This is a genomic window from Flavobacterium pokkalii, from assembly GCF_014596575.1.
GTDB classification, from domain to species: Bacteria; Bacteroidota; Bacteroidia; order Flavobacteriales; family Flavobacteriaceae; genus Flavobacterium; species Flavobacterium pokkalii.
This window is the reverse complement of record NZ_NASZ01000020.1, coordinates 1-87,716: the sequence shown is the minus strand read 5'-3', so window position 1 is coordinate 87,716 and position 87,716 is coordinate 1. Positions and strand designations below refer to the sequence as shown.

The following is an 87,716-nucleotide window of genomic DNA, read 5'->3' as shown; positions in this document are numbered from 1 at the left end:
TGAAATTACCCCTGTTGTAGTATTCAAACTCAATCCTGCCGGTAAAGCAGGATTTACGCTATAACTTACCACTGCTCCTCCACTTACTGTTGGGTTCAAGGCTGTAATAGCTGTTCCTTTTGTTAACACGTTTGGAGTTGTATAACTTAAGTTAGTTGGTGCTACATCGTTTACTGCAATAGATACTGTGAAGCTAGTACTTCCTCCTGTATTGGTTGCGGTAACTGTATAATCTGTAGCTGTAAGTAATTCAGATGGCGTTCCTGAAATTACTCCGGTTGTAGTATCCAAGCTTAGTCCTGCCGGCAAAGTTGGATTCACACTATAACTCACTACTGCTCCACCGCTTACTGTTGGATCCAAAGCTGTAATAGCTGTTCCTTTTGTAAATACGTTTGGCGTAGGATAACTTAGTTCATTTGGTACAACATCATTTACAGTAATAGATACCGTAGCTGTTGTGCTTCCTCCTGTATTGGTTGCGGTAACTGTATAATCGGTAGCTGTAAGTAATTCAGATGGCGTTCCTGAAATAACTCCGGTTGTAGTATCCAAGCTTAGTCCTGCCGGCAAAGTTGGATTCACACTATAACTCACTACTGCTCCTCCACTTACTGTTGGGTTCAAGGCTGTAATAGCTGTTCCTTTTGTAAATACGTTTGGAGTTGCATAACTCAACCCAGATGGAGCCTCATTAGTAGCTTCATCGGCTTTTACCATCACATTAGATAAAACTGTGGCTGTTACATCTAGTGGATCTTTAACACCATGTTTTGGACCATTTACATTAGGAAACCAACGTAAATAAACAGTTTCTTTTCCTTCTGCTTCGGCAGGAAGAACTCCGCCTATTGAAGTGATAGAATTTGTATTGATAGTTGTCAAAGCTGAAACATTGACAAAGTTTACACCATCCAATGAATATTGAAAAGTCCATTCATCACATCCGTAATAATATCCTATTAAACCAGAAGACACATTAATATTTTTATAACCCACCGTAGATAAAGTTGTCATAAAATAGAAAAATTCTCCCCTATCGTTATTCCAAACACAAAAACCATTTGTCCCAGCTCTGTTTTGAAGTCTAACGTTTGGCGCTACAGAATTGTCCGAAACATGATAAGCAGCAAGAGTAGGCCTATTAGAAGCCTCAGCATATAATTCAGCCACTCTAGGATTTGCATATTGATCATTTTTAAATGTCCAAGCTGCAATAAAAGGTTCATTAGTAAATGTACCAGTAACGTTTGTGTTAGAATTTATAGTAACGGATTTACTTAAATCCGTAGAAAAATCAGACCAATTACTAAATTTAATAATTGGATTTTGCAGAGCAGTAACCGTTACATTTGTACCGTTTTCATAGATCGAGAAGCCCCCATCTTTTCCAGGAGGCGCAATTGAAAACTCTCCAAATCCTAATGCTCCCAGAGCAGTAGTTGTTAATGTATAGGTGGGAATCGTTTCAAATTCAGCCACTAATGTAGTATTGTCATTAATAGTAAATGTATAAGGATTTGCTGTTGAAACAGTAGTACCGTTTCCATCAGTCCATCTCGAAAATGCATAACCGAAATTTTTAGTAGCCGTAAGAGTTATTGAACTTCCTGCGGTGTATGATGTCGCTGCGGGACTAGCATCAATAGTCCCTGTATTTGATGGAGTTACAGAATTTGACAATGTATATAATACTGCACTCGCATCATTAGTAACTTTTTCAAAGTAATCTACATTACCAACATAAGTAGTTCCAGCAGTTTTAAAAACTAAATACAAATCATGGGTACCAGTTGTTTGCGTGATAGCTGCTGAAAAAATCTGATAAGTCGACCAAGAACCTGTTGATTTCATATTAATTGTACCTACTAAAGGACCATCTACGGCATCAATCCTAAATTCAATTGTTCCTGTAGCTGTACCCGCTGCTAGATTATTTGAATAACTAGAAGCAGCTACATCAAAACGGATATCGTATTGGCTAAACACATGACCTGCGAATTTAATCCAATAACCATTTCTACAATTTCCAATATTTTTGCCTCCAGAACGTGCGGTATTACTTTCAATAGAAACACCAGGAGTTAAGGCTTCAGTGTAAGCTTCAGCTTCATATCTGGTAATAGTTTCCGAATACCCTATTACTGTAAAAAACAACAGTAAGAGGGAAATTAATAATTTATTTTTCATCTTGGTTGGTTAGTTTAATTGTTAGTTATAAAAACTCCGGAGATTCTTATGAAAATCCGAAGTTTAGTAGTTTATCATAGATTTATTATTTTTTAGTTATTATAAAATTTGTATTTTTTTATTGTACTTCTCTCAATATTTATAGCAAGACAATACTTGTTGTTTTTTTCATAAAACGGTTTTAATAAGGCATAGGTATCCCATACATTTTAAATCAATTTTTAAAATGCCTTACTAATCAATATTTTAAGGAAATGTTTTTTTTTAAAAAAGAATCTGATGTTTTTTTTGGATACGCTCCTTTGACTTCGCTGTTCTGGCAGTAAATTCTGTACTTGTATATGATTTTACCGCACCACTATATTCAAAAGTAAAATCGATATCTTCCTCAGTAGAAACCAATTTACTATTTGTATAATGACTAGCTACACCTTTACCTACGAAATTTACTTCATAGTTATTGCCATTTTCAACAACAGTAAAAACACCACTAGTTGGTTTTATACTAACGCCATTAGCTACCATTAAACCCTTATCAGTAGATGTAATATTCAATCCTAAAATAGATTCACTCCATGATGTAAAAGTAAAGGGAGTTCCTTCTGAAAACTCACCTAAATTGTAAGTCCCAACAGCTAATTTTTTATCAGTTGAAGTTAATAATTCAAAATAAACAACAGCAGAAGTTTCCCCTGCTCCCGAAAGCGTTTCAGAACGTACCGTAAAGTCAATATTATAAGCATTACCTACCTTACCATAATTTTCTATGTAGCCTTGAGTAAGATTAACAGTTTGATCACCCATGGTGAGGGATCCCTGATTATTTGTGTTTTGATTACTATCATCACTAGAACAAGCGATAAAAAAAGTAACGAAAACCAATGAAAATATTTTGATTAAAGTTTTCATAATTAAATTAGATTTTAAAAATGTATTCTAAAATACAGGAGGCAAAACCATACGTTTCACCTCCTTATTTTAAAATTTATTTTATGATAATTTTAGTAGACATTCCTGTTTTAGCACTTTGAATAAGATAATATCCTGATGGCAAATCACTCACAGAAATCTCAGTTTCAACATCTTTAGTTTCTACTTGTTTAACCAATTTACCAGTTATGGAAACTATATTCACAGTATCATTTTCAACAGAAGATTTTAATGTAACATTACTTTTTGCAACAGTTGGATAAGCATAAAATTCTTTTAATTTTTTCCAACGTGCATATACAGAAACATTTTCTGTTTGAGTTGCATCAAATCCAGTTACTGGATTTGAATGGTTCTCATCTAAAAACCAACCCATAAAACGATACCCTCTACACTCAGCATCTAACAACTCGTAAGTTGATCCGATTTCTATTGTTTTCAAATTAGAATTGATTGCCAATTTAGGCATGTTTAAGTATGAAACCGTATAAGTTGTTGGCGCCGCATTGATTGGTCTATTATTACCCCCATCGCCCCAAAAAGCGTACAATGTTTGTGTTCCTGTAGCGGTTGCTGCGATAAACTTTATTACTCCAGGTACTGTTGGCGAATTTGACCAACCAAAGAAAGTATATCCATCTAATTCCGGAGTTGGTAATAATGTTACACCACCTTGTCTGTATTCTACCGGCGCAAGACCAGTTATAGGTTGTCCGTCAATTGAATTTAGATAAGTAATTGGAGAAAATGTAGCTGTTGTTTTTAACCATCTTGGATCTCCAATAGCTCCAGCTGTTGAAGAAGCCGTTGCTAGAGGCGAATTTTGAGAAAAACTAAAATCTCCTAGAGCTGGATTTGGGAACACCAATGCAGTAAGACCCAATCCACTAACTGTTTTCACATTAGTTTCCGTTTTAGTAACAGTTCCTTTTACAAGAATAGAAGTAACCCCATCCACTAAATTATTATCTAAAGTAGCTGCTCCTGCCCCACTTGTATGGTTTGAATAGAACATGTAAGTTGCTTTTGGATTATCCAATTTTTGTTGCATCACATTATTCTTAAAACTATAGACAGAAACCGAAGCATAAGGATTATTCACATATACTAAAGCATTCGTATCCATACTACCTACATTGTAAACCGTGTTACTTTCTACCTGAACATTGATTGCTTGTGCAGTATTACTACTGTTTTGCAATGCAATAAAATTCAATGCTTTATCAAAATTGTAAATCGTCGAATTCTTAACAGTGATTGCATTTACCAAATGAGCATCTGGTTGGATAAAATTATAGCCTAATGCAGCCGTACCATCTACAATACAATTATCAAAAGTGATTGCATCAATTGCATTTGCACTATTGCCTTCTGTTACTAACATGCTTTGTCTAACACCTTTGATAGTGGCATTTTTGATTTCTAAAGAAAATAAACTAGCTCCATTTTTTAATTGGATAAAATTCGAATTCTTATTAGTTAAATCAATCGCTACTCCATCGAAACTGAAACCAGCTGTCGCAATCGCAGCATCATCTGTATAGAAAGAAGTTGCTAAAATTGGCTTAGCATCACCATCTGGCACAAAACGATATTTGTTATTTGTAATAGCTAACGGAGTTGACGAAGTATAAGTACCCTCAGCCATAATAAACTTAGAACCATCTTCGGCTTTATTGTATTTCTCAACAAAATCAGTTGGATTAACATAAACATCTAAACTCCCGTTTTGATTGTCTGTAATGTTTTTTACTATGCCGTATAAATACACTTCAACGTTTGTATATTGACCATCAAGAGTTGATAAATTACCATCAATAGCATTGTTAGGATTCAATCCTTTTTCGTTTTCCCAAACATCCGGCATTCCGTCACCGTCAGTATCAACAGGAGCTTCGGCTGTAGGTAATACCGGCCATCCACCTGTAGCAGAAGGAGTATCAATATACCCATTAGTGCTTCCATTTCCACCATTCATAATAGAAGCAGTACCGGAACGGGTATCATTTACGGCACGTAAATCTACAGCATCACGATACAGACTAGCTCCTACATATTCTAGAACCAATTCGTAAGCTTTAGTAGCACTGTGTGTCGTAATTTCTCCCGGATTATGTGGTGTTTCAATTTTCACTTCGGCTTTGTCAGCATCACTTACCGGCAATTGACTACCATGAAACTGATTATAAACCCCATACGTCCAGTTATCCTGAGTAGCTCTAGCAGAACCCACTACATAATTTCCATCCACGTAATATTTTCCCCAAATACCATACAAAGGAGAAGTGGTATCTAAACTTCTTCCGGTAGACAAAATACGCTCCATAGTAGAACTGGAAGTTCCAGGCCCCGGTTTCCAATAGTTGTTTACCAAATTCACATTCATAGCATCACCGCCATAGCAGCTGTTGCCTCCCCAATTGTATATTACATTGTTACGAATGTCTACCAAATCAGTTAAAGCAAATGGATCATTAGCATATTCTCCTAATCTTGGATTACGGCTATCATGATGCGCTAACAAATTGTGATGGAAAGAAGCATTTTTACCTCCCCATACACCTCCATAACCATGGGCACCTTTAGCATGAACCGAATTTCTAAGACTTTCTGAAATCACACACCACTGCATAGTGAAATTTTCATTTTGATAAAAGGAAACACATTCATCGGTTGACCAGCTCATCGAACAGTGATCCACCATAATATTCTTTTGAAAACGTCCTCCTAAAGCATCATTTTCTACATCATGAGTATCCCCCATTCTAAAACGTAAATAACGAAGAATTACATTATTCCCTCTTACCTTTACATTATAATCCTGCAACGTAATACCACCACCCGGAGCCGATTGCCCGGCAATGGTTGTATTATCATAAATACTCAATTCACTTAGCAATTTAATATTACCTGAAACTTTGAATAAGATAATTTTAGGACCGCTTGTATTGATTGCCGCACGTAACGAACCAGCACCTGAATCATTTAAATTGGTTACATAAATTACTTTACCACCACGACCTCCGGTTACATATTTACCATGTCCTTCTGCTCCTGGGAAAGCAGGAATTCCTGTTGAACTACCACCTCCACCTGTATTGCTACTACTTACATTTATTGATCCTAAACCTGTAAAATATTCGGGATTAGTTGTACTGTCATAAGTACCTTCAGCTAACTCAACACCATTAAGTGTAAATGTTTTCACCTTAACAATGGTATTAAGCACCGCTTTTCCAGTCTCCGTAAAATTGATTATCAGATTTTCACCCGCTGCCTGCTCATGGCTAAAAACTACCTGATTGTCCTGTCCTACATTAATCGTTCCCGATCCAAAAGCATTAGCAGAAGCACCTTCTAGTACATTAATATAATTCAGACCAGCATATTTGGTGCTTTTTTGAGTTAAATCCCAAGTACCGTTAAACTCTGAATTATCAGCTTTCAAAAGCAATATTCCTGTATTTACAACAGAACCCTGACCAATATTGAAAGGAATTACATTTCCGTTACCTGAAACAGATCCTAATAGAGTCATTGTAGTTTGATCGGCGATGGAAGATTGCATTTCGAACTTCACATTCCCTGAAATTACCAAAGGTGCTTCAATTGACATTCCGGCACCACTGGTATAATAATACATGCCCGTACCTTCTTTAAAAATCAATTTACCCGTTGCCTTATGAGACCCTCTTAGACGTAAAGTTCCTGAACCAGAGAAAGTAATATCTCCCAAGAAAATAGTAGGAGTGGTTTCAATTTCTTTGGTTACCGATACCTGTTTCCCTGCTTCTGGGAAAACTGCTGGGTCAAAGTTTGTTGCCACATCCCAACTTTTGTTGGTTGCTGCAGTATATACATAATCAAAATTAGTAGGTGGAGCTACAACATTAGGCTGATTGTTTCCATTTTCACCCCAGAAAGCATAAAACACTTGATTTCCTGTTGCTGTAGTTGCAACATCTTTTATTGTATTTGGTACAGTTGCTGAAGTTGACCAACCATAAAAAGTATAACCTTCTAATGTTGGTGTAGGTAATGTAACTGCTGTACCTTCTGTATAAGTTACAGGCGTTAAATTGGCTAAGGCCACATTCCCTATAGAATTCATGTAAGATATCGAAGATGTTACTGGTCCTCCAACAGTGATTTTGCTTAAAGGACTCAAACCTCCATAAGCATTGGCAGCCTGAACTGTATACTCGTGTGAAGCTGCATCTGCCTGAGCATCAACTAATGAAAGATCGGTAGTTATTGCAAGCAGTTTTCCATCTTTGCAAACCACATAACAAATTGCATATTGATTGGCTTCCCAAGTTAAGGTCTTGTTTTCTCCCATCGCCAAATTTGCAGGTGCAGCAATTTGCTCTACAATTTCCAATGGATTCCATTTGTCTGTACCACTTAAAACATTTTCAATGGTATAAGCGTCTGCTTGCTCTTTAGTTAATACCGGATTGTAATTTCCAGTTGTTGGCACACCATTTACGGTAAACACATTGGTTCTATTGTCTGTATTTACTTTTACACCAATACCATTCACACTATTATATTCAGCAAAAAGAGCTGGTAAAGTTCCCATACTTGCCCAACCTACTGCATTTGGTTCCACCAACATTTTGGTATTTAAATAAACAGCTCTTGGCGAATTTTGCCAAGGACGTCCTAAATAATAACTTGTAGCTGCAGAAATCGTACAATTATTGAAAATATAACCATTCTGTACATTAGCATCATGGTTTGGAGCCACGATATAACCTGGAGCTACTGAAACCAAATTACATTGCTCGTACCAATGGGTTCCTCCACCACAAATGAAATCAACATCACCTTCAATGGTCGAATTATAATAAAAAGTTCTATTACCACCTGTTACTTCAGTATCCTGCTTACTTCTTAAACGAACGCCATTGTAAACATTACGGTCACCGGCAGGATTCAAAGCAGGACGTTGACCCGATGTAGTTACACCATCTTTATGTTCCACTGTTACGTTTTCCATATATAAGTCATTGGCTTCAATGGCCAAAACCGCATTCTTAATCCCCCATCCTGGATTACCTTGAAGAATAACACCATCTTTAGATTGAGCAATCAAAGACATATTATTTTTTCCGGCAGGAAGCGTTAACAATACTGATTGTGGATTGGTCCCATCACCACCTAAATTATAAGTCCCATTGGTAATAAAAACCAAATATCTAGTTGCTGAATTACTTGGAGCTTTGTTAAAAGCTTCTGCAATTGTTTTTACATATCTTCCCGAAGCTACCTGATCATCGGTTGCATTGGCATCTACTATTAAATCAAAATCACGTTTCGCAGGCACTGGTTTTTGTATAGTAGTAAATGAAAAACTTACCGCTGCTCCATTGTTATTCGATAAATCTTTTACAAATCCTGCTGGCAAACTAAACGTATAATTTGTATTATAGTCTAAACCGAAATAACTAAATTTCACCGTTTTGTTTACAAACTCTGCAGTAAGATTCTTAGTATTTAAAGTAGCTTGACCTGCACCAAACTGCACAGACTCATCATAATTTAGAATAATCGTTCCACTAGCACTTGCTGTTGTAGCTCCTTCAGTAGGAATACTGGATAGTAATACCGGAGCAGTATTATCCACTACTAAAACCTCATCGGCTTTTACCATTACATTTGACAATACCGTTGCGGTAACATCAGTTGCACTACCATGAGTTGGTCCATTTACATTAGGGAACCATCTCAGATAAATTTTTTCTTTACCCTCAGCTTCAACAGGAAGTACTCCTCCGATAGATGTAATAGAACTAGAATTAATAGTTGTCAAACTGGAAACATTGACAAAGTTTACACCATCTAAAGAGTATTGAAAAGTCCATTCATCAGCGCCATAATAATACCCAATTAAACCGGAAGACACATTAATATTTTTATAACCTACCGTAGAAAGTGTAGTCATAAAATAGAAAAACTGTCCACGGTCTGTATTCCAAACACAAAAACCATTTTTACCTCCTCGGTTTTGCAATCTTACATTTGCTGCTAATGAATTATCAGACACATGATACCCAAACAATTGTGGTCTGTTTTCTACATTAGAATACAATTCGGCAATTCTAGGGTGTGCATATTGATCATCCTTAAATGTCCAACCAGCAATAAAAGGTACGTTGGCATAATTAGCCGTAACCGATGTATTGGCATTCATGGTTACTACTTTAGCTGTAGTAGTGGATCCATCATCCCAATTACTGAATTTGATTACATCATTTTCAACTGCGGTAATCGTTACATCGGTTCCTTTTTCATAAATAGCAAAAGCTCCATCTTTTCCTGCAGGGCTAATGGTATAATCTCCTAAACCATAAGCTCCTGCTTTATTTACAGTTAATGTAAATGTTTCTAAAGTTTCATATTCGGCTACTAAAGTCGTATTAGCCGACATCGTAAAAGTGTAAGGGTTGGCTGTTGAAACTGTTGTTCCATTTCCATCTTTCCATCTTGAAAATTTATATCCAAAATTTTTATTAGCCGTTAATGTTACTGCTGTTCCCTGATTAATTTGAGTTCCTGCAGGATTTGAAGTAACAGATCCTGCAGCTTCTGGACTCGCAGAAGTAGTTAAAGTAAACAGTACCGCATTAGGATCATTGCTTACTTTTTCAAAGTAATCTATATTCCCTACATAGGTATTCCCTGTTACAGGTTTAAACACCAAATACAAATCATGCGTACCCGTAGTTTGGGTAATAGCCGCCGAGAATGTCTGGTAGGTAGTCCAGTTGGCAGTTGAGGTTGCAGTTATATTTGCAGTACCAATCAAAGTTCCATCAACAGCATCAATTCTAAACTCTACTGTTCCTGCTAATGCCCCAACAGTTGAAGAGCCTCCTTGCGTTCTAGAGGCAGCCGAAATATCAAATCGCGTGTCATATTGACTAAATACATGTCCAGTGTATTTAATCCAATATCCATTTTTACAATTTCCAATGTTTTTTCCACCTGAACGTGCTGCATTGGTCTCAATAGAAACGCCATTGAATTCATTATAATTCTCGGCTTCTATTCTTATTATTGTTTCTGAATACCCTATTACTGAAACAAACAGTAGCAATAGGGAAATAAAAAATTGTTTTTTCATTTTTTGGTTCATTTGGTTATCTAGTTTTCATTCCCTCCTAAAACGAAAATCTTATCTTTTAAAAATCTGTACTGGAGGTCTGTCACTGTAATCTAAGAGTTCTTTTGTTTCATATTCTTTTTGGTTTTAGTTTTATTAGTAATACTTTTTGGTTTGATAATAATACATTTCAAGCTGAGTTTTTAATCGATCAATTCAACCTGACTTCTAATTGTTTCTGGAATTTTTATATCCTGAAAATCCATCTTTTTATTCTTGCTGTTCAAGGAAATTGTTTTGGTCGAATCTCCTCCTATCAGGAATAATTGTTTCTGACCTATGGAATTAAAATTTTGAAAACTAACATTTTGACTATTAGCCATTTTTACTGAGAAATCCTGCTTTTCAAGACTTAAATCAACATTGTCGAAAACAATCTGCTTGGCATAATTAATTTGCATTCCCACTTCAGACAGGGCAAAAACATTTTTGAATTGAATATTCTCGACAGGCATTTCTGGAAGTCCCATTATTTTAACTGCTTGTTTGGCGCCATTGATGAAAACATTCTTGAAATACATATTTCTAAAGGCTGGTGTTTCTTCTGTAACTGGCATAGATTCTACCATCAATTCACCAGTCACCGGATCTTCGATGGCATTTTTTCCAAAATAATAAAGGTTGAAACGAATGGCTTCGGTAGGAATATTGCTCATTCGTACATCTTCTACCCAAATGTTTTCGACTACTCCACCTCGACCACGAGTAGATTTAAAACGCAAACCGCAATCAGTCCCAATAAAGGTGAGGTTTTTGGCCAATATATTTCTTACACCTCCAGACATTTCGCTTCCTACCACAAATCCTCCGTGGGCATGATAGACTACGCAATCTGAAATCACAAACAATTCGGTTGGTTTTGCACGATCTCTCCCCTCTTTATCTTTACCCGATTTTATACAAATAGCATCATCACCCACATCAAAACGGCAATTAGTAACTTTTCCTATTCTACAGCTTTCAATATCCAAGCCATCTCCATTTTGTGAAAACCAAGGATTTCGGATGTTTACATTATTTATCGTAAGATGTTCACACATCAGCGGATTCACATTCCATGCAGGAGAATTTTGGAAAGTAACTCCGTCAAGCAGTACTTTTTTGCAATTCACCAAACTTACCATTACCGGACGCAATGCCTGTTTGTAAGGTTCCATATTATCTATGGTTCTTATTTTAGGAAGTTTATCCTGTTCTTCATTTCCGGTCAAAGCTCCCTGAGAGGGATACCAAGTTTTTCCGTTTTTGGATAAGACTCCTCCTGATTTAACCAATTCCTCCCATTGCCCTGCAGTCATTTTATTACTCTTAATTGGTCGCCAAGCCATACCATTTCCGTCAAAAATACCCTGTCCTGTAATGGCAATATTCTCTAAATCTATTCCCATAATTGGTGATTCACAGCGAATGGTTTTACTACCTTCAAAATAAGAGTTAATCAATTTATACTGACTCATATCATCTGTAAACCGTATAAATGCCCCATTTTTAGTATGCAAATTCACATTGCTTTTCATCTTAATCGGTCCCGTAGTCCATAAACCTGAAGGAATCAATACAACACCTCCACCCGATTTTGAAGTACGTTCTATTGCCTCATTAATCGCTTTGGTACATAGCATATTGGTATTTGGAATTGCCCCAAAATCAAGAATATTCAAGGTATCTGCCTTAAATTTTGGCAATTGTACCTCGGGCATATGAAATGGAAATTTAGAATTCCCTTTTACTTTGTTTTGGGCAAAAACTGCATCTACAGTCATCAAAACCAATAAAACTGCCAGGCCGGCAATACTATTTTTACTAATTTTTATCATTATCTAATTCTTCTATTTTTTATCTAAATTCTTTTGTAATTCAAGCGCTGCCAAAATAAATGGACCCACGGCTTTTGCATCATTATTTCTGATAGGTTCAGAAATATAATATTCGAATGAGCCATCTCTATCCTGAGGGTTTTTTCCGCCTAAGCCAGCTACTGAGCAGCATTTTGTTATAGAAATAGTTCCATCATTCTCTTCTATAATGAACTGTTTTAACACAGCATCAAAACCAGTCCTCGCAGCTTTTAGGTATTTTGATCCAACATATCCTTTGTTATAAGCTTTGGCAAACGAATAAATAAACATAGTGCTACAAGTAGATTCTAAATAATTTCCTTGCTTACGAGGCTGATCCATAACCTGCCACCAAACTCCCGATTTTTTATCCTGAGATTTTAAAACAGCGGCAAAAACTTTATTAAGTATTTGAATGAGTTCTTTTCTTTTAGGATGATTTTGGGGTACAAAATCAAGAATATCAACCAATGCCATACAATACCATCCTTGCGCTCTACCCCAAACATGAGAAGAAGTTCCTGTAATTTTATTAGCCCAAAATTGCTGGCGCTTTTCATCATAACCATGAAAATTTAATCCTGTTTTTGGTTCATAGGTATGCTTCTGAATCAATTCTACTTGCAAAATAGCATCATCGATAGCCTTTGGGTTATTAAATTCAGCACCATACTGAGCAGAAAAAGGATCGGCCATGTATACCCCGTCTAACCACATTTGCCACTGGTAGGATTTTTTATGCCAATAACCTCCATCTGAATTTCTAGGGTGATGTTCCAACTGCTTATGAAGTGAATCCATAGCTGTTTTATATCGATTATCTTCTGTTTTCTTATAGATATCAAAAAGCATTTTTCCTGAATTGACAAGGTCTAAACTGTATCTATCAACGGCATATCCTCCTAAAATTTTTCCTTTATCATCTATTAACTGATTGGCATATTCAAAGGCATAATCCCAATATTTTTTATCCTTGGTATAATCAAACAGCTTTTGGTTTGCCAGACAGACCAATCCATTGGTATAATTCCATTTTGCTGCTTTAGCACCATCAAGATATACCGGATTGGGAACTCTTTTATGATCAGAATCTGCCATTTTCTGTGCCCAGACAATTGGTTGTAACTTGTTTTGACTGTTTTTGGAATTTATTTGTCCAAACAAAACAATCTGACAAGTCAAGAGCGTGAAAATGGTATATTTAATTTTTCTTTTCATTTGTATAAAAGGATAATCATTAAGACAGTTTTGCTTTTTCTTTCAGGCTTAACTAATCTTGCATGCTAATTGACATTGATGTTTTTTTTACATCATTATTGTTCTCAACCTTAAACCAATCGTAATTGGCATAACTACTATCATTTACAGCCTTGGTTCCTGTTGCAAAAAGACCAATTTTGGCTCCAACCCAACGACCGGCTGTAGGTTTAAATGTTTTTCCAAATTCTTTAAATTTTTCACCGTCCAAGCTATAATAGAAAGTCACCTTTGCATCATAAGGTTCTTTTTGATCGATCATTTCCACTTTAGTTCTAAAAACAACTTCTTTTTGTTGTATTGGCAAAGCCGCAATTTCAATTTCGGTTTCTTTAGAAGTACGTGCGTTTTTCATGGAGCGTTGTACTAATTTGAGTTTTCCTTCGTTATCCTGTTCGATAGCGATATAGGCATAATCTTCTCCAAAAATGATAAGCCCTGTCCCTGATTTTTTAGCATCGGGATTATTTTCAAAAGTCAATTTAGTTGTCGCAGTAAAATTATCGGAAGGGAACTTTTGTAACAGTAAATTAGGCATCATCCACATGGTTTTCATTTCCTCCGGACGTGGAATACAGTTCAAACGAATAAAACCTAAATTACCTGAAGACCAACCCCAATGTTTACTTGGATCTTGATTAGCCTGCCATTGCCATTGCAATCCAAACTGATGAGAATTGAACTCATCAGATGCTTCCAAAGGAGTTGCCGGATAAGATTTCCCCACATTTGGTTTTTTCCATTCTTCAACTGGCTCACCTATACCGTCATTATTGGTATCCACACCAATTATTGGCCAAGCATTTTTCCAAGTAACAGGCTGCATGTGAACAATTCGTCCATAAGCCCAACGATCCTGAAAATGTAAAAACCATCCTTCCCCGTTTGGCGTTTCAACATAGGCTCCTTGATGCGGTCCATTTACAGCTGAATTCCCTTGATTTAAAACAATTTTCGCTTCATAAGGCCCCCAAATATTCTTGGAACGCATAGCCAATTGCCAACCCGGTTTTACCCCACCTGCAGGAGACCAAATCCAATAATAACCTTCTTTTTTATAAATTTTGGTTCCTTCTGCAGTAGTATGACCGTCATGTCCATCAAAAACCAATGCCGGATTACCAATTAATTTTTTACCATCAGCTGCCATTTCTGACAACATCAAAACCGTTTTTACATTGGCTCTACTTCCTGCAAATGCGTACGACAAATAGGCCTTACCATCTGCATCCCAAAACGGACAGGTGTCAATAATCCCTTTGGCTTCTTTTACCAAAACCGGTTCTTCCCATTGTCCAGCCGGATCTTTGGTTTTTACCATATAGATACCAAAATCGGGATCGCCCCAATAGATAAAGTATTCGCCGTTATGATAGCGAATAGAAGGAGCCCAAACACCATCGCCATGACGTACTGTGCGATAATGCTCAACTGGAACCTGATCTTGAAGGGCATAGCCAATTAATTTCCAATTTACCAAATCCTTCGAATGAAGAATAGGCAGCCCAGGAGAGCTATTAAAACTGGAAGCAGTTAAATAATAGCCATCCTCGCCTGCGCATACATCAGGATCTGAATAATCTACATGAATAATTGGATTTTTATATTTCCCATTTCCTAGATCGGCATTCCAAACCTGAGCTTGCAACCCAAAAGCGCCAAACATGCATGTACAAGACAACAGTAATTTTTTCAATTTCATTTTTAAATTTTATAAATAATAATACTTACTAAGCAAAATAGGTACAAAGAAGTACCCGAAGCGGATACTTCTTTTAAAACCTATTTCAATTTAGAATTTGTTAATAGTTACGGAAGCCATCTCGTATCTCCAACTCTGTTCGTTACAATTGGAGAATTCGAATCTTTAATCATTAAATTTCCTTGGGTAGGATTCACAAATAAATCCTGTGCACTAATACCTAACTCAGTTCCCTGAATTGCCGAAGCACCTAATAAATAATCAGTTGTGGTATAATTATTTCCGAATGTAGTAGTCGTATTGGCAGCAATAGCCTGAATTACTTTACCACTTGCAGAAGCTAACAACACATTCTTGAATATTAATGTAGAACCTACAGCGGCCGGAATATTTATCAATCCTCTGTTATAAGCATAATCATAAATAGTGATATTTTGATATTCCAGATGAATTGGATAAGCTGAAGATCCATAATCAAATAAATGTCTAAAGTTTCGATTCAAATCGGTGGTTTGATAATGATCTCGCATGAATGTACAATTAGAAAATACGGCACTTTTAATATTATCAGCTCCGCCAGAACCACAAACGAAAGTACCATAAGGACCTGAGTGTCCACCAACTTCATCTAATGTAGTATAGCTCATGTCATAACTTCCAATTTCTTTGTATTTACCACTTCCCTGATGTCTCCAGAAACCACGTTTAAAATGGTTGAAAACACAGTTATAGATAGAGATTTCACCCACTGTCCATGAATTTCCACTATTAAAGAAATAACCCGAATCAATAGTTTGATAGAAACGAATGTTTTCAAAAGCCAGCGTAGAAATAAAAGATCCTTCGGCTATATTCCAGTTTCCATTCATTTCAATTTGTGGACGCTCACCCTGAGTTCCTCCAATCAATTTAAATCCTTTCACAATCGTAAATGGTGTGATTTTAAATAAAGAACCAGCTTCTAAGAAATACTCTGTCCCTTCAGGAATATCCGGATTTTCATTATTGGCTCTCAAAATAGCATCTAAATCCATATCTTTAGTTACAATAATTGTCTCAGCGGATGGACCTGCTGTACGGAATGTTACCTGATTGTATGGTTTGTCATAACGTCTGTCTTTATTGTTATCAAAAACATTCAAATTATACAAGGTGTTTTTTTCCAATCCTGTTAGGGTAGCCTCTCCATTCAGAATCTCTTCGGCAGTTAAATAACGTCCCACAGCTGGTAACTCCTTATTCAATGCTGGTTCTACAGAAATACTATCTACCGGATTTTGAGCATCAATAATCCAGCTAACTTTTACTTCATTTTCACCAATATTAATTTTTTCTACCTTATTAAGGATAGCAGCAAAAGGAGGACGCTCTTCTGTTAAAGCACTGGTGTAAGCCCATTGCGAATTATGAGCAGTATCGGCATGATTGGCTCTTAATCTAATATAAAACTGTGTTTTATACGGAATATCATCCATAAAAATCTGCGTATCAGTTACCGTAAATGATTTATACAAACTTTTATAATAATTATCCGTATGTAATTCTACCGTATAAGAATCGGCATCATTTACTTTGTACCAGACTAAAGCAATAGAATTGCTTTCTACCAAAGGAGCAGCTAATACAAACTTTGGTTGGAATAAATCGTCTTGTCTGTTATAAATCAAATTGTCAGCCTGACAAGATTTTAATAACACCCCCATTAGCAATACGCTAATGAAGGATAAAATTTTAGTTGCTATTTTTGAATTTTTCATGATAGATTCAATTTAATAGTTAAAACCATAATAATTTTGGATAGCTCCACGATGGTCTGTAATTACCTTGGAAGGATACGGACATAAATATCTTAGTGGATCATTTGGGGTAACCGAAGAAGCATTATTAAAATTGATAAAACCTCTAAAACTCCATTTAATATCATTCCTTGGTTCATAAAAAGCGGTTTCATTATTAAGTGAATACCAGTTTGTAGCAAACACTTGTTCGGTATAACCCGCAGGTCTGGCATTGAGAATTTCATCAATTCCCTGGATATCCAAAATAGTTCTGGCTGCATTATTAGGATCCGGAATATTTTTCCAATAAACACTTCCCGGAACGGCATCAATACCAGGTACAAATGCACCATTAGCAACTTTACCCCAATTGATTAATTTGTTGTATTGATTGTAAATCACTTCACTAAATTTGTTCCAACGGGCCAGGTCAAATTTACGTTTACTCTCTCCTCCAAACTCCCAGGCACGCTCGTCCATAATAGCCTTAAAGAAACTTTCTTTAGTAGTTTTAGAATTCACATAACTTTCTACTTTTTCACCCCAATTTGCTTCTGCAAAAGCTCTTCTACGTACACGTTTTAAGCATTCCTGAGCATCATTACGAGGACCGAAACGCTCGTTTACAGCTTCTGCATACATCAATAAAACATCAGCAAAACGCATCCAAGGATAATTTACTCCTGTTCCTTTTCCACTGGTATTTCCTAACGGATCAGTCATATATAACTTAGACCATTTAGCCACGGCTAAACGGGCTAAATCCAAACGGATTAACTGATTCAAATTTTCATCATACGAAAACGGTGCACAAGTCATATCGCGTCTTAAATCGGTCTTATCAAATGAAAACAAATAGGTTCCGCTTAAACTAAGATTTCCTGATGCTCCACCATAAGGGTGATTTCCTTCGGTAATTGGCACCCCGATATAGAAAGCATATTCTCCCGTAGAATTTTTTAACAATGGCAATGAAAACATCACATCATCATCAGCAGGTGTTACCCAGTTATTTTGCTTGATCCAAAAATCACGGTAGCTCAATTTTAGATCATGATGCTGTTCTTCGATAACTTTTCCTAAATAAGTAATTGCAGTATCATAATACATTTCATAATTATCTCCTCTTACCATTTGCCCAACACTAGCCGGATTATTGGTATCAGGACGTAAAGTCCATCCGCCACGAGTCAGAGCCAATAGCCCAATTAATCCCTGGTTGAAACTTCTTGAAGCGCGTTCTACACCATAATCTAATTGATTAGCATATTGCATCAATGGCTCCACCGATTTCAAATCATCAATCAAAAATTCAAGAATTTCATTTCTATCTGTAACTCCTACATAAAAATTCTCATCTCCTGTAGAAGATTTAGTTCTAAAAACAACATCTCCCCAAATACGGATCATGTCTAAATAAACCATGGCTCGAATTGTTTTTACTTCTCCATAAAGTTGAGTCACAGCTGACGGAGTTTCCTTGCTGGCTGACTTATAAAGATCTGATTGCTCAATTCCTTGAATCACATCATTGGAAAGATTAATAATTCGGTACATGGCATTCCAGGTAGAATTTAAAGTGGTCCAATAAGGTTTTGGCTCATAGCAGGCCAAATCGGAACCATTAACATTTACCGTATTTGTGGATACCCCAGCCATTTCAACATCTGTATTCATATTGAACACAAAAGCCAAACGGTTTGAATAAGCATCATCCGTGAGCATGAGAGTATAAACTCCGGCAACTGCCGATTGCATATCTTTCTCTGTTTTAAAAACTTCTGCTCCGGTAAAACCAGTGTCTGGTTGCACATCCAAATAATCTTCACAAGCTGTAAAAAGCATTGCAAAACTTAACAGAAGACTATATAATATCTTTTTGTTCATCTTTCTATAATTTAATTTCATTAAAATGATAACTGCGCTCCAAAAGTGTAATTTCTGGTTCTTGGATAAGCATTATAATCGATATTAGGCGTTAAACCGGTTTCTAAATTAACCTCCGGATCATAACCTGAATAATTGGTCCATACAAATAAATTCGAACCTGTTGCGTAAAAACGAGCTCTGCTAATTCCGATTTTTTTAGTCAAATTTTGAGGAATTGTATAACCAATTGTAAGGGTATTTAATCGTAAGAAAGTACCTTTTTCAATAGCATAAGACATCGCAATAGGACGACCTATAGAAGTTGGATTCCACATAGTAGCGTTTTCATTAAACTTGGCTAAAACTTCCGGTTGGTAACGAATTTCATTCCCCATATCGTCATAGTTTCTCCAACGTTTGTCTAATCCCACTTCCATTCCTAAATTATTTTGATTATTATCATACCAGGATGTCATCATTATTTTATTGGCATTGTACACATCAAACCCAACTATAAAGTTGAAAAAAGTTGAAAAATCGAAGTTTTTATAAGTAGCGTTCAAACCAAAACCTCCGGAATATTTTGGATTAGTATTTCCGATAACTTTTCTATCCTGATCACCAATCACGAAAGTATTAGGGTCTGTTAAATCAATAGGAGTCAATTTTTTGAACTTAGCATTACCCGGACGAGGATCTCCCGAAAGGTTTTTAGAGTTCACAACTCCTTCTTTTAATTTCCAAGTTCTGGTTAATGGGTCGAATGATTCAAAATCATCCATCGTATAGAATCCATCATTTACAAAACCATAAATCAAACCTTTTTGTCCCCCAACATAAGCACGATAATCATCGTCATTTAACAATTGTGTTCCTGCCCATCCTGAACTTAAAATCCATTCTTCTTCACCACTGGCTAATTTGTCAATTTTGTTTTTGTTAAAACCAATATTAAAATTCACATCCAATTGAAAATCTTTTTTACGAACTACGTTAGCATTGACAGCAAACTCTAATCCTTTATTAGATGTTTGACCTACATTTTTCATGATTTTTGTAAATCCTGAAGCACCCGGAATATCAGAAGGTACTAACAAATCTTTTACCGTATTTTTATAAAATTCGATATTACCCGTTATACGCTCTTTAAAAAATCCAAAATCAAAACCTAAGTTTCTGGTATAAGTTGTTTCCCATTTTACATCCGGATTATTTAAAAAATTGGTATTGTAAAAATTGTAGTAGTAATGATTCTCTTCGCCCCAACCTACAGAACGATCACGGGACACTCCATAATATTTCGCATACAAATCCCCATTAATTCTATCATTACCGGAAACTCCATAACTCAAACGAACTTTTAAGTTGGAAATCACTTTACTGTCTTTCAAAAAGTCTTCATTAGAAACTCTCCAACCTAAAGCAGCAGCCGGGAAAATTCCCCAACGGTTACCCGGACCAAACTTTGTCGAACCATCGGTACGAGCGGTAAAAGAAGCTAAATATTTATCATCAAAACCGTAATTTACACGACCAAAAAATGACGAAATACGATTTGGAGATCCTGCCGAAGAACCATTTTCATAAGGAGTTCCTAAAGCCAGATTATCCAATGCTTTGGCTCCTGAGATGTCTTCAGGGAAATAACGACTACGGTAATACTTACCATAACTTTCCTGATTTTTCATCTCCTGTCCTACCATAAATTGAAAATCATGAACGTCTTTCCATTTATAATTATAATTTAAAACATTACTGAATTGCCATCTTGGGCTTTGAGACATCGACCAATAAGTAACTGGCTGATTATTGTTAGCATTTGCTGTTTTTGTATCTGTACCCCAAAAACGACCGTCTTCACTATATTTATATTCATACCCAAACATACTACGAAGACTCAAGCCATTAATAATATTCCAAGTTAAAGCTCCTGTAGTATTAAATGTACGAGTATTGCGCTTACGATAATTTTTCTCTGCTTCCTGTTTAGGATTAAAACGCACTGTAGGCTGATAATCTTCCGGATCAAAATAAGTATTATCTTCCGGTAAAGTCATGTACTCTTCTAAACCAAGAGTTGGTGCCTGACGTAAAGTATTTAATAAACTAACTCCTTCGGTACCTGAACCATTAATCGTTTGATTGATTAAACGGGTTTGAAACTCAAAAGTGAATTTATCAGATAACTTAGTCGTCATCATGAAGTTTAGGTTAGTTTGTTTCATTCCACTACCAATTAATACTCCAGGCTGATCCTGATTCACAAGCGCAAATTTATATTTAGTGCTCTCGCTTCCTCCAAGTAAACTTAAATCGGTATATTTTGCCACAGGATTGCTTCCAAAAATTTCATCCTGCCAGTCAATTCCTTTGTTTCCCTGATAAATGTATAATTCATTAGCACGACCGTAACGATTAAAGAAAGCTGTTGGATTAGAATTACGCTGACGCTCATATTCATATTGCATCATTACAAATTCATAAGGATCCATCACATCCAAACGATTTGCTAAAGTTTTAATTTGCATGTAACTATTCACATTTACTGAAATTCTCCCTGCTTTTGGTTTCTTGGTAGTTACCAATACTACTCCGTTAGCTCCACGAGCACCATAAATAGCAGTAGAAGCAGCATCTTTCAACACCTCAACCGACTCAATGTCTGTAGGCGGAATATCATTTAAGTTAGCTACCTCAAAACCATCCACTAAAATTAATGGGGAATTATCCTGAGTAACTGAACCTCCACCACGAATTCGAATCATGATTTCAGATCCCGGAGATCCGTCTGCAGACGTAACCTGCACCCCTGGCAATTTACCCACTAAGGCTTCAGCTACAGAAGCAGTAGGTACTTTGGCTAATTCAGAACCTTTAATACTGGAAATGGCTCCGGTAAGATTTCCACGCTTTTGTGTACCGTATCCAATGACTACCACTTCATTTAATTCACTGTTTGATTCTTTCATTTGAACATCGATACCTGAAGTACGACCTTTTAGAGGCACTGTAACATCATTCATACCAATAAATCTAACTAACAAAACAGCAGTTTTGGGATCATTTACTTTTATAGAAAATTTTCCATCAATATCTGTAGTAGTATTAGTATTCTGATTGACTACAACAACTGTAGCAGAAGGAATTGAACCTGTTTTATCTCTTACCACACCGGTTACAGTTACTTTTTCCTGAGCATAACTATTAAATGCCAAAAGCAAAACAGCTAAAACGCTCACGATATATTTATTTATCGTCATAACTAGAATGTTTATATAAAGTTATTTTTAAGTCTGTTTATTATTTCTGATTGAATTTCTTTGCTGCCGTATAAACTTCACCATTGATTGTAGTCTCATAGTTTGTTATAATGGCAGTATCAGGATCATTCAGATTGAAATTGATTTGAGTGACACCATTAGCAACAATTGGGAAAGAACCTGCTATTTCTTTAGTTTGTAAAACTTCCATATTGTCATTCATAAATTCCAAGTGGACACGAACTTCATTTGCTGTTTCATCTGTTTGAAAAACAATAAAATCATCGGTATAATTGATTCCTCCAGTGGTTGTCTTTTTTGTTCTTGCAACGTTCATGTCTTGTTGCACAAAAGTTTCATCTACCACTTTATATCCATTTCGTTTTACGGTTACAATCGCTTTAATATTGGTATAACTTGGGTCTGCAGTTATATCCTTTGCTTTTAATCGCAAAATACCCGAACGAGTTAAGATATTCATTGTAAGCAAGTCTTTGAAAGGAGACTGATATGGTATTGCCGCAGAAATTTTGACCGGTTGATCGGCATTGACTGCCTGCGGAATAATCAAATCGTTCAAATTCACAGGATGAGGAACCATTTGATCCGGGATATCGGTTGCTAAGAATTTATAAGTCCCATTTTCTAATGCAAAACGATAATGTGAACTATAATTAGCAAAAAATTCCCCATCACTTTTGTAAATAAAAATAGGCTTAGTTGAAATCCCTGTATTCAAACTCCATGGTTCGTCATTTAATTGAATTTCAAAATTACTGACTACTGAGGTATCGTATTTTAATTCGTCCTTCTCACAACTTGTAATCAAAAACAATAAAGCACCATACGTCAAAATTTTGTTTAGTATCTTTTTCATCATCATTTCTTTTTAAAATTGAAAATTGCTAAAGTTCAAATCAATGTTCACAGCCGTAATCCTCGATTTTGGAAGAGAATTCCAGACCAAGGCAGCAATTGTAATTTGCCTGCTGAAGTTTTTGGTTTTCCATTTATTATCCGGAGATAATCTAATTTCCAGTTTGCTGTTTTTGAGAAAAGACACTAATAACATACTAACTATAAAAAGCATCGGTATGCAAGTGTTGGTTTGTTCCATAATTTAATTATTTATTAAGTGATTAGTTAAAACTGTCTTAAAAGACTTTTTGGTTTATGTAAAACTAATTAGAGTAAAAGCGAATAAGGTGGACAAATTGCTTTTCAATAAGGGTGGTTTAACTAATTGAATTCGCAGCTCGTACAAACAAAAAAAAAGGGTAGGTAAATTGATAAAAAAGAAGGGGTATTTATCTAAAACCAATAGAAAAAGATGTTTTTTCTTATGTAATATACCAAGACAAAAACAACATCAAAAGCCTTGAAAACAAATAATTAACTATAAAAAACGAATAAAAAGAGTATTAAAAACAGATACTAAAAAAATACTCTTAAAAAACAACCAATAACAAGACTCTTAATTCTCTTCCTGATCTTATTTAGTCCTTATCAATATTCAAAAAGAGGAACAAGTAACCCCAAAAAAAGAAAGGTTCATAAACAAAATATTTTGTTTATGAACCCCAAAAAAAACTAACTAAAACTATTCTATTTGTACAGACGGCGATATTCTGCCGGCGTATAATTAAATTTTGATTTAAAACATTTTCCAAAATATTTGAGATCACTAAAACCTACTTCAAAACAAATTTCCTTGATTAATAAATCATCCTTTTTCAACATTTCAGCCGCTTCATTCAATCGAATGTCCCGAATAAAAACTACAGGAGAAACTCCCGTTAAATCTTTCAGTTTATTAAAAAAACTGGCTCTGGACATTCGCATCAATTTCCCTAATTCTTCAACCGAAAAATCGGTTTTGGAGATATTTTCCTTTATCAATTTGATTACCTCAAACATAAATTTATGATCCTGATTCGAAATTTGTAATGGTTCTTCATTTGAAATCTCGACAATATTCCCGCTTGAATATAAAAGTTGTAATCTTTTGCGTTGTTCCAGCACATTTTTAATACGTGCTTTCAAATAACTTACATTAAAAGGTTTTTCTAAATATTCATCAGCACCGTATTCTAATCCTTCCAACTTGGTTTCTATAGCTGTTTTAGCACTCAGTAAAATAACAGGAATATGACTCGTTACTAAATTATTTCGAATCAATCGCAACATTTCAATACCATCCATCTGTGGCATCATTACATCGCTTATTATAAAATCAGGACTCAATCGGGCAGCTTTCAAATGACCTTCTATACCATTCTCGGCTACATGAATCGTATATTCCTCCTCAAGCATCGAAACGATGAAACTCTGCAATTCAGGATCATCTTCCACAATAAGACCTACAAACTTATCTTTTCGATGTTCTTCTTTTTCAATATTTTCAAAATCTTGCTGTAAATTATTTTCTATTGAATTCTCATGCAATTCTTCCTCAAACATAAGATTAACCTCATCACCAAAATGCATATATCCCCTTGAAAAATTAAGCTGAAAACAAGTCCCTTTACCAACAGTACTATCGACTGTAATAGTTGCATGATGTTTTTCAACTAAATCCTTAACAATAGAGAGTCCAATTCCTGTACTGGGATTATTTGGATTTTCATTGTAATTGGAAAAACGTACAAATAATTTTTTTTGCAAAACCGGACTTATTCCCGGACCATTATCCCTAATTTTTAGCACGAGTTTGTTATCCGTTTCATCAACAACAACTTCAATCGAATCTCCACTACGACAATATTTGAAAGCATTAGAAATTAAATTCACCATAATTTTGTCCAGACTATCCGCATCAGCCCAAATAAATGGATGTTGTGCAAACACTTTCAATTTTAAACGAATTTTACGCTGCAGACTTATTTCACTGAAATTATCACATACTTTGGCCGCAAACTGCCCCAAATTAATTTCCTGAACTTCTAATTTTCTATTTTGAATTCTTCTTAAATCCAAAATCTGATTGACCAGATTGAGTAATCTATTGGTACTTCTTTCAACCAATTCCAGTTGCTTTTTAACCGTTTCCGGTACTTCTTTATCGGCTAACATTTTTTCAACCGGAGCCGTAATCATCGTTAGAGGTGTTCTAATTTCATGTGAAATATCAGTAAAAAACTTTAGCTTTAATTCTGATACCTGCTTTTCAATTTGAACATCATTACGCAATTTTAGAATAGTAGAAATAGTTCTACGTACCAACAAAAACAATCCATAACCTATTACTAAATAGAGCAAAATTGCCAAATTTGACCACCAAATTGATGGGCGGATATTTATGGTAATTTCTCTATCATTGTTAACCCATAAATTGTGATCATTGGTAGAGGATACAATCAATTTGTATTCTCCTCGTCCCAGATTTGTATAATTGATTGACTGGCTTCCTTTGGTATAATTCCATTGTTTATCGACTCCTTCCAGCTTGTAACGATAGACAATGTTTTCATTTTTTACATAATCTAAAGCCGAAAATTGAATCCTAATAAAATTTTCATCATGCTCGAGTGTTACTTCCTTTAGCAAATCTGGATTTGCTGGAATATCTGGATAAAGCTCTGCTAATTCTTTGTTGTTTATCGCAAAACTTGTAATTGCCAAATAAGGTTTGAATGCTAATGGTTTTAGTTTATTAGGATTAAAATAAACTGCACCATTAGAATAACCTACAACTATTTCTCCTGTAGAGAGTATACACTTCGTTGCTTCAGAGAAAATTTCATTACCTAGTAGCGATTTTAATTCTGGAAAATTCTCGGTCGTTTTATTTTTGACATCAAAACGAACCAACTGATTGTCGCCCATGAGCCAAAATTTCCCAGACTTATCTTCCTGGATGGATACCACTTCATCCATAGGAAATCCGATAAATTCTTCACTAAAAGATTGTAGCTCCAAATTACCTTTAGAATCTAAATCAGCCAATTGCACTCCCTTTCCATTTGTAGCCAATGCCAATTTATTTTCGGAAGTAATCATTAAATCCAAAATATCATTGCCTGATACCTGCGGAAATTCTTTAAACTGAAATTGATTTGGTTTTTTGTTTTTTTCTGAAAACGAAAACAACTTATACGAAGAAACAAAGAACAATTGTTGTTGCTTGTTTTCAACAATAGAGCGTACTCTATCAGCCGACTTAATCGGGTATTTTTTCCATTCGTTTCTAAAATTAATAAAACGTATTCCGGTCTTGTTTTCCCGAATTAGATTAAGACCTCCACCCCAAGTTGCCACAAATATATTCCCAGAAGCCGATTGGTATATTTTGTAAATATCATTGGCACTGATACTATATTTGTCTGTTTCACTGTATTTATAATGCAATACTTTATACGAATAAGGAGTGGTAGTAGGCACCAAGCAATACAGTCCATTCCCTCTGGTTCCAACCCATACCCGTCCTCTTTTGTCCTGAAAAGTATGATAAACATCTGCTCCCCATCCTGGACTAGCAGCAGACAAAGTTCCATTGGCCCCTAAGAAACCTATCTTTCTTTTATTTTTATCAAATAGACTAATCTTTTGGTTCCTGCAAGCCACCCATAAGGTTCCGTTGCGATCCTGCATAAGACTCCTCACATTGTTTTTTTGACGGTTTTGGGCCGCCTCCAGATTTAAGGTTTTGAATTTTTTGCTTTTAAAAATCATTAAATCCAGCCCTTTTCGATAGGAACAAAACCATAAATTTCCTGATTTATCAAAGGTAGCGGCATGCATCACATCAGACACCTCCTCTATTGATTGCTTCATGCAGTGAGAAATAGAAAACAATTGATTTTGTTTTTCATCCCAATAGCCCAGAGAACCATCTTTGGGTTGAATCCAGACCGTACCATCGGCAGCTCTCAGAAAAAAGGTTTTTCGCTTGATATTTATTGCAGTAGGATCACTAAAATCGACCAACATATGTTTTAATTTACCCCTTACTATATCAAATTGAAAAATTCCAGATTTTGAAGCTTCAAACCAAAATTGTCTGCCATGCGTTAATCCCATATATTTTATGGGTCCCGATGGAAATCCTTGCAGCGTTTTTGCATTATGAACGCTTATTTTCCCTGATTTACTATCATAGATTGCAAAGCCGTCTTCTTGACTTACAATAAGAATCTTAGTCGCAGTTATAGGCTTAATTTTTTCAATATCCGAATAAATTCCGGTAGCAATATCAAAAAAAGTGGATGATTTCTTAGAATAGCGACTTAGCTTTCCATTGGTTCCACCAAACCATAATTCTTCATTAATTTCGGCTACAACTTTAAAAGAATAAGATTTTCCCGAAGGTCGACTCATATTAAAAAACAAATATTCTGGTCGAACGGCATTTTTTTGCAATCTGCAAATTCCAAAATTGGTCAAAAACCAGGTTGTTCCTGTTGAATCTTCAAATATTTCCTGTATTTGACAGTCTCTGAGTTTTGAGAAATTAAAGTTTATTCTTTTTATTTCATTGTTTTTTTCTAAAACAACCATTTGATTTTTGGCTTCTGGAAACAACCACACCCGACCCGAAGGCATCAATTTGTAATCTTTAAATATAGTGGATTCTAAAGCGGTATTCTTAGCCTCAATCGGATAATGAAAACTCAGGTTTTTTGAATCAAAATAATAAACTTCATTTTGCTCCGACTTAATCCAAATTCTGCCACTCTTATCAAATTGAAAACTGGAAACCCGATTAGAAGAGAGATTTAGATTACCTCTACGTAATACTTCAAAATTTTGAAAATTATTGCCATCGTATCGAATTAATCCGTTGTAGGTACCGAGCCACATAAATCCTTTTTCATCCTGTTGAATTTCCAGAATATGTGACTGACTTAACTTTACATCATGAGAAAAATGCTTTAAAACCCCCAAAGGCTGTGCTAAAGAATTTTTAAAAATGAAACAAAAAATAGCAACAAAAAAAACTTTTCTCAAAACTGATTTATATATTAATTAGTATAGCTTATACAAAAATATCAAAAATCTACTCCTTTCCTAATATTGCTGGACACTCTAGCAAAATACCCCCCTTGAAATAGCATTTTACACCTACTCATGAAAAGCTCCAGATTAAAAAAAAATGATAACAACTATTAGACCTCCCTTAAATAGTAATTTAGCCACATGATTAGAAATCTATATATCTATTTTTGTCACTTCAAATAGCATAAACATGCTTTGGGCTATTATCAACAAAATTGTAAAAAAATTAAATAAATTACGAATCTATAATTCTTTATAAGCAATGAGAAAAATACGCTCCTTGGTCTTTGTGTTACAATTTGTAGCACTAAGCACTTTTGCACAGGAAAAACTTCCTTTCAAAAACACTAATTTAACAACCGAACAAAGAGTCAATGATCTGGTATCGAGAATGACCTTGGATGAAAAAATAAGTCAGTTGATGGATAGTTCTCCTGCAATTGAACGCCTTGATGTTCCTGAATACAATTGGTGGAACGAATCCTTACATGGTGTTGCTCGAGCAGGTTATGCGACAGTTTTTCCACAATCTATCTCCATTGCCTCGTCTTGGGATAGAAAACTAGTTTTTGATGTGGCAAACGCCATTTCTGATGAAGCTCGTGCCAAACATCACGAATATTTAAGACGTGGTCAACACGGCATGTATGAAGGACTTACTTTCTGGTCTCCAAATATCAATATTTTTAGAGATCCTCGTTGGGGACGTGGTCACGAAACCTATGGTGAAGACCCATTTCTTACGGCTCAATTGGGACTAAATTATGTAAATGGTTTGCAAGGTACCGACGAAAAATACCTTAAAGTAGTTGCCACTGCCAAACATTTTGCGGTACATTCTGGACCAGAACCATCCCGACACTATTTTGACGCCAATGCCAGCGATTTGGACCTTTACGAGACCTATCTTCCAGCCTTTAGAACCTTGGTCAAAGAAGGTCGTGTCTATTCGATAATGGGTGCTTATAATCGTTTCAGAGGGGAATCGGCAAGTGCTAGTCCGTTTTTGTTTGATATTTTAAGGAACAAATGGGGATTTGATGGCTATATTGTATCTGATTGTGGTGCAGTAACAGACATTTGGAAATGGCACAAAATAACTCCAGATGCTGCTTCGGCTTCGGCTTTGGCGGTAAAAACTGGTTTGGATTTGGAATGTGGCAGCAGCTATAAAGACCTTAAAGAAGCCGTTAATCGCAATTTGATTACCGAAAAAGAAATTGATATCGCAGTCAAAAGAATCTTTACAGCTCGTTTTAAACTGGGTATGTTTGACCCTGTAGAAATTGTTCCTTATGCCAATATTCCTTTTTCGGAAAACAATAGTCCAGAACATGATTATTTGGCTAGAGTAGCTTCGCAAAAAAGTATCGTTTTGCTTAAAAACCAAAATCAAACTTTACCGCTTTCGAAACAAATAAAAACAATAGCTGTTATCGGTCCAAATGCCAATGACCCACAATCTTTATGGGGTAATTATAGTGGATTTCCGAGCAATCCAATTACAGTTCTAAAAGGAATCCAAAACAAATTGGAACCTGCTGCAAAAGTATTGTATGCGCAAGGAACAGATTTGGCCAAAGGCGTTCCGGCTATGAATGCCATTCCTTCTATTTGTTTTCAAAAAGAAGATGGAACCCAAGGTTTAACAGGCGAATATTATGATAACCTAGAATGGAATGGCACACCATTATTTACCAGAACCGATGATAATGTAGATTTTCAATGGGACATAAATACACCTGATTCTCGCTTAAAAATGGGGAATTACAGCGTAAAATGGACTGGCTATCTTATTCCTCAAAAAACAGGAAATTATCAAATTTCGGAATGGTCAAAGCCATTTATGACAGTTGAAATTGAAACAGGAAAAACCTCTGGTGGAAAAAACCGTCATGCGCCAAGAATTCGTGCCCAAAAATTAAAATTGGAAGCAGGAAAAAAATATAAAGTTGAAATAAAATATCAAAATTTCTATGGGGATGCCGTAGCCAAATTAATATGGGCAGAACCTCAAGATAACTTATTAGACGAAGCTACCCAAGTTGCCCAAAAATCAGACGCTATTATTTTGGTATTAGGTCTAAACGAACGCTTGGAAGGCGAAGAAATGAAAGTAGAAGCCGATGGTTTTGAAGGAGGTGACCGCACCAGTCTGGATTTGCCTGCTAATCAAGTAGAATTGATGAAAGCTATGGTTGCCACTGGAAAACCAGTCGTTTTGGTTCTAATTAACGGAAGTGCACTATCCATTAATTGGGCCAACGACAATGTTCCTGCCATATTAACTGCTGGATACCCTGGACAACAAGGTGGAAATGCCATAGCCGATGTGCTTTTTGGTGATTACAATCCAGCAGGGCGTTTGCCGGTCACTTATTACAAATCGGTAGACCAACTTCCTGATTTTGAAAATTACGACATGAAAGGACGTACTTATCGCTATTTTGATAAAAAACCGCTGTATCCTTTTGGATTTGGTTTGAGCTATACGAAATTTAAATACAGCAATTTACAACTTCCAAAGAATGTGAATCCTGAAAAAGACTTGGAAATTGCAGTCGATGTAAGCAATGTTGGTGAAAGAGATGGCGACGAAGTTATTGAATTGTATTTAAAAGACGAAAAGGCATCAACTCCTAGACCAATATGGCAATTGGAAGCTTTTGATCGAATTCACTTGAAAAAAGGAGAAACAAAGATCGTTCGTTTTAGCCTCAAACCAAGACAGCTTTCGATGATAAATTCCAAAAAACAACGTGTCATTGAACCAGGATGGTTTACCGTGGCTGTAGGTGGAAAACTTCCTGATAATTCAAGCGATACCCAAAATGGAAGATTTGAAATTTCAGGAAAAGCCATAACACTTGAGAAATAACAGCTTATATTATAACAAAAGGACAGTTTAAAACTGTCCTTTTGTTATATACTAATTAAGTGTTTTACGACACCCCCCCTGAACTTCAACAAACCCAAAACATGACTTATTTTTATTCTACTAAGTTTCAACATAAATTAGTATCAAATATGAAATAAATTGACACTGTCCCAAAAAGTTTTTCTTATTCTCTAATCTTCATTTATTATCTAAATCATTTTTTCAAAAAACTATTAATCCACACCAAAATTTATTTTTCCAGATCTCGCATAGCAATCCCTTCATAATGATGCTCTTTCAAATAAATCAAAATCTCTTTTAAAAAATCTATCGAAGTAGAATAATCCGGATCCAAAACATCAGGAACTCCATGAAAAGTAAGGACTAAAATTTCATCCTCCTTAATATCCTTTAAAGCTTTTAATGTTCTCTCTTTATACTTATCAGAAGAAATTACCGTAAAACTCGGAATTGCTAAATTATTATCTTTATCCGGATAATAATATTTTACTCCTCCTGCTCTTGCATATTGGTAGCCCATTGCTTTTACTATTCTTTGCGAAATACTATCATTTCGGTTTCCCGGATAAGCTAGCGAAATTGGTTTGGGAATCCCAAATTTCTTACACTTATCCTCAATATAAGCAATCTCTTTTTTAATAGTATCAGGAGCTAATTTGGCCAAATTTTTATGATGTCCGGTATGATTGCCTATTTCAAAACCTTGTTTATACAATTGCTGAATTTGTTTCCAATTCATGTACTCATTTGCTTCTTCTGCTCTTTTTACCGGAAATTCACAAACAAAAAAAGTGGCATCAAAACCGTATTTTTTTAACAAAGGAGCAACATTGTTAAAATGAGTAATCTCGGCATCATCAAAAGTGAGTACTACTTTAGTTTTTACTTTTCTTTTTTGGCTATTTTTTGAATCTTTTACTTTAACACTTTTCTCGTCTAAATCAAATTTTCCTGATTCAAATATTTTCATTGCCGCCGCATAACGTTTCCCTAATTCATGAGCGGAAGCCGTATTGAAATGAAGTTGGTCTCCTTTATCAACCAAATCTTTTGCCGATACAACAGTCGTGTTTTCTACCTCTTTTGGCAATTGACCTACTATCTGATTAATGAAATTTTCCTTATTAAAATATCCAATTTCACCTGCAATAAATGGTAAATTGGGAGCATTCAAATCTCTTCTTAAATTACTGATTAAACTTTTTAATTTAGACAAATAAACAGCTGATCTTACCGGATCATTATCTGATTCTCCCTGATGCCATAAAATTCCTTTTAATGTTCCGTTTTGCATTGCTTTTTTTGTGCGCTGAATAGCTTCATCATAAGGGAAATTTTCAAAATATTTGGTACCAGGAGACCAAACTTTAATTGGTGAACCTCCCCAGGAACACGGAATTAATCCAATTTTAATATCTTTTTTTCCTTCAAGCATAGCCTGAGCAAAACTCAATCCCGGACCTACTCCAGCATAGGGTTTATCAAAATGTAACGGATCCTTAGCAACTACCCAATTATTATTTTTGTCTAACATCATAATTGCATCTGAAGTATTTTCACTTTGAGCATCAATAGTTGCTCTTCCTGCCATATTAGACTGACCAATAAGCAGATACAAATCCATTGATTTTAACTCTTTTTGCTGAGCAAATGCATTTACTCCAACAATAAGATAAACTAAAGCAAGGATATAATTAACCTTTTTCATTTTTATGGTATTTAAAAAAATTCCCGCTATTGATAAACGGGTATTAAACAAATTATTTTATTTATTTACTCTTAATTCTTTTTGACGTGCAACTTACTACGGTGTTAAAATAGCATTAATCTTTTCCCGATTTCTATGATTTGTGCTCTGTTGACATCTTTAGAATCAGGATTTACCTTAATTTCATCGTATAACCTTTTTGCTCTTCGCATAATGACAACATTATTATTTTTTGTTGCTCATCCGTTAAAGTCAATTCAGCATCCATCTTCTCTACTTTCTTCTTAGACTAAGAAAAAATTTCAAATTCCAAAGATAATTATACCTTTAATTTTCGATATTATCATACTTTGCCAATACATATCAAAACAGGACACTCAACATAACCTACTAAAAAACATTGTTTTAAAGCAAAACAATTTCATTACTTAACAAAAAAAAGTCTCCTATTTGGAAGACTTTCTATTTTTTACTTATTAATGAATTTTGTTTTTAGTTAGAAATTAATTAGAACTCTTAAATAAAGTCACAACTTGCTTATTTTTCAAACCTTATTATATCGTATCGTTAATTCTTAATTTTAGTTTCCGCTTCTAAATGATAAGGCATAGTTTCTTTTTTCGTTTGTAAAACAATATAATCTAATACAACTCCCGGATCGAGTCTATAAATTTTTAATTTTTGTTTTCCTGCTGTTTTCACAGAAACTTTTATTTTGTTTATTGCTCTGTTGGTCAACACATTTTCTTTCCAGATTTTACTACGTCCTTCTGTTTTGAAATCTAAAATTTTAACCGGTTCATCGTTCCATTGCACTGCTATTCTAACTTTTCCATCTACATCTAGAGGATGTGTGGGAATTGCTACCAAATTTAATTCGGCATCATTCGTAACGGTTTCGGCAAATAATTCATATTCTAATACAGCTGTCTTTTTAATATCTGTTTCAGGCGTACTATATAATGGTAAAGCCTGCATAGCTGATTTTGAATGACCGAAGCCTTTCAAGATTTCCCATTTTAAATTTTCAACTGGTTTGTTGCTTACAAAACTTTTTGCATAAAGTACTGCTAAACCATTTTTTTCTACTATTGCATTTTTAGGAACATTAGCATGGTTATCCGAAATATTTACTACAATCTTTTTCTCGAAACCATCTCCCTGAATTATTAAATAATCCGAAGCAGGTTTTCCTGCTTTTTCCCATTTGCTCCAATCAACGGAAAGCAGTATTCTTTCTTCCAACTTTACAGCATCATCTGGAAAAAAAAGACCTGACGGGGAGCTTACTTGAATCCAATTAGGCAATGTCTTAAACTTCCATTTCAACGAGGCATTTTGAGTTTCCGGAAAGAAAACATCTATAAAATGAGAAGCTGAATCGTGAACATAAAACGTTGGTAATTTTTCATTTCCATTAACTTTTAAAGTATCTTCCACAGAAATCCCAAGTGTCTCTTTAGAAGGAACTACAGTCAAATTAATTTCAGGCATGTCAAATACGGGCAACTTTCGGGGTTTCATATTCATAAATCCTTTCCATTTACCATTGGATAACTGATTATAATTTTCTGTTAGATTTACAATATTATTATAAGCTTCCTGAGCCATTTCTTTGTATTTCAATGCACTTTTTCGTCCCTGTCCGGCATAAACTAAAGCTTTGTCTCTGTAAAAAAACTTTTTGTTCATATTTGCCGAAGCCTTAACCGGATAAGCTACCAATTGAGTATAAGTACTTTTTAAATTTTCCGGCAATTGCATTTCTATCGATTGTACTTCTTGCGCGATGTTTTCAAATGCATTAATACGCTGCTGTATTTCGTCTCCGTAACTTAAGCTGTTATAAGCTGTATTAGAAATTCCCGTTGTAGGCTCAGTCTGACTCCAACCCATAAATTCCGGTCTGCGTTCAAAAGCTAGTTGGTAATAATCAGTCTTAATCTTGCTAATGCTTTCAGCATATTTTTCACCAAAAATTTCACCAAAAAACTGTTTCTGATGTTCGGTAACCGATTCTGATTGCTGAAATTGAGTAGCATCATAAGCAATATCCAAAAATAGCTGGGTATTGTATTCGGCCGGTTTGATATCGCCAACATTGACAATCCAAATAGTATTGTTTTTTAAATTGTAGGCTTTCATCATTTCTTCCCATATCAAAAAAGGATTGGTGGAATCTAACCACAAATAATCATGCGGTCTTCCCCAATAAGAAATATGGTAATAGACTCCAGAACCTCCTGGACGCTTTTGCTCTTCAGTATTACTCAGCGATCTGATATATCCGTAATTGTCATCGGTCCAAACCAACGTAATATCTTCCGGCACGACCAAACCATTTTTATACAAATCCAATACCTCTTTGTAAACGGTAAAAACCTGCGGAATTTTTGTCACATCATGATTTATATTGGTTTGCAGGAGATTCCTTTGGTCTTTAATAACTTGGTTTAACAATTCCACTGCCTCGTCATTATTCTTTACCCCTTCCATTCCGCTATCATGAACACCGCGCATCCCAATGGTGTAAATTCCGTCTATTCCTTTGGCTTCTTTTACCCTGCTTTCCCAATATTTATAAACATTCGCTTTATTGATCTTATAATTAAATCTGCCAAACTTTTTCTCGTTCCATTCGTCTACATTATTGCGTAACATCGGTTCGGCATGGGAAGTCCCTAAAACGATATTGTACAAAGTTGCCATTTTTGCATTAGCAGAATAATGAAAGAAAGCTTTGGTACTTGGATGCATGGCCGGCCAAATGCTATTGGCTTTTAATCGCAACAACAACTCAAAAATTTTGGCATACGTTTTTGGCCCAATATCTTTTGTTTCCGGTTCAAAAGTTTTAGCGGCCCAAGGCTGTAATCCCCAGTCTTCATCATTCAGAAAAATTCCTCTGTACTTAACCGAAGGCGCATTAGACTGGAAATCGTTTTGATGCAATACCAATTCTTTTTGCTCTTTAACAGGCACATCAGCCCACCAATACCAAGGGGAAACCCCTATTTTCTTGGATAATTCAAAAACCCCATAAGCCGTTCCTCGCGGATTGGTCCCAGCAATAACAAAGGCTTTGTGTATCTTTTTGTTTGGATTAAGAACTGTTTTATAAAGATAACTTTCCCATTGCTTTGAAAAACTTTCTGAAATTGTGTTTTTATCAATAAATTGATTGATCAATTTGGCATTAATATTTCCAATAACAATGACATTTCCAGAAGCCTCTTTAAAATTTGTAATGACTTGTGGTTTATAATGCGTTACCTTATAAATATCTTCGGCTAATAAATGAGATGCAATAGAATCCAGTGGAGAAGCATTTTTGTCATATAAAATTAGCGCCTGAAATTTAGGAGTATAGATTTCAAACGATGAATTGGCATTCTTTACTTTGAAGTTAGATTTTTTTGCCTGAATAGTTTGCGATACCAAAATCAGGAAAAAAAACTTTATAAAATTATTCATACTTACATTTTTCATTAATTAATGTCTTATTTCGATAATAAATCAAAATTTCCCAAATATAATAGGAAAGATTAGCTACAGCATCATGCTCTATCCTGTAATAAATTTCTAATTTGCTTATAAAAAAAGAGTCCAACAATCGAACTCTTTTATCTTTTGATTTTTTTTTTTTGAATATGTTGAAAATAAATAATCCCCAGAGATTATCTTCTTCTGTCTCTAATTTTGAATAGAATACCGAATTCCTGCTTCAAGTCCTGCCAGTTCCGCCAATCCTTTTAATCGTCCAATTAATGGATAGCCTGGATTTCCAGCCCTGTTAAAATCGTCTAACATTTTATGCCCATGATCCGGACGAATAGGTAGATTATAATCGGTTCTTCCTTCTGATTTTCGTCTGATTTGCTCTTCGACAATAGCTTTCATTACGCCCGGTAAATCTACTGTCGGGTCTAAATGTTCGCTTTCATAAAAATCGCCGTTGTCTAAAATTTTAGTACTTCTTAGATGAAGAAAATGTACACGCTCGGCATATTTTTGAAAAATTTCCGCCAGATTATTGTCTTTTCTAGCTCCTAAAGAACCGGTACAAAACGTAATTCCGTTATTCAGAGACGGGCATGCATTTGCCAACCATTCAAAATCATCCCCACTGCTTACTATTCGAGGCAATCCCAGTAATGGAAACGGTGGATCATCAGGATGAACTGCTAATCGTACTCCATATTCTTCGGCAACCGGAATAACTTCATTTAAGAAAAACGCAAAATTTTCTCTTAATTTATGTTTGTCGATTCCGTCATATTCAGCCAATAATTTTAAAAAAATATTAATAGGCTCTTTTTCATCTTCTCCCACAGCTCCGTCAATAAAAGACTGGGTGGCAACAATGATATTATAAGCAAGAGCTCTGGCATCTTCAGCCGTTAAAGTTTTAAAAATAGTCTCGGCTTTTTTGATTTGCTCATCAGTGTAATCCTTGTCCGCGTTGGGTCTTTTTAGAATAAACATGTCGAATGCCGCAAACAAATCGGCTTCAAAATACATCGCCACCGTGCCGTTTTCAAGCGTATAATTCAAATTGGTTCTGGCCCAATCCAATACCGGCATGAAGTTGTAACAAATGGTTGTAACGCCACATTTTCCTAAATTTTTGACGCTTTCCTTATAATTGGCTATAATTCTGTCACGACTGGCTTTCCCTTTCTTAATATCTTCATGAACCGGCAAACTTTCCACTACATCCCAAGTCAGACCATAGGATTCGATAAGATTTTTAGTTTTCAAAATCTCCTCTACTGACCAAATTTCACCATTAGGAATATGATGTAAGGCAGTAACAATTCCTGTCGCTCCCGTTTGTCTGATTTGTTCAAGACTAATTGGATCCTTTGCTCCAAACCATCTTAATGTCTTTTTTAATTCCATTTTATATTTTTAAACATATGTAATAAACCATAACTAATTAAAGAGTTTTATCTATAACTTTTTACATTAAATCCAGCATCGAACTTACAAAAATTATCCTAAAAACTAATGGTATAGTTTGTTGTTCTTTTTTTAGCAAAAAAATGTCTTAAAAACAGAACATAAAAAAAGCCTATCTCCATTATAAAACTTCGATAGGCTTTAACTGACCAAAAACCATTTATAAAAATTTATAAACTTCTATTTCTATCCGTCTTTTACAACGAATCCATTATCACAAAGCCTCGTAAAACTCCACCTCTACAATTGGCAATTGCGGCATTTTAGATTTAGTTTGCTTCAAACCTCCTTCATCTACTTTTCCGGTAATCTCAACTAAATTAATAGCATTACTATTTTCAGAAGTTCCAATAAGCTCTATTGTAACTTTTTTACCTTTAACAGGAGTTACATCCAAAGTCACATAACCTAAACTGGTTGGCGTAGTTTCTTCAAAAACTTTTTTCCCATCAACCAAAATTCTAATTGGGTATTTTTTACTTCTCCAACCCGCTAATTTCAATACCACCTGATTGATTGTAGCTTCACGAGCCAACTCATACTCAATTCTTGCAACACCATCTCCATTAGTCCATTCACTCAATTCATTATCATCAAAACTTTTTTGAGCGTCAGCCTGATTCGAATTGGTTTTTGCTCCGATAATAGCCACTGTATTTCGGGTTTTAGTGAAAGAAGGCGTAGCAGGAGTTGGTCCTTTTTCTAAATAAGAAGGCAGGTTTTCTCCTGGCAAATTGGTAGACAAAGCACCTAAATCAGTCGCAATCGTTTTTACCGAAATCGCATCTGCTTTTAGCGATTTAGCGGTTGCTTTAATAGAAATTGTTCCCACTTTATCAGTAGATCGCACCATAATTCGATTCACACCACATTCTACCGGAATCGTTTTGGATCCAATATAATTGTCTGGTCCTTGGGCAATTCCTCCCACAAAAGTTCCTTCTCCGCCTACTTCAAACTGAATCATGTCCATAGCCGTTGGACAACGGTTTCCTTTTTCATCAACTACTTCTACCTGAATTAACGCTAAATCATTTGCGTTAGCCAAAGTTCCGCCCGGTCTTTCTATCGAAGTCAATTTCAAGGCAAAAGGCTTTGCTGCTGTTTTAATTTCGTCTTCACAAACTTTTTTTCCATTCGTATCAAAACCAATAGCTTTGATGCTTCCCGCTTGAAACGAAATGTCTTTAAAAGTAAATAAGAAGCGTTTGCTTTGTTGTCCTTTGCCGAGACTTTTTCCATTAACAAATAACTCAACGACATCAGCAGTTGAAACTACAGTAATATCTTTCTTAACGTTTTTATCATAGTTCCAGTGACCAATGATATGAGCTGCCGGCTTATCGGTATCAACCCAACCATCCCAAATCACTTGGTGCGCATAAAAACCATCTTTCGGGATGCGCATTGGATCTACCTCTCCACTACGACGGTAATTTTCCTGACCTCTGTAATGCGTATTAGAATCACTAAAAATAATATTCACACCTCCGGAACTCACACGTTCTCCAGTTCCCGGACGCATTTCCCAATAATCGTACCAACGTGTTACACTTTCGATAGCATGTGCATCCTGATTGTGATTGTAAGCACTAGCATCAACAACCTTAGTTCCATTTACATTTTCATGAGTGGTTCCCCCCGTTCCTTCTTTGTGAAAAGGCGGCGTAAATTCGTCCCAATATTTACGTAATCCTTCGTCACGACTGTACTCGGTTGCCCAAAATGGAATATGCTTACTTTTATTAATATATAACATTTCACCACCATATTCAGCAACTTTACTATCCAACATTTCACGACTGCCAATAGCGCGACCTCCATATGGATCATACTGATTTCGGATTGCTAACATCTCACTCATATGTGGCTCAGAAATACTTTCATTTCCGGATTCGTAAAATAAAATACTCGGATTGTTTCTATTATAAATAATCGCATCACGCATCAATTCGGTACGTTGCTCCCAGCGTCTTCCCTCAACATCTTTTTCGGAATCTCCGGCTGGCATAGCCTGAATTAATCCCACCCTGTCACAAGATTCTACATCCTGTTTCCAAGGAGTAATGTGCATCCAGCGAACCAAATTCCCATTACTTTTAACCATCAAACTGTTTGAATAATCACTCATCCATGCCGGAACCGACATCCCCACAGTGGGCCACTCGTTACTGGTACGTTGAGCATAACCATGCATCATAATCACGCGGTCGTTTAAATACACCATCCCGTTTTTAAACTCCGTCTTACGAAAACCGGTCTTAACAACCGCTTTATCAACCGCTTCATTATTCACTAATAATTCAGAAGTCACTGTGTATAAATAACCATAACCCCAGCTCCAGAAGTTCAAATCAGCCAAAGCTTTTGAAGCTTTTAACTCTTTAGTTTCATTTGGATTTAAAGTATTGGAATCCCCTAAAAAAGAAGCTACTTCTTTACCATCCATATCCACAACACTCACTTTCAATTGCGCATTTACGGCTTTTGAGGTTTCGTTTTTCACCTGAGACAACACATTTACGGTAGCCTTCTTTTGAGGAATATCAAAATCTGTTGCATACACATAAGTTCCGGTAGTTTTCAAAAAAGAATACAACGGCAGCGTTTGATACACTTTTGATTTAATATGCAAAAAGACATTCTTTGGCAATCCTCCATAATTGGCATTGAAGTTTTTATCATTCCATTGAAACGTAGAACCAGTTGCTCTTTCATGGTATCGCCAATCGTTATCCGTTTTTACTGCAATGACATTTTCCTGTGGATAAGGTTTTAAATAAGATGTTAAATCCAAACCAAAAGCCATCGCACCATTTTCGTGCAAACCAACCATAGTTCCATTCACATAAACCTCACCCATTTGACGAACTCCTTCAAATTCGATAAACACTTTTTTATCAGCAGCTTCTTTTGGTAATTGAAATGTTTTTCGATACCAGGCAATTCCGGTTGATAAATGCGAAATATCAACTTTAAAAGCTTCGTGTTGATTCCAGGCAAAAGGAAGATTTACTCCTTTCCAGGATTGGTCATTGAACGCATTATTTTGAGCCGATGTCACATCACCAACATTTAATTTCCAGCCATAATTAAAATTGTATTTAGCTACCTCGGATAGCTTTCCCTGTGCCTTAGCTTCAATAGCCAAAAGACCCAATAAACCCAAACCGGCAATCATTCTTTTCCAATTCATTTCTTAATTTTTTAATCTTATATAAAATTTTATTGTCTTCAATCATTTATAAAGCATTAACCATTTTTAATGCTTTTACAAATATAGATTCCCCTTCTTTTTCAATGCTTATCAGCAATTGCCAAGACTTATCAAATCCGGACAAATGACCGCATTTGACAAGGATTGACTCAAATTGAATATAAAATAAGTTAATTTTTAAAGAAAAAGATACTGCTTTATTTTAAATACTGAGAAGGACTACAACCAAAATATTTAGAGAAAGTGCGCGAAAAATTAGACGGTTCAGAAAAACCAACTTTATAAGCAATTTGGGAAATACTCAAATTAGAATTCCGAAGTAATTCTTCCGCCTGATCCATTTTTACTTTGGTAATAAATTCATGAACAGTACTTCCGCTAATCCCTTTTAATTTTCGATACAATTGACGCTGACTAATCGCTAAAGCCACTGCAAGTTCTTCACCATTAAAATCGGTATCCTCTATACGGTTTTTGATGATATCCATAACTTTTTCAAGAAATTCATTATCCTGATCCGGAATTTCTTCTTGTAGCTTTTCTATTTTTTTAATGCCAGCCAGTTTGTTTTGTAAAATCACCCTGTTTTCCAAAACACTTTTAATTTGCGCTTGTAAAACTTCCACATTAAAAGGTTTCATGACATAAGCTTCGGCTCCTAAATTGTAACCTTCAATTTTATGTTCGTCAGCTCCTTTTGCAGTCAATAAAATAATAGGTATGTGACAGGTTTTTTCGTTCGTCTTTAATATTTTACATAATTCGGTTCCTTCCATTTCGGGCATCATAATATCCGAAATAATAATATCAGGAATGTATTTTATCGCAGCTTCTAAGCCTTTTTTTCCATCATATTCCTGAATCAAAATATAATCCTTACCTAATTCTTTGCCTAAATAGGTTTGTACATCCGGATTATCTTCAACCAGTAACAAAGTAGGTTTAGCATTTTCAAAAGAAATTTCGGCAACTTCCTCTGGTATTTCAGTAACTGCTCCAGGAAGCATTTTCTCTTCCTGAATTTCCATGAAATTATCTTCAGAAGATGCTACATAGGGCAAACAAATAAATACTTTGGTACCTTGCTGCAAAACACTTTCAAGCTTAATCGCCCCCTGCATCAATTCTATTAAATTACGGGTAAGCGACAAACCTATTCCCGAAGAATAGCCGTAATACGGAGTTGGCCCAACAGTATTAAAGGGTTCGAAAATTTTTTCCAGTTGAGAAGCTTCAATTCCAATTCCATTGTCTTCAATCCTAATCTCCAACATTGATTTGATTTCATCAAAATGAACAAACAAAATTACCTCACCACCATCAGGAGTATATTTAAAAGCATTCGACAAAAGATTGGTAATAACCTGTTCTAATTTTTCATAATCCAGACAACAAACCAGATTTTGAGGCTCCGGATTAAAATGAAATCTAATATTTCTTTTTTGTGCAATAAAAAGAAACGAATCAGCGCAAGCTTCTAAAAAAGCATTAAAATTTCGTGCCGTAGGATGCAATTTTAATTTTCCCATCTCTGACTTTCTAAAATCCAGAATCTGATAAATCAATTGGGTCAGATAATTGATGTTTTTCGTAACAATAGAAAAATACACCGCTCTGTCTTCGGGAGCAACTTTATCTTCCTGTAAACGCTTTAAAGGATCTACAATTAAGGTTAGAGGTGTTTTTAAGTCATGGGAAATATTGGTAAAAAATTCAATTTTTTCTTTACTTAACGCAGTCTGTTGTTCGGCATTCAGACGTTCTAATTTGATCTCATTTTTCAAACGATCACGGTACAGAATTTCTTTTACAATCCAATAAGCCCCAGCCAAAACCAAAACCAGGAAAAGTAATTTCACCCACCAGGTTCCGTACCAGGGAGCATTGATATCAATTTGCAATTCGGTAACCGGAGTATTCACCGGATTAGGCGTAATTAATCGAAGTTTTAATTTATAATTCCCGGGAGGAATTTTATGAAAAACTATTTTTTGAGAGGTAATCGGAATCCAATTATCATCATAGCCCTCTAATAAATATTCGAAAACTTCTTTGCGACTATCATTATAATTAAAAGAAGCAAAAGCAATCGTGAAACTGCGGTTTTCGTAATCCAATTCAATTGCTTTGGTTTGTGAAAGACTTTGCTTTAAAATAGGCTCTCCCGCACTGCTATCCATCGGAATCACTTCCTGATTAGACACATATAAAGATTTAAAAATCAACGGATGACTATTAGAAAGCACTTTTATCTTACTTGGACGGAAAGAGACATAGCCATTTTTAGAACCGAAATAAAGGGTGTTTTGAGAAACATCTTTATAAAAAGCTCTTTCCAGAAAACGCCAGGATCCCATTTTATCCCTGTTTTGATAATGTGCAATCTCGCCCGTTATACTATTCACCGAAGCAATACCATCTTTATGAGCAATCCAAATGTTTCCTAAATTATCATCGGTAATCGCCGAAATATAAGTATTAGGTGTTTCTATACGTAACGGTACACTTTTTACCTCAAATGGTTTTGATTTATAATTAATTTTATACAACCCCTCACTGGTTCCTATCCATGCATTCCCTTTCTTATCTTTATGCAAAGCATAAACAATACTTCCGGAAAGTTTTTGATTTAAAACCGAACCCGTTCTAAAAACCTGAGAAGGAATTTCATTGGTAATTCCTAATTGATTCGTAATGCGTAACTGCACTACTCCATTTCCTTCAGTCCCTAGCCAAAGTCTATTTTTGTCCACACAAAGAATATCCATCACACTTCGATTGTTCATTTCTTTTTCCAAATTGAAATAAGCAATCTTAAAATCAACCGTGTTAATTCGGGCAATTCCATTATACAAACCAATCCATAAATCATTTTTCCCGTAAGGCTCTAAAGCGTAGACTGACCAGGTTTCTAAGTTTGGCGAAAGCTTTTGATTAATAATCGCCTTTATTTGGTTATTTTTAGGATTATAATATTCTAATCCATTAACACCACCAATCCAAATTCCTCCCTGCGCATCACTAAACAAAGTACGTACCTGTCCAATTTTACTGCCTGAATGATAAAAAGGGTGATTTTGCACCAAGCCTTGTTCGTCATAAATAAGCATTCCCTCATCGGTTCCAAGCCAAACCTGATTCCCTACTTTTAAAATGGCTCTTACAGTCGCTAATTTAGTTCCACCATTTTTGGTAATATAACTATAATGTGATTCAAAAGGATTTCTGTTTGGATTAGCTTTATAAATATCGCCACCACGAGTTCCTACCCAAATAAGTTGTTCATCATCTATAAAAAAAGTAGTCACATAATCATCCAGTAAACGTCCCGGCTGATTAATATTCGCAGTATATTGAAACTCTTTTCGGTTTTTTAAATCCAATTCCGAAAACAAATGTGAGGACAAATAATAATGCTTTCCATTGACTACTTTATCCCGGTTTATAGCATTCGAATTACGATTTAACAAATCAATGATTAGTTCCGGAACTGCTGTATTAGCAACGATTTTAAAATTATTAAGTTGGTAATTAAAGCGAACGAATTTTTTGTCAAAGGTTAAAAACCAAAGCCCTAATTTAGAATCGGAAACAATGTTGCGTATTCGATTATTTGGTAAAGAATTCAACTTATTAGGATTATGATAAAAATAATCAAAGCTTTTTCCATCATAACGATAAACGCCATTCCAGCTTCCAAACCAAATATAACCTAACGAATCTTTGGCGATGCCATGAATAGAAGTACTCGGATCAATTTCCTGTCCGCTAATCTTTTCAAAAAAAAGATTTTGAGCCACACAATTGACCAGAGGTAAATTGATAAAAAACAAACAAAACCAAAAAAAACAAATTCTAAATTTTCTTTTCATAAAACTGATTTGATTCGCAAATCTACAATTAATAGACACAAGTATTCTCCATTTCTAAAGTCATTCCAACAGAAATATTCAAAAATTTTTGAATAAAACACAATCAACTTCCTTGTATATCACTAATTCCTGTTTGCAAAAAATCAAAATTTTTTTCAAAATATTTACAAATAAAAAATGGGGAAAAACCCCATTTTATTATTCATCAACTTAGCTTCTTCTCCATTACATAATCTTCCATCAGATAACCCAAACCAATTTCAATATCAATTTCCTGAATGATTTGGAAACCCATTTTTTGATAAAAACCAATAGCTTTATTGAATCGATTGACATTTAATAAAAGACTATTACAACCTTTATCCAGAGTCATTTTTTCAATTGTATCAATCAACAACTTGCCTACTCCTTTTCCCTGAGATTCAGGAAGCATATAAATTTTATGGATTTTAGTGCTTGGTTTATTTTGATACTGATGTTCAAATGAGGCAAAACCCAGAGCGATACCATCTTCATAGGCTAAAATAAATTCGTGCCCGTTCTCCATATTCTTCAGCAAGGCCGCATCCGAATAAAAAGCTTCCAACATATAACTCAATTGTGTTTCGGATAAGATTTCCCCATAAGTAATTGGCCAGGTTTTGTATGCTATAGTACTTATTGTTTTTAAATCTTCAACAGTAGCCTTAGTTATAGTTATCGAATTATTCATTGGTAAAAATTCTGTTTTCCTGTTCGCTTACGCGAATAAAAGTGGTTCTCTTGGTCAGCTCTTTCAATCGGGAAGCGCCTACATAAGTACAACTGCTGCGCAAACCGCCTAAAATATCCAAAACCGTATCTGCTACATCACCTTTGAACGGCAGTGTAACTGTTTTCCCCTCGCTCGCGCGATATTCAGCAACACCGCCTACATGTTTGTTCATAGCCGTGGCAGAGCTCATACCGTAAAACTGTTTGAATTGTTTGCCTTTAATTTCCAGTAATTCGCCTCCGCTCTCGCTATGTCCGGCAAGCATGCCGCCCAACATCACAAAATCGGAACCTGCTCCAAAAGCCTTAGCAATGTCTCCGGGACTGGTGCAACCACCATCGCTGATGATATGTCCGCCTAAACCGTGAGCGGCATCGGCACATTCTATAATTGCCGAAAGTTGCGGATAACCCACTCCTGTTTTTATTCTTGTAGTACAAACCGAACCCGGACCAATACCCACTTTTATAATATCGGCTCCGGCTAGCAGTAATTCTTCCACCATTTCACCAGTAACTACATTTCCGGCAATAATTACCTTATCGGGAAATTGTTTTCGGGTTTGCTTTAAAAAATTAACAAACTGCTCCGAATAGCCATTAGCCACATCAATGCAAATGAATTTCAATTGGGGATTAGCATTGATAATTTCGATTACCTTTTTAAAATCGTCTTTTCCGGTTCCTGTGCTAACGGCTATATAATCGTAAAATTCGGGAGAAACTGTCGATAAAAAATCATTCCATTCTGAAACCGAATAATGCTTATGAATGGCGGTGAACAATTTATGTCTGGCTAATTCTTTTGCCATTTCAAAAGTTCCCACCGTATCCATATTGGCAGCCATAATGGGAATTCCATTCCATTTAGCGGTACTGTGCAAAAACTTAAATTCCCTTTCTAAAGAAACCTCAGCTCTACTTTTTAGCGTAGAACGTTTGGGTCTTATCATTACATCTTTAAAGCCTAATTTCAAATCGGTTTCTATTCGCATAATTATCACTTTTTAAACGGTTATTGGAAAATAACTTTTGTTATTCTTAAAAGTAATGAATTTTATGCGCGAATTATGCAACAAAAAAAGAGACTTATCAACTATATATTAACCGTGAATGTGACGGATTCTGAAAGATTTCGCTAAGATTCATTACGTTTTTCAATTCCAATCAATTTAATCAAACTAAGACTGAATACTAAAAACTGAATACTGATCACTAAAAATTAACCGTGAATGGTTTCGCCTTTTCCGTAATTTGTAATAATTGACTCTTCAAATTCCAACCATTCTCTCCAGCGTTTTTCTACATCAATTCCTTCGCCGTATTTTCGGGCATAAGTAATAAAAGTGGTGTAATGTCCCGCTTCGCTTTCCATTAATTCCCTGTAAAAAACAGCTAATTCTTCGTCCTGAATATTTTCAGAAAGCACTTTGAAACGTTCGCAACTTCTGGCTTCAATCATGGCTGAAAAAAGCAATCTTTCTACCAAACCCGAAACGCGGCTTCCATCGGCACTTCTTTTCATGTATTGGTACAATTCGTTTACATAATCGTCTTTTCGCTCGCGGCCTAACTTTAATCCGCGTTTGATAATTAAATTATGAACTTGTTCAAAATGATCGATTTCTTCTTTGACTAAAGCCAATAAATCTTTCACTAAATCCTGATGTTCTGAATTATTGGTAATAATCGTAATAGCATTCGTAGCAGCTTTTTGTTCGCACCAGGCGTGATCAGTAAGGATTTCTTCTATATTTTTTTCTACAATATTTACCCATCTTGGGTCGGTTGGCAATTGTAATCGTAATACGCCCATGTCTAAAAGTTATGAGTTATAAAAACAAAAGTCGAAAGTCAAAATTATGTTTTCGACTTTCGACTTTTAAAAATTTAGAATTTGTTATTCTTAGAAAACGAAGATTGCTCTTTCGCTCATCATTTCGTTTACTTCTTCAGCAACTTCTTCAATAACATCTTCGTTAGTATGATTTGTCAATACTTTGTCAATCATAGCAACAATAGTTTCCATATCTTCTTCTACTAAACCACGAGTTGTGATTGCAGCAGTTCCTACACGGATACCAGAAGTAACAAATGGAGATTTGTCATCAAATGGAACCATATTTTTATTTACAGTGATTTCAGCTTTTACCAAAGCATTTTCAGCCTCTTTACCAGAAATCCCTTTGTTTCTTAAGTCAATTAACATCATGTGGTTATCAGTACCTCCAGAGATGATGTTATATCCTCTTTTTACGAAAGCATCAGCCATTGCATTAGCATTCTTTTGTAATTGACGGGCATAAGTAAAGAACTCATCTTGTAAAGCTTCTCCAAAAGCAACAGCTTTAGCAGCAATAATGTGCATTAAAGGTCCTCCTTGGTTTCCAGGGAAAACAGCTAAGTCTAATAAAGCCGACATCATTCTGATTTCTCCTTTTGGAGTAGTTAATCCCCAAGGATTTGGGAAATCTTTACCCATCAAGATCAATCCACCACGTGGTCCACGTAAAGTTTTGTGAGTAGTTGTAGTTACGATATGACAGTGAGGAATTGGGTCACTTAATAAACCTTTAGCAATTAAACCTGCAGGGTGAGAAATATCAGCCATTAAAATTGCACCTACGCTGTCAGCAATTTGTCTGAAACGGGCAAAATCCATATCACGTGAATAAGCTGAAGCTCCCGCGATGATTAATTTTGGTTGCTCTTTAGTTGCAATTTCCTGAATTTTATCATAATCTAAACGACCTGTTTCTTTGTCAACACCGTAGAAAACCGGGTTGTAAACACGTCCTGAGAAGTTTACCGGAGAACCGTGAGTCAAGTGACCACCGTGAGATAAATCAAAACCTAAAATAGTATCACCAGGCTTCAAACAAGCGTGGAATACTGATGCATTAGCCTGAGAACCTGAGTGAGGTTGTACGTTAGCATACTCAGCTCCAAACAATTCTTTAGCTCTATCAATTGCAATTTGCTCAATAACATCCACTACTTCACAACCTCCATAGTATCTTTTACCTGGATATCCTTCAGCATATTTATTGGTTAAAACTGAACCGGCAGCTTCGATTACCTCATCACTTACAAAGTTCTCAGAAGCAATAAGTTCTAATCCGTGAATTTGTCTGTCTTGTTCCTCAAGAATAAGTTCAAAAATTTGTTTGTCGCGTTGCATTTTTTAGATTTTAAATAATTTAGCGCAAAAATACAAAAAAACGTTTGTTAAACAGTTAGATTATGATATATTTGATATATAATTTTCAACAAAAAATTAACACAATATGCCTATATCAGCCAACGATACCAAAAGAAAATCATGGATAGAAGTTCCTAAAAACAGTGATTTCCCAATCCAAAACATTCCTTTTGGTGTTTTTCTAACCAAAGAAAATGTGGTCACTGTAGGAACCCGCATTGGAGATTCGGCTATTGATTTAGGTGCTTTACAACAATTAGGCTACTTTTCCGGTATCGATTTAACGGATGATATGTTCATGCAGGACACGCTGAATGACTTTATTTCCGACGGAAAAAAAACCTGGCGACTGGTTCGTAATCGTATCGCCGATATTTTTGATGAAAATAATCCCAAGTTGCGTGAAAACGAAAACCATAAAAACATCATTATTTTTAATATTGATGAAGTAGAAATGCAATTACCGGTTTTAATAGGCGATTATACTGATTTTTATTCCAGTAAAATACACGCTTCGAATGTAGGTAAAATGATTCGTAATGAAGAAAATGCTTTGTTACCTAACTGGCCACAAATGCCAATTGCTTATCATGGCAGAAGTTCAACCATAATTCCTTCAGGAATTCCGGTTCACAGACCTTTAGGACAAACCTTACCTCCTGATGCAACGACTCCGGTTTTTGGCGCTTCCCGTTCAGTTGATTTTGAATTAGAAACCGCTTTTATTACAACTGATGCTAACATCATGGGAGAAATGATTCCAATTAGTGAAGCTGAAGATTATATTTTCGGAATGGTTTTATTGAATGACTGGACCGCACGTGATATCCAAAAATGGGAATACATGCCTTTAGGCCCTTTGTTATCTAAAAATTTTGCCACTTCTATTTCGCCTTGGATTGTAACTATGGATGCTTTAGAACCTTTTAGAATTGCCAGTCCAAAACAAAATCCAAGTCCGTTGCCTTATTTACAACAAAAAGGGAAGCATTCTTTTGATATTAATCTGGAAGTAGCTATCCAACCGGAAAAAACAGAAGCGACAATAGTTTCTAAATCCAATTTCAAATACATGTATTGGACGATGAACCAACAATTAACACATCACACTTCTAACGGATGCCGAATCAATTCGGGAGACATGATGGGTTCGGGAGCTATTTCGGGACCAACTAAGGACAGTTATGGTTCGATGTTAGAATTGACCTGGGGAGGTGAAAAACCTCTAAAATTGAATGATGGAAGCGAACGCAAATACATCAACGACAACGATACTGTAATTATCAAAGGTTTTTGTGAAAACAGTCAGGTGCGAATTGGTTTTGGAGAAGTTTCCAGCAAATTACTTCCTCCTTTTGTGAGAAAATAAAAAACTATATCCTAAACAAAAAGTCCCGTTTGAAAATCAAGCGGGACTTTTTTATAAATTTAAAGTAACAAATTACTTGTTTCCTTTTTCAAAATCAGCAATGAATTGAGCTAATCCAATATCTGTTAATGGGTGTTTCAATAAACCGGCAATTGCAGATAAAGGTCCTGTCATTACATCGGCTCCAATTTTAGCACAGTTTACAATATGCATCGTGTGACGCACAGAAGCCGCTAAAATTTGAGTTTCATAACCATAGTTATCATAGATCTCTCTGATTTCCTGAATCAAATTCAAACCGTCAGTTGAAACATCATCTAATCTTCCTAAGAACGGAGAAACATAAGTAGCACCTGCTTTAGCAGCTAATAAAGCCTGTCCCGCAGAGAACACTAAAGTTACATTCGTTTTAATTCCTTTATCAGAAAAATATTTAGCAGCCTGAACACCTTCTTTAGTCATAGGTAATTTCACAACAATTTGCTCATGTAATTCCGCTAGTTCCTCTCCTTCTCTAACCATTCCTTCAAAGTCCAAAGCGTTTACCTCAGCACTTACATCACCATCAACAAGATTACAAATGTCAACATAGTGTTTTAAGATGTTATCTTTTCCAGTGATTCCTTCTTTAGCCATCAAAGATGGGTTTGTAGTTACACCATCTAAAACACCTAATGATTGTGCTTCTTTAATTTGAGCTAAATTAGCTGTGTCAATAAAAAATTTCATAATTTATATATTTAATTGTTTTTAGATTCCGTTGCAAATAAAGTGTTTTTTATACACTTAAACTAATTCAACGTTTGCAAATTTACAATTTATAATGATTCATCAACATTTTTTCATACATTTTATCTGGTAACAAACGTTTTAAAACAATTGAAAATTTCTGCAAAAACGCTCCCACCTTATAATGAATCTTAGGATTTTTAGACTCAATAATATTATAAACCGCTACAGCCATATCTCTCGGATCACTTCCGCTATCCACATGTTCATCCATCGTTTTTAAGGTATTGCCATAAGGAATTTCATAAGCAGATCCTTTAATCAAAGGTGCATGAAAACGTCCCGAAGCAATATTTGTTGCAAAATCTCCCGGAGCTACATTAGTAATGTGGATACCAAAAGACTTTACTTCCATACTTAAACCCTCACTAATTAATTCCAAAGCTCCTTTTGAAGCTGAATAGACACTTCTATAAGGCAACCCCATATAAGCAGCAATCGAAGTCACATTAATAATCAAACCAGATTTTTGCTGACGCATTTGTGGCAACACCGCTTTCATCACTTCGATAGGACCAAAAAAATTAGTTTCGAAGTTATTTTTGATTTCAGCAGTTGGAATTTCTTCTAACGGACCTGTAATCCCTACACCAGCATTATTAATCACTACATCCAATTTTCCTGTTGTAGCTATAATTTTGGCAACAGCAGCCTGTATCGTTTCCGGTTTCCTAACATCCAAAGCTACTAAAGGAAAAACTGAGTTCAACACCTTTTCCGGATTTCGGCTGGTTCCATAAACTACAAAACCTTTTTGATGCAAAAACTCACCAATAGATTTTCCAATCCCTGAAGAACCTCCGGTAATCAACACTACTTTACTCATATTTTTTTTAGGTTATGAGTTATGAGTTTGGGTTATGAGCTTTGGTTTGTGGTGTGCAAACCTAACTTCTAATTTCCAACTCCTAACTTTCGAGAGATCCAAAAATAAAAAAATCCTCCCGAAGGAAGACTACTTTTAAAAAATTATTAAATAAAAAATGGCAAGCGACCTACATCGCACCGCTCAACCGCGTACCCTTGCTATGTTCCCATCCTGGGGGAGTCTGCAGGAGCTGGTCGTGTAGGACTTGCCGGTGCAAATATACAATCTTTTTATATTTTTGCAAGCCCTTTTGCAAGCTTAAAATAACATTGTATATTAGAACCATTAAAATTCAAAAGATGAAAAAACATAACTTATTATCTTTCATTTTATTAGGAACTTTACTTTCTAATTGTGGAGATACAAAAAATAGAGAAAATACCATATTTAATTTTGATTCATCCAAAATTTCGGCACATTATCAGCCTCAGGAAACGCTTAATTTGCCTATTTTGAATCCAAAATCAAAAGTTGTTGACAGCGTTGTCTACTACATAAACGACACAAAAGTAAAAACCGTAAAAGGACTTGAAAATTTGTCTTTTGAATTAAAAGATCAAAAATTAGGCTACCAAAACATCAAAGCCTTAGTTTATTTTGAAGGTGAAAATGCAGAAACAACTACAAGAATTGAAGTAGTTTCCAATGTGACACCTAAATTATTAAAGTATAAAATAGTTAACACCTATCCTCACGACATTAAATCTTTCACTGAAGGATTAGAATTTTACAAAGACACGCTATACGAAAGCACGGGACAAAAAGGAAATTCTTATTTAAGAAAATACGATTATAAAACCGGAAAAGTTTTCAAACAAATTGATTTGGACGGAAATTATTTTGGCGAAGGAATTACTTTTATCAACGGAAAATTATTTCAATTAACCTGGCAGGAAAAAACAGGTTTTATCTATAATGCCAACACTTTAAAACTGGAAAAAACCTTTACTTATACTAAAGAAATTGAAGGTTGGGGAATGACGCATGACGATAAATACATTTACCAATCAGACGGGACAGAGAAAATCTGGAAAATGGACCCTGAAACACAAAAAATGATTGACTACATCAATGTATATTCAGGAAGTTCAAAAATTAAAGCCGTAAACGAATTAGAATTAATCGATGGAAAATTCTATGCTAATGTTTGGCAAAAAGACGCCATCGCTATTGTTAATCCTTCTAATGGTGCCGTTGAAGCTATTGTTGATTTATCAGGATTGCGCAAATTAATCAATGCAACTCCTGAAGATGTATTAAACGGAATTGCTTACAATCCTAAAACTAAAACCATTTTTGTAACCGGTAAAAACTGGGACAAAATGTTTGAAATCACCGTTTCGGAATAACCGGTTTCTTTCTAAAAATTAATTTACAAACTAAAAAAGGAGCGCAAAATCATTCGATTTTTGCACTCCTTTTTAATTTTATCAAAAATGAATTACTATTTAGAATAAGCAACAGCTAATTGTTTGCTGGAACCTAATCCTTCGATACCTAATTCAATTACATCACCTGCTTTTACATAAATAGGATCCGGTTTAATTCCTAAACCTACTCCCGGAGGCGTTCCCGTACTGATAATATCACCAGGAAGCAACGTCATAAACTGACTTAAATAATGCACTAAATAAGGAATTTTAAACACTAAATTAGAGGTATTACTATTTTGGAAAGTTTTACCATTCACAGTCAGCCACATTCCTAAATTATTCACATCAGCAATTTCATCCTGAGTAGCTAAAACAGGTCCTAGAGGTGCAAATGTATCACATCCTTTCCCTTTAGCCCATTGACCACCCATTTCAATTTGGAACGCTCTTTCACTGTAATCGTTTAACAAAGCATATCCGGCAACATAATCCAAAGCATCCGCTTCTTCCACATAACTTGCTTTTTTACCTACTACAAAAGCCAATTCTACTTCCCAATCTGTTTTTTCACTTCCCTTTGGAATCACCAAATTATCATTTGGTCCACACAAAGAAGTGGTTGATTTAAAGAAAATAATTGGTTCTGTTGGGATTGGCGCATTAGTTTCATGACAATGATCGACATAGTTCAAACCAATACAAATAATTTTTGAAGGTCGGGCAACAGGAGAACCTAAACGAACATCATCAGCTACTTCCGGAAAAGAAGTTCCACTCTCAATGGCAGCTTTTAATTTAGCCAATCCGTCATTTTCAAAAAAAGACTCATTATAATCAGCTACAACCGAAGAAACATCGTATCTCTTTTCTCCAATTAAAATTCCTGGTTTTTCACTGCCTTCGGCTCCAAAACGTATTAATTTCATTTTTTTTATTTTTTAAAGTTACTATGTAGCTAAGGTTTGGAGTTATTAAGTATAAAAAACTTAGCAACTTAGAACCTTAGTATCTTTTTTTAATTATTCAATTTTATAAATCCTCCGTCAATCGGATAATCAGAACCGGTAATAAATCCGGCTTCATCACTAGCTAAAAACAAAGCCAAAGTAGCAATTTCTTCCGGTTTACCCATTCTGCCTATTGGCTGTGATTTAGATAATTTATCAAAAATTTCAGCCTCATTTCCCGGATAATTTTTAGCTATAAATCCATCTACAAAAGGCGTATGAACACGAGCCGGCGAAATCGAATTACAACGAATATTCTCGTTGATATAATCTTTTGCAACAGATAAAGTCATTGACATCACCGCTCCTTTTGCCGTTGAATAAGCAAAACGATCCGGAATTCCAACCCATGAAGCAATCGAAGCCAGGTTTACGATAGCACCTCCACCCGACTTACGAAATTGTGGAATAGATGCAAACAAACAGTTGTAAACTCCTTTTACATTTACCGCCATAATTCGGTCAAAATCAGTTTCCGAAGTAGTATCTACCTTACCTACGTGTGCTATTCCGGCATTATTAACCAAAACATGAATATTTCCTATTTTCTCAAAAGTTGCCACTACCTCATCATGCTGCGCCACATTACAGGCATGAGCAAACACTTTTCCGCCCTGAGCCGTAATTTCATCAACAGTACTTTGAGCACTTTCAGCAGTTAATTCTAAAATATGAACCTCAGCTCCCTGCTTTGCAAATAAAACTGAAATTGCCTTTCCTATACCGCTTCCGCCTCCGGTGATAATTGCTTTTTTATCTTTTAATGAGAACATTTTAATGTAGTATTAAATTATTAAAAATGATTATAATCTTTAAGAACAACAAATTTATGAATAAACAACTCGTATTCAAGAGATAATATTGTTTTAATTTTTTTCAAACCAAAATAAACTAAAACACTAAAAACCAACTAATTGATTCTTAACAAATTGTCATAAATAAAGAAAATAAAAATACTACTCAAGCCAAACACAAAGTAATTCAATTTTATCCTTATCTAATTATTATTTATCTTTGGCCACCTATGAAACTTGAAAAAACGAAAATATCGCCTTATCTCAATAGTCCCATTTCTGTACTCTTCCGGGAAGAACCTTTCTTTCAGGCTCCTTTTCATTCCCACCCGGAACTGGAACTGGTGTATGTAAAAGAAAGTTTTGGAAAACGAATTATTGGTAATTCTGTTACTAATTTCGAATCAGGAGACATGGTTTTTCTGGGTTCAGACATTCCGCATGTTTGGCTGAATGATGAAATTTACTATCAGAATATCAACAAATTAAAAGCAAAAGCAATTGTTGTTTATTTCAACAAAGATATTTTTGGCACCGCATTTTACGAATTAAAAGAGGCAAAAAAAATTAACAGTCTTTTTGAAAATGCCAAAAAAGGATTAGCCATTACAGGAAAAACCAACAAACTAATCGCTAAAAAACTAGAACAATTAGTTGAAAAACAAAACTTTGAAGTTATTTTGGGGCTTTTTGAAATATTGTCAATTTTATCCGAAACCAGCGATGTCAATTTTATCAATACCGAAAGCTACACAACAAGCCTTGATTCATATAAAAAAGACCGCCTGACCGACGTTTACCAATACATCAAAGAAAACTACAAAAAAGAAATTTCATTAGACGAAGTGGCGCAAATTGCCAACCTCACCCCTACTTCTTTTTGCCGAATGTTTAAATCAAAAACCAAAAAAAATTTTATTGAATATCTGAACGAAATACGCATTTCAAACGCCTGCAAACAACTTATCGAAACCGATATGAGCATCTCGGAAATAGCATATAATTGTGGCTACAAAACGGTTTCTAACTTTAATAAATTATTCAAGAAAAACACAGGAAACACTCCTAAAGAATACAAAAACAAAATTGCCGGATAATCAAAAACCGGTTAAAATCCTCAATAAATTGCATAAAAAAACTCCGAATCACTTCGGAGTTTTTATTTATAATCTGAAATTGAAATTTTATTTAATCAATTCAATTTTCTGAACGTCTTCTTCATTAATACTATCAAAGAATCCCTGTTCATTCATCCAGTCATCACTAAAAACTTTACTCATATAGCGGGAACCGTGATCCGGGAAAATAGCAATTACATTACTGTTCGCATCAAACTCCCCATCTTCGGCATATTGCTTAATAGCCTGTAAAACTGCTCCTGAAGTATAACCCACAAACAAACCTTCTTTTCGGGTAATTTCTCTGGCAGAATGTGCACTTTCCTCGTCAGTAACTTTCATAAATTTGTCAATCACATCAAAATCAGTTGCAGATGGGATTAAGTTTTTCCCTAAACCTTCAATTCTGTAAGGATAAATTTCTTCGGTATCAAACTCTCTGGTTTCGTGGTATTTTTTCAATACGGAACCAAAAGCATCAACTCCTAAAATTTTAATATTTGGATTTTGTTCTTTCAAATATTTAGCTGTTCCGGAAATGGTACCTCCTGTTCCGCTACAGGCTACAAGATGCGTGATTTTACCATTAGTTTGTTTCCAAATTTCCGGTCCGGTAGTATTGTAATGGGCATCGATATTCAATTCATTAAAATACTGGTTAATATAAACCGATCCTTTTGTTTCTTCATGCAATCTTTTTGCTACACTGTAATAAGAACGCTCATCATCAGCAGAAACATGCGCAGGACACACATATACTTTTGCTCCCATACTGCGAAGCATATCAATTTTATCTTTTGATGATTTAGAACTTACCGCTAAAATGCAATTATAGCCTTTTATGATGCTTACCATAGCCAAACTAAAGCCGGTATTTCCAGAAGTAGTTTCAATTATAGTATCGCCAGGAGATAATATACCTTTTTTTTCTGCTTCTTCAATAATGTACAAAGCAATCCTGTCTTTTGAGGAATGTCCGGGATTAAACGCCTCTACCTTAGCATAGAAATTACCTTCTATATTTTCAGTGACTTTGTTTATCTTGATAAGAGGGGTATTTCCTATCAGTTCTAAAACATTATTATAAGCATTTATTTCTTCTTTCATAAAAAAATAGTTAATCAAGATTAAGTTTTATTTAACCTGGATACGCCGCAAATTTAACAAAAAAAAACTAATTACTTTTTAATTTTTTCTAAATCTAGTAAAAAACTAAATTCTTTTGCTAATTCCTTCAGTGCTTCAAACCTTCCCGAAGCCCCGCCATGTCCGGCATCCATGTTCGTATCTAAATACAAAACAGTAGCATCATTTTTATACGTTCTTAACTTCGCAACCCATTTGGCCGGCTCCCAATACTGTACCTGAGAATCATGCAAACCTGTTGAAACATACATATTTGGATACTGCTGCTTTTTGATATTATCGTAAGGCGAATACGATCGCATGTATTGATAATATTTTTTAACATTTGGATTTCCCCATTCATCGTATTCTCCCGTTGTCAAAGGAATACTTTCATCCAACATTGTCGTCATTACATCCACAAAAGGCACCTGAGCAATCACCCCATTATACAATTCCGGGGCTTCATTAATAATTACTCCCATCAACAATCCACCTGCAGAACCTCCTTCGGCATACAAATGTTCCGGCGAGGTATAGTTGCGCTCAATTAAAAATTTGGAACAATCAATAAAATCAGTGAAGGTATTTTTCTTGTGCAATAATTTTCCATCCTCATACCAATGCCTTCCTAAATCTTCACCTCCGCGAATATGAGCGATGGCATAAATAAAACCTCTGTCTAATAACGACAAACGTGTTGAAGAAAAATAAGCATCCATCGAATGTCCGTACGAACCATAAGCATACAACAACAATGGATTTTGACCATTTTTCTCCACTTCTTTACGATAAACCATCGAAATCGGAACTTTGGTTCCGTCTTTGGCTGCCGCCCAAAGTCGTTCTTCTTTGTAATTATTTTTATCAAATGTACCTCCTAAAACTTCCTGTTCCTTCTTGATTTCCTTTTCTTTCGTACGCATATTGAAATCAATTATCGAAGAAGGCGTTGCTAACGACTGATAACTGTAACGCAAAATTTCAGTTTCAAAATCCACATTAGTCGAAGTAAAAGCCGTATAAGTTTCGCTGCCAAAAGGCAAATAATACTCTTCTTTTCCGTCCCAGGATCTAATTCGGATTTTATTCAATCCTCCGGTACGCTCTTCTAACACCAGATAATTAGCAAATATTTCGATATCTTCTAATAAAACATCTTCACGATGTCCGATAATTTCCACCCAATTTTCAGCCGAAGTAGCATTTTCAGGTGTTTTCATCAACTTAAAATTATCCGCCCCATCTTTATTGGTTAAAATATAAAAACTATCATCATAATGATTAAGGCTGTACTCTACTCCTCTTTTTCGCTTCTGAAAAATCTTAAATTTTCCATCCGGAGTATCCGCATTTAAAATACGAAATTCAGAAGTCAATGTACTTCCCGATTCAATAGCCAGATACTTTCGGGATTTTGACTTAGAAATATCCACATTAAAAGTGTCATCTTTTTCAAAATAAACCAATTCATCGGCTTCCTGAGGAGTTCCTAATTTATGCTTGAAAATAGAATCCGAACGTAAGGTTTGTTCATCCTGTTTCGAATAAAAAATCGTTTTATTATCATTAGCCCAAACCGCCGAACCGGTTACTTTTTCAATTTTGTCTTCCAAAATCTCATTGGTTTCCAAATTCTTTACCTGGATAGTATAAATCCGTCTTCCGATAATATCCGTGCTAAAAATAGCCAGCTTATTATCCGGACTGATACTCATACTTCCCAATTTAAAATAAGCCTGACCTTCAGCCAACTCATTACAATCAAACAAAATTTCTTCAGGAGCTAAAAGACTTTCTTTTTTTCGGGAATAAATTGGGTAATTTTTCCCCGTTTCATAGCGGGTGATATAATAATAGCCATTATATAAATACGGAACAGACTCGTCATCCTCCTTAATCCTCGCTTTCATTTCCTCATACAATTCCTTTTGAAATTCCTGCGTATGAGCCGTCATTTTTTGATAATATTCATTTTCCTGATTCAGATAATCAATCACTTCCGGATTTTCGCGGTCGTTTAACCAATAATAATTATCAATTCGAAGATCTCCAAACTTTTCTAATTCGGTAGGGATTATTTTAGCAACAGGCGGTTGTAATTTTTCTATCATGTAGTAATTCTTCAGATTTTTCTAAAAGCTGTGACAAAAATAGGCGAAACCATTTCGAATACTAGCAGCTTTTTCATCAATTTTAACATTGTTATCCCCGTAAAAATAGTAATTTCGTCAACTAATTTTAAAAAAAGTAAAAATGGATTTAATGGGAATGATGGGTAAACTAAAAGAAACCCAAAACAAAATTGAAGCTACTAAAAAACGTATGGATACCGTTCTTGTTGACGAACAAAGCACTGATGGTCTATTGAAAGTAACCATTACTGCCAACAGAACCATAAAATCCATCTCCATTGCTGACGAATTATTGGAAGATAAAGAACAACTGGAAGATTATATGATTTTAGTACTGAACAAAGCCATTGAAAAAGCTACTAAAATAAACGAAGCCGAACTGGATGCCGTGGCAAAAATGGATATGCCTATGATTCCGGGAATGGATAATCTTTTTAAATAAAAAAGCGGGAAGTGGGGAGTTAGAAGATGGAAGTTTTACTTTGAGTGATAATTTCTTCCAACTTCTAACTTCCATCTCCCAGCTCAAATCTACATCTTCGACAAAATCTCAATCACATAAGTATGCATCACTTCTCGGTAATCCAAGTGCGTTACGATGCGTAATTTTCGATTACCGATTACACTGATAGAAATATTTTTCTGTTTTAATTTTTCAACAAATGCTTCTTCGGAATATTCAGGAGCAAGTGTGAAAATCAAAATATTCGTTTCAACGGGTTCTACTGAAGCTACCCAGGATTTTTTCTTCAACACATTGGCTAACTCTTTAGCACGCCTGTGATCTTCTGTCAATAATTTGATATTGTTTTCCAAAGCATATAGCGCTCCTGCTGCCAAATAACCTGATTGACGCATGGCTCCACCTAAGACTTTTCGAACACGCAAAGCACGCTTTATAGTTTGCTTATCCCCTAATAAAACAGAACCAACCGGCGCTCCCAAACCTTTGGAAAAACAAACCGAAATGGTATCAAAAATGCGTCCGAAGTCTTTAGGGTTCTGTCTTTTGGCAACCAAAGCATTCCAAATTCTAGCTCCGTCCAAATGCAATTTCAAATTATTCGCTTCGCAAACTTTTTTAATTTTTCCCAATTCCTCCATTTCATAACAGGCTCCACCGCCAATATTGGTCGTATTTTCCAAACAAACCAAAGAAGTCAGCGGACTATGAAAAAAATCAGGATTATTAATAGCTGAAGCAATCTGATTAGCCGAAATCATGCCTCGGTTTCCATCCAATAAACAACAACTTACACCACTATTAAAAGAAACACCACCGGCTTCAAAATGATAAACATGAGCATATTTATCGGCAATTAACTGATCACCGGGCTGAGTATGTAATTTAATCGCGGTTTGATTAGCCATTGTTCCCGAAGGGAAAAACAAACCGGCTTCCATTCCGAAAACAGCCGCCACCCGGTCTTCGAGTTCATTCACTGTGGGGTCTTCCTTATATACATCATCCCCCACCTCAGCATTGAACATATATTGTAACATTTCGTAGGACGGTTTGGTAACCGTATCACTGACTAAATTTATTTGCATTCTTATATTTTTTTAAACAGACTCCTGTTGTAGTCCCTACGTGAATTTTTTTTCTATTTTTGTGCGACAAAATTACATAATTTATGACAACTACCGAACAAATTAAAGGTATTGTAGAACGCCTTGGTGCGTTGAGGAGGTATCTTTGACGTTGATGCCAAACTTATCGAAATTGCCAACGAAGAAGAGAAAACCTTTGCTCCGGATTTTTGGAACAACGCCAAAGAAGCCGAACTTATTGTAAAGAATCTCCGAAACAAAAAAAAGTGGATTGAAGACTACGACAAAGCGGTGGCTTTGACCGAAGAATTACAACTAGCCTACGACTTTTACAAAGAAGGCGAACTCTCTGCCGAAGAACTGGACGAACAATATGCCATTACCGAAAAACATATTGAAGCTATTGAATTCAAAAACATGCTTTCGGATGAAGGAGACAGTTTAAGTGCTGTTTTGCAAATTACAGCCGGAGCCGGCGGAACCGAAAGTTGTGACTGGGCCTCGATGCTGATGCGTATGTACATGATGTGGGGCGAAAAATACGGTTTCAAAATCAAAGAACTGAATTATCAGGAAGGCGATGTGGCCGGAATTAAAACAGTGACTTTGGAATTTGAAGGCGATTATTCTTTTGGTTATCTCAAAGGCGAAAACGGTGTCCATCGTTTGGTACGTATTTCTCCTTTTGACAGCAATGCCAAACGTCATACGTCTTTTGCCTCTGTTTATGTTTATCCATTAGTTGATGACAGTATCGAAATTGACATTAACCCTGCCGATATCGAAATCACGACTTCCCGTTCCAGTGGAGCCGGAGGACAAAACGTAAACAAGGTTGAAACCAAAGTGCAGTTGTACCACAAGCCTACCGGAATTCAGATTCAATGTTCAGAAACCCGTTCGCAACAGGACAACAGACAGCGTGCCATGCAAATGCTACGTTCGCAATTGTACGAAATCGAACTGAAAAAGAAACAGGCACAACGTGCTGATATTGAAGCCGGAAAAATGAAAATCGAATGGGGTTCGCAAATACGCAATTACGTGATGCAGCCTTATAAATTAGTCAAAGACGTTCGCACCGGTTACGAAACCAGCAATGTAGACAGCGTGATGAACGGCGAAATCGACGAATTCCTAAAAGCCTATCTGATGATGATGGGACAGAAAGAAGATGAGTAGTTTTCAGTGTTCTGTGTTCAGTTTTTAGTATTCAGCACATAGATTATAGAAGACAGTAGCAGAAGGCAAATTTTAAAAACACGCATTCTGCTACTAACTTCACCTCTCACAACTCACAACCGTAAAAAATGACCGAGTATTTCTTTGACCAACATTACCACAACATCCGCTACGGTCAGGAAAGCCTCAACCTCAAGGAATTTGAATACTGTACTTTTACCAATTGCGTTTTTTCCGATTGCAATATGATAGGGGTTACATTTATCGATTGTCAATTCCACCACTGTATTTTTAATCAGTCCAAAATCAACCACACGGCTTTTAGAACGGTCTATTTCAATAATTGCCAAATTCAGGAAGTGAATTTTGCCATGAGCGACAAACTCATTTTTGAAATGCACTTTGACCACTGCACTCTTGATTTTTCCAAATTCTACGCCCTAAAACTCAAAGGCATTAGTTTCAACAATTCCAGTTTGATTGCCGTTGATTTCATGGCAACAGATTTAACCGCTGCACAATTCTACAACTGCGATTTGTACCGCGCCGAATTTGAAAAAGCAAACGCTTCTAAAGTTGATTTCAGCACCAGCCGCAACTACACTATCGACCCTGCCAAAACCAAACTCAAAAAAGCGATTTTCGCTCTCGAAGGTGTAAAAGGATTGCTTGACAAACATGAGATTGTTGTAAAATAAAACCATTGCTATTTGTAAGAAAATTTGATTTTATAAGAATTAAGTAAGAATATTTTTAATATATTTGAGAAATCAAAATTACGCAATAACAATTGCGTATATTTTATGAGTTGGTAGTAATTTTAAACCATCCATCATGTTCGGAGAAAACAAAATAAATGACGGTTCATTATATCTATTAAACGATATGGTAGAAAATCGTGTAATCGAAGCAAAAAGAGAGCTTGCGGAATTATCACTAGAAGACACACAAAAACGAGATTTCTTAAAATCTCAAATAGAATTTTATGAATCTGAATTGAAAAAATTCAAAGCCGACATAGACAAACAACTTTCAGAAAAATTTCAGTTTTCTGTTGAAGAAATTTATGCGATGTATGGTCAGTACGACAATAAGTATATAACGATTGATTTTCAAAAGTTTACAGAATCAGCAGCAAAATTTGGCAGAAATATTGGTGGCATAATAACTTATCATAGAAGAGAACGAGAAGAATTAGAAAAAGTGATTGCAGAAGGGAATGTACCAAGAACTAATGGAATGGTGAAAATTGATTGTTCAAATGATGACAAATTAAGTGCTGAACAAAAAAAAGATTTGATTGAAAACGGATTTAAGTCCGGAGATATATACGAGATTTTGTCTTTAAATCTACCCAATGTTAAATCATATAACCAACCTGGACAAAAAGAAATACCAAATACAATAAACGTAAATTTTGACCCGACAGACTTTGACCCAAATAGAGCATACCTTTGGCTTTACAGTAGAAGAATAGAAAATGGAGATATTCTTATCGAAGAGGAATGGGCAAAATTCTGTGGTCTTTCTTTATACTTACAGCCTAATTCTGAACAACTAGATATTATACAAAAACACGCTTTTCAAGATGGACAAAAAAAACAATTGATTAGATTTTACGAACTCGAAGCTAAACTATATGCTACTGACATATCTGGAGAAGAAATTTTTGAATTTAGTGAGTTGTTGAAACAAAGGAGAGCCGAAAGAACAGAAGCGATAAAGTCCGAAATTAGAAGATCTACAAATAAAAGATTAAAAGTATTTGAACAAGAATATCCTCAAATCTACGAAGAGTTACAAAAATCCATTGTTCAATTTGAACCTGAAAGTCTTGAGTATTACGGAATGACTGTTCCTATATATTGGGATTACAAAAGTTATCTACATATCTATTTACGTCATTGTGATGAATTAGCAATAGAAGGCCATTTTGAAAACAAAACTAAATTTCAATACAATCAAAAAGACATTAAAAGGATACTAAAAATCGCCATAGAAAAGCTAAAACCCCAAATAGACGAAAAACTAAAAAATGGTCAAGAGTTTCGAATTTTTGACAATAGAACTTTATATTTCAATGGAAATCATTATTCATTACATATTTTGAGTAATGGAAGAGTTGCGGCATTTCATCCGATGGAAAACCCAAAATAATAAAAATTACTACCAGCTCGCGCAAGCGTCCCGCTTGTGCCCGCAAAGAAAATCCAATAAAAACGCTTTTATTTTTATAAATACTTGATTAAAGAGCATGAGCAGAAAATACAAGTTTGGTGAAAAATCGGGAGCTTATTTTATTTCGTTTGCTACCGTAAACTGGATAGATGTTTTTACTAGAGATATCTATTTTAGTTGCATCATTGAATCCTTGGATTTTTGCAGAAAGAATAAAGGAATGGAACTTTATGGCTATTGTATAATGCCTAGTCATATTCATCTAATTTTTCGTTCGGCTTTGAACGACCCTTCAGGATTAATTCGGGATTTTAAAGGATTTACATCAAAAAAAATACTCCAACTGATAGAAGACAACCCACAAGAAAGCAGAAAAGAATGGATGTTGTGGATGTTTGCACGAGCCGGAATAAAAAACTCAAATAATGTTAATTACCAATTTTGGCAACAACACAACCAACCTATTGAAATTTGGTCTTTAAAAGTATTCGAACAAAAACTGAATTACATTCATCAAAATCCTGTTGAAACAGGTTTTGTTACCGACCCAATAGATTGGAAATACAGTAGTGCCAGAAATTATGGCAATGATGATCATACTATTTTAAGTATTGATATGAATTAAATTGTGGGCACAAGCGGGACGCTTGCACTAGCGATGGGGAAAAAGCAATTAATCGTATCACATAAAAATAAAACCTATGGAAATCTTTTCAAAAATTCTTATTGGCATTGTGGCTATAGAACATCTTTACATTATGTATTTTGAAATGTTTGCTTGGGAAACCATCGGCAAGAAAACATTTAAAACTTTGCCTGCTGAATTATTCACGCCAACCAAAGGATTAGCAGCTAATCAAGGATTATACAATGGTTTCTTAGCAGCGGGATTGATTTGGAGTTTTTGCATCACTGATCTTATTTGGCAAAAAAACATTGCTACGTTTTTTTTAAGCTGTGTAATTATTGCTGGTATTTATGGAGCGATAAGTGCCAGCAAAAAAATATTTTTTACCCAAGCCATGCCTGCAATCATTGCAATGATTGTATTACTATTATCACACTAAAAGCAAGATCCATTTACAAAATAAAAAAACATTTATCTTTTCATAAAACGACTAAAATTCAGCAAGCCTTTGTGACTTAATTTTGGATTAAATTAACAAAAGTACGTCTTTAGTACTCAACATTTTTGAGTACTTTTGCCACACTTTTATATCAATGTAATCCCATAGAAATGGATAAAAAAATCTACGCTTTTTTGTTTTCTACCCGCTTAATGGCTTTTCTTTTTCTGGCTTTTGCAGTAGCGATGGCAACAGGAACTTTCATCGAGAGTAAATACAATACCGATACCGCCCGAATTTGGGTGTACAACACCTGGTGGTTTGAAGGGATTATGGCCATTTTTATGATTAACTTTTTAGGAAACATCAAGCGTTACCAATTGTGGCGAAAAGAAAAATGGGCAAGTTTACTGCTGCATTTAGCGTTTATTTTAATTCTGTTGGGTGCTTTTATTACCCGTTACATTAGTTTTGAAGGCGTGATGCCTATTCGCGAAGGCGCAACAGAAAGTCAGTTTTATTCCGACAAAACCTTTCTGACTATTTTTGTAGATGGCGAATACAAAGGCGAAATGAAACGTCGCACATTTGAAAAAGCGGTGCTGCTTTCTCCGGTAACCAACAACGATTTCTCGGTTTCAGGACAATTTGCCGATACTCCTTTTGAAGTTAAATACAAAAACTACATTTTAGGAGCTAAAGAATACATCAAACCCGATGCGAACGGAACTTTGTATATGAAATTAGTTGAAGCCGGTTCAGGCGGTCGTGAGGAACATTTCCTGAAAGAAGGCGAAGTGCAAAATATTCACAACGTACTTTTTGCCCTGAACAAGCACACCGATGGAGCCATCAACATCACTTTTGACGGAAAAGATTACACGATTGAAACCCCTTTTGAAGGAAACTTTATGCGAATGGCTGATAAGTTACAAGGCTCAGTAAGTAAAGACAAAGTAGAACCGCTTATGATGCGTTCGCTTTACAGTATTGGCGATATTCGCATTGTTTTCCCTGATCCTGCCGTTCGAGGAACTATTGATTATGAATCTGACAACGATTTTAAAGCCAAAAGCCACGAAGATGCTTTGGTAGTAACTATCAATGCCGAAGGTCAACAAAAAGAGGTAACATTATTGGGTTCAAAAGGAAAAACTGGCGAACCTAAAACGGTTAAAATTGGCAACATCGAATACTCTTTATTCTACGGAAGTAAGGCTTATATTTTGCCATTCAAAATAAAACTGAACGATTTTATAGCCGAGAAATATCCCGGAACCGAAAAAAGTTATTCTTCTTACGAAAGTAAAGTTAGTGTAATAGATTCTGCCGAAAAACCATTCGATGCGAGAATTTATATGAATCACGTTTTGGATTACCAAGGTTATCGTTTTTTTCAGGCTTCATTCGACCCGGACGAAAAAGGAACAGTACTTTCGGTAAACCACGACTTCTGGGGAACCTACATCACTTATACCGGATATTTTATTTTATTCTTTTCATTGATGGCGATTATGTTTACGAAACATTCCCGTTTTGCCGATTTAAAACGCAAACTGGAAGTGGTTAAAGAGAAAAAAGAAAAACTAATTACGGTTTTAGTGCTATTCCTAAGTTTCAATGGTTTTGCACAAATGCAGGATCACGACCATGACCATGAAGGACATGACCACAATCATGAGCATACGGAACAAGAGCACAATCACGATCACACTCATACCGAAGATGCTAAAACAGGAAAAATGCATGCAAGAGTGGCTCCAACAGAAAAGCAACTGGATTCGTTGATTACTAAATACAAAGTTTCCGAAAAACACGCGGCTCGTTTTGGCCGATTGATTATTCAGGATGCCGGCGGAAGAATGAAACCAATTAACACCTTTTCTTCTGAATTATTGCGAAAAGTAAGTCACGCAAACGAATACAAAGGCATGAATTCCGATCAGGTATTTTTATCGATGTCGCAATACGGACAACTTTGGGTTGAAGTTCCTTTGATTTACATCAAAAGCGGCAATGACAGCATCCGCAAAATTATAGGTATTGATGCCAAAGCTAAATATGCGCCTTTCATTGCTTTTTTTGACGAAGAAGGAAATTACAAATTATCTCCTTATTTAGAAGCGGCTTATCAGGCGGCCAACCCGAATCAGTTTGAAAAAGATTTCGTAGAAACCGACAAAAAAGTCAATTTGATGGAATCAGCTTTAAGCGGAAATATCCTAAAGATTTTCCCGATTCCGAATGATCCAAACAACAAATGGATTTCATTCAACGAAGTGGAAAAATCAGGACTAAAAGGCATGGATTCAACTTATACCAAAAGTGTTTTACCATTGTATTTTGGTTCTTTAACCAATGCCTCCGTTTCCGACGATTATAAAAATGCGGATGAATTATTAGAAAGTATTCACGGTTTCCAAAAGAAATTTGGCGCTAAAGTAATTCCATCGGAAAGAAAAGTCGATTTAGAGATTTTATACAACAAATATGATGTGTTCCAAAAATTGCCGTATTGGTATTTAACCGCAGCGATTTTGATGCTTTTGTTTACTATTATCAAAATTTTCAAAGAAAACAAAGCTTTGAATTATCTGGTAAATGGTATGCACATCGTCATCGGATTATTGTTTGCGCTGCATACCGCAGGTTTAATTGCCCGTTGGTACATTTCAGGTCACGCGCCTTGGAGTAATGCTTACGAATCCATCGTTTACGTTTCCTGGGCAACGATGTTCTTTGGATTGGCTTTTGACATCAAATCGAAACTGACTGTTGCGTCATCTGCCTTTGTAACGGCAATGATTTTGATGGCAGCTTACATGAACTGGATTGACCCGGAAATTGCTAATCTGCAACCGGTATTGAATTCGTATTGGTTAATGATTCACGTGGCAGTTATCGTGGCAAGTTACGGCCCTTTTGCATTAGGATTTATACTTGGTTTTGTTGCCTTGTTGTTAATTTTCTTTACCAACGAAAAAAACAAAGCCAAAATGAGTTTAAACATCAAAGAAATCACCTATATCAACGAAATGTCCTTAACTATCGGATTAATCATGTTGACTATTGGAAACTTTTTAGGTGGACAATGGGCTAATGAAAGCTGGGGACGTTATTGGGGTTGGGACCCAAAAGAAACCTGGGCTTTGATTAGTATTATGGTGTATGCTTTTGTAATTCACGCCCGTTTTGTTCCGGCTTTGAGAGGAAAATGGATTTTTAATCTGATGAGTATGTTTGCTTTTATTTCCATTTTGTTTACCTATTACGGAGTAAACTTTCACTTAGTAGGATTACATTCCTACGCCAGTGGAGAAGCGCATTCTTTAAACTGGATTTATTATTCTATGGGAACTATTGCTCTTATTGGTATTCTTACCTACCCAAAATATAAAAAGCATTACAAGAAAAATAAAAAATAATTTAGATTTCTAAATCATTAGAACCACAGATTAAACTGATTTCGACAAAATAAATTCTTGTCATTCATTATAAGCTGTGGTTCTTTTATTTTCAACAAAATATAATCGCTGGACTTTAGTTATTTAATTAGGTTTTCTAACAAATATTAGAATTCTGTACTTAAGTTTTTTTGTTAATTTTACCCTTATGATTAAAGTAAGCATTATTGGTTCGGGAAATGTGGCACAGCATCTTATCAGCACCTTTCAAAATTTAGAAAATTCGAGCAATGAAATCGAATTGTTTCAGGCTTTTGCCAGAAAAAAAGAAAGCTTAATTCATCTGCTTCCTGAAAATAAAATCGTCACCAATTACAACGCTTTAGGAGAAGCCGATTTGTACATCATCGCCGTTTCTGACGATGCTATTGCTACGGTTTCTGACGCACTTCCGTTCAAAAACCGATTGGTGGTTCACACCTCCGGAAGTATGCCTTTTAGTATTTTGAACAACAATAACCGAAAAGGCGTTTTCTATCCTTTGCAAACTTTCACCAAAGGAAAAGCAGTCGATTTCACTGGCATTCCAATTTGCTTAGAAAGCGAAAACGGCACCGATTACAAAGTGTTGGAAAAAGTAGTCCGGGCAATTTCAAATAAAGTCTTCGCTATCAATTCCGAACAACGAAAGGCCTTGCATGTAGCAGCGGTTTTTGTTAATAATTTTACCAATCACCTCTTCGCAGTTGGAAATGAAATTTGCACAGAAAATAAAATTCCTTTTGACATTTTAAAACCCTTAATGGAAGAAACGTTCCGCAAACTGGAAACACTTTCTCCAAAAGAAGCCCAAACCGGTCCGGCCATTCGTAATGACCAAAAAACCATTGCGGCTCACGAAGCTTTTTTAAAAGATAAAAAACAATTAAACTTATATAAAACCCTAACACAATCCATACAAGACAATGGCAAAAAGTTATAAAGAAATCATGAACGACATCACTACTTTTATTTTTGACGTAGATGGCGTTCTAACCGATGGTTCCGTATTTGTAAACAACGAAGGCGAAATGTTACGAACCATGAATATTCGTGATGGTTATGCCATGAAAGCAGCCGTAGAAAGCGGCTACAATGTATGTATTATTTCAGGCGGAAGCAACGAAGGCGTTCGTGTTCGCTTACGTAATTTAGGAATTAAAAACATTCATTTGGGTACTCCGGATAAGGTGGAAACTTTTGATGAATACATTGAAATTAACCAAATTAAACAGGAAAACATTTTATACATGGGCGACGATATTCCGGATTATCAGGTAATGAAATTGGTAGGTTTACCAACCTGTCCGCAGGATGCCTGTCCGGAAATCAAAGGGATTTCAAAATATATTTCACATAAAAATGGTGGAAAAGGTGCCGTTCGTGACGTAATTGAACAAGTTATGAAAGTTCAGGGCAAATGGATGGCAAATTTTGACGGAAAACACGACTAGATTGCAGATTTTAGATTTTTGACTTTAGATTTCAGATTTATTTAAAACTAAAAGTAAAAATAGATTTCTCAACCATCAACAGATAACGGACAACTCATAACCCAAAACTCATAACTCAAGAATGAACCTCCTCAATCTCATTCGATATAAAAACTTAGTAATGCTGGCTTTCATGCAGCTGGTTTTCAGATATGGTTTTTTAAAATTACAAAAAATCGATTTGGCGCTTGCTGACTGGCAATACGGTTTATTGGTTTTAAGCAGTATGTTGATTATGGCGGGCGGTTATGTAATCAATGATATTTTTGACCAATCCACTGATTCCATCAACAAACCCAATAAAGTTATTGTTGGCAAATTTATTTCGGAGGCCAAAGCTTATAATATTTATGCCTTCTTAACAATTTCGGGAGTTGCAATTGGTTTTTATTTAGCCAATGTGATTATGCGTCCAAATTTTGCCGCCATTTTCGTTTTCATTGCAGCAACACTTTATATTTATGCTACGAGTTTGAAACAAATGCTGCTCATTGGTAATATTGTTGTGGCTTTGTTATTGTCGGTAAGTGTATTAATTATTGGGATTTTTGATATTTTTCCGGCAACGGATACAGCTAATCAAAAAATCATGGGAAGCTTATTTTCGATACTTTTAGACTATGCTATTTTTGCTTTTCTGATTAATTTGCTTCGCGAAATTGTCAAAGATTTAGAAGATTCAGAAGGTGATTCCCAACAGGGAATGAGCACTCTGGCTGTTGCTTTAGGCACAAAAAAAACAGGCAAACTACTTTTTCTAATCAGCTTCGCTCCTATTCTTGCGTTACTTTATTACACCAATAGTTATCTGATTCCAAATCATTTGATTCCGGCTACGATTTACAGTTTACTTTTTGTTTTGGGACCTTTGCTGTATTTTAGTATCAAAATTTGGAATGCACAATCAAAAACCGATTTTACGCATTTAAGTAAACTCCTGAAATGGATTTTATTTTTCGGAATTCTGTCTATTTTAGTTATCACATTAAACATACAAAACCATGCTTCGTAATAAACTCAAAAACTATCAAATCATTCTCGCTTCGGGTTCTCCACGAAGGCAGCAATTTTTCAAAGATTTGGATTTGGATTTTGAAATTCGCTTAAAAGAAATTGAAGAAATTTTTCCTCCGGAATTAAAGCGCGAGCAAATTACCAATTATCTCGCCGAGCTTAAAGCCGCAGCATTTGATGGCGAATTAAAAGAAAACGAAATATTAGTAACCAGCGACACTCTGGTTTGGCATAACGAAAAAGCTTTGGGAAAACCAAAAGACCGCAACGATGCTTTTGAAATTTTAAAATCCTTATCCAATGTCACTCACGAGGTAATTACTTCGGTTTGCTTTAAAACCAATTCAAAAACGGAAGTTATTTACGAAATAACGAAAGTTACTTTTAACGAATTAAGTGACGAAGCCATTGATTATTATATCGAAAATTACCAACCTTTTGATAAGGCCGGAGCTTATGGCATTCAGGAATGGATTGGTTTTATTGGGGTTTCTAAAATCGAAGGTTCTTATGCCAATGTAATCGGGCTTCCGGTTGACAAAGTGTACCAATATTTGAGTAACTTAATCTAAAAATTGACAAGATGCATTTTTTCGAAGATCACTCCAATGAATTAATCATTAGCGGAATATTAGTTCTGATTATCATTGTTTTACGAATTATTTCTACAAAATTAGTACGCCGATTTGCTAAATCTTCTGATCGTATTGAACACCGAACCAATCTGGTTATAAAATATATTCATCTCCTGATAAATATCTTAGCCTGCATTGGATTCATAATTATTTGGGGAGTACGCCCTAAAGATATTGTGCTGGCGGTTTCATCCATTGCAACCGTTGTAGGGGTGGCTATGGTTGCCCAATGGTCCATTTTAAGTAATATTACTTCGGGAGTGATTTTGTTTTTTTCCTTTCCTTTTAAAATTGGCGATACCATAAAAATTTTAGATAAAGATTATCCGATTGTTGGCGAAATCGAAGACATCTCGGCTTTTTACGTAATCCTAAAAAGTACTGAAGGCGAACAGGTGATTTACCCTAATAATCTTTTGTTTCAAAAAGGAATTTCAATCGTACATAATTTTGAAGAAGAAAAGGAATTTACCGATTAACCTCACTTTTCAGCAATAAAAAAAGTGGCTGCTTACTGATTAATAACTAATTAATCAGTATATTTATAAAAAAGAACCGGATTTTTTAATTTAAATTTTTTAAGTATGAAAAAACTAAACTTTTATTTGACAGCCTTATTCCTAACATTAAGCGTGCTAACAACTCAGGCGTATGCCACAGAGAAAAACCCGGCAACAACTCCAAAAGAAATTCCTGCCGAAGTACAAAACATGTTAAATCGATTAAATGAAATTAAGGAAATGGACAAATCGAACTTGTCTTCTTCAGAAAAAAAAGAATTGCGAACCGAAGTTAAAACCATCAAAAAGAATTTAAAAAAATCAGGACAGGGTGTTTATTTATCCGTTGGAACTATCATTATCATCCTTCTTTTATTGATTTTATTACTTTAAAAATCAACAAAATAAACCCAATAAATTAAGCCCGTCAGTAACAGACGGGCTCTTTTTTTAGCTGTTAATTACATCTTAAACCACATTTTTGGCACAATAATTGGCTTCTGATAACTAAAGTTGAATGTTTAACCTAAAAAAACAGAAATCATGAAAACTTTAAAATTAAGCATCGCAGCCATTGTATTATTCATAGCCACCTCAACCACACAGGCACAGGTTTCCGTAAATGTAAATATTGGTACACCTCCAGCCTGGGGACCGGTAGGATATGCTAATATTGATTATTATTACTTACCTGATATTCAAACTTATTATGATATCCGACTTTCCCAATTTATTTATTTCAACAACGGAAGATGGATTCATTCCAGATATTTACCAGGACCTTACAGACATTATGATTTGTATCGCGGTTACAAAGTAGTACTAAGCGATTATCACGGCAGAACGCCTTATAAATATTTTAAAGCCCACAAAGCAAAATATTACAAAGGTTACAAAGGAAAACCTCAAAAAACAATTGGGTACAGAAACTATAACCACCATGATTATCACAAAGGAAACAAACACCACAATGACCACGGGAATAATCACGGACACAAAAAACATTAAATATTTTAATCACTAAATACTAAAGAAACGCTAATAGCGTTTCTTTTTTTTAGGTTTACTCAAAAAGTTAAAATAAAGTTAACAAAAATAATGCTGGCACGTTAATTGGAATAAACATAAAAAAAATAAACCTCAAATTTTAAAACTTATAAATTATGAAAACTCTAAAATTAATCATTGCCGGATTCTTACTTTTCATGAGTAGTAATTCTCAGGCTCAGGTAGCTGTAAATGTAAATATAGGCACTCCTCCTGCTTGGGGTCCTGTAGGATATTCTAATGTTGAATTTTATTATTTGCCCGATATCGAATGTTACTTTGATATTCATTTATCGCAGTTTATTTATTTTAACAACGGAAGATGGGTTCGTACCAAATATCTCCCAAGACCTTACAGAAACTATGATTTATACAATGGATATAAAGTTGTGTTAACCGATTATCACGGAAAAACACCTTACAAGTATTTTAAAACACACAAAGTAAAATATTATAAAGGCTACAAAGGGAAACCTCAAAAAACAATTGGAAACAGACAGGATTATTACCACAGTAATAAAAATCACAAATCAGACAAAAAACAACATCATGGAAATAACGGCCATGGTAACGGAAATAAAAAACACTAATTATTTCCCTTTAAAAATAAAAAGAAGCGCATTAGGCGTTTCTTTTTTTAAACCTTAAAAAGTTAAAATAGAGTTAATAAAATATTTTTGGCATAGTACTTGGATTAAACCTAATATAAGCAAGAATAAAAAAATAAAAAGCCCCCAAAATAACTTTTAAAAAACAGAAATCATGAAAACTTTAAAATTAATTGCTACCGGAATCATTTTATTTGCTGCTGCTGCTACTTCTCAAGCTCAGGTTTCCATAAATCTAAACATAGGAACACCTGCTGTGGTAGTAAGACCAGCCTGGGTACCTCAAAATCATGTAAACGTAGATTTCTACTATATTCCTGAAATCGAATCTTATTACGATATGAGCGCCGGATTATATGTGTATTTAGACAACGGAAACTGGTGTCGCACAAGATATGTTCCGGTACGTTACAGAAATTACAATTTGAATCACGCTCATCGAATTGAATTAAGAGGGTACCACGGAAGCCGTCCTTACACTTACTTTAACAACCACAATGTGAGATACGACAACCATTATTACAACAAAAGATATGTAGAAAGTCGTCGTTACGATAATCGTTATGACAACCGTCGTTACAACAACCGTTATGCCGACAATTACAGAGATAATCACGACAGAGGAAACCATTACGGACACAGAAATCGTTAATCATTTTCAAGCATAAACCACAAACCATCCCCATACCATCGGGATGGTTTTTTTATGCACTTATTCTTGCATACTCATACCCTAAAACTTCAACAGATTTTGTATTTTAGCCCGGCTCATTATTTGCATAAAAAATTACAACATGGATTTGAACTTCAACAAAAACGAAGACCACAACAAACTTTTACTTTCAGACTTAAGACAAAAATTTGCCAAAATAAAATTAGGTGGAGGCGAAAAACGCATTCAAAAATTACACACCGAAGGCAAAATGACCGCTCGTGAGCGCATCGATTATTTATTGGATGCCAAAGCTGAAAGTATTGAAATTGGGGCTTTTGTTGGAGACGCTATGTACAAAGAACACGGCGGCTGTCCTTCTGGCGGTGTGGTTGTAAAAATTGGGTATATCAAAGGCAAACAGTGCATTGTAGTTGCCAATGATGCAACTGTAAAAGCTGGGGCTTGGTTCCCAATAACTGCCAAGAAAAACCTGCGCGCTCAGGAAATTGCGATGGAAAACAAAATTCCAATTATCTATTTGGTAGATAGTGCCGGAGTTTATTTGCCAATGCAGGATGAAATTTTCCCTGACAAAGAACATTTTGGTCGTATTTTTAGAAACAATGCCATTATGAGCAGTATGGGAATCACCCAAATCTCAGCTATTATGGGAAGTTGTGTGGCGGGAGGTGCCTATTTACCTATCATGAGCGATGAAGCCATTATTGTGGACAAAACTGCCAGTATCTTTCTAGCCGGAAGTTATTTGGTTAAAGCTGCCATCGGGGAAACCATCGATAACGAAACCTTAGGCGGAGCAACAACGCACTGCGAAATTTCAGGAGTAACTGACTATAAAGCCAAGGACGACAAAGATGCCTTAGACAAAATAAAAAATATTGTAGATAAAATTGGCGATTATGAAAAAGCCGGTTTCAACCGTATCAAAGCGGAAAAACCAGCTCTTGACGCCAATGAAATCTACGGTATTTTACCAAAAGCCCGAAGTGAACAATACGACATGATGGAAATCATCCTTCGTTTGGTGGATAATTCGGAATTTGAAGCTTATAAAGAAGGTTACGGACAAACTATTATTACGGGTTACGCCCGAATTGATGGTTGGGCAGTAGGAATTGTGGCCAATCAACGTAAAGTAATCAAAACCAAAAAAGGCGAAATGCAGTTTGGTGGTGTAATTTATTCCGACAGTGCCGACAAAGCGACCCGATTTATTGCCAATTGCAATCAGAAAAAAATTCCTTTAGTTTTTCTGCAAGATGTAACCGGATTTATGGTGGGTTCCAAATCGGAACAGGGCGGAATCATCAAAGACGGCGCAAAAATGGTCAATGCCGTGAGTAATTCGGTAGTTCCAAAATTCACGGTGGTGGTTGGAAACTCTTATGGTGCCGGAAACTACGCCATGTGCGGTAAAGCCTATGATCCAAGATTAATGTTAGCCTGGCCAAGTGCAGAATTAGCCGTTATGGGTGGAACGCAGGCTGCTAAAGTATTGGCACAAATAGAGGCTTCTGCTTTAAAAGCTAAAGGTGAAACCGTTGACGAAGCCAAAGAATCCGAATTATTTAACAAAATAAAAGCCCGTTATGACGAGCAGGTATCTCCATATTATGCCGCTTCCCGACTATGGACAGATGCTATTATCGACCCACTAGAAACCCGAAACTGGATTTCGATGGGAATCGAAGCAGCCAACCACGCTCCTATTGAAAAAGCATTTAATCTGGGAATAATTCAAGTATAAGTCACATGATGAATCACCAGTTTAGAAAAGCGAGTCTTTCTGAAATTCCTCAAATTTGGACTATTTTAGAAAAAGCCATTCAACGTCGAAAAGAAGATGGCAGCAACCAATGGCAGGATGGCTATCCAAATCCTGAGGTAATCCAAAAAGACATCGAAAAAGAGGCCGGCTTTGTTTTAACCACTAATAATGAAATTATTGGATATAGTGCCGTAATGATTAATGACGAACCTGCCTATGCCAAAATCATCGGGAAATGGATAACTAATGAAGATTTTGTTGTATTTCATCGGGTAGCTATTACCGATGATTATTTGGGTAAAGGTTTATCTAAAGTGATACTGAATTACATTGAAGATTTTGCCTTGAGCAATCAAATTTACAGCCTCAAAGCCGATACTAACTTTGACAATTTGGCTATGCTACACCTCTTTGAAAAACTGGGTTATCAATATTGCGGAGAAGTTTATTTCAGGGGAAGCGCCCGAAAAGCTTTTGAAAAAGTTTTAGATAAAAAAGATAATCATTAATAAAACAGCTATTTTCGTTCCAACTGCCCTCAAATAAAAAGCGTACAAAAACAACGAAAAAGCACAGTGGCAGCACTCCACAAGTTGAGCCTGCAAGGCGAACGGCTTGGGGTGAGGAACGAAGCTTTGAGGTAGTTTTTTAGCTTTTTATTTGCCAGGCTTGATCTTTTTGTTTCTTTTTTGATCAAGCAAAAAAGAAAAAACACAAACCATCCTGATTCGCTCTATTAATTCGCTTTACCTAAAAAAAATCTTTTATAACAGCTACTAATTTCCTTAGCAACCGCCCTCAAATAAAAAGCATACAAAAACAACGAAAAAGCAAATTGGCAGCACTCTACAAGTAGAGCCTGCAAGGCGAACGGCTTGGGGTGCGGAACGACGCTTTGAGGTAGTTTTTTAGCTTTCTATTTGCCAGGCTTGATTTTTTTGTTTCTTTTTTGATCAAGCAAAAAAGAAAAAACACAAAAACACATTCTCTCAACTTAATTTCAGAACTTTAGCACTCCCAACAAACTATTTCAAAAAAAGAAAGCGATGGCAACAGAAATTATAGCAACAACTCCAGAAACAGAAATTGTAAGTTCCAGAATATTCCAGGTTTCCAGGGAATTATTATTCAAGGCTTGGTCTGAACCCGATCATCTCAAAAATTGGTGGGGACCAAACGGATTTACCAATACTTTCAACGAATTTGATTTTAGAGTTGGCGGCAAATGGAGTTTCATTATGCACGGTCCCGACAAAGGAAATTATGCCAACGAATGTGAATTTATCAAAATTGAAGTCCCTTCAATAATAGCTTGGAAACGCTATTCCAAACCCATTTTTCAGGTGGTAGCAACTTTTGAAGAAATCAACAAAGAACAAACAAAATTGATTTTTAAAATGCTTTTCCACACGGCAGAGGAATGTCAAAAATTAAGGCCTTTTGTGGTAGACAAGAACGAAGAAAATTTCGACCGACTTGAAGTAGAATTGGCTAAAATGATGTAAAAAATGCAGCTTTTTAATATAAAATTGCATTCCCTTTATATTGACTATCTGCAATATTTATAGTAATTTTAAAAGCTTCCTTCCCGAAAGCACTTATTCAATCAATTTTCAAATTAAAAAATTTAGCATGGAAATAAAGGATTTGGAAAGTATTTCCATCAAAAACAAACTCGTGCATAAAGTCAATGGGACTCAAATTTCAGTCCATGAAGATGTGCTATCAATTGAAGAACCACTCGAAATAAGACTAAAATTTCACCAAAATCAAGAAATTGTGCTGCAAACAATTTCAGTAACCATGCGCACTCCCGGAAATGATTTTGAATTAGCCCTAGGATTTTTATTTACTGAAGGAATCATCTCTGATTTTGAAGCCATCCAAAGTGTTTTCCATGTTGAAAAAAATTGTGCGTTACAAAAAAAGAACAGTTTACTGGTTGAATTAAAAGAAGGTTTTACACCTCAATTAATGCAGGCCGACAGGAATTTTTATACTACTTCCAGTTGTGGTGTTTGTGGCAAAAGTTCCATTGAAGCCATTAAAACGGTAAGTCCATTCAAAACTTTAGAACCACCAAAAATTAGTATTTCTGCCGCAATTTTATACCAACTTTCTCAAAAATTAAGATTAGCTCAAAATGATTTTTCCAATACCGGAGGCATTCATGCTTCGGCATTGTTTTCCATTGATGGAGAATTATTGTTTTTGCAGGAAGATGTAGGAAGACACAATGCTTTAGATAAATTGATTGGTAAGGCTTTCGCCAAAGACTTACTGCCTTTAAACAAACACATCTTACTCCTTAGCGGAAGAATCAGTTTCGAATTAGTGCAAAAAGCCGCTATGGCAGGAATTGCTACGGTCGTTGCTATTGGGGCACCTTCCAGCTTAGCCGTAGAACTGGCGACCGAATGCAACATCACACTCATAGGTTTCTTAAATGAAAACCGATTCAACATGTATTGTCAAAGCAGTACTTTCAGTTTAGACACTATAGAGAATTAGGCTAAACTTTCTAACCACCAATAAAACATTAATCATGAAAGAAGACGATAAAAATCCAAAACAACCAAATCCCGAAAACCCCTACAAAACTTTAGATTTAAAACTAACTAAAGTCAAAGATTGGGCGGCAGGAATTCCTGCAGTTCAGGCATCCATAAGTGATTTGATTGAGGACAAAACTGTTGCTCGTGGTGGAAAAGCCTTGTTCAAAATGAATCAGATGGGCGGTTTTGATTGTCCAAGCTGTGCCTGGCCCGATCCGGATGATGAGCGTTCGCCTTTGGGTGAATATTGTGAAAATGGTGTAAAAGCACTAGCGGAAGAAGCAACGACCAAAAAAGTCACACCGGAATTTTTCAAGGAAAATTCAGTCTATGCACTTTCCCAACTTACCGATTATGAAATTGGTAAAAAAGGCCGATTAACAGATCCGCTCTATTTACCTAAAAACGGCACACATTACGAAGCGATTTCCTGGGATGCAGCTTTCCAAAAAATTGCAGATTCTTTAAACGAATTGGATTCTCCAAACGAAGCTATTTTTTACACTTCCGGAAGAACCAGTAATGAGGCTTCATTTTTATACCAACTTTTTGCCAAGGAATTTGGAACCAATAATATGCCGGATTGTTCCAATATGTGTCACGAAACTTCCGGAACTGCACTGCGACCTACCATTGGAATTGGAAAAGGAACCGTAAAACTGGAAGATTTTTATGATACGGATTTGATTGTAATCATTGGACAAAATCCGGGTACTAATGCGCCCCGCATGATGAGCGCTTTGGAAAAAGGAAAGAAAAACGGAGCCAAAATCATCGCCATTAATCCGTTGCCGGAAGCAGGATTGATGGGGTTTAAAAATCCGCAGGAAATAAAAGGAATTATTGGTAATCCGGTAAAACTGGCCGATTTGTACCTTCCGGTAAAAATAAATGGGGACATGGCTTTACTGAAGGCCTTAGAAATGCTCCTGTTGGATTACGAAAAGAAAAATCCAGGTAAAATTCTGGATCAACAATTCATTCACGAAAAAACAACCGGATTTGAAGCTTACCTGAAACAATTTGACAATTATAATTTTGACCAATTCGTCGAAGAATCGGGAGTGCCAAAAGAAGCCATTCAACAGGCTGCCGAAATGCTGGCTTTTAAAAACCGAATCATTGTATGCTGGGGAATGGGAATTACCCAACAACACAATGGAGTGGATTTGGTGAAAGAAATCCTTAATATTTTATTGCTAAAAGGGAGCATTGGCAAAGCCGGAGCAGGCGTTTGTCCGGTACGCGGGCACAGCAATGTACAGGGTAACCGCACCATGCTGATTGACGAAAAACCTACACAGGAACAATTGGATCGCTTGCAAAACTATTTTGGATTTAATCCACCGCGTGAAAAAGGCTATGATGTGGTACATGCTATTAAAGCCATGCATAATGAAAAAGCCAAAGTACTATTTTGTATGGGCGGTAATTTCCTTTCAGCGACACCAGACACTACTTACACTACGGAGGCATTACGAAAACTCAACCTTACTGTGAGTGTTTCTACCAAACTAAATCGTACGCATTTAATTCATGGAAAAGAATCCTTGATTCTGCCTACGCTTTCCCGTAGTGATATGGATATTGTCAATGGTGAATTGCAAATTATCACCACCGAAAATTCTATGGGTGTGGTTCAGGATTCAAAAGGGGTTTTAAAAGCCGTTTCAGATAACCTTATCAACGAAACCCAAATTGTTTGCCGCATGGCAATGGCAACCTTAGGAGACAAATCGGTGGTGGATTGGAATAAATACCATAATGACTACGATGCGGTACGTGATGCTATTGAACAATGCATACCAGGATTTGAAAACTACAATGTAAGAGCGCGCCAAAAAGGAGGTTTTTATTTGCCTAATGCCGCAAGGGATGGAAAGTTTAACACCAAACAATTTGGTGACCGCGTTCCTTTTACGCTGACAACTACCCCTGTTAATCAGTTAGCAGCAGACGAATACTTGATGGCTACCACCCGCACCCACGACCAATTTAACACCACCATTTATGGACTGGACGACCGCTACCGTGGCATAAAAAACGAGCGCCGAGTAATTTTCATGAACGAAAAAGACATTGAAAAAGAAGGATTTAAAAATGGAGATAAAGTAGATTTATTCAACTATGATGATGGCATTGAACGCATTGCACCCTTATTTATCATCGTGGCCTACCCTATTCCTGAAAAGAATACAGTAACCTATTTCCCGGAAACCAATGTACTGGTTTCGGTAAATAATGTGGTCAAAGAAAGTAATATGCCTGCTTCCAAATACGTGAAAATCAAAATCAAAAAACACGAGGAATCGATTTATGAAAGGATAAAGAGCTAATACATTTGAATATATTTGACAACTTTTAGAAAGTTGTCAAATTTTGAATTTCCCAGTAAACAAGAGAATTTTACTCATGCCTATCGCAAAAAAACATAAAAAAAACGTCCATTCGGACGTTTTCAATTTTTTACTGTTTTTAAGGCTTCAATCAAGCCATCAATATCCTCTTTGGTATTGAAATGACTCAAGGAAATGCGTAAACTGGGTTTTTTGACCAAATCATCTGAGAGAATTTCCGCCAAAACATGCGAAGGTCGGATACTACCACTTTGGCAGGCACTTCCACGCGATACGGCAATACCACGCATATCTAAATGAAATAAAATCATCGCAGTTTTATCTTCTGAAAAAGGCAATAATACATTCAAAATATTATAAAAAGAATCCTTTGTCCCGTTGAAAACAACCCCAGGAAAAATAGTTTCTAATTGTTCAATTAGGTAATTTTTCAATTGAGAAATTTGCTCTTTTTCGGAATCTAAATGAGCATAAGAAAGTTCCAAAGCCTTTGCCATTCCTGCAATTTGATGCACAGCTTCGGTACCGGCACGAAGACCTTTTTCCTGTTCGCCCCCAAAAAACAAAGGTTGCAGTGCCGAATTTTTTCTAACAAAGGCAAAACCAACACCTTTAGGTCCGTGAAACTTATGGGCACTAGCCAAAACAAAATCCACTGGAATCACTTGTAAATCCAAAGACATTTTTCCCATCGACTGCACCGTATCCGAATGAAACAAAGCATTGTATTGTCTGCAAATTAAACCTACACGCTCTAAATCTAAGATTGTTCCGATTTCGTTATTTACATGCATCAAACTCACCAAAGTTTTCACTTCCAGATTTAGCAATTCAGATAGATGCGTCAAATCGATACTTCCGTCAGCCATGACATTTACATAATCAACCTGAATTCCAAATTCCTTTTGCAAAGCCGTTATAGCCAATAAAACCGCATGATGCTCTATTTTACTGCTAATAATTCGTGTTACTTTTAAATCTTTGACTGCTGAACGCAAAATCCAGTTATTGGCTTCTGTTCCACCAGATGTAAACACAATTTCCTGAGCACTAACATTCAACTGTTTAGCAATTGATTTTCGGGAAAGTTCGAGGATATTTTTGGCATTACGACCAAAACTATGTGTTGAAGATGGATTTCCATAATCTTCCGCCAGTACTTTGGTCATTTCCTGAATAACTTCAGGACGGATAGCGGTGGTAGATGCGTTATCGAGGTATATTTTTTTCATCGCTGCAAAGTTATAAAATATCAATTATCAAAAGCCGATTCGCATTTGTCATTTTTTGTCTATTTTTGTGAAAATTTTTAAGATGAAAAAAGCCCTAAGCCTATTGGTTTTATTAGCATTTATCAATGCCTGCGACGATGGAAATCTAACTCAGGAAGACATCACTTTTGAGAATGTAAATACACAAAGTTGCAGCAATAGCAGTACCAATACCTTAATTTACAAGCTAAAAGATCAGGAAGCCCTGATAATGGAAATCCCAACGACTACTTTTAAAAGTGAGCCAACTCCCGATGGTCAACCTATTGAACTAAATATTGGTATTAACTCTAACAGAGTCGTATATCGTTTTTATAACGGAACTGTTGCAACGGCTAATATTTGTGAAACTATTACTCCGGCAACTCCGGTTATTACGGATCAATGGACGGCTACTGACGGGATTATTCAAATTGTAACTACTGCCGTTAAATCGACTAATGAGACGACTAATGCAACTAAAATTACCGGTTACAATCACAATATTGTTTTAAAAAATGTCACTTTTGCGAAAGCGAATGGAACACAAGTCTATGAAACTTTTCCTTTTGGAGATTACACGACATCGGCTACTTCTTTGCCTTTTAATTTTGATCAAAGCTTAGAAAAATGTAGTGCATCTAATGATGTTTACAACTACAATACTAGTGAAGCATTAATTTTGACCATTGATCCTAACTTAATTTTAAACGAGGCAACTGCACTCAATACTCCTAGAACCGGACTCGTTGGGACAACAACTAACAAACTTACGTATCGTTTGTTCTCCAATTTATTGACGTCGGATTATTTTTGTCAAAGTACCACACCAAGTACTCCTGCAGTTAGTGAAGAATGGACTGGCGTTGCAGGTGTTAGCGGCACAAGCGGAATTATCGAGGTAACTACAACCACTAATGGTCCTAATAGTTTTAAACACACTATTGTGTTGAAAAAAGTATCGTTAGCCAAAGGAAACAACAATTTCATGCTTGGTGACAGCTATACTTTAGGAGAATTATTTACCACTTCTAATTAATCTAAAAATATTTAAGAATATAAAAGCCCGTTTGCTGCTGCATTCGGGCTTAATTTTTTTATAGAAATCTTAGTAAAAAACAATTTGCTAATTTGCGGTCGCCTAAAATAATTCAAACTATAGTTTCAAAAAAGCTGTTACTTTTTACTTTGTCGGATAAAAACTTCAGTGGCGCCTTGTCCATATTTTTGATAATTGGCCTCCTGAAAATCAATATTATCATAACGTCCTAACAGAAAATCTAATTCGGCTTTCAGGATTCCTTCTCCTACTCCATGAATCAACACAATTTTAGGAATACGGTTTTTGATGGCAAATTCGATATGACGCTGTGCCGTTTCCGCCTGTAAAGTCAGAATATCATAATTAGACATCCCGTGTTTATTTTTAACCAATTTTTCAATGTGCAAATCAAATTCAGGAACCGGAACATTACCTTTTTCCCTTTTTTCTTTCACAAAACTTCTGGGTTTCGGGATTGCTTTTTCCTTATTAATTGCTTCGGTATTGATTCCTTTTACAGAATCCATCAGATTATCTGCCCCTCCGGTCTTCACGAGTTCATTTTCATTAAATTGCATTACAAAACCTTCGTCGGTTTCAATGGTAACTTCCTGACCTTTAACCGTCAAAACCACACCGTTAATAGCCTCATCCAGCACTGCTACTTTATCGCCTTTAGTCAACATTTTCTTCTTCTTTTTCGGGATTTTTACTAGGTGTTTTTGCACTTAAACGCATCATTCCAAACATAAAAACAGCCATCGCAATAACGCTTACATAAACATTTTTATCTGTCACCGTTTGCTCATAAAAAGCAACAGCTATGGCAAGCAACACGATGGGAACATAAAACTTTTTCATCTTCATTAAATAAGTTTCAAAAATAATAAATTTAAAATTCTTCCCAATTGTAAAGCTGTAAATTCAAATCGGACGTTCCGGAATCCTATTAATTCAAAATAGTTCAATATATTTGTTTTAAAATAAATCTATTAAAATTTGGCAGAAAAATTCTGCTCCCTATACCATCCAGCAGTCATGACAAAGGATCTCATCATAAAAAACATTGGCGAACTAAAAAGCCATACTTCTATCAATTACGGTATCAAAACAAAAGTAGAAGCTTTTACTGAAAAAATATTTTACACCTTGTTTGATGCTAATGCCCCTTTGAGCGAAAGTATTGATGCATTAGAACAACAATTCAAAGAAATTGCAGCTTTGGCCTGCAAAAAACCAAATGCTTTATGCGATGCCGGTTGGGAACAATTTGTGGCCAAATTGCCTTCAGTGTTAAAAAAACTCAATCAAGACGCTGAATATATCTTAGAAAATGATCCGGCGTCCAACAGTATCGAAGAGGTTTATCTGGCTTATCCGGGCTTTTATGCCATTGCCATTTACCGAATCAGTCACGAATTATACGTTCAGGATTTATTGCTTTTCTCAAGGTTAATGAGCGAATATGCCCATCGAATTACCGGTACCGATATTCATGCCGGTGCGCAAATTGATTCGCCATTTTTCATTGACCACGCCACCGGAATTGTAATTGGAGAAACAGCAGTAATTGAAAAACATGTTAAAATTTATCAGGGAGTTACTCTCGGTGCTTTGAGCGTAAGCAAAGAAATGAAAAACGCCAAAAGACATCCTACTGTTGAAAAAAATGTATGCATTTATGCTAATGCCACCATTTTGGGAGGCGAAACGGTTATTGGTAAAAACAGTATTATTGGTGGTAATGCCTGGATTACCAAATCGACACCGGAACGTTCCATTGTAACCAACACCACCACTACAGAAGTAAAAATAAAAGAACTCAAATAAATGGATCCACAAAAAATATTAGACCTGATTGGTAATACGCCTTTGGTTGAAACTACTAATTTGGTTAAAAACAAAAACGTAAAATTATTATTAAAACTCGAAGGCAATAATCCGGGCGGAAGCGTCAAAGACAGAGCCGCTTATTACATGATTAAAGGCGCAATGGATCGCGGCGAAATCAAAAAAGGAGACAAACTCATTGAAGCTACCAGCGGAAATACCGGAATTGCTCTGGCGATGATTGCTCAATTATTAGGTATCGAAATCGAATTAATTCTACCGGAAGACTCCACAAAAGAGCGTACCCAAACCATGCGTGCTTATGGTGCTACCGTAATCCTGACTCCTGCTGCCGAAGGAATCATCGGTTCCAGAGATTACGCCGACAAAAAGGTTGCCGAAGGCGGTTATTTGATGCTAAATCAATTTGCCAACGACGACAACTGGAAAGCGCATTACAACACTACAGGTCCTGAAATTTGGAGAGACACTCAGGGAACAGTTACCCATTTTGTTTCGGCTATGGGAACTACAGGAACCATTATTGGAACTTCCACATTTTTAAAAGAACAAAACTCAAACATTCAAATCATTGGTGCTCAACCTTCAGAAGGTTCTCAAATCCCGGGAATCAGAAAATGGCCTATAGAATATTTGCCTAAAATTTTTAATCCTTCAAAGGTAGATCGAACGATAGATGTAAGTGAAAAAGAAGCACGCGAAATGACTAAACGTCTGGCTCTGGAAGAAGGTGTTTTCGCCGGAATGAGTAGCGGTGGCGCAGTAGCCGTAGCCGTAAAAATAGCCGAAGAACTGGAATCAGGTGTAATAGTAGCTGTTATTTGTGATCGCGGCGATCGTTATTTATCTTCTGATTTGTTTGATTAAGACTTGGCTTTTTCCAAATTAGACATAAAAAAACCAGTTCGATTTGAACTGGTTTTTTGTTGGTAAAAACTTTATTATTCCTTAACTAAATTGATGGTTTTTACAACTGTTCCCTGAGTTATTTTAGCAATATAAGTTCCTCTTGGTAAATCTTCTCCAAAGCTGATTGATTCCCCAGCTTTCTTATCAATTACTTTTAATAATTTTCCGGCACTGTCATAAACTACTAACTGAATATTTTCAGTACTATTAGCCGCAATTTCAATTGTAAATACACTAGCCGTTGGATTAGGATAAGCAATTACGTTGAATGGAGATGGTTCAGTTGAATTTTCCACTTGGAATGTTCCAGTAGAAATTATTTTTTCACCACCAACTATTTTTGCTGTTCCTTTTTTCTTCACTTCCTGAATTACAATTGAGCCTCCTCCTAAAACAGTAGAAACGTCTGAATTTTCATCTGCAGCTAAACCATTATCATAAATTACTCCATTAGCTCCCCAAATCTTAATTCGAAATTGATCTGGAGCAGTTCCTCCATTATAATCTCCATCTATTGCCACTAAAGTAAATTTATAGCCTGGCACACCATTAATAGTTCCGTCTCCTCTATAGGTTGCTTTTTTACCAGAGATAACTAAAGATCCCGATTCATGTAAAGTTGATTTAAAATTTAAATCACCAGCCTTAAATTGAAATTCAGTGTTTCCATCCACCTGATTATTCCCTTTTTTATATTTTGCATTAAATCCAAAATTAGCCTTTCCTGTTAACAATGGATTATTTGAATATGCCCCTGCAGGAGACATAATCCATCCTCCCCCGGTAACAAAACTTCCATTTGGATCAAAAACAGGCATATATGCTTCAGTAGATTTAGCACAATCTGAACCTGCTATAGCAATAACTTTATATAATCCAACTACAAGATTTGGAACCAATACTTCAGCCTGACCATTAACTGTTTGTACAGGATAAATTTGGACATTCCCATTCCCTGGATCCACATAGAATTTCACCGTAACTCCTGCTACAGGAGGTACTATTGTCGCAGACAACTTGGCTACTGATCCTAAAGCTACCGGACTGCTACTAGCCGAAGCATCCACGCTAGTAATACCCTCAATTTTAAAATCAGCAGTATTATATGTTATATCGTAATTACTAAGTGCTGATGAAGGACTAAGCGTGGCTGATATTGTATAAATATCTGCCGCTTCCCCACTAGTTCTACTGTATATTGCAGTTACTCCATCTGCTTCTAAAAAGCCTGTTATTACCCCTGTAAAAATTGGATCTGTTTGTCCACAATATTTACTCGCAGCATTTGGTGTTACAGAAGCCGATTTTTTTATTATAGTCAAATCAGCTCCTACATAAGTCAAAGTATAGTTACTGTTTAAAGCGACATTTCCCTGTGTGATAGCATAAGTACCTACACTCTCTCCTGCATCT

60 protein-coding genes and 1 other RNA gene are annotated in these 87,716 nt (G+C 35.7%); 29 read left to right on the top strand and 32 right to left on the bottom strand.

The window, feature by feature from the left end:
• The 10 genes from B6A10_RS12550 to B6A10_RS12505 form a co-directional block, all read right to left on the bottom strand.
• On the bottom strand, positions 1-2,190 hold a 2,190-nt coding region (locus tag B6A10_RS12550; protein ID WP_188221148.1), incomplete at its 3' end, for a carbohydrate-binding protein.
• Positions 2,191-2,454: 264 nt separating this feature from the next.
• The gene (locus B6A10_RS12545) at positions 2,455-3,099 is read right to left on the bottom strand and encodes a hypothetical protein (protein WP_188221147.1); all 645 of its coding nucleotides are present in this window, start codon (positions 3,097-3,099) and stop codon (positions 2,455-2,457) included.
• A 76-nt stretch (positions 3,100-3,175) separates the two neighbouring features.
• The gene (locus tag B6A10_RS12540; RefSeq protein WP_188221146.1) at positions 3,176-10,249 is read right to left on the bottom strand and encodes a pectinesterase family protein; all 7,074 of its coding nucleotides are present in this window, start codon (positions 10,247-10,249) and stop codon (positions 3,176-3,178) included.
• A gap of 182 nt (positions 10,250-10,431) precedes the next feature.
• Positions 10,432-12,105, bottom strand: coding sequence for a glycoside hydrolase family 28 protein (locus tag B6A10_RS12535; RefSeq protein WP_188221145.1), 1,674 nt, complete (start codon positions 12,103-12,105; stop codon positions 10,432-10,434).
• A 12-nt stretch (positions 12,106-12,117) separates the two neighbouring features.
• Positions 12,118-13,344, bottom strand: coding sequence for a glycoside hydrolase family 88/105 protein (locus B6A10_RS12530; protein ID WP_188221144.1), 1,227 nt, complete (start codon positions 13,342-13,344; stop codon positions 12,118-12,120).
• A gap of 52 nt (positions 13,345-13,396) precedes the next feature.
• A complete protein-coding gene (locus B6A10_RS12525) occupies positions 13,397-15,085 on the bottom strand; it encodes a glycoside hydrolase family 43 protein (RefSeq protein ID WP_188221143.1) in 1,689 nt (562 codons plus the stop codon).
• Positions 15,086-15,192: 107 nt separating this feature from the next.
• A complete protein-coding gene (locus B6A10_RS12520; protein ID WP_188221142.1) occupies positions 15,193-16,842 on the bottom strand; it encodes a DUF5123 domain-containing protein in 1,650 nt (549 codons plus the stop codon).
• 12 nt (positions 16,843-16,854) lie between these two features.
• Entirely contained in the window at positions 16,855-18,750 is a 1,896-nt protein-coding gene (locus B6A10_RS12515) for a RagB/SusD family nutrient uptake outer membrane protein (protein WP_188221141.1), read from the bottom strand.
• A 20-nt stretch (positions 18,751-18,770) separates the two neighbouring features.
• Complete coding sequence (locus tag B6A10_RS12510) at positions 18,771-21,992, bottom strand: SusC/RagA family TonB-linked outer membrane protein (protein ID WP_194431840.1); 3,222 nt, start codon at positions 21,990-21,992, stop codon at positions 18,771-18,773.
• A 40-nt stretch (positions 21,993-22,032) separates the two neighbouring features.
• A complete protein-coding gene (locus tag B6A10_RS12505) occupies positions 22,033-22,869 on the bottom strand; it encodes a hypothetical protein (RefSeq protein WP_188221140.1) in 837 nt (278 codons plus the stop codon).
• A gap of 43 nt (positions 22,870-22,912) precedes the next feature.
• On the opposite strand from B6A10_RS12505, the gene B6A10_RS12500 reads away from it, so the two are divergent.
• Entirely contained in the window at positions 22,913-23,116 is a 204-nt protein-coding gene (locus B6A10_RS12500) for a hypothetical protein (protein WP_188221139.1), read from the top strand.
• Positions 23,117-23,597: 481 nt separating this feature from the next.
• Here the strand turns inward: B6A10_RS12500 and B6A10_RS12495 are convergent, their stop codons facing one another.
• Positions 23,598-27,938, bottom strand: a complete 4,341-nt coding sequence (locus tag B6A10_RS12495) for a hybrid sensor histidine kinase/response regulator transcription factor (RefSeq protein ID WP_188221138.1) — start codon at positions 27,936-27,938, stop codon at positions 23,598-23,600.
• A gap of 310 nt (positions 27,939-28,248) precedes the next feature.
• On the opposite strand from B6A10_RS12495, the gene B6A10_RS12490 reads away from it, so the two are divergent.
• Positions 28,249-30,864 carry a glycoside hydrolase family 3 C-terminal domain-containing protein gene (locus tag B6A10_RS12490; protein ID WP_188221137.1) on the top strand — a complete coding sequence of 872 codons (2,616 nt, stop codon included), beginning with the start codon at positions 28,249-28,251 and terminating at the stop codon, positions 30,862-30,864.
• A gap of 250 nt (positions 30,865-31,114) precedes the next feature.
• Here the strand turns inward: B6A10_RS12490 and B6A10_RS12485 are convergent, their stop codons facing one another.
• From B6A10_RS12485 to glyA, 9 genes are all read right to left on the bottom strand, one after another.
• Entirely contained in the window at positions 31,115-32,593 is a 1,479-nt protein-coding gene (locus tag B6A10_RS12485; protein WP_188221136.1) for a sialate O-acetylesterase, read from the bottom strand.
• Positions 32,594-33,160: 567 nt separating this feature from the next.
• Positions 33,161-36,067 carry a glycosyl hydrolase 115 family protein gene (locus tag B6A10_RS12480; RefSeq protein WP_188221135.1) on the bottom strand — a complete coding sequence of 969 codons (2,907 nt, stop codon included), beginning with the start codon at positions 36,065-36,067 and terminating at the stop codon, positions 33,161-33,163.
• Between the two features lie 219 nt (positions 36,068-36,286).
• The gene (gene uxuA / locus B6A10_RS12475; RefSeq protein WP_188221134.1) at positions 36,287-37,495 is read right to left on the bottom strand and encodes a mannonate dehydratase; all 1,209 of its coding nucleotides are present in this window, start codon (positions 37,493-37,495) and stop codon (positions 36,287-36,289) included.
• A 274-nt stretch (positions 37,496-37,769) separates the two neighbouring features.
• On the bottom strand, positions 37,770-40,751 hold the full coding sequence (locus B6A10_RS12470) for a glycoside hydrolase family 2 protein (RefSeq protein ID WP_238929400.1): 2,982 nt from the start codon (positions 40,749-40,751) through the stop codon (positions 37,770-37,772).
• 218 nt (positions 40,752-40,969) lie between these two features.
• Complete coding sequence (locus B6A10_RS12465; RefSeq protein ID WP_188221133.1) at positions 40,970-44,644, bottom strand: hybrid sensor histidine kinase/response regulator transcription factor; 3,675 nt, start codon at positions 44,642-44,644, stop codon at positions 40,970-40,972.
• 205 nt (positions 44,645-44,849) lie between these two features.
• Positions 44,850-45,356, bottom strand: coding sequence for a GNAT family N-acetyltransferase (locus B6A10_RS12460; RefSeq protein ID WP_188221132.1), 507 nt, complete (start codon positions 45,354-45,356; stop codon positions 44,850-44,852).
• The gene (locus tag B6A10_RS12455; RefSeq protein ID WP_188221131.1) at positions 45,349-46,392 is read right to left on the bottom strand and encodes a GMP reductase; all 1,044 of its coding nucleotides are present in this window, start codon (positions 46,390-46,392) and stop codon (positions 45,349-45,351) included. Before B6A10_RS12455 ends, B6A10_RS12460 begins: the two co-directional genes overlap by 8 nt.
• A 227-nt stretch (positions 46,393-46,619) precedes the next feature.
• On the bottom strand, positions 46,620-47,213 hold the full coding sequence (gene miaE / locus B6A10_RS12450) for a tRNA-(ms[2]io[6]A)-hydroxylase (RefSeq protein ID WP_188221130.1): 594 nt from the start codon (positions 47,211-47,213) through the stop codon (positions 46,620-46,622).
• A 90-nt stretch (positions 47,214-47,303) separates the two neighbouring features.
• On the bottom strand, positions 47,304-48,578 hold the full coding sequence (gene glyA, locus B6A10_RS12445) for a serine hydroxymethyltransferase (RefSeq protein WP_188221129.1): 1,275 nt from the start codon (positions 48,576-48,578) through the stop codon (positions 47,304-47,306).
• 106 nt (positions 48,579-48,684) lie between these two features.
• Between glyA and fahA the strand changes: the two genes are divergently transcribed.
• The gene (gene fahA, locus B6A10_RS12440; protein ID WP_188221128.1) at positions 48,685-49,968 is read left to right on the top strand and encodes a fumarylacetoacetase; all 1,284 of its coding nucleotides are present in this window, start codon (positions 48,685-48,687) and stop codon (positions 49,966-49,968) included.
• A gap of 72 nt (positions 49,969-50,040) precedes the next feature.
• On the opposite strand, the gene fsa is transcribed toward fahA, so the two are convergent.
• From fsa to ffs, 3 genes are all read right to left on the bottom strand, one after another.
• Entirely contained in the window at positions 50,041-50,697 is a 657-nt protein-coding gene (gene fsa / locus B6A10_RS12435) for a fructose-6-phosphate aldolase (protein WP_055091173.1), read from the bottom strand.
• Between the two features lie 82 nt (positions 50,698-50,779).
• Positions 50,780-51,583: an SDR family oxidoreductase gene (locus B6A10_RS12430; RefSeq protein WP_188221127.1), complete on the bottom strand. Its 804-nt coding sequence runs from the start codon at positions 51,581-51,583 to the stop codon at positions 50,780-50,782.
• A 155-nt stretch (positions 51,584-51,738) separates the two neighbouring features.
• Positions 51,739-51,836: signal recognition particle sRNA small type (gene ffs / locus B6A10_RS12425), an RNA gene on the bottom strand.
• A gap of 88 nt (positions 51,837-51,924) precedes the next feature.
• On the opposite strand from ffs, the gene B6A10_RS12420 reads away from it, so the two are divergent.
• Entirely contained in the window at positions 51,925-52,974 is a 1,050-nt protein-coding gene (locus tag B6A10_RS12420; RefSeq protein ID WP_188221126.1) for a glutaminyl-peptide cyclotransferase, read from the top strand.
• A gap of 95 nt (positions 52,975-53,069) precedes the next feature.
• On the opposite strand, the gene B6A10_RS12415 is transcribed toward B6A10_RS12420, so the two are convergent.
• A complete protein-coding gene (locus B6A10_RS12415) occupies positions 53,070-53,924 on the bottom strand; it encodes a fumarylacetoacetate hydrolase family protein (protein WP_188221125.1) in 855 nt (284 codons plus the stop codon).
• 89 nt (positions 53,925-54,013) lie between these two features.
• Positions 54,014-54,778, bottom strand: a complete 765-nt coding sequence (locus tag B6A10_RS12410) for an SDR family NAD(P)-dependent oxidoreductase (RefSeq protein ID WP_026715105.1) — start codon at positions 54,776-54,778, stop codon at positions 54,014-54,016.
• Between the two features lie 251 nt (positions 54,779-55,029).
• Between B6A10_RS12410 and B6A10_RS12405 the strand changes: the two genes are divergently transcribed.
• Positions 55,030-55,896 carry an AraC family transcriptional regulator gene (locus B6A10_RS12405; RefSeq protein WP_188221124.1) on the top strand — a complete coding sequence of 289 codons (867 nt, stop codon included), beginning with the start codon at positions 55,030-55,032 and terminating at the stop codon, positions 55,894-55,896.
• Between the two features lie 87 nt (positions 55,897-55,983).
• Here B6A10_RS12405 and B6A10_RS12400 read toward each other — a convergent pair whose 3' ends face one another.
• Positions 55,984-57,024, bottom strand: a complete 1,041-nt coding sequence (locus B6A10_RS12400) for a PLP-dependent cysteine synthase family protein (RefSeq protein ID WP_026715107.1) — start codon at positions 57,022-57,024, stop codon at positions 55,984-55,986.
• A 71-nt stretch (positions 57,025-57,095) separates the two neighbouring features.
• The gene (locus tag B6A10_RS12395; protein WP_188221123.1) at positions 57,096-59,156 is read right to left on the bottom strand and encodes a S9 family peptidase; all 2,061 of its coding nucleotides are present in this window, start codon (positions 59,154-59,156) and stop codon (positions 57,096-57,098) included.
• A 142-nt stretch (positions 59,157-59,298) separates the two neighbouring features.
• Between B6A10_RS12395 and B6A10_RS12390 the strand changes: the two genes are divergently transcribed.
• Positions 59,299-59,619, top strand: a complete 321-nt coding sequence (locus tag B6A10_RS12390) for a YbaB/EbfC family nucleoid-associated protein (RefSeq protein WP_026715109.1) — start codon at positions 59,299-59,301, stop codon at positions 59,617-59,619.
• 89 nt (positions 59,620-59,708) lie between these two features.
• Here the strand turns inward: B6A10_RS12390 and B6A10_RS12385 are convergent, their stop codons facing one another.
• Positions 59,709-60,728 (bottom strand): threonine aldolase family protein, encoded by a 1,020-nt coding sequence (locus B6A10_RS12385; RefSeq protein WP_188221122.1) that lies wholly within the window; start codon positions 60,726-60,728, stop codon positions 59,709-59,711.
• 83 nt (positions 60,729-60,811) lie between these two features.
• On the opposite strand from B6A10_RS12385, the gene prfB reads away from it, so the two are divergent.
• From prfB to B6A10_RS12285, 20 genes are all read left to right on the top strand, one after another.
• Positions 60,812-61,910 (top strand): peptide chain release factor 2 gene (gene prfB, locus B6A10_RS12380; protein ID WP_188221121.1). Its coding sequence is split into 2 segments (ribosomal slippage): positions 60,812-60,874 and positions 60,876-61,910, totalling 1,098 coding nucleotides; the frame shifts between segments, so codons are not numbered across the junction.
• A 128-nt stretch (positions 61,911-62,038) separates the two neighbouring features.
• On the top strand, positions 62,039-62,608 hold the full coding sequence (locus B6A10_RS12375) for a pentapeptide repeat-containing protein (RefSeq protein WP_188221120.1): 570 nt from the start codon (positions 62,039-62,041) through the stop codon (positions 62,606-62,608).
• A 136-nt stretch (positions 62,609-62,744) separates the two neighbouring features.
• The gene (locus tag B6A10_RS12370) at positions 62,745-64,067 is read left to right on the top strand and encodes a hypothetical protein (protein WP_188221119.1); all 1,323 of its coding nucleotides are present in this window, start codon (positions 62,745-62,747) and stop codon (positions 64,065-64,067) included.
• Positions 64,068-64,164: 97 nt separating this feature from the next.
• Positions 64,165-64,713: an REP-associated tyrosine transposase gene (locus tag B6A10_RS12365; RefSeq protein WP_188221118.1), complete on the top strand. Its 549-nt coding sequence runs from the start codon at positions 64,165-64,167 to the stop codon at positions 64,711-64,713.
• A 76-nt stretch (positions 64,714-64,789) separates the two neighbouring features.
• The gene (locus B6A10_RS12360; protein ID WP_188221117.1) at positions 64,790-65,155 is read left to right on the top strand and encodes a DUF1304 domain-containing protein; all 366 of its coding nucleotides are present in this window, start codon (positions 64,790-64,792) and stop codon (positions 65,153-65,155) included.
• Between the two features lie 170 nt (positions 65,156-65,325).
• A complete protein-coding gene (gene ccsA / locus B6A10_RS12355) occupies positions 65,326-68,580 on the top strand; it encodes a cytochrome c biogenesis protein CcsA (RefSeq protein WP_188221116.1) in 3,255 nt (1,084 codons plus the stop codon).
• A gap of 187 nt (positions 68,581-68,767) precedes the next feature.
• Positions 68,768-69,541 (top strand): Rossmann-like and DUF2520 domain-containing protein, encoded by a 774-nt coding sequence (locus B6A10_RS12350; protein WP_188221115.1) that lies wholly within the window; start codon positions 68,768-68,770, stop codon positions 69,539-69,541.
• Positions 69,525-70,052 (top strand): KdsC family phosphatase, encoded by a 528-nt coding sequence (locus B6A10_RS12345; protein ID WP_055091187.1) that lies wholly within the window; start codon positions 69,525-69,527, stop codon positions 70,050-70,052. Before B6A10_RS12350 ends, B6A10_RS12345 begins: the two co-directional genes overlap by 17 nt.
• A 121-nt stretch (positions 70,053-70,173) precedes the next feature.
• Positions 70,174-71,103: a geranylgeranylglycerol-phosphate geranylgeranyltransferase gene (locus B6A10_RS12340; RefSeq protein WP_188221114.1), complete on the top strand. Its 930-nt coding sequence runs from the start codon at positions 70,174-70,176 to the stop codon at positions 71,101-71,103.
• A complete protein-coding gene (locus B6A10_RS12335) occupies positions 71,093-71,677 on the top strand; it encodes a Maf-like protein (protein ID WP_188221113.1) in 585 nt (194 codons plus the stop codon). Before B6A10_RS12340 ends, B6A10_RS12335 begins: the two co-directional genes overlap by 11 nt.
• An 11-nt stretch (positions 71,678-71,688) precedes the next feature.
• Positions 71,689-72,219, top strand: a complete 531-nt coding sequence (locus B6A10_RS12330; RefSeq protein WP_188221112.1) for a mechanosensitive ion channel domain-containing protein — start codon at positions 71,689-71,691, stop codon at positions 72,217-72,219.
• A 105-nt stretch (positions 72,220-72,324) separates the two neighbouring features.
• The gene (locus B6A10_RS12325) at positions 72,325-72,633 is read left to right on the top strand and encodes a hypothetical protein (protein WP_188221111.1); all 309 of its coding nucleotides are present in this window, start codon (positions 72,325-72,327) and stop codon (positions 72,631-72,633) included.
• 150 nt (positions 72,634-72,783) lie between these two features.
• The gene (locus B6A10_RS12320; RefSeq protein WP_188221110.1) at positions 72,784-73,248 is read left to right on the top strand and encodes a hypothetical protein; all 465 of its coding nucleotides are present in this window, start codon (positions 72,784-72,786) and stop codon (positions 73,246-73,248) included.
• Positions 73,249-73,403: 155 nt separating this feature from the next.
• Positions 73,404-73,877 carry a hypothetical protein gene (locus B6A10_RS12315; protein ID WP_188221109.1) on the top strand — a complete coding sequence of 158 codons (474 nt, stop codon included), beginning with the start codon at positions 73,404-73,406 and terminating at the stop codon, positions 73,875-73,877.
• Between the two features lie 172 nt (positions 73,878-74,049).
• Positions 74,050-74,547 carry a hypothetical protein gene (locus tag B6A10_RS12310; RefSeq protein WP_188221108.1) on the top strand — a complete coding sequence of 166 codons (498 nt, stop codon included), beginning with the start codon at positions 74,050-74,052 and terminating at the stop codon, positions 74,545-74,547.
• A gap of 142 nt (positions 74,548-74,689) precedes the next feature.
• Complete coding sequence (locus B6A10_RS12305; RefSeq protein ID WP_188221107.1) at positions 74,690-76,318, top strand: acyl-CoA carboxylase subunit beta; 1,629 nt, start codon at positions 74,690-74,692, stop codon at positions 76,316-76,318.
• 8 nt (positions 76,319-76,326) lie between these two features.
• Positions 76,327-76,848: a GNAT family N-acetyltransferase gene (locus tag B6A10_RS12300; protein WP_188221149.1), complete on the top strand. Its 522-nt coding sequence runs from the start codon at positions 76,327-76,329 to the stop codon at positions 76,846-76,848.
• 537 nt (positions 76,849-77,385) lie between these two features.
• Entirely contained in the window at positions 77,386-77,844 is a 459-nt protein-coding gene (locus B6A10_RS12295) for an SRPBCC family protein (protein ID WP_188221106.1), read from the top strand.
• Positions 77,845-77,971: 127 nt separating this feature from the next.
• Positions 77,972-78,850, top strand: a complete 879-nt coding sequence (fdhD, locus tag B6A10_RS12290) for a formate dehydrogenase accessory sulfurtransferase FdhD (protein WP_188221105.1) — start codon at positions 77,972-77,974, stop codon at positions 78,848-78,850.
• 34 nt (positions 78,851-78,884) lie between these two features.
• A complete protein-coding gene (locus B6A10_RS12285) occupies positions 78,885-81,230 on the top strand; it encodes an FdhF/YdeP family oxidoreductase (protein ID WP_188221104.1) in 2,346 nt (781 codons plus the stop codon).
• Positions 81,231-81,352: 122 nt separating this feature from the next.
• Here B6A10_RS12285 and B6A10_RS12280 read toward each other — a convergent pair whose 3' ends face one another.
• A complete protein-coding gene (locus B6A10_RS12280; RefSeq protein WP_188221103.1) occupies positions 81,353-82,483 on the bottom strand; it encodes a cysteine desulfurase family protein in 1,131 nt (376 codons plus the stop codon).
• Between the two features lie 82 nt (positions 82,484-82,565).
• Here B6A10_RS12280 and B6A10_RS12275 point away from each other — a divergent pair, with 82 nt between their 5' ends.
• Complete coding sequence (locus B6A10_RS12275) at positions 82,566-83,540, top strand: hypothetical protein (RefSeq protein WP_188221102.1); 975 nt, start codon at positions 82,566-82,568, stop codon at positions 83,538-83,540.
• A 137-nt stretch (positions 83,541-83,677) separates the two neighbouring features.
• Here B6A10_RS12275 and B6A10_RS12270 read toward each other — a convergent pair whose 3' ends face one another.
• A complete protein-coding gene (locus B6A10_RS12270) occupies positions 83,678-84,229 on the bottom strand; it encodes a Smr/MutS family protein (protein ID WP_055091200.1) in 552 nt (183 codons plus the stop codon).
• Positions 84,219-84,404 (bottom strand): hypothetical protein, encoded by a 186-nt coding sequence (locus B6A10_RS12265; RefSeq protein WP_188221101.1) that lies wholly within the window; start codon positions 84,402-84,404, stop codon positions 84,219-84,221. Before B6A10_RS12265 ends, B6A10_RS12270 begins: the two co-directional genes overlap by 11 nt.
• Positions 84,405-84,581: 177 nt before the next feature.
• Between B6A10_RS12265 and epsC the strand changes: the two genes are divergently transcribed.
• On the top strand, positions 84,582-85,373 hold the full coding sequence (epsC, locus tag B6A10_RS12260) for a serine O-acetyltransferase EpsC (protein WP_055091202.1): 792 nt from the start codon (positions 84,582-84,584) through the stop codon (positions 85,371-85,373).
• Complete coding sequence (gene cysM / locus B6A10_RS12255) at positions 85,374-86,261, top strand: cysteine synthase CysM (protein ID WP_188221100.1); 888 nt, start codon at positions 85,374-85,376, stop codon at positions 86,259-86,261.
• Positions 86,262-86,335: 74 nt separating this feature from the next.
• Here cysM and B6A10_RS12250 read toward each other — a convergent pair.
• Positions 86,336-87,716 (bottom strand): MBG domain-containing protein (locus B6A10_RS12250; protein ID WP_188221099.1); only part of this gene is annotated, 1,381 nt, incomplete at its 5' end.

Coding starts and splice junctions, on each gene's coding strand:
- B6A10_RS12530 (WP_188221144.1), bottom strand. CDS start 13,344: ATGAAAAGAAAAATTAAATATACCATTTTCACGCTCTTGACTTGTCAG.
- B6A10_RS12280 (WP_188221103.1), bottom strand. CDS start 82,483: ATGAAAAAAATATACCTCGATAACGCATCTACCACCGCTATCCGTCCT.
- B6A10_RS12320 (WP_188221110.1), top strand. CDS start 72,784: ATGAAAACTTTAAAATTAAGCATCGCAGCCATTGTATTATTCATAGCC.
- B6A10_RS12300 (WP_188221149.1), top strand. CDS start 76,327: ATGAATCACCAGTTTAGAAAAGCGAGTCTTTCTGAAATTCCTCAAATT.
- B6A10_RS12525 (WP_188221143.1), bottom strand. CDS start 15,085: ATGAAATTGAAAAAATTACTGTTGTCTTGTACATGCATGTTTGGCGCT.
- fsa (WP_055091173.1), bottom strand. CDS start 50,697: ATGAAATTTTTTATTGACACAGCTAATTTAGCTCAAATTAAAGAAGCA.
- B6A10_RS12405 (WP_188221124.1), top strand. CDS start 55,030: ATGAAACTTGAAAAAACGAAAATATCGCCTTATCTCAATAGTCCCATT.
- B6A10_RS12270 (WP_055091200.1), bottom strand. CDS start 84,229: ATGTTGACTAAAGGCGATAAAGTAGCAGTGCTGGATGAGGCTATTAAC.
- B6A10_RS12520 (WP_188221142.1), bottom strand. CDS start 16,842: ATGAAAAATTCAAAAATAGCAACTAAAATTTTATCCTTCATTAGCGTA.
- B6A10_RS12390 (WP_026715109.1), top strand. CDS start 59,299: ATGGATTTAATGGGAATGATGGGTAAACTAAAAGAAACCCAAAACAAA.
- B6A10_RS12340 (WP_188221114.1), top strand. CDS start 70,174: ATGAACCTCCTCAATCTCATTCGATATAAAAACTTAGTAATGCTGGCT.
- B6A10_RS12370 (WP_188221119.1), top strand. CDS start 62,745: ATGTTCGGAGAAAACAAAATAAATGACGGTTCATTATATCTATTAAAC.
- B6A10_RS12485 (WP_188221136.1), bottom strand. CDS start 32,593: ATGAAAAAGGTTAATTATATCCTTGCTTTAGTTTATCTTATTGTTGGA.
- B6A10_RS12350 (WP_188221115.1), top strand. CDS start 68,768: ATGATTAAAGTAAGCATTATTGGTTCGGGAAATGTGGCACAGCATCTT.
- B6A10_RS12515 (WP_188221141.1), bottom strand. CDS start 18,750: ATGAACAAAAAGATATTATATAGTCTTCTGTTAAGTTTTGCAATGCTT.
- miaE (WP_188221130.1), bottom strand. CDS start 47,213: ATGGGCGTATTACGATTACAATTGCCAACCGACCCAAGATGGGTAAAT.
- B6A10_RS12400 (WP_026715107.1), bottom strand. CDS start 57,024: ATGAAAGAAGAAATAAATGCTTATAATAATGTTTTAGAACTGATAGGA.
- B6A10_RS12375 (WP_188221120.1), top strand. CDS start 62,039: ATGACCGAGTATTTCTTTGACCAACATTACCACAACATCCGCTACGGT.
- B6A10_RS12430 (WP_188221127.1), bottom strand. CDS start 51,583: ATGAGTAAAGTAGTGTTGATTACCGGAGGTTCTTCAGGGATTGGAAAA.
- cysM (WP_188221100.1), top strand. CDS start 85,374: ATGGATCCACAAAAAATATTAGACCTGATTGGTAATACGCCTTTGGTT.
- B6A10_RS12345 (WP_055091187.1), top strand. CDS start 69,525: ATGGCAAAAAGTTATAAAGAAATCATGAACGACATCACTACTTTTATT.
- B6A10_RS12330 (WP_188221112.1), top strand. CDS start 71,689: ATGCATTTTTTCGAAGATCACTCCAATGAATTAATCATTAGCGGAATA.
- B6A10_RS12275 (WP_188221102.1), top strand. CDS start 82,566: ATGAAAAAAGCCCTAAGCCTATTGGTTTTATTAGCATTTATCAATGCC.
- B6A10_RS12310 (WP_188221108.1), top strand. CDS start 74,050: ATGAAAACTTTAAAATTAATTGCTACCGGAATCATTTTATTTGCTGCT.
- fdhD (WP_188221105.1), top strand. CDS start 77,972: ATGGAAATAAAGGATTTGGAAAGTATTTCCATCAAAAACAAACTCGTG.
- B6A10_RS12360 (WP_188221117.1), top strand. CDS start 64,790: ATGGAAATCTTTTCAAAAATTCTTATTGGCATTGTGGCTATAGAACAT.
- B6A10_RS12305 (WP_188221107.1), top strand. CDS start 74,690: ATGGATTTGAACTTCAACAAAAACGAAGACCACAACAAACTTTTACTT.
- glyA (WP_188221129.1), bottom strand. CDS start 48,578: ATGCAACGCGACAAACAAATTTTTGAACTTATTCTTGAGGAACAAGAC.
- B6A10_RS12415 (WP_188221125.1), bottom strand. CDS start 53,924: ATGAAATTAATACGTTTTGGAGCCGAAGGCAGTGAAAAACCAGGAATT.
- B6A10_RS12480 (WP_188221135.1), bottom strand. CDS start 36,067: ATGAATAATTTTATAAAGTTTTTTTTCCTGATTTTGGTATCGCAAACT.
- B6A10_RS12385 (WP_188221122.1), bottom strand. CDS start 60,728: ATGCAAATAAATTTAGTCAGTGATACGGTTACCAAACCGTCCTACGAA.
- B6A10_RS12295 (WP_188221106.1), top strand. CDS start 77,386: ATGGCAACAGAAATTATAGCAACAACTCCAGAAACAGAAATTGTAAGT.
- B6A10_RS12265 (WP_188221101.1), bottom strand. CDS start 84,404: ATGAAAAAGTTTTATGTTCCCATCGTGTTGCTTGCCATAGCTGTTGCT.
- B6A10_RS12455 (WP_188221131.1), bottom strand. CDS start 46,392: ATGCGAATAGAAACCGATTTGAAATTAGGCTTTAAAGATGTAATGATA.
- uxuA (WP_188221134.1), bottom strand. CDS start 37,495: ATGGAATTAAAAAAGACATTAAGATGGTTTGGAGCAAAGGATCCAATT.
- B6A10_RS12315 (WP_188221109.1), top strand. CDS start 73,404: ATGAAAACTCTAAAATTAATCATTGCCGGATTCTTACTTTTCATGAGT.
- B6A10_RS12510 (WP_194431840.1), bottom strand. CDS start 21,992: ATGACGATAAATAAATATATCGTGAGCGTTTTAGCTGTTTTGCTTTTG.
- B6A10_RS12365 (WP_188221118.1), top strand. CDS start 64,165: ATGAGCAGAAAATACAAGTTTGGTGAAAAATCGGGAGCTTATTTTATT.
- B6A10_RS12535 (WP_188221145.1), bottom strand. CDS start 12,105: ATGATAAAAATTAGTAAAAATAGTATTGCCGGCCTGGCAGTTTTATTG.
- B6A10_RS12540 (WP_188221146.1), bottom strand. CDS start 10,249: ATGAAAAAACAATTTTTTATTTCCCTATTGCTACTGTTTGTTTCAGTA.
- B6A10_RS12505 (WP_188221140.1), bottom strand. CDS start 22,869: ATGAAAAAGATACTAAACAAAATTTTGACGTATGGTGCTTTATTGTTT.
- B6A10_RS12470 (WP_238929400.1), bottom strand. CDS start 40,751: ATGAATTGGAAAAGAATGATTGCCGGTTTGGGTTTATTGGGTCTTTTG.
- B6A10_RS12325 (WP_188221111.1), top strand. CDS start 72,325: ATGAAAAAACTAAACTTTTATTTGACAGCCTTATTCCTAACATTAAGC.
- B6A10_RS12410 (WP_026715105.1), bottom strand. CDS start 54,778: ATGTTCTCATTAAAAGATAAAAAAGCAATTATCACCGGAGGCGGAAGC.
- B6A10_RS12335 (WP_188221113.1), top strand. CDS start 71,093: ATGCTTCGTAATAAACTCAAAAACTATCAAATCATTCTCGCTTCGGGT.
- B6A10_RS12395 (WP_188221123.1), bottom strand. CDS start 59,156: ATGATAGAAAAATTACAACCGCCTGTTGCTAAAATAATCCCTACCGAA.
- ccsA (WP_188221116.1), top strand. CDS start 65,326: ATGGATAAAAAAATCTACGCTTTTTTGTTTTCTACCCGCTTAATGGCT.
- B6A10_RS12490 (WP_188221137.1), top strand. CDS start 28,249: ATGAGAAAAATACGCTCCTTGGTCTTTGTGTTACAATTTGTAGCACTA.
- B6A10_RS12420 (WP_188221126.1), top strand. CDS start 51,925: ATGAAAAAACATAACTTATTATCTTTCATTTTATTAGGAACTTTACTT.
- B6A10_RS12500 (WP_188221139.1), top strand. CDS start 22,913: ATGTTCACAGCCGTAATCCTCGATTTTGGAAGAGAATTCCAGACCAAG.
- B6A10_RS12465 (WP_188221133.1), bottom strand. CDS start 44,644: ATGAAAAGAAAATTTAGAATTTGTTTTTTTTGGTTTTGTTTGTTTTTT.
- B6A10_RS12285 (WP_188221104.1), top strand. CDS start 78,885: ATGAAAGAAGACGATAAAAATCCAAAACAACCAAATCCCGAAAACCCC.
- epsC (WP_055091202.1), top strand. CDS start 84,582: ATGACAAAGGATCTCATCATAAAAAACATTGGCGAACTAAAAAGCCAT.
- fahA (WP_188221128.1), top strand. CDS start 48,685: ATGCCTATATCAGCCAACGATACCAAAAGAAAATCATGGATAGAAGTT.
- B6A10_RS12545 (WP_188221147.1), bottom strand. CDS start 3,099: ATGAAAACTTTAATCAAAATATTTTCATTGGTTTTCGTTACTTTTTTT.
- B6A10_RS12460 (WP_188221132.1), bottom strand. CDS start 45,356: ATGAATAATTCGATAACTATAACTAAGGCTACTGTTGAAGATTTAAAA.